A 115343-nucleotide genomic window follows, 5' to 3' on the forward strand; every position below is an offset into this window, starting at 1 on the left:
CATCTGCTCTAACACTCGTTTCATCATCTGATGATATACGCTGCGAACAAGTCTGTGAACTTTCTGCTTGTCGTTTGCATCAAAATCATTAACATGATATATACTCATCTCTACTGGCTGTGACGCAATGTTGTACATGCGCTCAACACCATTCTCATCTGGGTTTCCGCCCCCATATAATGTAATGCGTACTGGCAAACAGTAGTTAAGCAGGTTGCCTTTGCCCTCTATTTGAATATCCCTAAAGGTATCAAAGCATAAAGAGCTAATAGCGTTAAGAACTTGTTTTATGTTTGTAGTGTCAGGAGGATACACATAGACTCCTTTCTGACTGTTATTTTTTTGCCACTGATATACCACCTCTGGACCATACACCTTGGTAAAATGCTGTTCTATCCATTGTGCCGTTTGTGTTTGAGGGGCATTGCTGTCCACAACACTGTCATCTGATAGTGTGTCATGTTGGCAAGACGTTGCCAGTAATGCCCATAGGCCTATATATGCTAAGAAATATTTCTGTATATTCATTTTGTTGCGTTATAAATTATCTACCATATTTATCTAATGGGTTCTTTACGTTCACGGGGATTAGGAGCCAGTCCTCTGTTTTGTGCTTCTATGGGAATTTGCAATACTTTTCGTGGGTCGTCTTTCTCTAAGGGGAAATAATATTTAGATTTTGTGTTACGCTTCACACTCAAATGAAACCTTCTAATGTCTAACCAGCGTAGCCCCTCAGCAAAAAACTCTTTTTGCCTGAAATCGGCAAATAACTTTACCAATGCAAGCTGCTTTAATGTCATGCCATAGAAAGGGGTGTACACATCATAATTATTTTCACTTGTACGCATATAAATATCCCTTTCAACAGTAGGCATAAAGCCAAACTTACCCTGCATATATTGCAAGTAATCATTAATAGCTCTATCATACTGTTTTAGCATAACATAGGCTTCCATCCTATTAAGCAAAGCTTCATCTGCAGTAAACAATACATTGCTCACGTAAATTCCCCGAGGTCTTAATCCAATGCTTTCAGTGGTAGACAGCTCATCAAACTTGGCGATATACTTACCATTTACTATAGGTGATGGTGAATAAACAAAAGGATATGTACCGTCAAAGGTCATTTTAGAGAAATCGCCTCCCCCTTCGATACCTCTTTTGTTGAATATTTCGTCAACAGTTTGCTTGGTTGATCCGTAACGATCCGTAGGCATTTGTCTTGCCCACCGAGACTCGGTGGTACAAATCAATAAGTTGGCGGGCTCGTCGGGAGATGTGTAGCGTGTAGACAAACGCTGACGGTTAAACTCAAATTGCTGTGAATATCCCACCCAATGCCTTAATATGGTTTTGGGGTCAGCGCCTAACACATAATTAGCATATTCCACTACTTTTTCCCATTCACCTTTCATCAGATAAAAACGAGAGGCGAACGTGTAAGCCGCTTTTTTGTTGAAGTGGTATTTAGGTTGCTTATAATATCTGTCGGCGACTAAGGTGACACCACGCTTCAAGTCGCTTTCAATGCTATCATATACTTCGTTGACAGTCCCTCTGCTATAATTTGTCAGCGCATGTTTCTCGGGTTTGTTAACATAAGGTATACCAGGAGATTGCTCTGCATTGCCATAAGGCTCTGCCCAGATATTGACCAACATGAAGTGAAGGTAAGCCCTTAGCAAAAAAGCTTCGCCATATAGAGCCTTGACACGTTCAGTCTTAGGATATTTCTTGAGCAGCTCCAAGGCCTTGTTGGCCTGTGCAATACCTTTGTAACAACTATTCCAATAATTTAAGGGTGTGTCAATGTCTTCTTGGGTATCATCCTCCCAATAAAACATTTCTTCGTTCAGTTGTGTATGTGTGCCATTTGCTCTGATGTCTACATTATCAGTACGAGGCTCTAAAAAAGGAATGTAGCTTGCCTCTGGATAAGCTCCTGCAAGTAATTGGGCAATTCCTTCTTCGTTGTCTATGTTTACATCAATGTCCGAATCGGGAATTTTGTCCAAAAAATCGTTACAGCCACATAGAGCTAAAGTGGCAAAGACCAAGACATATTTATATAGATAGTATTTCATTTTAAAAACCAACATTTAAAGTAAAAGTATATTGTCGAGGCGTAGGCAGTGAAACGCCTCCTGTTTGATAATATTCTGGATCTTGTCCATGTAGTTTGGGATCGGCATAAATCAATAGTGGATTTGTAACATTTAAACGAATACTTCCACTTTTTAGGCCTACCGCTTTCATCCAACTTGGTTTTAAATAATAGGATAGAGCAATATTTTTTAGTCTGACAAAGCTACCATCGGCCACACGCAATTGTGAGTAGTTGTAGGTGTTGTATGCTTTTTCTATATTTTCCATTCCTATCACGTCTATTATCTCCTTCGAAGGCAGTGTGGGTACGTCAGTATGATATTCATCGCCGGGATTAAGCCAACGATTGAGATAATTTTTGGAAAATACATTCAAATCGGCAAACTGTGTGTCAAATGTTGGATTTAGCCTAATCTTGTTGCCTGCCTGCATTGTTATGAAGCAAGAAAATTCCCAGTTGCGCCATCTCACGGTATTTGCCAGTCCGCCCATTATATTAGGCTCAATAGGACCGTGATACAATAAATAAGTTTTAGTGTATTGTGTATCGTTGAAGTCAGCTCCCACAATATCTTTCAACTCGTTTTGTGGTAATGGATATCGTCCAAAATTAAAGTTTGGTAGCCCATTTTTGTCCAATCGTTGGAAATTAAACGAGAACAGCGAGCCTTTAGGATAACCTACTACGTTGCCACGACCTCTACCTGCCACCATGTCAAATGCGTTTGGTGAATTGAGCAGGCGGGTTATTTGTTGATGAATGGCACTGAATGTAAGATCTGTTGTCCATTTCCATGCATTGGTATTCACATTGATGGTATGCAATCCGAATTCAATACCACGAGCAACCATATCACCAAAGTTGGCATATTTATAATATTGTCCACCAACTCCAGATGTACGTACCAAGTCTATCAAATCGAATGTATTGCGTTGGTATACATCTACTGTGGCCGAAATGCGATTTTTCAGGAACCCCACCTCTGCACCAACGTTCAGCTCGTACATTTTCTCCCAAGTAAGATCTCTGTTTTCCAACGAAAGCAAATTTAATTTGTTTTCTCTGTCATTTAGATTTAACCTATGGGCTATACCACCTCTATAGATAGCCGATGCATTAGCTGCCGCTTCGTTCATTTTGGCTGTTAATCCATAACTTATACGAAATGCCAATTTTGAAATGACATCATTACCTTGCATAAAATTCTCCTTATCCACGTTCCATTTGGCTCCAACATTCCATGTTGGCAACCATAAAGCAGTAGATCCCTTTCCTGCGGCATTAGAGCCTTCAACGTTCACCACTGTATTAAAAATATACTTGCCCTGATAGCCATAGGTAATATTGCCAGAAAACGTTATACCTCTTTCGTTTCTATTACGCAATGCAAAATAAGGGGTGTTTTCTTGAAACATTTTCTCAAAAATACCAGGTGCGCTTTGCACCTCATTACCGCGTTGATAACTAATGCCATATCCCTGAAAAGAATTTGTAGTTTGCTGCAGCGTCCTTACTTCACCAAAAGCAAATCCTTTCAGGTTATGTACTCCTATTTGCTTGTCGTAATCAACAGCTATGCGTGCCAGCATACTTTGCATGTTGGCATTATTTAGGAAAAGTACGCCACCTTGTTGTATGCCTGGTTTAGGCAGGAGTTCTGGATGATAGATGTCTTTTACAAGGTATATATTTTGTTTTGCCACCCATGGTGTTTCACAAGCACGGTAAGCTCCTATCATGTTGGATTTTTCACCTATTTCATGTCGTCTACTTGTATGTGCTCTTCTGTATGAAAACATTGCTTTAAGGTTAAGATCATCGGTAAACTTATAGGTCGCTTCGGTTTGCAACTTAAAGTCGACCACCTGTATTTTCAATTGATTGTTATCATACTCATTCAATATGTTGAAAGGAGCCCAGTTGTTACGATAATATTCGCGTTGCCCATACTCATCATAGGGACGAAGCGTTCGGCTTGTTCCTAAAGCGTATGCAAACGGGTTGATGTCAAAATCTCGTTCAAATGCTCCAGATATGGTGTTTTTTTTCTGTGGCAAGGTGCCTGGTGTATGTTGCATGCGCATATTGGCCTGTAACGATAATTTGGCAGTAAGCTGATTGGTTATGTAAAATGTGTTCTTAATGTTGGTTGTCAGTCGCTGCACCTGATCGGCAATAGTCCAACCAGCATCGTGATAATAGCCTATCGAGGCATAAGATGCTACATTTTTTCCACCTGCCGACAAACTTACTGTATGGTTTGTCATCAGGTTGTTTGTAAACAAAAGCTTAAACCAATCTGTATTGGCATATTCTCTTTGTCGTAAGAAGTTTTGTCGGGCTTCATAAGTGTTTGGCAACATCCAGTTGTGTGATTTATCATCATAAGTGGTAAGCTGTTTGTACATTTGATGATAAACCCCGCCTCTACGTCCATATAACGATGTAGCTGGATCAAAATACCCTTTCTCTTGCATTTCCTGATACAGAGCCATCGTCTCTTGAGAGTTCAGCAAATCGAAGTGACTGTAATCTGGACGCGGGCGCCATGTATTTTCTGCTGTATAATTAATTTGCAATGGCGTTTCCCTTTTACCACTTTTTGTCGTAATTACAATAACGCCATTGGCAGCCCGTGCGCCGTATACTGATGTGGCTGAGGCATCTTTCAGTACTTGAATATCTTGTATGTCAGCAGGATTAAGCCCTGCTACTGCCGAACTAATGAGCGTAACGGCATCACCAGACGCCAAGGCTTCGGGAGAAACATGTACCATGTCCTCGTAAACAGCACCATCGATTACCCACAATGGCTGAACATTTCCTATGATGGAAGCACCCCCGCGAATATTGATGCGCGGTGCAGCACCAAATGTTCCGGATATGTTTTGAATCGACAGTCCAGGCACGCGACCCTCCAACATACGCGAAACATCACCAATACCCTCGAGTTTGATGTCGGTCATTTTCACTGCTGTGGCAGCACCCGTGTAAACACGGTTTCTTATGCTTTGGTATCCTGTTACGACAACTTCGTCAATCATTCTGCTATTACTCTGCAACACTATTTTTAAAGCTGTTGCCTTAATACTTCCCTTATAGTCATGCATGCCTATAAACGAAACAGTAATGGTTTGCCCCTTGGCGCCCTCTATCTTAAAATTACCATCGAGGTCCGTAACCGTCTTTTGCTTGTTTTCTACAATACCAACAACTGCCCCTATTATGGGTTCGCCTTGTTCATCTGTAACAGAGCCTGTTACCCACCCATTTTCTTGTGCCATAAGCCTTGATAAAGTGCATAGCATGAACAATAGGCATAGTGTTCTTTTTATAGTTATGGATTGTATATATACAGATCTTCTCATTTTCATATTATATTTTTAGCGATATGACATTTTTTCAAAGTTTCCATTGTACCCCCCCATAAATACCAAAAGGTAAGCCTGCTCTGACACCAGATGGGTGGCGTGAAACCATATACACTTTGTTGGTAAGGTTGACCATATTCATAGTAAGGTCTACATTTTTAATTATATGCACCTTGGCGGTAACATCTATAATAAAGTTGGCTGGAATTTTTTCGCGTTGAGCTATCTTGCCTTGTCCTGGAACTGTACGCATGTCGCCATTGTATCGCATGTTAAAGTTTATGTCAGCCCATTTGCTTTCCATACCTATCTGACCGTTAAGTGCGTGACGAAAGATATAAGGGATTTCATCGCCATATAAAACATGTCCCCACGATGCACTTGTAAATGAGTTTTTCATCTTTGTATCTGTAAAGGTATAAGATAGTTGCATGGGGAGTTGGATTTTCCAATGGGTAGGTAATGGCTGGCATTGTAAAAGCAGTTCTACACCTCGTACCAATGCCCGTCCTACGTTAAACTGGTCTAAGGTACCTAATCCGCCTTGTGCGGCAAGGTCGCTACCCAACATGTTAGAATAGTTGTTGTTGAAACCTATCAGTTCTCCTTTGAACCATTGATTAGCATAGCGCAAACCTGCCTCTACATTGATACTGCTCTCGGCTTTTTGTCCAAGGGAAGCACTGGGCGGTGCAAAACCTTTATGTATTCCTGAGAATAATGACAGCTGGGGCATTAACTTACAGTTGATCCCTATTCCTGGCATAATTGCTCTTGCACTATTTGGTACTTCTATACGCGCCATGCCCGTACGTCGCCAGTCGGCTTTAGTATAATCGCGATTCAACAGCTTTACATCTTCATAACGAACTCCTGCGGTAAAGGTAAACACACCTTTTGCCCATTTTGCTAAAGTATAACCCGATAATGCATGCGCAGTAGTAATGCGGTTGGCCTGACTGCCTGGGAGTCCTCTTGAAAAAAGCTCCATACGACCATTATTCATAGAGTATCCATCGTCTTGCTGGTAGCGATCCTCGCTGTCAGCATGGTAACGCATACCAATCTCTGCAGTGAAGTATCCACCGTATAGCATTGTTTTATATTCCCCTTTTAGCTGAATACCACGCGAATGGTACTTACGGCGGTTAGCACGCAGCATTAGTGCCTCTCCTATATAGTTAGCCTTACCTGCAACAATATCGAAGTACGATTGGTTGGTAATAGGGTCGGCAAGTACATCGCCTATCGAACGGCGTTCAGCCTTGGTGTAGCCAGTACGCACCTCGTTAAGCTTGTACCAATTCCTGAAAAAATAATTGTAATAGGCTTGCGTGGTTATATTCCATGAACGAACACCTTTTATGATGTATGTCGCAGAAAACTGGGAGTGGCGTGTCACCAAATTATCTTTTTGCGCTCCTGCATATCTAAAATATGGTTTAACGTTAAAGTCCTGTTCAGTAAGCCCAAGATATGTTTCGTCGGAAGTTTCGTTAGCAAATCCATATTTCAGTTCTAATCTGTGATTTATGCCATCTTCGTTGTTTGTGCGTACCATCCACTTAGCGATTACGTCATTGCGCTTAAATCCTGTACGCTCGTCGGGGTCATCGTGTCTGAAACCGCGAGCCTGATAGCGCAAATATTCTATGAGAAAGCCTGTATGCTTAAAGCTTTTACCTATAGCCGTTTGTAGTTTTAGACTACCAAAACTACCTGCCGACATGCTGCACTTTATTAATCGGTCCTGCGGGATGGGGGTGGACACTAAGTTAACGGCACCTCCTGTTGTAAATGGCCCGTATTGTACCTGACTGCTACCTTTTAATACTTCTATAGCATACATACGTGCCGCATTAGGAAAGTAATAGGCTGCGGGGGCTGCGTATGGTGCAGGAGCAGCCAATATGCCATCTTCCATTAGCGTGATACGTTCACTACGCTCAGCTTGTGTTCCGCGTAAACTGATATTGGGGCGCAATCCAAAACCATCTTCTTCATAAATATTTACTCCAGGTACGCTTTTCAGCATACGATTTATATCGGTATAATCAAACTTGAGCAATTCTTTGGGTGAAAGGTAATAAGCCGAACCAGTACGGTTACGTGCTTCAAACTGACTGCCTAACATCTGGTTGGCTCTTACTACTACTTCGTTAATCTGATGTAAAGAGTCGGTCATAGCATTAGACGTTTTAGGTGTGCCTACGTCTTTTTGGGCATACCCGATACATGGAGTCAGTGTGATAAGCAGAGACAGCATTCTTATTTTAATATACATATGGGGATAAATCTATTCTTTTATTGTACTAATTTTCCTCTTCAAATACCTGTGTATAAATGATATGTGAGATTTATTTCTTATAATGGATATTTTCTGATGCAAAATTACAATATCCAAAAACATCACACAATACCTATTATTAGGTATTTTAACCCAAATCGGTCGTTAGCCCAGTCAGACAAGTCAGCCCAGTCAGACAAGTCAGACCCGTCCGACCCGTCCGACCCGTCCGACCCGTCCGACAAGTCCGACAAGTCCGACTGGGCTAACGACCGATTTGGGTTTAACAAAAATATTGCCATAAGAAAGCTCCTTTTGAAACAGATTTTAATGTGCACAAGGAGCCCCTACGTTACCCACACAAGCATTTGGGATAAAGCAACCCGTTGGCGGAATTATTTTTTAGCTACTATACCAATTGTTACCTTATTTAATAGATAGCGTATTTCTCTTTTATCTTTTTCTCTTCTTCCGTTTTACTTCAGGTAAGTGTTAAATACAAGGGTCATAATTCTCGTATATGCGTTGAAAAGAAGCGTGATACACAAAAGTGGCATAAATGGGTGTGCAATTGTAAACTGTTGATTGATAATGAGTAATGAGTAAACAGGAAAAAGTGTGCAAGAATATACTGCTTAGATTGCGGAAATATAGAATAAATAAAAGAAGAATATGAACAAGAAAAGTGCTATTAAGTGGTATTTCAGAAGGTAAAAGTTGAACTTTAGCTTTGCCAAACATCAATGTTGAGGTGGTAAAACATATATGTTTGGCATTGTCAAAGTTGAACTTTGGCTTTCCATAACATCAACAAAAGAGATTTAGAACATATAATAAGACATATCAAACAATTCTATTTGGGAAATTAAAATGTTAAATCAACATAACAGCAAAACCCATTGGGAGAATTAAACCTAAATCGCTCGTTAGCCCAGTCAGACCAGTCGGACGTGTCAGACAAGTCCGACTGGTCCGACAAGTCCGACAAGTCCGACAAGTCCGACTGGTCCGACTGGTCTGACGAGCGACTTGGGTTTAATGCACACTAAATTAATTCCGCCAACGGGTATATCTCGGTACTATTCATTTTGCAAAGGTAACATTTTGACGAAAAATATTCGCTACCTACCCACACGATGTCGTTATAGAGTCGTTTTTTTTTATTTTTTCTTGCATAGTATCATTATTTAGTTTATCTTTGCCCACCGGAAAGAAAAATATTAGATTCTTTGCAAATTTAACTACAAACAATTTTAACAACAAACAATTTAACAACAAACAATTTCAAATCATGAAGAATTTTTTACATTTGAGAGTTTTGGTGGTACTGCTTACTGCCGTTCTTGGAGTGTCTAACAGTTTCGCTGACAATGATCTTGACGAACAACTTGATTTTCTTGGTCAGAAGATGACTAAAGAAAATGGCAACAAACTTGACCCTGAACGTAAGTGGGTTAAGTCTGGAACTGTGAAGTTTGATGCTGATACTCGTACTATTACATTAGAAAACGCTGAGATTGTTGTTACTAAAGAAAACTGCCCTCAGTATAAATCAGAAAGCGGAGGTTGGTATCCAATTATCGGTACTTTCCGTTTTTATTGCCCAACTGCCGATATTACCGTGAAGTTAATCGGTAAAAACTCTATTACGACAACTCAGACAGGTTTTGTGATGCTGACATTTCTAGAGGGAGCGTCTGCGAATATTGATATAACGGGCGGAGGTAGCCTTACTATTAATGCTGGATTGAATGGTATCGATGCCAGACATACAGGTACACTTAACATAAAAGACGTAGATATGAACATTAAAGGAGCCAGCCGTGGTATTTCCGGCGGATATACAAGTCGTTTGATAGTTGATAACTCAAATGTTACGTCTGAAGGTAAATACGGTGCAATTTGCGGTTTCAAGAAGTTCTCAATGAAGGGTGTAAAGTGTGTTTCGCCTGTTCCAGACCCCAGTGCAACTCCTGAAGATAAAGAAGACCCACAAAGTACTAAAACCGTTTCATTTGAAAAAGGCGGTGTAACCAATGCGGCTGGCACTCCATGGGGCTTGGTTGTTTTGCAGCGCGAAACAGAAGCTGCAGGTATTGCTACTCAGCCAGCTGTTAAGAACAATGCGACAGTAGTTGCTGTTTATGATGTATCTGGCCGATTGCTCAACGATTTGCAGAAGGGCATCAATATCGTTCGTTACAGCGACGGTAGCGTGAAGAAGATTGTTAAGTAAGCAATGCTGAGAAACGAATTTGCATCGAAAGAACAGTAGTTTATAAATGTTTGAGTACGATGCAGAATTCGTTCGGAATACTTAAGGAAACTCATATCCGCAATTAGGTTATGGGTTTCCTTTAAATAAAAAAGAAGTTAAGGTAACTTTAAAGAATTTTGCTATTGCAACTTGTAGAGTTGGGAGAATTTTAGACTATAAATATTATAGAATTAGAATTACCTTAGAACTAAATTTATAATCTTATGAAGAAAATATTGCTTTTACTTGTACTCTTTTCACTGGGAAGTATAGTACGAGGCAATCCTGTGAGTTTGGAGAAAGCACGCCAAATAGCTTTAAAGTATATTAAAGGCAACAGTGCTCGCTCCCCCCGTATGCACGCACAAACTTCAAACGCTGTAAAGAGCGTGCAACTCTCTACCGATGCTTATTATGTTTTCAACGTAGGGAGAAATGATGGATTTATTATTGTAGCTGCCGACGATAAGGCACCAGCCGTTTTGGGACATTCTTACAACGGTACATTCGATGAGAAGAATATTCCCGACGGAATGAAATGGTGGTTGGAATGTTGTCAGCGTTATGTGAAATATGTTGCTATCCATAAGCAACCGACAATGTTGGCAAAGCCAGCAAAACTTCAAGATTTGTCTGGATTGATGACTACAAAATGGAATCAGACAAGTCCTTATAACCTCAGATGTCCGAAATTCGATGAAGGATATGCTGCAACGGGCTGTGTTGCTACTGCAGCAGCGCAGATTTTGAAGTATCATGAATGGCCACAGAACGAAACCTCGTTGATTCCAGGCTATAAATCAAAGATGCAGAAGTACGAACAAACCCTTCAAGACCTCCAGCCAAAGAAATTCAATTGGGGAGCAATGAAGGATAGTTACAAATTTCAAGAAGATGCAGACGAGGTTGCGTGGCTTATGCGCTATGTCGGACAAGCCGTGAAGATGCAATACTCTCCTAAGGAATCGGGTGCCAATGTTTTGCTGACATCGTTCAAGGAATATTTTAACTATGCGGCTACGGCACAAGAAATAGAACGTTCGTCATATACGGAAGCTGAATGGCAGCAGAAAATCTATGACGAGATAAAGGAAAAACGTCCTGTGTTGTACACGGGTGGTAAGTTTGATGCTGTATCTGGAGTCATTGGTTATCACGCCTTTGTTTGTCACGGCTATAAAGATGGCAAGTTCCTTATAAATTGGGGCTGGGGCGGTTTGTCAGACGGCGAATACGATTTGTCTGTGCTCAATCCTACCTTACAGGGAACAGGTTCGTTCTCTGGTGGCAGCGGTTACACCATTAAACAAGCTGTCATTGTTGGTTTGAAGCCAAACAAGACGGGTCAGCAGCCTGAGAAGGCTACCAATACCATCTTTGTGCAAGATATAAAAGACGTACAAGACAAGTATCAGCGAGCAGATAATTCTGCAGATTTTGTCATTGACAGAATCGGCTTGAAGGTCTTGGCAAACAATTACACGAAGCAGAAGATAACATTTGGTTGGCAGCTTCGAGATGCAGAGAACAAGCCAGTAGAAGGCACAGCAATTCTTGGTCAGGTAGATATTCTTAATATGATGCCCAACAACCGCACATACGAATGTGTGAGCAATTCGTTGACTTTCGGTAAGAACCTGTCTGCGGGGATTTATTATCTTGTTCCAATGTATGCTGCCGAGTCAGATGGCGACAACACTTGGAAGCCTTGTGTAAACTCAAGCATGTATATCAAACTTGATGTTAAAGACAAGGAAATGCTTGCTACTGCTTTCAGCAACAAAAGCGATGTGGAATGCAAAACGCTGACACACGAAGGACAAGCAGAGGAAAATATCGAAACAAAGATAACTGCAACGCTTCTTAATAAAGGTATATCAAATACCGTAACTGTATATCTTTACGACGCAACGACAGGCAAGAATGCGAATGCCGTTGGCTTTATGATAGATGCAAAAGCAGAGCAGAAAGTTGAAATTTCCTATACGCCTAAAACGGCGGGCAAGCATCACGTTGAACTCTATGCTGACAATGTAAGGAATGTGAAGATAGGCGAACTGGAAATAGATGTTAAGGAAGGCTTAGATGCTGAATTAACACAAAGTGGCTATAAGATTAAGAATGCCCAAGGCAATGTTGTAATGGACAAATTTGAATGTGATGTTACAGTAGAAAACTGGGGCAATGACGCTTATAAGAACAAAATCATAGCCATTCTTTCCGACCGCAGCTCTGCCAATGTGGAAGTATTGACCCAAGATGTTGATATTGATGCAGACGAAACACAGAAACTTACATTTACCTTTAGCAAGATGGAAGATGGTGGCGAGTACTGTGTGAAGATTTATTATATGAAAAAGAATCTGCAAACAAGACTTTCTCTCGCTGCTCCGAAATATTATACATTCCGTTTGAGCAATGGTATTGAGAATGTAGAGAGCGGTAATGCTGAGAATGGTATTGTAACAATCTACCGCATTGATGGCAGCGTGGCAGCACGTGTGCAGCAAAATGTCGTGAAGCAGACGCTGAAAGAAATGCCTCATGGTGTTTATATCATAAATGGTAAGAAATATCTGAGCTATTAAAAATATAAGAATGTCTAAATTTAATATACATAAACCATAACTAATTGAAGGCAGTGTAGGCTTTCGAGAGCAATCTTAAGAGCCTATCACTGCATAAGATTAAAAAAGAAACTATAAACTATGAAACATTTATTTATGTCATTGATAGTAGCTTCTGCTTCAATGTCGGCAGTAGCACAAGACGTACAGATGATGAATACACCAGTCCTTTCAGGAGTGGTGGCAAAGGCTAAACCACAAATTAAAGCAAACCAACGTTTAATAAGCGATTATTACGAAGTAGGATATGGAAATGCTCCCTTTAACAATGGAGAAAAAATGATAGGTTCTTTCTACTCTCAAGAGATGTTGAAACCTTTCATTGGTTGCAAGGTTAAATCAATTAGAGTACTTTCTGCAGATGCAAGTCGTATTCAGAATGTTTTTATTAAGGAAGGAAGCACTATATACGATGCCACAGAGGTTAAAGCAGAAGGAACACTTGGCAATTCTATTGGCGACAAGTGGTACGAAGTTAAGCTAAGTAAGGAAATTGAGATAACAGCAGAAACTAAGGGATTTGCAATCGGATACAATTTGGTTGCTGGCAATCAAGGTAAAATAACCATCGGAAAGAATGGTGTAAACTCTTATAGAGGTAATCTATATACTTATTTTGAAAGAACAAACGAATGGATAAACCGTTCTACAACCCAGCCATTGACATTGCCATTGCAATTGGTAGTAGAACCTGCTGCTGGAACAACTATGAGCGAACTGGTGGTCAGCCATATCGAATTGCCAAATTATACTGAGGTTGGAAAAGCCATTAATGTAGATTATTGGCTAACCAATGCAAGCTCAACACCGATAAACGACTTTGAACTTGACGTTCAGATAGACAATAAGAGCGTAAAGACCATAACAGTGGAAGAAGGTGTTGGAGTAGGAGAAACTAACAAGAAGTTTAGTATTGCTGAACTTCAGCCGAATATCTCTACTGCAGGTAAGCACAATCTTGCCTTGGTATTGAAGAAGGTAAACGGAAAGGAACTTAAAGATGTGAAGGGCGTTGAGAACAATCACAAGGTTCTTTATTATAAAGAGGTGGTTGCACGCCAAAAGACATTGGTGGAAGAATATACTTCTGAACGTTGCAGTAACTGCTATAGAGGTATTCAGAATATCAAAGAACTCAAGAAGCGACAGCCTGATATGGTCATGGTTGCAGTACACCTTAACGAAAGAGAATATCCTGATGATGTAGCTGCACCAGAGAGCCAGTTTATCAAGCGAATGGCAAATGTCCGTGGATTGCCTTCTTTTGCTTGCAATAGAACTGCTTTTATTTACAATAAGCAGGAAACCATAGCAAATCCCAGCATTGCTGGTGAGTCTTCTCCTCAGCTTGTAGAGGTGATTGATAAATTCTACAATTTTTCAAAGGAGAATACTTGCGTGTTCTCAACACTTGGCATCGTGAACAAATACGATAAGGACAGCAAGAAGATAAAAATAACAGTTACAGGCACAGGCGTGAACAAGGCGAAGGAGTTGCTCGAAGACTATGCGCTCTTTGTTCTTGTTACGGAGAATAATGTAGACGGACACCAAGGCAACGAAAATGGATTTCTCGTGGAAGCGAAGCACCAAGATGTACTTCGTGGATATGTTTCAGATGTAAAGGGCGACAACGACCTTGTGTGGGAAGGTGATAACTTCACAAAGACTTACGACTTTGCCATACAGAACGATTGGAAGCCTGTTGAGTTGGAAGTAGTAGCATTTATTGCTCCTAAAATAAAGGAAATCGGTGCGAATCTTGAGAGCTTGGCTGTGCAGAACTGCGTAAGCGAGCCTCTTTCCAAAGACCATAATGCTATTGAAAATGTAGCAACAGACTTGACTGCAAAGGAAATCGGACGCTACAATATCAAAGGTCAGCGCATATCAGCACCACAAAAGGGAATCAACATTGTGAAGTTCTCTGATGGAAAGGTGTTGAAAGAAATAGTCAAGTAACGATTAAAAGAGATATGCTGTTCCGCAGAAATGATGGAACGCATATCTTTTTAGGTTCATCAGGAATTTGGAGTGATAGATATAATCAACGTTGTCGTAGAAGATAACAAACCTCCATTATAACAGCTTTATATAAAAGGATTTAACGATGTCGCACAGCAGTTCGGCAACGCCGACTTTAGAAAAGCTTGAATTATGATTTTTTGTTTTTATAAAATGGCTTTTTATAGGCTTTTAGTGGAGACTATTACTTCGTAACTATATGAATATAAGAGCTTATGGTTCATCACTCCAAATTTCGGAAGAACCTCTTTTTATTCCAACGAATGCAAGACAATTTTATTTATTAACAATTAATACATAATGTCATGAAAAAATTTTTTTTATCACTTTTAGTACTACTTACTTGCGCTATCAGCACAGTTAGTGCGCAATTACCATCGGTAACGCTTAAAGACATTAATGGCAAAACTGTACGTACAGATACTTTATCAAATAATGGAAAGCCATTCATTATTGATTTTTTTGCAACTTGGTGTAAGCCTTGCAACCGTGAGCTGAAGGCTATTAGCGAAGTATATAATGAATGGCGTGAAGAAACTGGTGTGAAAATCTATGCTGTCTCTATTGACCAAGCACAGAATGTGAACAAGGTAAAGCCACTTGTAGACGAGAACGGCTGGGAGTATGAAGTGTTGCTCGACCCGAACAGTGAGTTTAAGCGCGCTTTAGGCATACAGATGATTCCTTATGTTCTTATTTGCGATGGCAAGGGGAATATTGTGTATAAGCACAACGGCTATACAGAAGGAGCCGAAAACGAGTTGATAGAAAAAGTTCGTGAACTTGTAAAATAGCAAATCGTTATGAAAAAAGGTATCTGGTTGTTATGTCTGCTTGCTCTTGGTGCAGTAAAGGCTACTGCACAAGGGCAGGACGATACCGACAACGGGAAGGTCTCTGTTACAGGAAGACCTCAAGATTGGGTCGCCAAGTACAAAGTAAACAATATGTAAATAGCTAATAATATTTTTAAAGTTAATAAGAAAGGGAAAAACAATGAAAAGAATACTATTTTTAGCAGCTGTGTTGCTCTCAATGGGTATGGGTGCAATGGCTCAAAGTGCAAAATCTGCACTTCAGTTTGTTGATGACAAAGGAAATGTAATAGCTGATGGGGCTGTTTTTGAAGTTACTGAAGTGACAGTTGATACTGACTTTGGTACAACTTATATGAAACCCCATCTGTTTGTAAAGAATGTAGCTCCTCAGAGTAAAACGGTAGCGGTGAAGCTTGATTTTACTTCTATGCCTTATGGAAACTTTCAATGTTGTGTGGGGCAGTGTAAAACATTTGAAGAGCCTTCTGTGGAAATGTCAGATACAAAGGCTGTAAATTCTGGCGAGTCTTTAGATATTCAAGCAGAATGGTTCCCTACAGGAGAAGCCAATTCTCCAACAACTTGGATTGCAACGCTGACAACAGGTTATGCTGAACAGACAAACAGCCCATATGGAGTGCCTGAAACTAAGATGACAGACGAAGGTCCTTCAGTTAAAGTTAAATTCGTTTATGACCCAACGGGTGTTGCCTCTGTTAAGGACAGCAATGCAACTGTAACCGAAGTTGAGCGTTACAACGTTCAAGGTCAGAAGATTTCAAAGCCTTGCAAGGGCATTAATATCATCAAGCTCTCTAACGGAAAGACCGTTAAGAAGTTGATGCAGTAATGTGCAATGACGGGCAGAACTACCTGCTCTAAAGAAGCAAAGGTCTTGTAATTTACTAAGTTCGTATAAATACAAGGTTATATAAAAGCCATATCTTTTTTCTGTTAAGGGATTAAGATATGGCTTTTTTATTTTAACGTGAGTTTGAGAATTATAAGGGGTCAGTCGTAAAACCCAGCTGCATCCCCTCTCCCCTCCCCTCATACACATAATTTCATAAGTATTTGTTACGACTGACCCCAAATGATACGTAAGCATCCAATATTAGCCGACTTTCACACCAACAAATAACCCTTATATGTCTGGCAGCATATAAGGGTTATCTGTTATTTGAAGTTTGAAGGTAGCATTTTCGTGAGTTCCTCCTCCGTCATATCTGGCAGGGACCTTGAAAGAACTTCCTTCATCCATTTGTATGGCTCTATGTCTGCTTCCCTGCAACACGCCACGAAGGTATAGAAGATGGCATTGTTCTCCGCTCCCTCATTGTTACCACAGAACAGGTAGTTCTTTCTTCCAAGCGTGATGGGCCTGATGGCCTGTTCCATGAGGTTGTTGTCTATGTTGAAGCGTCCGTCCTGCACATACCTGCCAATGCGTATCCATACGGCGAAGGCATAACGCAGTGCCTTCTCCATAGCTTCGCCTGGGGTGTACTGTTTGTGTACATCCAACATATAGGTCTCCATATACTTAGTCTCCCCTTGAAAAGTATTTAACCATCTGGTTATCAATAAAATAATCGTTCTCAAACTTGCATATTTCTACAAAGTTTTGTATCTTTGTATAGTAAAATCTTGCAATTCAACGATGTATAAATCTCCATCCAAAGTCCGTCAGGCATCATTATTCTGGGATCTTGAGACAATGCTCTCTCCCAAGAATTCCCTGTACAAGTTAGCCAATCTGATTGATTGGAATCTGTTTGAGCAGTCTTTTGCCCCTCTTTACAGCAAGGACACTGGCCGTATGGCCAAGCCCATCCGTCTGATGGTCGGTCTGCTGATCTTGAAACACCTTCGTGACGTTTCAGACGAGAGCGTCGTGGAGCAGTTCTCGGAGAACGCCTACTTCCAGTATTTTTGCGGGATGGAGGCATTCCGCACCGACGCTCCCTGCGTTCCCACCGAGCTTGTCGAGTTCCGCCGTCGCATCGGTGAATCTGGCATGGAGCTGATACTCAAGGAAAGCATCCGCATCAATCTTTTAATCGGCGACCACAGAAAAGAGGAGATGCAGGGGAAAGACGGCAAGGATGGACGTGGACGCAAGCCCGATGCGGAGCATACCGCATTCATCGACACGACGGTGCAGGAGAAGAACGTGACCTTCCCCACGGACTCGAAACTCCTGAACAAGGTGATAGACTTTTGCCACGGCGTGGCGGAGAAGGAAAACCTCAAGGTCCGCCAGAGCTATGCCAAGGAGATAAAGGAACTGAAGCTCGTTCAGCGTTTCAGGGGTAGGAAGAACAGCAAGGCCAAAGTCAGGAAGGCCGACAAGCGGATGCGCACCATTGCGGGCAGGTTGCTCAGGGAGCTGCTTCGCCTGCTGCCCGATAGAAATGCCTACCAGGAGCGGATTGACATCTGCATGAGGCTTGTCAACGGCGAGCGGTTGGACGGCCATAAGATCTACTCGCTTCACGAGCCAGACGTGCTTTGTATCAGCAAGGGAAAAGAGGGCAAGAAGTACGAGTTCGGCAACAAGGTCTCCATCGTCAGACTATGGGACGGACTCATCATCGGTGCGCTGTCATTCCGCAATGAGTATGACGGCCATACGATAGACAAGGCAATGGAGCAGGTTAGGCGGCTGTATGACAGGAAAATAAAAACACTTGCCTGCGACAGGGGATACCGAGGACAAAGCATGAGTGGGCAGACACAAATCATAATTCCGGACACGCCCAAGAAAACAGACTCACGGTACGCCAAGAACAAAAAGCACAAACTCTTCCGCAAGCGGGCAGGAATAGAGCCTGTCATTGGCCACTGCAAGGCAGACCACCGGTTGGGGAGGAACTTCTACAAGGGTCTCTTCGGAGACTCCATCAATGTTATGCTTGCAGCTGCCGCATTTAACTTCAAAAGAGCCATGAGGCTTCTTTTGTGCCTAATTGAAAGAGTGATTATGTGGTGCTGTGGAAGACAAGAATTAAATTTTCAACACCAATTCTTCCCGCAGGGCTATATGAAAAATGCGATGTCGCCTTTTTGAGGGTCGACTATTTATACCCTACATCTTAATACTTAAGGCTTATACATTATAAAATAAAGAAATGTATATCATCAGCAAAGAACCATAGCTACCAAATGCGCAATAGATGATACTTACGCCCTTGCAGATGTATATAAACAGAAAAGGAACATATCAATCTAATGACATATCCCTTTTCGATATTTATAGTTTATTGAAGCGTTCCTCTTATTCTTCTAAATCGATAACTTCATCGTCACCGTTCCAAGGCTTAGCTTCCATTTCTTGGTTTGTTTCAAATGAGTGAGTTTGCAAGTTACCTGCTGTTTCTGCTATGCTACCCGAAAGGTTCAATGTAATAACTTCCGAAGTAGGTTGATTATATTTCTTTTTCATTGTTTATTGTCGTCTTTAGTTGTAAATTATGAATGGTTAAAGCTAAACGCTTATTATCGAATAACCACCTTTTTGCCATTCACGATATAGATACCCTTTGATGGGTTCTCTACTCTGCGACCTTGCATATCGTAAATCACAGGTTTAGTATTTTCTGCTTCTACATCAAGGCTCTTCACACCTGTTGGTTCGCTTCCTCCAGGCATATCAAAGTCGAAGAAGAGGGCTTCACGTGCAGCAGCTGCCATTGCGTTAGGCACAGCTAAAGCAGCCTTATGTGGAGTTATATTAACCGACTTACCACCTGTACCTTGTTGATAATAGAAACCATACTTGTCTGCATACTTTGTGCCTGTTGAACCCATTGCCAATATATAATAGGTGGTGTTTGCTTCAGCGAACTGCTTCTTTTGTGGTTCTACACCCTTAGTTTCAACGCCAACACCTACCATCAAGCTACCTACTGCACTCTTTTCTGTACCTGTTGTCATAGCCACACGGTAATCTGCACCGTATGCGCTTCCCTTCTTTGCCAACGAATTATCGGTATTTACGCTACACAAGAAGAAACCAGTCTTTGCTGGTATCAAGCTACCTGCCTCACAACGAGTAGTCTTAATATACTTATCACTGCCCACACCTGTAATAATAAAGCCCATCATACCTGCTGGCACTTCAAAGTTTTCGTTGTTAAGGAAGTAAGTAGTATAACCATTCTTACCCACTGTCAATGTTTCGTGTACACGGTCTTCAGCTTTTAAAGATGCAGTTATAACAGCATCTTTTGTTTTTAAATTCTTTTTATATAGATAACCATAATCTACAGGTGTGTAAAGCTTTGCTGTGGTAGGAATCTTAAAGAACGAATATTTTGCGAATGTTGGAATTACAGCTGTTCCGTGGAAACGCAAATATTCTAAATTTGATCTGTAGTCCATACAAAAAGCATAATCGCCAACACTTGCCAATGTACCAGGAAGTTCCATTGACTTTAATGATAAGCAATTTCTAAAAGCCTGAGAACCTATAATTTCTGTTTTGTCATTAAGTTTCACATCAGTAAGAGCAAAACATCCACTAAATGCTTCTGCAGCCACATTGGTTACCTTTGTCTTTTTAAGATCAATACTTTCTAAAACTGAAGCATATCTAAAAGCTTTTTGACCTAAAGTAGTTAAAGAAGAAGGCAATTTAATATTAGTCATAGAAATTGTGCCTTCAAAGCAACTTTCAGGAATGCTTGTAAATAAAGCTTTGCTAAAATCAAGTGTTTCCACCTTGTCAGCAGAAAGAAATGCAGTTGCACCTAAAGTTGTTATACCATCAGGAAAAGTTATCATTGAAGCTTTACAACCTCTAAAGGCATTATCAGGAATAATGCTTACATTCGACTTCTCTAACGATACGAGAACAGCATAACTATTTTTAAAACATCCTTCACCCAAAGTATTAAGGGTTGAAGGAGCTCTAAATGCAAAGTTGCCAGATTGCGTATTAGCAAATGCTTCTTTACCAACAGAGGTTATTTGTGTATTTTCTATATTTAAACTTTGAAGAGCACTACCATAAAAAGCTTTCTCACCAATAGAAGTAACAGAAGGGTCTAACTTCACCGTTTTTAGATTAGGACAATCGCAAAACAGTTCAGCAGGAATAGAACTATCTTTTGGTGAATGCCAACCCGTAAGGTCTGCTGTTTCTACGGTTACTGCTCCTTTAAAACAACCATTAGGGAAAAATACGTATTTATAACCATTCGCTTCGATTGCCTTAGGAAAAGCTATATAATTAATATGCGCATCTACCAACTTTTTTATAGCACCTTCTTTAGGCTCACAGCTGCTTAGTATGAAATGTCGCGTAGTCTTATAACTTCCACTGGTTGTAGTAATTGCTAATGTCTCAGGAAAAATTAAATCTGGCTTAGATTCTCTATCAAATTCCCAATCAACAATTTTAATTTCTCCAAAGCTGCCTCCAGCGGGATCTTTTAAAATTTCGCATACAAAGGTTTTAGCAGGGTCTTTATCGGATGCTATTTTGACAATCTCACCCACATACGCATTTACATTTAGCCAAGTACTAAGCAAGCAGCAGAGTGCCAGCCACCTTTTGGTAATTCTACTTTTCATAAAATATCTCCTTTAAAGTTATGTTGATTTATAATAATTTTTGAAAATCCTTGAATCTGAATTATGAATAAAACAGAACAAGTATTTAATATAATACTGAATAATTGTTGCAAATATAATCATTCAAGCTTGATTTACCCCCCCCTATAGGTTAAACATTGTTAAAAATAGAATATAGTTATGAGTTTTGAAAATAGGAAATGCGAAATAGTTTGTTTTACAGGTGTTTAGATGAAGCAGACCTGTCAGACTTGTCGGACTTGTCGGACTTGTCAGACTTGTCCGACCTGTCCGACCTGTCCGACAAGCCTGAATAATGAGAATGTCAAAGTGATGAGAGTAGTTAGGGCTATTTCTTTAGCTTTTTCTTCATATCGTCTACCTTTGTTTGCAGTTCCTTATCCTCTTGATAAGCCAAAGCATAGCTCCAATAAAGTGTAGCCAAGCGCAGGTCGTTGACGCTTTGTTTGGCATCACCCATTGCACGATAAATGACAAACATAATGGTTTTATTGGGTTCGTAGAGCTTTGTAGCCGTTTTGAGATGCTCCACCGCCTTATCATATTCGCCAAGCTTATTCTCTACCATTCCCAATCTGTAAAATCCCACAGCCAACTTGGGTTCACGTGCTATTGCCTTGCTAAAGTAGACTGCTGCCGAATCATTGTGGTTCAGGTATTCAAATGCACCACCTGTGTAATACAACGAGTTGTAGGTGGTGTCGCCTTGCTGATGCACGCGAGCGTAAGTTTCGATACATTTTTCATAAAACCCTGTCATAAAATAAGCCTCTCCCAATGCTCTGTTCACCTCATTGTTGGTAGAATCACGGTCAACATAAAGTTGTCCACGCTTTAAAGCGAAAATAGGTTTATCGACAGCATCTGAAGTATAAAGCCTCATCACATCAGCCAAAATTTTACTATCCATTGGGTAACGTATAGCAATAAGGTCGCCCAAAAAGAGCTGTTTCTTAATATCTTTCACAGCACCTGCACCGTAATAAAACATTCGCAATGCGTCGTGGGTAAGGCTGTCTTGGGGTATCGCCTCCAAAATCTCGTTGCTTTTGCTATAGTTAGTGCGTTGGTAATAACACTCAGCCAACTTCATTCTCAGCTTGTACGAAGCGTTCAAAGCAGACGCCTTTTCATAGTAACCGATGGCGTTATGATAGTCGTAAGCCTTCATACAGCTATCGCCAGCAATGGTCAACTGCTGCAACGTTTGTGCTTTCACACCTGTTACATATATAATAAGGTAAGCGAAGAAGATTATTCTATATTTCATACAGCGTTTTATTAGATTATTGTTTAAGGCTGGTTCTATAAATTACCACCGCATATAGTCATTAAATTTTTATGAAATACGTTTTGTTATCTTTTGGTTTCTTTTTATATAAAACGGGCTGCGCCTCAACAATTCAAACAAGTTTGATTGCATTCGGCTTGCTCCGTTTTTGGTTCAAAATGTAAGTTCGTTCAGTCGTGTAGCTCGCTACACTCCTTCACTCTCTTGCATTTTGACCTCAAAAATAAGCTCAAAATCTAACAAAGCTAATTTATAGAACCAGCCTTAATCCAAATCGGTCGTTAGCCTTCTTCGAGATTTGCGAGCTTATTTTGAGCTATTTTTGGTTGTTTTTGAAGACGTTAAAAAGCCTTTGCGGGCTAATAACCGAGTTGGGTTTAAGAGAAAATACAACGAAAGGTTGCAAGAAAGACAAATAACAGCACCTCACCTGCAACCTTACATTTATTACGACAGACACATTGGCGACAAACTTTTGAGTTTCATCGTTTTGTCGCCCAAGGTCTACTTATTTTGACTTAAACGTAACAGGGAGGGTGTACCAAACACTTATATTCTTACCGTCCACTTTTCCAGGCTTCCATTTTGGCATCGCATTTACCACACGGATAGCCTCTTGATCCAAAGCAGGCGAAACACTACGCACCAACTCTGCATCTCTCACTTGTCCGTCTGAATCTACTACAAACTTCACAATAACGCGTCCCTCTTCCTTGTTCTTCATTGCCTCGGCTGGATACTTCACGTTCTGAAAAAGCCATTCCGTTATGTTTCCGTCAAATTGTGGCATCTCTTCTGCAACTTTGTAAACTTTCTTAACAGGTTCTTCAACCGCCTTAGACACAACTGTTTCAGCTGCCTTCTCTTTCTTTACAACAGCTTCTTGCTTCACAACAGGCTTTCTTTTCTGTGTGGCTCTCACTACCTTCTTGTACCTGTGCTGCGGCTTGCCCTGTGCATCTGCTTCGGTTTTTGCCGACATTTGGGCAATATTGGTTACTGTGGTGCGCATCTCTCTTGCCACCGTTTCTATATTGCTTACAACGAGTAGGGTTGCAGCCATTGGCACTATCAAGGCATATTTGGCCTTTGCAATGCCGTTTGTACGCTTTTTGTTCATCATCTTAATACGCTTTTTAAGGGGTAAAACATTGAAATTATTTGATATTGTAGCTACATTCTTACTGTAAGTCAGTCCTAACAAGTGGTACTGATACGCCTTGCTATCTGCTCCCGTCGACAACACTTTATGGTCTGCCAAATACTCTAAATTGAGTCGCACCTCACGCTTTAAGAGCCATACAAAAGGATTGAACCAAAACAACACGCCAAATAGCTCGGTAAAGAGTATGTCTACCGAATGGCGTTCCTTACAATGGGTGAGCTCGTGGGTGAGGATAGCCTCTGTCTCTTTTGCGTTATGGTGAGCAGGATTGATAAATATCCAATTGAAAAAGGAGAATGGTCCTTCCTTGCCCGTCAGCTTATACACTTCTATTCCGTTCATTTCTACGATGTTACAACGCTTCTTTAGGCGAACGATAGACACTATCTGCCACACAAAACGCAACAGCAACAGAAGGGTAACAATGCCGTAAATGGCTTCACAGATGGGTATCCAAAGCGCAGCTGTGCCTCCTTCGGCAGTGATGGTAACTGTAGGCAATACCACATCGGCATAGTCATTCGCTATTGCCACCATCTCTGTATTGGCATTTGCCCAATAGGTGAAGTTGAGACTTGGCACAACAGCTGCCAAAAGATAAATACCTATAAGTGTAGCACGCCGCCACGTAAAGAAGGTATCGCCCGTGAATATCATCTTGTAGAACCCATAGAGTACTACGAGGGCAAGGTTTATTTTAATCATATAGATTGCCATAGTCGCATCTGTTTAGTTTGAGGTTATTATTCCTGTCCGCGCTCTATCTCGTCGATGATGTCTTGCAATTCTTCAGGAGTTATCTTTTGTTCCTTTGCAAAGAACGACACCATCTCACGAAACGAATTTTTGAAGTAATTGTCTACAAAACCTTTCATAAACTCGCGCTTGTATTCACTCTTTCCGATGCGTGGCGAATAGTAGTAGGTTATGCCCTTTTGCTCCGCCGATACATATTGCTTGCGCTTTAGATTTTGAAACACAGATGCTAAGGTAGTGTAAGGCGGTTTAGGTTCGGGCATCAGCTCCAACACTTGTTTCACCGTAGCCACCCCCGTTTGCCATATCAGCAGCATCACTTCTTCTTCTTGCTTTGTCAGTTTCTCCATATTCGAATTGGTTTTTGTCTGTGGCAAATGTACGATAAATTCGTAATAGCGCAAATTTTCAGAAGTTAATAAATGTTATAAACTAAAAATAATACCATTTTATCAGTGCATTACGAGTGTTTCGTAACAAGTGCACATTATTATAAAAACAATGTTACGTATTTTTCGGAGGTATGATACGCACAAGAAAACAAGATCCAATAGTCGAAACCGAACGAGGCTTACAACAAGATAGACAAAAAAGAGAGAAAGGAAAAATAGACCAATGCAAAACGAATAACAAAGGGATAGAAACACATTTGTAAACAGTTCATTGTCAATACATTACACGCTTAGTTCTCAAAGTTAAACTTTGACCACCCCAAACATATATATATTACCGCCTCAAAGTTGAACTTTGGGAAGCCCAAACATATATGTTTTGCGTCCGTAAGATAGATGTTTCGGTAAGAATAGATTTAGTGGTTATAAATAGAACAATACGTGCAGCAGGGTTTATCGTCCCAATGCTTCACGTATTTTTGTCATCTTTGCCTTTCTATCCATAGAATAAACGTTGTGATGTGCATCAACATAGGCAAACAGGTTGTAAGCCTTTTCGAGGAGCATAGCACGCAATGGGTTTACCTTATAGCTCGCCTCAACATACAAAAGTTCGGCTACCATCTCTAAGCGTTGCACCCTTTCGGCGGCTTTCCATTCGTCTTGGGCATAGGCGATGAGTTCCTCCACACTCATATTTCGCAATAAAGCATAGTCGCCTACATACTGACGATATAGGTCTTTCAAGTCGTCGTCCTTGTTCTCTTTCTTTTTCTCTAAGAAAAGGGCTATGGCTGCAAAGAATTCTTCTAACACTCTCAAAAAATAATCTTGTTGTATCATTGATTTAAATTAAAAATTAAGCCCCAATCGCTCGTCAGACCAGTCGGACCAGTCAGACCAGTCGGACCAGTCGGACCAGTCGGACGTGTCTGACTGGTCAGACTGGTCTGACGACCGATTTGGGTTAAAACACAGGTGCTTCATCGTTGATTTGCTGAATATAGTCAAACAACGCTTTATAGAACTTATGATGGCACATTGTTGTGGCATTTCCAAGAATGATGAGTTTCATTCTGGCACGTGTTATGGCAACATTCATACGGCGAAGGTCCTTTAAGAAACCTATTTCGCCATTGTCGTTGGCACGCACCATTGAGATAAGAATAACATCACGTTCCTGCCCTTGGAAGCCGTCTACCGTGTTTACGGTGATGAGGTGGCGATAAGGCTTAAAGAACTCACCCTTCTTGATAAGCCTACGTAGGTATTGCACCTGTGCACGATAGGGCGAAATAACGCCAACATCTATCTTTTCATCTAAGATGCGCTGTTTGCCTATTTTCGTAAAATATTGTTCTAAACTTTTTAGGGTAAGTTCTGCCTCGCCTTTGTTTATGCGTCCGAAACTCTCACCTACAAACTGCTCGTTGAAAGTAGGTTCGTCGTCGCCCACTTCCACCTCGCTCGTGTCTAACCACATTATAGGGTAGTCGTAGTCTAATATGCCCCGATACTTTATTTGTGGTGCGCTCTCCACCTCGCCTTTGTAAAACCAGTTGGACGAAAAGCGCATTATCTGTTCGTTCATGCGATATTGCACCTTGAGGAGGGTTACTACTTCGGGCTTGTTCTCCACAATGCGTTCCATCAGGGTTTTGCCCAATCCTGCGTTCAGTGCGGGCAGACTCTTTACAGTAGGTGGCAATTGGCAGTGGTCGCCTGCCAATATCACACGTGAAGCACGGCGAATGGCTATCCAGCACGCTGCTTCTAAGGCTTGGGCAGCCTCATCTATAAAGAGCGTTGTAAACTTTTGCCCTTCCATTATGCGACTATTTGCCCCTACAAGGGTGGAGGCTACTACCCTTGCTTCGCCAAAGAGTTCGCTGTTGATGCGTATTTCCAATTCGGTGGCACGACTTTTCAGTCTATCCATCTTTTGGTGATAGCTGTCCGAGCCACGCCCTTTACCACTTTTCAGTTGGCGAATGGCTTTGCGGATAGACCATAGTTGGTCGTAGTCGGGGTGAGCCTCAAAGCGTCTTTCATACGTGAAACCAAGCATTTTGTCGTTCACACGGGTGGGATTGCCTATGCGCAAAACATTGATACCGCGGTCTACAAGTTTCTCGCAAATCCAGTCTACCGCCATATTGCTTTGCGCACACACCATTACTTGGCTCTCTCGCATCAGTGTTTCGTTGATGGCTTCTACCAATGTGGTGGTCTTTCCTGTTCCTGGAGGTCCGTGTACTACGGCTACATCTTTAGCCCACAACACCTCGTTGACGGCTTTTTCTTGTGTGGGGTTGAGCCAAGGAAAGCGTGTAGCTGCAAAGGCGAAACGCTCGGCTTTATGGTGTGTGTAGAAAAGGTCGCGTAGATAAGCCAAGCGGCCGTTCTTTGCGTTGATTACACGGTCGAGTGCATCGAACATCATTTGGTAAGACGTTTCGTCAAACGACAATTGGCAACCTATGGGCGTGGACGAATTTTGCAAGTCTATCACAGGTGCAGCATCAGGAAGGCTCACTACCATACGTTCGCCATCTACATACGACACCGTTCCCGTAAAGTTGTAATAGCTTATTTTTGTCGCTTCGGAAGTTGGGGCATCGGCCTTTTGCTTGATGTTGAAGAAGGTTACGGGACGCCCAAACTCAAAGTTATGCTCCACGTCCAAATCTTCGGTGCGGAACACCTCTACTACTCGCTGATTTAACGAGTTGTAATAGCTTTTTCCCACTCGAACGGGAAACCACGCATCGCCACGTTTGGTCTTCCGCCGAATACCTATCGTCTCGGTAAGTTTGCGAAACGACTCTTTTTCAGCGTAATATTCCATTTGTAACAATACTTTTTGGCGTTGCAGGAGTTGTATGGGCGATTCTTGAAGCATAGTTTTCTTTGAAAGGAAAAATAAATAATTAGGAGACTTTAGATAGTCCAAAATCTCCTAATTATTTTACGGGTGGTTCTATAAATTAGCTTTGTTAGATTTTGAGCTTTACTTTCTTTGCCATAGTTTTGGTTACAGCATTCTTGTTTAGAAAGATGTAAACCGTGTTGTCGGCAATGTAGTTGCGCGACATATACCACGTGCCATCGTAATGGGTGTTAGTACCCCACGAGTTTTTCACCATATAGTAGGTTTTTCCGTTCTGATCCTTGGCACGACCATAGATTACCATAACGTGATCGTAGGTCATACGCCAGTTATCGAAACGCTTTTGGCGGCGTTCCTGAGATGCTGTAACCTCTGGAGTATTTGCTCCTAACGCTTCCAACTTGGCTGCTCGTTCGCTCTTAGATAGGCGCAACCACCTTGCTGCATCGGTACCTCCGAGCGATTTCATTGAGCTATTGTCTACATTGAGTGCTAATCCGTTGCGTGTGAAACCATCTTCACTAACGTCACCACCCCACGCCACGGTGTAGCCAGCGTCCAATGCTTCGTCTATGATGGTCATCATATCGTTTAAAGGTACATTGTGGCTCAAGCTCCAGCGCCATTTGTAAGGAGCTTCGATGGCAAATTTCTCATAGAAAGGATGATGCGTGAAACTTGTAATGCTGATATAGTCGTTCCAGTTCAAGCCCAATGAGGCAGCGTAAGTCTGTGGAGTGTAGCTCTTGCCTTCGTAAGTGAAACTTGTAGGACACTTGCCCATATACGCATCTATGATACCTTGAACGCCATTCGTCCACGCTGGACTTAGTTCCTTGTGTTCCTCTTCGGCAATAGATGCCACATACTTTTCCAACGAAGGGAAAAATTCGGTGAAGTCGGCTAAGGTATCGCCCACCATTGACCCAGGTTGTGCCATTACGCTTTCGGGAACAACGCCGTGTGCCTTAATCATTTCTAACGCATCATCGCAGCTTCCGCCTTCCGAAAATCGGCTCATTCCGTGCATACGGGTATGGAATATTGCCTCATCAAGGTAGTTTTTGTTTGCCACAAACATTTCGCTAAGGTCTACTGTTTTACCCGTAGCACGCAACACTTCGCTCTCGAAGAAACCCAAGGTAGCGTAACACCAGCAAGTACCACTCTTGTATTGGTTCTTAATGGGAGTAATGGGGTTTGCTTTGATGGTTGTAAACTGCAACTTTGCACCATTCTCGGCTGCTTTATCTTGTGCATTTGCACTCAAAGCGAGTGTCATCAATGCAAATGTAAGGTATTTTTTCATCTTAGTTTCTATATTTTCGTTCGTTCTATTTGTCCACCTTTGTATATATAAAGGTAAGGCAAAGTTACGCATTTTTTTCAATACAGCACCATGATAGCTTAAAAAAGGGAGGTTTTCTGCTAATAATCAGCACGTAAAAAGATGAAAGGAAACATAAACCCCAATCGGTCATTAGACCAGTTTAGGTGCTTACTTTATTATTTTTGAAACTTATGAGCTGTCTTTTGGATTATTTTGGCTTTATTTTACCTATATCTGCAGTCACATAGCCCGCTATGATCCTTTGATATATGCAAAATAAATCTCAAAATAATCGCAAAATACATTCTCATTCTAACGACCGATGTGGGATAAACAGAAAATAAACTTTACATTTGCAATCCAAAAACAAGACCACACAAGACTCTTATTGTCCTATTTTTCCTCGCCCATACTTTTAAAAATCATACATTGATGTTTCGTTTCCAAAACATATATGTTTGGCATTATCAAAGTTCAACTTTGAGGGGCTAAAACATATATGTTTTGAAATAGGATTATAACGCTTTAATAATCAATAAGTTGCAAACTAAACTTTAATACATCAAGTGAAAAATAAGGTTGTTCTATTCTTCCACAAACCAACACGCTACTATTTTTCTCAATTCCTTTACATATATCATCGTTTTACACCCTAAATAGAGAAAAAAGAGAATACTTCATTGCACACCATAGACGTAAATGAGCAATGTAGTAAGTATCTGTGTTATATATCGTAATTCGATAAATAATTACTGAAAAGCACACATAAAATCGCATTTCTGCAATTTTACAGTATATTTATTCCATAAAATCGCTATAATTGCTGATAATTAGCAAATTAGTTACTAAATTCTATTAAAATATTATTGCATTTAGAGATTTTATGTACCTTTGTAAGCAGAAACAAAACATTATTTTAATAAATCTAAAGATGAAACTAAAACATTTACTTTTTGCTGCTCTTGTTTTCGTTTCGGGAATGGCTTCTGCACAGCAGATGGGTCCTATCCCCGTAAACAAGAACGTGAGACAGGGTAAGCTCAGCAATGGTTTGACTTACTACATTCTACACAACGAATGGCCAGAGAAGGTTGCTAACTTTTACATCGCACAGCGTGTAGGTGCTATTCAGGAAGAAGAAAGCCAGCGTGGTTTGGCTCACTTCTTGGAACATATGGCATTCAACGGCTCGGAACACTTCCCTGACTCTACCCTCCTTGAGTTTACACGCTCGCTCGGTGTTGAGTTTGGTAGCGACCTCAATGCGTTTACTTCTATCGAAGAAACTGTTTACCGTGTGTGCAACGTACCTGTACAACGTCAATCGGCTTTGGACTCTTGCTTGCTCATTATGAAAGACTGGTCGAACGGTCTTACACTTGCTGACAAGGAAATAGACAAAGAACGTGGCGTAATTCACCAAGAATGGCAGTTGAACCAAAACGCTACAATGCGTATTCTTGAGCGTTCACTTCCTAAGATGTACCCTAACTGTAAGTATGGTCTCCGCTTGCCTATCGGTTTGATGAGCGTTGTTGACCACTTCAAGTATCAGGCATTGCGCGACTACTATCACAAGTGGTATCGCCCAGACAACCAGTGTATCATTGTTGTAGGTGATGTGGATGTGGACAAGATTGAAGCTCAGATTAAGAAGCTTTGGGCTAACGTACCTGCTCCTGGTGCTGACGCTGCACAGGTAGTACCTGTACCAGTTCCAGACAATGATAAGGCTATCTACATCTTTGAGAAGGATAAGGAAATGCAGCACAGTAGCGTAGGTATCTATATGAAGCATGAGGCATTCCCTAAGGAAATGAAGAGCGATCAGTATTACTATATCGATGCTTACTTAAAAGAAATTATGGCAATGATGCTTAACCAACGTTTCCAAGAAATGGCTATCAAGGCTGACTGCCCATTCATCAACGCATACGGCTACGATGGCAAGTTTATCCTCTCAAGCACTAAGGACGCATTCACATTGGGTGCTACTCCTAAGGAAGGCAAAGAGCTTGAAGCATTCAAGGCTATCTACCGTGAAGCACAGCGTGTACGCCAATTTGGTTTCACACCTGGTGAGTTCGACCGTATGAAGGCTGAATACCTTTCTAAGTTGGAAGCATTGTATCAGAACCGTAACAAGGTGAAGAACGACCAATATGGTGATGAGCTCCGCGACCACTTCCTCAAGAACGAACCTATCCCAAGCAAGGAAGACGAATATGCTATTATGAAGCAGTTCATCGAAATGCCTATGTTGAACGTTCAGTTGGTTAACGAGTATGTTAAGCAACTCATCTCTGACAACGATAGCAACTTTATTGCAAACATCTATGTTCAGGAAAAGGCTGGCGCAAACTATCCTACTGAAGACAAGATGGCTAAGGCTATCAGCGAGGTACGTGCAGAAAAGTTGGAACCATACGTGGACAACACAAAGCAAGAACCATTGGTAGACGAAACAAAATTGCCAAAGGCTGGTAAGATAGTTAAGGAAACCGAGAACAAAAAGTTAGGTTACAAGGAACTCACATTGAGCAATGGCGCACGTGTAATCTTGAAAAAGACCAACTTTAAGGAAAACGAAGTACGCTTCAGCGCTGTTGCTAAGGGTGGTTCAGGTTCATACGGCAAGGCTGACTATGACAACTTGAAGCTCTTCAACTCTATCATCGGCATCAGCGGTTTGGGCAACTTCTCTAACCAAGAATTGCAGAAGGCACTCTATGGTAAGCAGGCAAGCATCAGCTTGAGCCTCGGCAACTACTTCCAGACAGTAAGCGGTCACGCTGTACCAAAGGACGTTGAAACTATGTTGCAGTTGCTTTATCTCAACTTTACCAAGGTGGCTAAGGACCAACAGTCGTACGACGCAGTTATGGTTCAGTTAGAACAAGCATTGAAGAACAAGGACTTATCGCCTGAAAGCGTATTCTCTGATTCTATTTCATTGACCCTCAACGCTGACAAGGAACGCAATGCACCATTGTCAATGAAGACTTTGAAGGGTGTAAACTACGACCGTATTCTCCAGATATGGAAAGAACGCTTCACAAACCCAAGCCAGTATGTGTACACATTCGTTGGTAACTTTGACGAAGCTACACTCCGTCCATTGATTGAGAAGTATATCGGTTGCTTCCCTAAAGGCAAGACAGAAAACTGGAAGGAAGTTCCTAACTACAGAACAGGTAAGGTTTCAAACAAGTTCACCAACAAGTCTGAAACTCCAAAGGCTATCGGTTTCGAGTTCTGGCACAAGGAAATGCCTTACACTGTTGAAAATGCTATCCTCGCAGATGCAGCAGGTCAGATTTTGTCAATGCAGTATTTGAAGGACATTCGTGAAGACCAAGGTGCTGCTTACTCAGTAAGTGCAAGTGGTGCATTGATCTTCCGTGGCAACAAGAGCTACGCTGTAATGCAGGCTTATTGCCCAATGGACCCTAACAAGGCTGAATTGGCAGTGAAACTCCTCAACGATGGTATCAAGGCTAACAGCATTAAGGTAGACGCTGACAAACTTCAGAAGGTGAAAGACTTTATGTTGAAGCAGGCAGACATCGATGCTAAGGGCAACGGCCACTGGATGGGTGTACTTGATACATACACATGGTATGGCATCGATACTGAATCTACTTGCAAGGCAACTATTCAAGCATTGACTCCTGAAAAGGTAGCTAACTTTATCAAGACTTTGATGAGTGCAGGCAACCAAGTTGAAGTTGTAATGACTCCTGCTAAGTAAAAGACAACTATTAGGTAGGTTCTGAACAACGAACTACTTAAAACTATAAAAGCTATATTAAACTCGGAAACGGGTTTGATATAGCTTTTTTCATTCCACGAAATAATGTTTTAACCCCTACACGCCCTTGCACACATTAAGATCTATTTCAAAAGGAGCTTTCTTGTGAATCCTTAATTCCGCAGTATTTTTTCTTGTGAGAAAATTTTATATGTTGAGATGTCTTTTTGGGGCTCTATATGTTGATATGAGGTGCTTCGGTGTTTTTGGGGTCTTTTCTAAGCATAAAATCCCCCACCCAAACCAATGGGGAAGTATGAAAAACCACAAAAAATGATGTTTATTCAATAAAGACCTCAGCGTAGTAGTTTTTATTTGTATATAGGTTCAGAACGTTCTGCCTTCCAGTGCGCACCCATTTTGCTGGTACGTTGACAAAATGGAGGATAAAGGCTTTCAGCCTGCTTGTCTTTTTCAACGGCTTGACCTTATCGCTGATATGACGGACGAGATAGAGATAGAAGTTCTTCAGCATGGCGGTAACCATCATAAAAACCATATTCTCAGCCATAAAGGAAAAGGGCAGATGTGACCATCCGAAGTCATTGTTCTGTATGTCGAAGTTCTTTTCGCTTGCTCCACGCTCATTATAAAATGTAATGATGTCTTTCTCGGTAGACATCCAGTTATTGGTGAGGATACAGCGGTATGTGTATATTACTCCGAACATATCTGTCTGTTGCTTGCCATCCTTGTCTTTCAAAGGACTACGCTGTACGACAAGCCTGTATGACTTTCCTTCTATTAAGTTGTCTATGCTGACGGAGGTGACATCGCATCTCTCATAATCAACCTCAACACTCTTCCATTCTTTCAGCTGGCGGAAGTCCTCGTGTCGGCTGCCGCAGTTGGCAGCACGTATATAGAACGTGTTGCAGCGCTGCTCTACGGTTTGGATAATTTCCTTTGAGAACGATCCGCAATCAGCACGGAAACGCTCTATTACCACACCAAGTTCTGAGGTTACACGGTCCATAATGCGACGGAGCGTGTCTTCTTGATGGAATCTCACATTGGTGTTTCCGTCACGATTCTCACCTCCGACTATGATTCCCCCAATGGAAGCCCAACCAGGGAAATAGCCAAAATCCTGCTTGTAAGAATATTTTGCATCGAACTTGTGGGCTGGAATAAACTGGTGATCAAAGTCTAAGTCAACATGACTGCCCACCTTTATAAGCCCCATTCTTCGTATCATCCGTAAAAGTAAGGTATTCAACTTTTCTGCTGTGTTGAAACTATACGACTTGTCGGAGGTCTTGCTCTTATAGACAATATTTTTCTCGGTAAGCTCCTTTAGTCCGCGCCCCACAGTGTCGGCACCGGGTAACAGCGTATCAGGTCTTTGCTTGAACTGCCCAATAAGCGCATTGATGTCCTCAAGGCATTCTCCACCACAAAGGTAACTGAAGAAGAGAGATCCAAAAATACTTCCATAACAGAATGCTTTGCCGCTACTTCCACGTTTGCCCAATACAGATTCGGTAAGTTTTTCAAAGCCCAACTTTGAGAAAACGTCCATAATATGATAAATTCCACCGAAAGAAGTGATATTCTCGTTTTTAATTGCTACCTTTGCCATATCAGTTTTTTTTGCTTACTTGTTATGTTTACAGCACCAAGATAGGTGAAATTTCTGACATATCCAAGTGTTTTGAGAACTTTGTTTCTCAGGCACTTGGAGTTCTTACAAGAATTTATGCTGCGGAATTAAGGTGAATATTTTAGTTTAACAGAGATATACATAAAGAGTAGCTAAAGTTGAGATAGACGAGATGCGTTTTGCAGAGAGCCATCTACAATTTGTGCTCCTCTCGGTAACGAATGTTTCGAGGGTGATGCTCCAATATCTCTTTGCGCAGGGTTGTAGTATCGATGTGTGTATAGATTTCGGTTGTAGCTATACTTTCGTGACCCAACATCGCTTGAATGGCACGAAGGTTGGCTCCACCCTCCAACAATGCTGTGGCAAAGGAGTGGCGCAGGGTATGGGGCGAGATGGTTTTCTCTATTCCAGCCTCTTTGGCATATTGTTTTAGCATTATGAGTATCATCGTTCGGGTGAGATGCGCCCCACGACGATTAAGAAAAACATAGTCTTCTTCGCCCTCTTTTATCTTCATTTGGTTGCGGTCGATAAACCAATAGCCCAATTCGTCTAAAGCCCGTGGCGATATAGGTACTAATCGTTCTTTAGAGCCCTTTCCCATAACACGCACAAATTGTTCGTCTATATAAAGGTGTGAGAGCTTCAGTTGGGTAAGTTCTGACACACGCAGTCCGCACGAGAACAATACCTCTATGATGGCTTTGTTACGATGCCCTTCCCACTTAGATAGGTCTATGGCTTGCTGTATCTGGTCGACTTCGGCTGTGGAAAGTACTTCAGGGAGATGTTGGGATTGTTTAGGCGATTCGAGCAGTTCGGTAGGGTCGTTCTTAATGTAGCCATCAAGCACGAGATAGCGATAGAATTGACGCACACCGCTTAGAATACGAGCCAACGAACGTGCACCAATGCCAAGGTCGCGCACGGTTGCAGCGAAGTGCTCTATATCTTCCAACTCTGCTTCAAGCGGACTTTTGCCTTCCCCTTGAAAGTAGTTTAAGAGCTTATCTAAGTCGCGCAAATAAGCGTCCAACGTATTTTCAGGATGCCCTTTCTCAAGCTTCAAATAACGTTGATACCGCTTTACAAGATTAGAAGATGTTTCTTTGCTCGTTTCCATTTAAATGTGTATTTTTGCATCTTTGAGTACAAAGATAAGTAATTTCGGTGTAATAATGAAAATAATCATCATCAATGGTCCTAACCTCAACTTGTTAGGCACACGCGAACCCAATGTGTATGGCACACAAACAATGGAAACCTACTTTCAAACATTAAAGGAGCGTTATCCTGACATCGTGTTAGAATACTTCCAAAGCAACGTTGAGGGCGAACTCATTAATAAGCTGCAACAAGTGGGCTTTACTTACAACGGCATTGTGCTCAATGCAGGAGCATATACGCACACAAGTATAGCCTTATTAGACTGCATCAAGGCTATCACAACGCCTGTGGTCGAGGTGCATATCAGCAACGTAAACAGCCGTGAGGACTTCCGCCGCCACTCAATGATTGCACCTGCCTGCCGTGGAACAATACAAGGTTTCGGAATGGATAGCTACCGATTGGCAGTGGAAGCAATAAGCGAGATGGCAAAGGGATAATTCTCTTTGATGAATAAGACTGGTTGGGCAAGTCGGACAAGTCGGACAAGTCGGACAAGTCCGAATTAATAAAAAACAATGAACGAGAATACAGATCTTGATAATTACGTCCTCAATCATATTGATGCCGAGGGCGACTACTTATACCGCCTTTATCGTGCCACCAACATTCACACCGTACACGGTCGTATGGCAAGCGGACACCTTCAAGGCAGACTGTTGAAGATGTTGGTAAGAATGGTGCAACCCAAGAATGTTTTGGAGGTAGGAACTTTCAGCGGCTACTCTGCCATCTGCATCGCCGAAGGCTTAGAGGAGGGCGGAAAGCTCTACACATTCGAGATAAACGATGAGATGGAAGACTTCACACGCCCGTGGATAGAGGGTTCTGCCGTGGCTGACAAGATAGATTTTCGCATTGGCGATGCCAACATAGAAGCTCCAAAACTCGGCGTTGAGTTTGATATGGCTTTTGTAGATGGCGACAAGCGCACCTATATGGAAACTTATGAAATGGTGTTGTCCATACTCCGCAAGGGTGGTTACATCTTAGCCGACAACACGCTGTGGGACGGACACGTTACCGACGAGGCTTATCAAAAGGACAGTCAGACTCAAGGCATCTGCCGTTTCAACGACTTTGTAGCACAAGACGGACGAGTAGAAAAGGTGATATTGCCCCTAAGAGACGGTCTGACCATCATCAGAAAGAAGTAAGAGCAATACACAAAAAGAAAGGGTAGAGATACAATTTAGCCCCCTATCACAAGCCGAAACTTGAGGATAGGGGGCTAAATCGTAATAGATTTTAGAGATATAGAAATACATCTTATCCCAAATCGGTCGTTAGACTTCTTCGAGATTTGCGAGCTTATTTTGAGCTATTTTTGGGTGTTTTTGAAGACGTTTAGCGAGCTAAACAACTGAAAAAACAAACGAAAAGAGCCAAAATAAGGTGCAAAGACGAAGAAAAGCATAACAGCTAAACGCTTTAAAAAGCCTTTGCGGGCTAATGACCGATTTGGGTTTATCTGCCATTCACAATTTTCTTAATCTCGTTCAGCTTGTTTAAAGCCTCAACAGGGGTAAGGTTGTTGATGTCGAGACCAAGAATTTCGTCACGTATTTGGGTCAGTACAGGGTCGTCTAATTGGAAGATGGAGAGTTGCATTCCCTCACGTGTTTGGTCTATGCTTTCGGCATTGGGCTTGCGCATACTGCCCGTAGCCTGCGAATTGTCGTTTTCCAATTGTTTCAACACCACATTGGCACGTTTCACAATAGAGCGTGGCATACCTGCAATATCGGCTACGTGAATACCAAACGAGTGTTCGCTGCCTCCTCGTGCTAACTTGCGAAGGAAGATAATTTTGCCCTCGTTCTCACGTACCGATACGTTGTAATTCTTAATACGATGGAATATCTTTTCCATTTCGTTCAGTTCGTGGTAGTGAGTAGCAAAGAGCGTGCGAGCTTGCGCTTTGGGTTGTTCGTGCAGATATTCCACAATTGCCCACGCTATACTGATGCCGTCGTAGGTGCTTGTGCCTCGTCCAAGTTCATCAAATAGGATTAACGAACGTGGAGTAACGTTGTTGAGAATGTTAGATGCTTCGGTCATCTCTACCATAAAGGTAGATTCGCCCAACGAAATATTGTCTGATGCGCCCACACGGGTGAAGATTTTATCCACCAACCCTATTTTTGCTCCTTCGGCAGGTACGAAACAGCCCACTTGTGCAAGCAGTACAATAAGTGCCGTTTGGCGCAACAGAGCCGACTTACCTGCCATATTGGGACCCGTAATCATCATTATTTGTTGACGTTCGTTGTCCAATAGTACGTCATTCGGCACATACTGTTCGCCCAAAGGCAGTTGTGTTTCTATTACAGGGTGGCGACCTTGCTTAATGTCGATTACTTCTGTGGTGTCTACCACTGGTCGTACATAATGATGTTCTTCAGAAGTAACCGCAAAAGAGAGCAAGCAATCCAAATGAGCAATGAGGTTGGCATTGATTTGAATTTGTGGAATAAACTTCTGCATATCTTGTATCAACTCGTTGAAGAGCTTTGTTTCTAATGCCAATATCTTTTCGTCAGCTCCCAATATTTTAGCCTCGTATTCCTTTAGTTCGGGAGTAATGTAGCGTTCTGCCTGTGCAAGGGTTTGCTTGCGTATCCATTCTTCAGGCACTTTGTCCTTAAACGTATTGCGCACTTCAAGGTAATAGCCAAATACGTTGTTGAAACCTATTTTTAATGAACTAATGCCTGTCTTTTCGGCTTCCTTTTCTTGTATTTCTAAAAGGTATTGCTTGCCGTTGTCACGAATAGAGCGAAGGTCGTCAAGTTCGGCATTAAAGCCGTGGGCTATCACATCGCCTTTGTTGATAAGCTGTGGTGGGTCGGGTTTAATTTCACGTTCTATGCGTTCACGTATCGACTCGCAAAGGTTCAGCTGTTCGCCAATGGCTTTCAAAGCCTCCTTATTGGCATAGAGGCAAGCTGTCTTAATGGGCTGAATAGCCATCAATGCCGTTTTGAGTTGTACAACCTCACGGGGCGAAACTCGTCCTACTGCCACCTTAGAGATGATGCGCTCTAAATCGCCAATGCGATGCATCTGTTCGTCCAAACATTGACGGAAGTCGGGTTCACGAAAGTAATAGTCTACAATATCCAATCGTTCGTTGATAGGTTTTTCCTCTTTGAGGGGGAAAACAAGCCATCTGCGCAACAAACGACCACCCATTGGAGTAATGGTGCGGTCTATTACGTTGAGCAACGACAAACCATCTTCCTGCATTGGGGTTACCAATTCGAGCGAACGAATAGTAAAACGGTCTAAGCGTACGTACTTTTCTTCCTCTATGCGAGCAAGGGAAGTGATGTGATTGATGTTTGTATGCTGGGTAATCTCAAGGTATTGCATAATTGCTCCTGCAGCAATCACACCATTGTTAAGATGGTCTACACCAAAGCCTTTGAGGTTTTTTGTACCGAAATGTTTGAGTAGTTTTTGTCGTGCGGTTTGGTCGGTAAATACCCAATCGTCTAACTCGAACGTACAAAGTCGTGTTCCGAAATGGCGTTCAAAGTCGTTTTTCTTACCTCGCTCATACAATACCTCTTTAGGAGAGAAGTTGCCGATGAGTTTTTCCACATAGTCGAATGTGCCTTCGCCTGTAAGAAACTCGCCTGTGGAAATATCTAAGAAGCTGATACCACACGCTCCACGACCGAAGTGAACCGCTGCAAGGAAGTTGTTTTCTTTATAATTGAGCACGTTATCGCCCATTGCCACACCCGGGGTAACAAGTTCGGTGATGCCACGCTTCACCATCTTGTCTTCAGCCGATACCCCTTTCTTTCCTTTAAGTTCTTCTTTCTTTTTTTTAGGGTCTTCCAATTGGTCGCAAATGGCTACACGTTTACCTGCACGAATGAGCTTTGGCAGAAACGTATCCAAGGCGTGATGAGGGAAACCAGCCATCTCGTCGCCTGCTGCCGCTCCATTGTTACGGCGTGTAAGCGTAATACCAAGAATACGTGAGGCCTCTATGGCATCATCGCAATACGTCTCATAGAAGTCGCCACATCTAAAGAGCATCAATGCATCAGGATGTTTCGCTTTCATTGAGAAGAATTGTCGCATCATTGGGGTCAGCCCCTTATCGTTTTTTGCCATAGTCGTTGGTTTTCTTTTATTATTTTATTGGGAGCGATACATTTATTATCAGCTCTTATTACCCTATTTACTTAAGATGCAAAAATACAAAAATAAGGTTGAACCGCAAAGCCTTTATAAGACTTTAGATGCGGTTCAACCTTATTTTTACATTTTGTTTGTTGGGTTTAACACAAGTCGGTCATTAGACCAGTTTAGGTGCTTTTACCTCTATTTATGAAACTTATGAGATATTTTTTGTCTTATTTGTTGGGGTAAAGCCATATCTTATGTTTAATTTCATTCCATTTTAGTTTACCCTTAACAAGCCGTTCGGACCTGTTGTGCTGGCACGATAACGATATAGTGTTCTGCCTTTATCACCGCTAACGATGTTTCCGCCCGTGTTAAGGTTGTAAGTTCGTTTGCAATGGGTACAGGTGGCAATGCCTTGTGCATCTATCTTGAGTTCGTACGAACGAAGGGGATAGGCATCAGGAGTGAAACAATTAGGACACTGAAGGTCGTATGCATAGAAGCGGGCGGGGTTGTCAAGATTGCCATAACCTACTATCAATCCATTGTTCATACCGATGTGCAATTGGTTCTGAAGTCGCACATCAATGGCAGTAAACGGCTTTTCGGAAGCAAGTTTGTGATTGTTGGCAAACTGATAATAGTTTACCCCGCTCTTGTACTGGGTCTTAATGATGGTAAAGATGCCTGGCGACAGTGCATTCATAGCACTTGCAAGCGTTGCATCAAGATGAACGCTATTGTCTAACGTGAGATTTGAATGGTAGTCGGTATATTCGTATTCTACCTGATTGCCACACGCTGTAAACGCAACAAGGGCTATAAGGGTGTAAATCCAGTTCTTTATCATATTAATGGAATGGAGTTTTAGAATTTTCAGACTTGTCGGACGGGGGTTATTCGTCTGATAAGTCCATCAAATCTTTCTATTGACAAGCAATCGCTGCATTATTTATATTAGGGCATCATTCCTACTGATAAGGAATTATAGCCAACGCATCGGCTATCTTTTCGATACCTTCCTGAAGCGGACCTGATACCATTCCCTTTGCAAAGAAAGGTATATCGGCATCAATGGTCAGCTTCATCTTCGAGTTTTGCTCGTCTGTCGGGAGCATCTGAATCCAGAAGTTGAAGCCCATAGGCGAGTTTTCGCTTGCAAACTTGATGGTTTTAGGCTCTTCACGCTCAATGATACGCATCGAAACCTGCCCAACGGGTGGCACGCTAACAGAGATGGTGTCTTTATCGAAAGTCAAGTCCTTCAGCTTATCTCCAGGAATTTTGTCTTTTACACGTTCTATATTGGTAAGGTCGCTCAACATATTGTAAACACTCTGTTGAGGATAAGGAATTTGCTTTACGCTGCTTTCAAATTTACTCATTTACGATATTGTGAGTTTTAAATATTATCCTTTATAATTTGCAGGGTCTTTGCGCCATTCGTTAAGTGTCGCAACTTGCTCTTTGGTGATATACCCTGTCTCCACTGCCTTTTCCACCACGCTGTTGTAATCGGTCAGAGTTACGAGCTTCACACCTGCTTCTGCAAATGCCTTTTCTGCCACATCAAAGCCGTATGTGTACGATGCCACCATACCCACAACTTCGAAACCAGCCTCGCGCAATGCTGCCACTGCCTTCAAAGAAGAGCCGCCCGTAGAGATAAGGTCTTCTACTACTACCACCTTCGAACCCACTGGCAATTCGCCTTCTATCTGGTTTTTCATTCCGTGGTCTTTTGGTTTAGGACGCACGTATGCGTATGGCATAGCCAATTCGTCGGCCACGAGTGCGCCTTGAGCTATTGCTCCTGTTGCCACACCTGCAACGGCAGTAGCTTCAGGGAAATGCTTTAGAATAGCGTGGGTCAGTTCCAACTTCACAAACGAGCGAACATCGTGGAACGAAAGTGTCTTACGATTGTCGCAATAGAAAGGTGATAACCAACCGCTTGCCCAAGTGAAAGGGTCGTTGGGTTGCAACTTGATTGCTTTAATACCGAGCAGTTTGCCTGCAAATAACTTTTTTAAATCTTCCATTATATTGTTTTAACTTAATCTTATAATCTGCTGCGTGCTACTATCCCTATACAAAGAGATTACCAACGAATGCAATCCCAACTTGTCTGCAAATTGCTGCACGCAGCCATATCTTATGCAAAGATAAATAATATTCAAGTGAAGTGCAAAGCTAATTATATTTTTTTGTTGAAAAGATATTCAATTATCATCTTTTTTAAAACAATTCTTAAATGTAATAGATTGATTGAAAGTAAATTACTACATTTGTAATGTTCATCAATTTAAAATCATTAAGCTAATGAAAACAAAATTTTTCTTAAGTTGTGTATGTGCGTTTCTTATGAGTTTAAGCTCTTCAGCTCAAGACTTGAATACCTTTATCAGCAAGTATGAAGGCATAAAAGGTAGCAAACGAAAACAAGTAGCCGAACTTAACCTTGACACCTCCTTGCAGAAAGCAATGTTCGAATCATTTGCTAAAGCTTCAGGAAACAAGCAGGCGACTGACATAAAACCCACAAAAGGGTTTGAAAAAATAGACCTGCTTATTATTCCCGATAATGAACAAAAGCATTACGCTGATATTCAAAAGGATTTAGCAGTCTTTGCCAAGAATACCGAAAGCACTGCATCTGACAAAGGGCAGATGTCGTATTGGACTACTGAAAATGAAGTAATTACAGTAGTCTATAAGGAAGCCTTAAAGGTTACTTTGCTTTATAGTGCCAAGGTGAAAAGCTAAGGCTAAGTGCTATTATCATACTGCTATCAAGGTGGTGTTAAAGGCTCTTTGATAGCTTTTTTATTTTCCTTTTGTATGACAAAGCGAAAGCACACTTATTTTCACATCTTTAGCTTTCAATATCTCTTTGGCTAAGGCTGTTATCGTAGCTCCCGTAGTGATAACATCGTCTATCAAGAGCAGGTGTTTACCTTGCAAAAGATCAGGTCTGAGCAGGTGGAAAGCGTGTTCTACATTTTCATTGCGTTCACTACGCACCTTTTGGGTTTGACTTCCCTCAAACGAATTGCGCTTTACAGCTTTCTTTATAATAGGCAATCGTGTAACCAAACTCACGCCTTGAGCTATCATATCGCTTTGATTATAACCTCGTTGTAGCACTCTCTTGCGTGCAAGAGGTACTGAAACAATGGCATCAATGCCCTCGAAGAAGTCAGAATGTTGACATTCGTCAGCAAAGATTTGTCCCAATTCGATGCCCAACTCTGGTTGATTGCCATACTTCAGACTGTATATCATATTACTCGAAGGAGAGTTGGCTTGATAAAAGAAGAACGCTGCCGCCTTTTCGATAGGTATTCTGCCCCAAAACACTTTTGCCAATTCGTTTTCTAATGCGTCTTGGTGATAGTTAGTGCGAGGCAAAGTGAGGTTGCAAGCTCCACACAAAACGTGCTCGCTAATGCCCAATCGCTTCCCACACATCACACAAGCACGTGGCGCAATGAGGTCTATCAGTCTGCTCCAAATGCTAATCATCGGCTGTTATATCAAAATCAACATCATCTACCATTGTTGCATCGTCCACGCACTGTCGAATTAAGTCGATTGTGAAACCTCTTCCCATCGCAAACTTAATGAGCTTCATAGCTCGCTCATAGTCTGTTTCAGCCTTGATAGTCTTATACTTGCTTTTCATCAGTGGGCGCAACACCTCCAAATACTCCTCATCTTTCACCTCGTCCAATATAGGTTGCGAGATGCGTTTGTCTATCTTTTTAATCCATAACGCTTGTTCTATCTTCCTTCGCCCCCACTTGTTATAAGCTATCTTATCACGCACAAACGCCTGTGTAAAGCGTTCATCATCAATGTATTTTAAGTCGATAAGACGGTCAATAATACGCTCTTGCACCTCAGCTACCAATCCCCATTTGCGCATCTTTTCCGCTATCTCGCCCGAACAATGCTCGCTGCGAGCACAGAGGTCGCCCAACTTCCTCAATGCTTCTGCTTCCGTAACGGGTTTCTTTTGTATCATAACCATATAGCCTTTGTAAATCGTCTTTTACCGAATTGGTCTTCTTTCACCTCAATATGAACATATCCCAATTCGGACATCATTCCCACCACTTGTTCTATATAGCGCGGATTGGTCTCAAAGTACAATGCCCCACCTCGTTTCAGCGCCTTTTGTCCATACTTAGCAATGGCAGTATAAAACCGCAATGGGTCATCATTAGGCACAAAGAGAGCTGTGTCGGGTTCATAGTCCAACACATTTTGGTGCATCTCTGCTTGTTCGTCCATACATATATAAGGTGGATTGCTCACAATAACGTCAAACTGCCGTTTGTCTTCCGATGGATCGAGTGCGTCTTCCAACTCAAAGTTTACCCTTGCTTCCATCGCCATAGCATTTCTCCGAGCTATCAAGAGTGCGTCTCCAGATATATCCCAAGCCGTAACTTCAACGTTATCAATATCTTTTTGCAACGTAATGGCGATACAACCACTACCCGTCCCCACGTCCAACACCTGTAAGGGTTTAGGCGGTTGAAGTGCACAATAAGGTTGATTAAAGTCGGCTGCTATCCAACGGCACAACACCTCTGTCTCTATTCGTGGAATAAGTACGCCTTCTACCACATAAAACGTTCGTCCACAAAACATCGCTTCGCCCAAAACATACTGCACAGGTTCGCCTTTCTCTAATCGAGCTATTATTTTTTCGAGTTCAGCGTTGTCTTCTGCCGATAATTCACTAACTTTGCCTGTGTATATATCGGTAAGCGATAGTCCATAGCGACTTTCCAACACCGTGCGCACAATGGCTTTCGCTTCACCCAAGGGATAAAGCGGTGTAAGTCGTTCGTAAAGCGTTTGATACATCATAGATTTCTGATGGTTTATAATATGTAGGGGCTCGATTTATCGAGTTCCGCATACCCCACATTCAGTATTTGGAACTCGATAAATCGAGCCCCTACACCGCAGCAACTAAGCTGTTTTGATTTGCAAAGATAAACAATAAAACAATATGAAACAAGAAGAAATAGACGATATATATATGTACCGTTGTTTGCAGTTAGCAGCCAACGGTCGCCAACTTGCCAAGCCCAACCCTATGGTGGGGGCTGTAATCGTAAGCCAAGACGGCCGCATCATTGGCGAAGGCTACCACGTGCGTTGCGGAGAAGGACATGCCGAAGTGAACGCTTTCCGTTCTGTGCGTCCCGAAGACGAACACCTCTTGCCACAAGCCACCATCTATGTGAGCCTTGAGCCCTGTTCGCATCACGGCAAAACCCCTCCTTGTGCCGACCTCATTGTGCGCAAAGGCGTGCGCCGTGTGGTGTGTGGTTGCATAGACCCCTTTGCCGAAGTGCAAGGGCGAGGCATAGCACGCATACGCGAGGCAGGTATCGAGGTTAAAGTAGGCGTATTAGAAAAGGAATGTTTGGCACTAAACCGACAATTCATAGTGCGCAACAAACAGCACAGACCTTACATTATTCTGAAGTGGGCGCAAACCGACAATGGAAAGATAGCCTACTCTCCCACACGTAAACCCTATACACCACTGCAAATCTCTACACCTTTTACCAAAATGTTGGTACACAAACTGCGTGCCGAAAGCGATGCTATCCTTGTAGGAAATACCACACAAATGCTTGAAAATCCTCAACTCAACGTGCGTGAATGGAGCGGCAACCACCCTCAAAAGCTTGTTCTTTCGCACACACATACTGCTGATGATGGTATCACTATTCATTCTTTAGAAGAGGTTGTGCGGTTATCGAAAAAGTCGGACGGGTCAGATAAGTCAGACTGGGCTGACAATTCTGCCCAACCTAACAAAAGTCACTCACACCATACCATTCCTTCTCGTCCTATCACCTCACTTATTGTGGAGGGTGGTGCGCAAACCTTAGAAAGTTTTATTGCTCAAGGCTTATGGGACGAAATACGCATTGAGACTGCTCCTTTCAGCATTGCCGAGGGTATAGATGCCCCAGAGCTGCCTAAAAACGCTGTACTGCAAAGCATAGCCCACTACGAGAACACCATAAAGACCTATATGCGCTCAGAATAATCAAAAAAAAGGTGCACCACTTTCCATCTCTTTAAATTTAGGGTCGTATTCAGCAAGATACATTGGGTCTTGGTATACATTTTGGTTATAACGGTGAATTGCAATGCCTACCATTTGTTCAGGATAAGCATCACGCAACTCCTTCATACCTACCATTCCACGTGGACAGTTCATACAAAGTCTGCCTGTATTTTCTTCTACCAATACACCATGACGGAATACTCTTTCTAAAGTTTCCAATGTACCTGTACTTACAGTAGCATTGGTAGCATTAGGTTTGGTGAGGTCGGACCAGTCGGACCAGTCAGACAAGTCCGACCAGTCCGACCAATTTTCCACATCTTGCCCACACAACATTTGACGCTAACTCCTTAAAAAATCAACTTGCTTTCTTTTGTTTTAAAATAATCAATATTACGGCCGAGAGGATAAGAACAATACCTGAAGCAAGACGGAAAGTGAGGCTCTCGCCAAAAAGCAAACAACTGATAGCCACAGCAGTTACAGGTTCTAATGCGCCAAGAATAGACGATGCCGTGCTTCCAATAATGTTGATGGAAACATTCATACAATAGAGCGAAAGCAAAGTAGGGAACAATGCCAACTGAACGGAAAACAACCACTCTTCGGTTTCATCAAGTATTTGCAGCGGATCGCCCACAAACACCATATAACCCACTATGGTTAACCACCCGAAAAAAGTAATCCAAAAGGTGTATTTCACAGGCGACATCGTTATTTTAAACTGTTTTACATAGACAATATATAAGGCATAAAGCAGCGAAGAACCTAAGACGAGCAAAATACCTGTAAGACTTAACGTTGTGCCACCTTCACCCCGATAGAGCAAACCTATACCTATAATGGCAAGAAGAATGGAGAGTGCAGTGGCCCAAGTGATACGTTCGTGATAGAAAACCACCATCAACACAGCCGTGATAATGGGGTAAGAGAAAAGAATGGTAGAGGCTACACCTGCATTCATATAAAGAAAGCTAAGGAAAAGTAGCACCGACGAGATGCCACAAAACGAACCAAGGGTGGCAAACTTTATAGCGTGTCCTATCTTGATTTTGAAGCCTTCGCCTGTAAACAGCAGCCATACGGCAAACATCAGTGCAGCCATTCCATACCGATAAAAGAGCACATTGCCCGAAGAAAGTCCGTGTGCATACAGCGGAAGTGCACCTAAAGGGTTCGTTCCGTAAAAGATGGCAGCCAAAATTCCTGCCGTAAAGCCTTTAATGTTTTGATTCATAATTTTTTTAAGCTCAAGCTATGTGTAGATGATGATGGAAGATTTGCCAACCTAAATCAGACTTGTCCGACCAGTCCGACTCGTCCGACCAGTCCGACCCGTCCGACCCGTCCAACTCGTCCAACAAATCAGCCCCGACCAACAAAATTTCGTGCAAAGGTACACATTCTTTTGGTTTTATTGATGGGAAAGAACAAAGAGTAAAAAAAAATACGTACTTTTGCAAAAGTCTAACCATAGACTATGGTGTTAATCACAATGAAAAAATCTATGCAGCAAATTATAAAACATTTCACAGATAACGATGCTTACACCTTTAGCTGTCAGCATTATGTGTTGCAAACTTATCCTCGTGCAGAAGTAGAATATACCTTCTTTGACAGAAAAGATACAGTGTATCCTGAAGGATTTGCCGAACTCTTAAACGAGCAATTAGGATATATGCCCAACGTAATCATTACCGAGGAGGAAATAGCGTTTATGAAACGACGAATGTACTATCTGCCAGAATGGTACTTCACCTTCCTCCGTGGCTACCGTTTCGACCCTCACGAAGTGACGGTAACACAAGATGAAGCAGGCCATTTAGATGTGTCGGTACGTGGAAAGTGGTACTCTGCCATTATGTGGGAAATGCCCATACTCAGCATTGTGTCAGAATTGATGCACATATTGCGGGGCGATTTAGAGCATTACAACCTTGAACAAGAGCGCGAACGTTGCATAGAGAAAACCCAAAAGATACTCTCTAATGGGCTTATCCTTGGCGATATGGGCACAAGACGTCGTATGTCGTTCGACCATCATAGTATGATAATCCGCACAATGAAAGAGGTTTACGCACAAGGGGGCTATGATGACGAGCAAGGTCACCACACGTGGACAGGCAAATTTACAGGTACGAGCAATGTGTACTTAGCAATGAAGAACGACCTCTTGGCCATTGGTACGATGAGTCATCAGCTTATAGAGTTTGAAGAGAACGTTAGCGGCATCTTTGAATGTAATTTCAACGTGATGAAGAAGTTCAGTGACGTCTATGATGGCGACAATGGAATTTACTTGTACGATTGTTTTGGTGACAAGGTGTTCTTTGGCAACCTCTCAAAGCGTATGGCAATGATGTTTACAGGTTTGCGTGTAGACAGCGGAATAGAAGAAGAACAGATAGAAAAGATTATCGCTAAATATCAGTCGTTGGGTATCGACCCTGCTACAAAGCAAGTAGTTTTCAGCAACGGACTTAATATTGAGCGTGCCATAGAGTTACACAAATATGTCAACGGACGTGTAAAAGATAGTTATGGTATGGGTACTTTCCTCACGTGTGATGTAGAGAACGTGAAGCCAATGAATATTGTTGTGAAGCTCACACGTATGCGCATTACCGAGAAACGTGAATGGCACGACTGTGTAAAACTATCGTGCGACAAGGGAAAGACCGTGGGTAATCCTGAAAAATGTGAATATTTGCTGAAGCTAATCGGCTAATATTAGCATCGAACTAAGCATAATAAAAGGGCGTAATTTTGCACTTTTCGCTTCTATAAACCTAAAATAGGGAGATAGAAGATAGAAACATAAAGTGGAAAATTAAGCCCTTTTGCTTTTTGATAATCAAGCCCCTACACTACAGCAACAAAACTATTGGCTTTTAAGTCCTAAGCGAGGAACGAGCGATAACTCCTTTTAACTCCCCTAACTCCTAAAAGAACTCCTCTAACTCCTTGATAAGCGGAACTCGGTGAACCGAGCCCCTACCCTTTTACTCAAAAGCTTTTGCTTCTGCAGCCTCAACAATGTTTTCTCTTTCTACAATGTGTTCGGCAGCTTCGCTTATTTCTTCTTTGATGATAGATGCAGCTATTGGAGTTTCTATATCAACCGCTGGCGCATTGTTGATAGCCTCATCACCTGCCAAAGTAGTTACGGGTGCAGCTACAAGATGGGTATCTAACCCCTCTTCGTATTCAGCTTTTTCGGTATTTTCCTGCAATCGTTGCTCCTTTGCAGCATATATCTTGTCAGCGTAATACGCCTCTTTGCGAATAGCGTGATAGGTGATGCGAGCCGCTTCTTGCTGACTTTCTTTCTTTGTATAACCATAGCCTTCGCCACACGAGATGCCTTCTGCCACTACCTTATATCTGAATGTAGGGTTGCCGTCTTTATCTTTAACGTTCTCAATAAGCTCAAAATCGAGTTGTACCTTGTTCTTCTGACTCCATTCTAATAGCTTCGACTTAAAATTCATTTCCTTATAAGCCACCTTATTGATGTTGATGCGATTGCCCAAAATCTGCTTTTGCATAAACTGCATACACGCCATATAGCCGTGATCAAGGTATAACGCACCCACTAAAGCCTCGAAAGCATTGCCGCCGAGGTAACTATTATGAGAAGAAGAGTGACCGTTTGACAATACCAACTCAGTAAGTCCTAACTCTTTTGCCAACCTATTCAATGTGTCACGTTGCACTATCTTTGAGCGTGTGTTGGTGAGAAATCCCTCACGCTTTCCAGGGAAATGCGCATAAACAATGTCGCCAACGACTGCATCAAGTATTGCATCGCCAAGAAATTCTAAGCGTTCATTGTTTACAGGCTTACCTTTGTTGTTGCGACGTGCTACGCTTTTGTGTAAAAGAGCTGTTTTGTAGTAGTCAATATTGTGAGGTAGCACCCCAATAATTCGGTATAAAGCCAAATAAAGCTCCTTCTCCTTTCGGAAAGGGAGCTTTATTCGGTCGATTATCTTATTCAGCATACTTCTTGAATATCACACAAGCGTTGTGCCCACCGAAGCCGAAAGTGTTGCTAAGAGCAGCACGCACTTCACGCTTCTGCGCCTTATTGAAGGTAAAGTTCAAATTGTAATCCAATTCAGCATCTTTATCCTCGTCCTCGTGATTGATAGTTGGAGGAATGATGTCGTTCTGTACAGCCAATACACAAGCCATAGCTTCCACTGCACCAGCCGCACCAAGCAAGTGACCTGTCATACTCTTTGTAGACGAGATGTTGAGCTTGTAAGCAGCATCGCCAAACAATTGTACGATAGCCTTAGCTTCTGAAACATCGCCCACAGGAGTTGATGTGCCGTGAACATTGATATAGTCGATGTCTTCAGCCTTCATTTGAGCATCGTCAAGGGCAGCTTGCATTACCAAGTGTGCGCCCAAGCCTTCAGGGTGTGAAGCTGTAATGTGATGAGCGTCAGCCGATGCGCCTTCGCCTACGAGCTCTGCATAAATCTTAGCACCACGTGCCTTAGCGTGTTCCAACTCTTCAAGGATTAAGCAGCCTGCACCTTCACCCATAACAAAGCCGTCGCGGCTTGCCGAGAATGGACGTGAAGCACGTGTAGGGTCGTCGTTGCGAGTTGAAAGGGCGTGCATAGCGTTGAATCCGCCTACCCCACCTGGGGTAATAGCTGCCTCTGCACCACCGCTAACAATCATATCGGCTTTGCCCAAGCGGATAAGGTTGAAAGCTGTACCCAATGCGTTTGTACTTGAAGCACAAGCCGAAGTGGTGGTAAAGTTAGGGCCGTGGAAACCGAAACGGATACTGATGTGACCTGAAGCAATGTCGGAAATCATCTTAGGAATGAAGAATGGATTAAACTTAGGTCCCATTTCTTCGTGTTTAGCATAATTGCCTATTTCTTCTTCAAAGGTCTTTATACCACCGATACCCACACCGTAAACTACGCCAATACGATTTTTGTTGGCTGTTTCAAGGTCGATGCCGCAGTCTTGAATACCCTGAATGGCACTAATCATTGCCAATTGGGTGTAGCGGTCGAGCTTGCGAGCTTCCTTGCGGTCGATGTAATCATTTATATTGAGGTCTTTCACTTCGCACGCAAACTTAGTCTTAAAGTTTGCTGTATCGAAATGAGTAATAGGTCCAGCACCACTTTTTCCTTCCAACATAGCCTTCCAAGTGTCTTCAGCATTGTTGCCCAATGGTGTCACTGCGCCCAAACCTGTTACTACTACTCTTTTTAGTTCCATTAATCTATGAATTTAATGTTTATAAAGTTAGGACATTTTGCTTCGTTTTGACATTCAAAACTCAGGTTGTCCCACTATCTTTTCTTTTTAGGCGAACATTGATATTGCTCACCTTTGGTGATTGTTTGCCTTGAAATATCCCATTTCTATGCAAACAAATAAGGAGTTAAGCTAATGTTCCACATCTATGTATCCCATAAAAGAGCTGCATAATTGCAAAACGATTGGCTTAACTCCTTAATTTTCTTATGCCATTACTATTTTCGTAATTGAAAAAACTTAGAATGATATAAGTTTATTACTAATGAATAAGAATGGGCGTTGCTCTCGTAAAGAAAGCCCTATCCCATAAATTGCTTATTCTTACTTAGCGTTTTCTTCAATGTAAGAAATAGCATCGCCTACTGTAGCGATCTTTTCAGCCTTATCGTCTGGAATAGAGATACCGAATTCCTTTTCGAACTCCATAATGAGCTCTACTGTATCCAAAGAGTCAGCGCCGAGGTCGTTTGTGAAGCTTGCTTCTGGCTTAACTTCTGCCTCATCTACACCAAGTTTATCTACGATAATTGCCTTTACCTTTGATTCAAATTCTGACATAATTGTAAGTTTTAAAATGTTTTATTATACTTTCAAATCTAAAATTCAGCTGCAAAGGAAAGATAAATTTTCCAAGTACGCAAATTTTTGAGTTAAAAAAGTAACCAATTATGCACAAACCCTATATGGTTGTGCATAAATTTAGGGCTTTTTATAGCTCTATCTACACAAAAAGTAAAATTATGGGTTATCTTTTTGGCTTTCAGTCGCTGTCGGTAAATCACTAAACCTTAAATATAACACAAGCAATGATACAAAGCCCGAAAAACACTACTTTTACTATATAGTCTCCCCTTGAAAAGTATTTAACCATCTGGTTATCAATAAAATAATCGTTCTCAAACTTGCATATTTCTACAAAGTTTTGTATCTTTGTATAGTAAAATCTTGCAATTCAACGATGTATAAATCTCCATCCAAAGTCCGTCAGGCATCATTATTCTGGGATCTTGAGACAATGCTCTCTCCCAAGAATTCCCTGTACAAGTTAGCCAATCTGATTGATTGGAATCTGTTTGAGCAGTCTTTTGCCCCTCTTTACAGCAAGGACACTGGCCGTATGGCCAAGCCCATCCGTCTGATGGTCGGTCTGCTGATCTTGAAACACCTTCGTGACGTTTCAGACGAGAGCGTCGTGGAGCAGTTCTCGGAGAACGCCTACTTCCAGTATTTTTGCGGGATGGAGGCATTCCGCACCGACGCTCCCTGCGTTCCCACCGAGCTTGTCGAGTTCCGCCGTCGCATCGGTGAATCTGGCATGGAGCTGATACTCAAGGAAAGCATCCGCATCAATCTTTTAATCGGCGACCACAGAAAAGAGGAGATGCAGGGGAAAGACGGCAAGGATGGACGTGGACGCAAGCCCGATGCGGAGCATACCGCATTCATCGACACGACGGTGCAGGAGAAGAACGTGACCTTCCCCACGGACTCGAAACTCCTGAACAAGGTGATAGCCTTTTGCCACAGCGTGGCGGAGAAGGAAAACCTCAAGGTCCGCCAGAGCTATGCCAAGGAGATAAAGGAACTGAAGCTCGTTCAGCGCTTCAGGGGTAGGAAGAACAGCAAGGCCAAAGTCAGGAAGGCCGACAAGCGGATGCGCACCATTGCGGGCAGGTTGCTCAGGGAGCTGCTTCGCCTGCTGCCCGATAGAAATGCCTACCAGAAGCGGATTGACATCTGCATGAGGCTTGTCAACGGCGAGCGGTTGGACGGCCATAAGATCTACTCGCTTCACGAGCCAGACGTGCTTTGTATCAGCAAGGGAAAAGAGGGCAAGAAGTACGAGTTCGGCAACAAGGTTTCCATCGTCAGACTATGGGACGGACTCATCATCGGCGCGCTGTCATTCCGCAATGAGTATGACGGCCATACGATAGACAAGGCAATGGAGCAGGTCAGGCGGCTGTATGACAGGAAAATAAAAACACTTGCCTGCGACAGGGGATACCGAGGACAAAGTATGAGCGGGCAGACACAAATCATAATTCCGGACACGCCCAAGAAAACAGACTCACGGTACGCCAAGAACAAAAAGCACAAACTCTTCCGCAAGCGGGCAGGAATAGAGCCTGTCATTGGCCACTGCAAGGCAGACCACCGGTTGGGGAGGAACTTCTACAAGGGTCTCTTCGGAGACTCCATCAATGTCATGCTTGCAGCTGCAGCATTTAACTTCAAAAGAGCCATGAGGCTTCTTTTGTGCCTAATTGAAAGAGTGATTATGTGGTGCTGTGGAAGACAAGAATTAAATTTTCAACACCAATTCTTCCCGCAGGGCTATATGAAAAAATGCGATGTCGCCTTTTTGAGGGTCGACTATATATAATAAGGTGGAAAGCGAGCTTAAACTACAAAAAAACTGATAATGAAACATTATAAATATTCGAAACAAGGAATAATTGATGGTAGCCGAAAAACAGAACAATTACTTTTTGAACATCAACCTAAAAAATGCAATTGGTAACTTATTGATAATAAAACACTTACAAAAGCGTTCCAATACATATATGTTTTACCACCCAAAATATATATGTATTGGCGTATCAAAGTTGAACTTGGGGAAGCTCAAACATATATGTTTTGGAAACAAAAGATGGATGTATGATTTGGAAGAGATGGAAGGAAGAAATATAAAACAATAAAATATAGGGATAAAAAAAGAAAAGGTAATTGTCATCTCGACAACCACCTTTTTGACTAAACTTAATCTACAAACCTGAGTTTTATTCTAAATGATGAATTTCTATCCAATCTTATTAATTTTCAAAATTCAACATCGGGTTAGCTTATCTTGAAGTTTCCCCGATAAAGCTTTTATGTTGCAAATATACTAAAAGTATATTAATTGTACAAATTCTTTTAGTGAAAAGTTTTAATAATTCAGTAAAAATCTTACTTTTAACGCATTTTCGCACAATTTTGTTCTATTTATGGTTTACTTTCACCTTCTACATAGTCTTCTAAGAACAGGTGTTCGCCATCGAAAACAGCGTATGTAAACTGCCAAATCCAGTCGCCTAAGATTATCATTCGTGTGGTATCGTTGAGCGGAAGGTCGAGCTTGATGTGTCGATGTCCATAAATAAAGAAGTCAATGTCCTTGTGCTGCGCCATATATTCTTTGGTATAACGCACCAAATATTCTTTGTCTTCGCCAAGGAATGGCATTTCCTTGCCGTCTTCGCGCTTCATACGACTCTTCTTTGCCCAATTCAGCCCTAACTGCATACCCCACCAAGGGTGCACAAAGTTGAGCAATCGCTGGCAAGCCCTGTTGTGGAACACGCGTCTAAGGATTTTAAATAAGGGGTCGGGGTCGCCCAATCCATCGCCGTGGGCAAGATAGAACACCTTGTCGCTTATCTCTGTGGTGATGTCTTTGCGGTGGAGAATTACGCCACATTCTTGTTCAAGATACCCATAGGTCCATATATCGTGATTGCCAATGAAGTAGTGCACCTCTACGCCCATATCGGTCAATTCCGAAATCTTGCCCAAAAAGCGTGTGTAACCTTTAGGCACAACGTATGCGTATTCGTTCCAGAAGTCGAACATATCGCCCAACAGATAAACAGCACTTGCCTTGTGCTTTATACTATCAAGGAAGTTCACCAATCGGCGTTCGTGTGTACGCTTGTGCTCGATGGCTAATGAGCCAAGATGAGCATCTGAAAGGAAATATACATTCATCATACTTGGGAGGTGTTAAGATGTTGTGTTGGGCGCACAATATCGGTTTTTAATTTAACCCAATTTGTTTTTTAAACTAAATAAGGTCAACTTTATATTGTCTCAATATGCGAATTGGGATCAATCAAAACCCAATTCTACACGTGCCTCTTCGGACATCATACTTTGATCCCATACGGGTTCGAATACAAGATTGATGTTGGCACACTTCACACCCTTAACGCTTTCCACCTTTGTGCGTACGTCTTCAAAGATGAAGTCTGCAGCTGGGCACGATGGCGATGTAAAGGTCATATCCATATCGAGCGACCCATCGTCCTGCATATCTATCTTGTAAATCATTCCTAAGTCGTAGATATTCACAGGTATTTCGGGGTCATAAACGGTCTTCAACACCTCTACAATATCTTCTTGTATCTTGTTTTTCTCTTCTTGTGTCATATCGTTATCTGTTTTTAAGTTCTTTTTTGTGCCGTCTAACTTATAGAAAGAAAGTATCAACGAACGTATTTTTTAATGTAGGGGCTCGATTTATCGAGTTCCTTATGGTAAAGATTAGGTGTTTTGAACTCGATAAATCGAGCCCCTACACCTTGCCGAGTGCAGCCTATCTTATGCAAAGATAATGAAATAATTTCACATTAAAGATATATAATGTTGAAAAATAATAGAAAGAAAATGAAGTGTAAAATATCGAAAAACCACTGTAAATATTTATAAATTCAATATTCTTGGCACGTTCAAACTGTAAAAAAACTACAAAAAACAAACAAAATGCACGGTTTAATACATTTTTTTGTTCCTTTTTGTTGCTCAATTCATTTATAATGTCTAATTTTGCTTTCACTTTGTAACAATAATCTTCTTGCGTAAGGCAAATTCTAAACCTAATGAAAATGGACAAAATAGACAAATTAGACAAAAAGATACTCGGTATCTTGTCACACAACGCACGTATTCCTTTCAAAGATGTAGCTGCAGAATGTGGCGTTTCGCGTGCAGCAATCCATCAACGTGTTCAGCATCTCATCGAAAATGGTGTCATCACAGGCAGCAGTTTCTCTATCAACCCTAAAAGTTTGGGCTATACCACTTGCACCTATGTGGGTCTAAACCTTGAGCGTGGCTCTATGTACAAGGAAGTAGTGGAGCGCATCAACAAAATTCCTGAAGTGATAGAGTGTCACTTTACAACAGGTCCTTATACCAGTTTGGTGAAGCTTTATGCCAAAGACAACGAACAACTGATGGACTTGCTCAACAATAAGTTGCAAACTATCCCAGGTGTAATGTCTACCGAAACACTTATTTCGTTAGAGCAAAGCATTAAGAGAGAAATACCTGTAGCAGGTGAAGAGGAAGAATAAAGGCTGGTTCACAATAAATATATAGATACGAAAACGATAAAACAAAAACTTATAAAACCATTAGTAGCTATTCGACTAAGATATAACGCTAAAGCAAAAGCTATTATTTATTAGCAAAATAACCGTTGACCTCTTGATGCTGAAACGTAGTATTGAAAAAAAGTAAATAACAATGAATTACAATATTGATGCTTACTTGGAAAAGGTGTACGATGCCTTTCCAGAAAGCAATCATCAACCCATAATAGGACTTGTTACCAACTATAATGATGTTGACGCAACAATTCGTGAGGTCTATTATAAGCAAGTAGTAGATGCTGGAGCTACACCTTTGCTCATCCCGCCTATCAACGATGGACGTTTGTTAACAAATATCCTCGACAAGATAGACGGACTGATACTTACTGGTGGGGCTGATGTCAACCCGCTTTGGGTGGGCGAAGAACCTGTAAGAGGGCTAAGCAATATCAATGCAAAGCGCGATTTATCCGAACTTCTTATTACTCGATTGGCTTTCAATCGTCAAATTCCAATCCTCGGAATATGTCGTGGTATTCAGGTTTTGGCTATGGCTTTAGGTGGCAAAAACCAACAGCACATCTACGATCCTTATATAGAAGTGGAGGAAACTGTAGAGAAAAAGCTTGCCAAAGCAAAGAGTATCACAACCTTGCACGCAGCCAAACTGAAACATTCGCAAGATGCTCCGAAGAACGAAGCTACACACAGCGTACGTGTAGAACAAGGTTCGGTGCTACATTCTATCTATAATGAAGATACCATCTATGTAAATTCGTTCCACCATCAGGCTGTGAGCGACCCTGGGAAACGATTTAAGGTAACAGGAACAGCCACCGATGGCGTGATAGAATGTATAGAAAGCACAGAGTTGAAGCCTATCCTCGGTGTGCAATGGCACCCAGAATGGATGGAGGAAGAGGGATTGAAGCTCTTCCAATGGCTCGTAAATGAGGCTGAGAACTTCAAACTTGCCAAGCGTTTGCACAACAAAATTCTTACTTTAGATACACATTGCGACACACCTATGTTCTTCCCTCAAGGGGTGGAATTTGGAAAGCGCGACCCTCGTATATTGTACGATCTCCATAAAATGAGCGAAGGCAGACAAGACGCAGTTACAATGGCGGCTTACTTGCCACAACCTCGCATTGGCGAAACCTTCTCGTCAAAGATAGATATAGAAGGTCTGAAAAAGTTCAATCCTGAACTCTCTGAGGTGTTAGACAACCTCAGTCCCGAAAAATACACCAATCTTATATTCGATAAAATAGAAAAGATAGTGAAGCAAAACAGCAGCTATCTCTCTATTGCACGTACACCTTCCGACCTTTATGAGGACAAGCGAAAGGGCAGAAAAAGCATTATGTTTGCCATTGAGAATGGACTTGCATTGGAGCATAAGATAGAGAATGTAAAGCATTTTGCACAACGTGGTGTAACTTACATTACGCTCTGTCACAATGGCGATAACGACATTTGCGACTCGGCACGTGGAAGTAATATGCACGGAGGTGTGAGCAAATTCGGCATAGAGGTAATACAGGAAATGAACAAGAATGGCATTATGGTAGACCTAAGCCACGGCGGAGAAAAGAGTTTCTACGATGCTTTGGAAATTAGTAGCGTACCTATTGTTTGCAGCCATTCCAATTCAAAAGCCTTATGCGATGTTCCTCGCAATCTCACCGACGACCAAATGCGTGCCTTGGCTAAAAAGGGGGGTGTAGCACACACAACTTTGTTCAGCGGATTTTTACGTAAAAGCGTCCATGCAAACATTTTAGACGTGATAAACCACCTTGAACACGCCATCAAAATTATGGGTATCGACCACGTAGGTATAGGTACCGACTTCGATGGCGACGGCACTGTGCACGGAATGGCTGATGCAAGCGAAATGATAAACTTAACCAAGCACTTGTTAAAACGCAGATACAGCGAACGCGACATTGAAAAAATATGGGGCGGAAACTGGCTTCGTGTAATGGCACAAGTACAAGCTGCAAGGAAAAAATAACAAACCAAAAAGACTATGAATTCGAAACTAAAATTGATAATAGGTTGTGCTATGATGACTGCCGTAACAAGTTTTGCGTGCAGTTGTAAGGGTCAGAAGGGTGGAGAAACTACCGAAACCACCGACTCGACAAGCATCGCAAAACCTGTAGGACCTAAGTTTAATCCCGACTCGGCATACGCTTTCACAGCTGCACAATGCGATTTCGGACCTCGTGTAATGAACTCTGCTGCCCACGATAAGTGCGAAGCGTGGATTATCAGCAAGTTTAAGCAGTATGGGTGTGAAGTGCAAACACAGAAAGCCGACCTCAAAGGCTATGATGGAACTACACTGAAAGCTACCAATATTATAGCTTCGTTCAATCCAAAGGCACAGCGTCGCATTATGCTTTGCGCACACTGGGACAGCCGTCCTTGGGCTGACAACGACCCCGACTCTACTAATCACCGCAAACCTGTTATGGCTGCCAACGATGGGGCATCAGGTGTGGCAGTGATGATAGAGATAGCTCGACAGTTGCAAGCAGATAGCAGCCTGAATGTAGGTGTAGACTTTATCTGTTTCGATGCGGAAGATTGGGGCGTTCCACAGTGGGAAACAGCACAGCAAGGGAGCGAGAACAGTTGGGCATTGGGCGCACAATACTTCTCTAAAAACCTCCCTCAAGGCTACCAACCCGAATTTGGCATTCTCTTGGATATGGTAGGTGGAGAAGGCGCACAATTCTTTAAGGAAGGCATCTCAAAGCGTTACGCCCTCAATATTGTAGATAAGGTATGGGAAGCAGCCAGAACAGCAGGCTACGAAAGCTATTTTCCTACGGCAGAAGGTGGTATGATAACCGACGACCACGTGCCCATCAATCAGAATGCAAATATCCCTACAATCGACATCATTCCGTATTATGCCGATTGTCAGCAAAGCAATTTTGGTCCTACGTGGCACACCATAAACGACACGATGGAGCATATAGACAAGAACACATTGCTTGCCGTGGGGCAAACCGTAATACAAGTGCTCTACTCGCTCTAAACATAGAGAAACTTCACCTTACATAGGCTGGTTCTATAAATTACCACCGCATATAGTCATTAAATTTTTATGAAATACGTTTTGTTATCTTTTGGCTTCTTTTTGGTTCAAAATGTAAGTTCGTTCAGTCGTGTAGCTCGCTACACTCCTTCACTCTCTTGCATTTTGACCTCAAAAATAAGCTCAAAATCTAACAAAGCTAATTTATAGAACCAGCCTATAATAAGGAGGCACCTTTTAGGTTTCTATTCATAGAACCTAAAAGATGCCTTTTTTCGGCTCTATAGGTTAAGGTTCTAAAATAGAACAATCGGAGAAAACAAGTGAAAACCGAATATAACGACATTTAGACCAATGAAAACAAAATATGAGTAGTTTTATAACCATTTATCTATCAACGAGTTATAAACACGAAAATATAAGTTTCCCAAAGTTCAACTTTGAGCGTGCAAAACATATATGTATTAGGTGGCAAAAGTTGAACTTTGGGAAGCTCATACCTATATGTTTTACAGCCTCAAAGTTATGGTTTGGAATTTAGAACATTATGCTATTAAGACCTAAAAATCGTTGCTGAAGAAGAATAGAACAATCATAAACCCAAATCAATCATTAGCCCGCAAAGGCTTTTTAAAGCGTTTAGCTGTTATGCTTTTCTTCGTCTTTGCACCTTATTTTGGCTCTTTTCGTTTGTTTTTTCAGTTGTTTAGCTCGCTAAACGTCTTCAAAAACAACCAAAAATAGCTCAAAATAAGTGCACAAATCTCGAAGAAGTCTAACGACCGATTTGGGTTAAAAAGCTAATCAAAAGCCTCAACAAAACATATTGATATGTGTTTTCTACCTCGATACATACCTAAAAAGTGTGGATAAGTGTGTGGATAACCCTACTAATAACCCCTGTATAACCCTTTTATAAACATATACTTATCCACCAAGATGGGTGGATAACCCCAAGAGTGTGGATATTAACAAAGTTATTAACGGGGTTTTAGGGAAGTTTTACACAAGTTTTACGCCGAAAAAGTTATAAACTTATTATCTTTGCATTAGAATGTGGAAATGTGGATAACTATTGTATAGTGTCTGAAAATCAATAAGTAAGCTTAAAAACTGAATGTTGATAACTCAAACTCTAAAGTTTACAACTTCATACGCAAGAAAATCGATAAAAAGATATAAACACTATCCACAGCATATCATATACAATATTCCTTTTTAAAATAAAAAAGAAAAGAATATATATATGATATAATGAAATTCAAAAATAGGACGATCATGAAACAACTGAAGATTTATTTAATAGCCTTGATGGCACTTATAGGTGTAAGCACATCGGCTCAGTGTACTTACAAGAACACAGCTTTCAACAGCGGAGAATACTTAACGTACAACCTTTATTACAATTGGAAATTTGTGTGGGTGAAGGCTGGTATGGCATCGTGGTACACAGTATCGTCAGTATATCAAGGCAAACCTGCCTATCGTGCATCGCTCACCACACGAGGTAATGGTAAATTGGACGATTATTTTGTGCTTCGCGATACGCTACTCTGCTATAATACAAAGGATATGGCACCGCTCTACTTCCGCAAAGGTGCAAAGGAAGGCAAACGATATACCGTGGACGAAGTGTTTTATAGTTATCCTAATGGGAAGTCGCACATCAAGCAGCATCGCATAGACAATGACGGCAAACACCACTGGAAAGATGTTTCGCCTAACGAGTGTGTGTTTGATATGATGAGTATATTCCTACGTGCACGCAGTTTCGACCCTACAAGTTGGAAAAAAGGCTTTGTGGTCAATTTCCCAATAGTTGACGGAAACAGTATGAATGCTGCACACCTCACCTACTCAGGCAAAAGGTTTATTAAAGCAGATAATGGTATAAAATACCGTTGTTTGAAACTTTCGTATAGCGAATATGAAAATAAAAAATGGCGAACCATTGCCGATTTTTACGTTACCGATGATGCTAACCATATTCCCATTCGTTTGGATATGCACCTAAAGTTTGGTTCTGCCAAAGCCTTCCTTGTATCGATGAAAGGCATTAGATATAAGATAGATTCGCAAGTGAAGTAGAATTGGTCGAAATACAATAAGGATTTGGTCGAAACATATTTGCAAGTTTCTTATCTTATACCTTAACTTTGCATACAGAAACAATAAATAAATGAAACAATTATGATGAAGCGAATACTCTTTACACTGTGTTTAGGAACGTGTGCAATGGCAATGAGTGCGCAGTCGACTACCATTTCAGGCGAATTGGTAGACTCACTGACACACGAAACAGAACCATTTGCAACCATTCGTATATTTAAGTCGAAGATTAGCGAAAAGCCAGCTTATATGTTAGTAGCTGATGAGAATGGTAAGTTCTCACAGGTGGTTCAGGGCAGCGGACAATATGTTATTACCTTCAATTCGGTGGGCAGAAAGGAGATTGTACGTCGTCTGAAACTTTCTTCGGACAACAATTCCGTGCTCAATCTTGGTACACTTCTCGTCCAAGACGACCCAAAACAGTTGGCAGGAGTTACAGTTACGGCACAAAAACCATTGGTAAAAATGGAGACCGACAAGATGACTTACGATGTTCAGAACGATGTGGATGCCAAGGCAAACACCGTGCTTGATATGCTTCGCAAAGTACCTATGGTAACTGTTGATGGGCAAGACAACATCTCTGTGAATGGTTCAGGCTCGTTCAAAGTATATGTAGACGGAAAGCCTAATGTAATGTTTTCAGCCAATCCGTCGCAGATATTCAAGTCGATGCCTGCAAGTTCGGTAAAGTCTATTGAGGTTGTTACCAACCCAGGGGCAAAGTATGACGCTGAAGGAGTTGGAGGTGTACTCAACATTATTATGAACAAAGTGGGCGGACAGACCCAAAAAATGAATGGATACAATGGTAATGTAAGTTTTACGGGTACGAACTATGGTTGGCGTGGGAACGCTTTCTTTAGTGGACAACAAGGCAAATTGACTTACAGCATTAATGGAATGTACAACTATATGACATCTAAGAACGTTGAAACCATAATGGATCGGGTGTCAAAGGACGGTTCTTCGATGCACTACTATCAAAAAGGAAAGACCAATATACCATTCGCAATGGGCAATTTGAGTTTGAATTACGAGATAGACTCTGTAAGCAACATCGGTGCATCTGTAGGTATGACCAAGTATAATATGAAGAGCACAGGTCACCCAACAACTACTTTCAGCGGTGGAATATATGGCTCTGGCTTCTCATACGGCAACGAAATGATGATGAATATGGGTAATACGTCTATCAATACCTCAGTGGACTATCAGCGATTTTTGAACAAAGAGCGTACAAGCAACATCACCTTGAGTTATCTCTTTACCACTTCACCCGGTATAAACGAGAACGCTCGCACCTACGACCCTTTGTCGCCAGATGTGCATCTTTCGCTTAACGACCTTTATTCTAAAGCCGATACACGTGGTACAGAGCATACTTTCCAAGCCGACTATACCACTCCAGTGGGCAAGGGACACACTTTCAATGCTGGACTCAAGTTTATAGGACGTCGAAACACATCAGATTCGCGCTATTACGATATTATTAACGGGCTTCAGACTTTCAACACTGAGAACAGTGTGAACTACAAAAACAAGCAAAGCATTCTTGCTTCGTACGTAGAATATACACTCACAGCAGGCAAGTTTGGAGCTAAGGTAGGCACACGATACGAATATACTTGGGAAAACGTAGACTTCGTATTGGGACGAGGTGCAGACTTTAAGAAGAATTATGGCAACCTTGTGCCTTCAGCAAGCATTACTTACAACATTGCACCTGCAGTTAACATTGGGGTAACTTACGGAATGCGCATCTCACGCCCAGGTATTACCTTCCTCAACCCCTACATCGACCGTTCTAACCCTACCATATTGAGCTATGGTAATCCAGATTTGGCAGTAGAAAAGAGTCATAACGTGGGCTTGGTGTTCAACGCTTTCACTCCAAAGTTTATGATGAACCTTACTTTGGCTGAAAATTTTGCGGACAACCAAATAGAGCAATACTCGTTTTTAGACAACAATGGCGTGCTAAACACCACCTATGGCAACATAGTACGTAGTCGTTGGACCAACTTCAGTACCTTTATGAACTATGCGATCACACCTAAAACACGCATTATGCTCAATGCGGCAGTGGATTATGGTGACATCAGATCCGAACAGATAGGACAGCGCAACCACGGTTGGCAAGCCACTGCCTTCTTAGGATTGCAACAAACATTGCCTTGGAACATAAAGTTTAGCATCTTTACAGGTGGTATGACAAAGAAATACACCCTTCAAGGGCACGGCAACTCATTCAATATGATAACTTCAACCGTGGCTAAGAGCTTCTTTAAGGACAAGTTGGACGTGAGTGTGATGTTCTTATCACCATTAACAGGTAAGATGCGACACAACCAATACAGCAGTGGTCTCGACTTTACACAAAGCACTCAGATACTTGTTCCTGTAAAGCAGATAGGTGTAACTGTAACTTGGAACTTTGGTAATACAAAGAAACAATTCCAACAACACCAAAGTAAGATTACTAACGACTTCCAAGAACGCAAGGACAACAACCAAATGGGTGTTGGAACAGGTGTAGGAATGTAATTTCTTCGAAGAATATTTAGAAGTTAGAGGAGTTAAGATGGCTTTGTCGGATGGGTCAGACAAAGCCATCTTAACTCCTCTAATTTTTAAAATAACTCCTTTAACTGCTAAAAAGCGGAACTCGATAAATTGAGCCCCTACATTACCCTCTAAACATTTATTTGGTACTCTCTTTGAGTGCTATAAGGAATATTTAGCAAGGTGTAGGGGCTCGATTTATCGAGTTTCGCATAATGCAAATAGGATGTGTGGAACGTGATAAATCACGCCCCTACATTCTATTCTTTGTGATTAAATAATTATATAAAATTTGTCACTTTTTTGTCGCACTTGTTTCTAAATACCTTATTTTGAATGATTTAGACCCACTTAATATATCATCTAAAACGCATTCATAATATATTATCGTTGAGGTAAGAGCATTGAGAATTAGAAGATTTATACTGCTACTTCTCAATTTTTGGAAAAGGAAGAATAGAACAATATTAAAAAGAGATTAATCTGATAAAAACAGATTTGCAACCTATTGATTATAAGAATGTTACAAATGCGTTCTGAAACATATATGTTTGACTCTGCAAAACATATATGTTTTACCCTCCCAAAGTTCAACTTTGACACCCTCAAACATATATGTTTTGGAAACAAAAGATTAAACTATTGCTTTTCAAAGGTCAAGAGGTTATAAATAGAACAATAAAAGGCATAGAATAAGAGCTTTATTCTACGCCTTTTAACCCAAATCGGTCGTTAGACTTCTTCGAGATTTGCGCGCTTATTTTGAGCTTATTTTTGGTTGTTTTTGAAGACGTTTAGCGAGCTAAACAACTGAAAAAACAAACGAAAAGAGCCAAAATAAAGCCAAAATAAGGCAAAAAGATATCTCATAAGTTTCGGGTTAAATACGTACGGCAGTTCCCGAACACGCTACCATTAGCATTGACCCCGACTGCCCCACTGTTTCATAATCGATGTCGACACCCACAATGGCATTTGCGCCCATTGCTGCTGCACGCTGCATCATTTCGTTAAGCGATGTGTTCTTTCCTTCAATGAGAACTTGCTCATACGAGCCACTTCTACCGCCGATAACGTCTCTAATGCTTGCAAAAAAGTCTTTTACGATGTTTGCACCGATGATGGTTTCACCTGTTACAATACCCTTATATTCAAGTATTTGATGCCCCTCAATGGTTGGTGTGGTTGTGATAATCATACGTTTACGTTTTGTTTTAAGTTTTTAGGCTGGTTCTATAAATTAGCTTTGTTAGATTTTGAGCTTATTTTTGAGGTCAAAATGCAAGAGCGTGAAGGAGTGTAGCGAGCTACACGACTGAACGAACTTACATTTTGAACCAAAAAGAAGCCAAAAAATAACAAAACGTATTTCATAAAAATTTAATGACTATATGCGGTGGTAATTTATATAACCAGCCTATATTATTTCCATCTCAAACGAAGAGATGATTTGTCTGCAAAGTAACAGATTTTTATCCGAATACTACGTAAAATAATGTTTATTTTTACTAAATATCACCCTTCACGCTTATAAAGCCTACGATATATAAAAATATTTATAAGCTATGAAATTGCGAAAGTTTACAGAATATAACGTAAATAATAATATAATATAAATTAAAAATTAATCGTTCGACTAATTTCTCTTTCTCTTTCGCTTCTTCACGTTGCATATATGCACCTGTATTTTGATGATAATAAGCCTATAAGAAATCTGTTTATTCTCATATATTTTGAGTATCTTTGCCGAGTAAAAGATAATAATGGATATACAAGATTTTGAAATAATGGCGCCTGTTGGCTCACGCGAAAGTCTCGCAGCAGCTATTCAGGCAGGAGCAGGCTCAATCTATTTTGGCATTGGGCAGCTCAATATGAGGTCGCATTCAGCGAACCATTTCACGATAGAAGATTTGAAGGAGATAGCCGAAACTTGCAATGCGCGAGGCATAAAGACATATCTCACCGTCAATACAGTAATCTATGGCGAAGACATCGCTGCAATGCACGAAATAATAGATGCAGCAAAGGCAGCTAATATCACGGCAGCCATTGTGAGCGATGTGGCAGTAATGGTGTATTGCCGTCAAGTGGGAATGGAGGTTCACTTGTCTACACAGCTCAACATCTCTAACATTGATGCACTGAAATTCTATGCCCAGTTTGCCGATGTGGCAGTTTTGGCACGTGAATTGAATATGACTCAGGTGGCAGAAATCTACCGCCAGATAGAAGAACAAGATATTAGAGGTCCTCGAGGCGAATTGGTTCGTATCGAAATGTTCTGCCACGGTGCGTTCTGTATGGCTATTTCGGGCAAATGCTATATGAGTTTGCACGACTCAAATCGCTCTGCCAATCGTGGTCAATGCACACAGATATGTCGCCGTTCGTACACCGTAACCGATAACGAGACGGGCAATCAGCTTGAAATAGACAACAAATACATTATGAGTCCGAAGGATTTGAAGTCGATAGCCTTTATCGACAAGATGATGAAAGCGGGCGTAAGGGTATTTAAGATAGAAGGCCGTGCGCGTGGTCCTGAATATGTTTACGAGGTAGTAACCTGCTACAAGGAGGCTATACAGAGCGTTCTTGACGGCACGTTTACAGAGGAGAAGAAGGCAGACTGGGACGTCAGACTCTCCACAGTATTTAACCGTGGCTTCTGGGACGGTTACTATCAAGGACAAAAGATGGGCGAATGGACAAAGAACTACGGCAACAAAGCCACCGAAAAGAAAATGCTGGTGGGCAAGGTGTTGAAGTATTTCTCTAAATTGGGTGTGGCTGAGATAGCTGTTGAGGCTTCTGAGATAGCGCTCAATGAGTTGATGCTCATCACAGGCACTACCACAGGCGTGATGAAGTTTAAGGCTGAGGAGATACGTTACGACCTTGAACCCGTTGAAAAAGCTGAAAAGGGTTGGCGTGTGTCGTTGCCTGTGCCTGATAAGGTGCGCCCTAACGATAAGGTTTATAAACTGATAAAGACAAACATAGAAGAATAAAAGCACGAAGGCAAGGGCTGATGTGCTGAAAACCAATAAAAGACGTATGATAGAATTACGACAAATAGCCAAGCTCTTTTTACGTGTTGCTGTGGCTTCGTCAATGCTTTCAGCTGTTGCCGACCGCTTTGGCATCTGGTCAAAAGAGCTTTGTACGTGGGGAAGTATGGATAAGTTTATCGCTTACACACAGTCGCTTATCCCCTACGTTCCCACCTCGGTAGTACCCGTATTGGCGTGGACAGCTACCGTATTGGAGATATTGCTCCCCCTAATGTTGCTCTTGGGCTTGAAACTGAAGTGGAGTGCTACGCTTTCGGGACTAATGATACTCACCTTTGCTTTGGCTATGGTAACCTCATTGAGCATCAAAGCACCGTTAGACTACTCTGCCTTCACTGCATCGGCTGCAGCTTTTGGCATTCTTGCTTGCGGACGAGGGTTCTGGGAGATGGACAATCTGTTTGTGAAAAAGAGAAGTAGAAGAATTAATACGTTTAATTAGTAGATAAAATAAATTAAAAATGTCAATCAACGAAATACAAGACGAGGTGATAGCAGAGTTCAGCGAGTTTACTGACTGGATGGACAAATACCAAATGCTTATCGACCTTGGAAACGAGCTTGACGCATTGGATGCACAATACAAGACGGAACAAAACCTCATAGATGGTTGTCAGAGCCGTGTGTGGCTGCAATGCGATATGGAGGAAGGCAACCTCGTTTTCACAGCCGACTCTGATGCCTTGATAACCAAAGGTATTATTGCGCTGCTCATTCGTGTAATTAGCGGACACACACCACAGGAGATTATAGATGCCGACCTTTACTTTATAGAGCAAATAGGTCTGCATCAGCACCTTAGCCCAACACGTAGCAATGGTTTGCTCTCTATGGTGAAGAAAATAAAAGCATACGCCTTGGCATTTAATTTGAAGGGTTAAGCAATGCGCAAGCTACGAACAATAGAAATGAACCGACTTACCCTTGACGAGTTTAAGGAAGCCGAAAAATTGCCCCTCATTGTGGTATTGGACGATGTACGCTCGCTCCACAATGTGGGCAGTGTGTTTCGTTCGTGTGATGCCTTTCGAGTGGAGGCGGTGTATCTTTGCGGCATTACAGCCACACCCCCTAATGCCGAAATCCACAAAACAGCACTCGGTGGCGAGGATTCAGTGGAATGGAAATACTTTAAAAACACTGAAGATGCCATTGTCGACTTGCACCAGCGCAACTGCTTTGTCTATGCTGTGGAGCAGGTGGAAGGATCTACAAAGTTGCAACACTTTACCCCTGATGTCGCTGTAGAACGTTATGCAGTGGTGTTTGGTAATGAGGTAAAGGGTGTAAAGCAAAGTGTTGTAGACCTTAGCGATGGGTGTTTGGAAATCCCACAGTTCGGCACAAAACACTCGCTGAACGTGAGTGTAACGGCAGGAATTGTGGTTTGGGAGTTTGCACGTAAACTCTTACTTTAAGAAAGATAATTGGAAAATAACTTAAAATACAGTCTGGGATAGATTGTAAATAGATTAGCTCAAGATGTGAGCTGCCACTTTGGATTAAGTAATTTAAATAAATTGGATATATGATGAACTTATTGGGTTTGTTGTTTTAGATGTATTATCAATCTGCGTGAATGGTAAGCACACTATTAATCTAACCCGTTGGCGGAATTAATTTAGTGCATACTTAATTCTGCCAATGGGTATTCGTACTTTTATAAGTTCAACGTTATAAATCGTAACATAGATATGCAACTACTTAAAATACATAAAACAAAATATTTCAGTATTAATATACAGAATTTATATATAAACCTTGTGATTTTAAAATTTTTGTTATTATTATTTGAATTTTGTAATATTATTTCTTATATTTGTAGCAAATTAAGAAGAATTGTCGAATAAAGACTTCGTTACGATGCATATTCATTCCGTTAAAAGTACATAGACTGTTTTTAAAAACAGGCGGACAATAATCTTTATTAATAACCATAAACCATATTATTATGATGAAAAGGAATTTACTATTCGCACTTTTAGTAGCTTTTGGAGGTTCTTTCACCCTTCAAGCACAAACTTTGCAGAGAGCTACTACGAACATTGTAACTAAAAACCATATCAAGGTAAAAGCAAAAGTTGCTATTACTGATAACCAAAAGTGGTGGGGCTATGGCTCAGAGAACGATGAACGCGCTGCTGTAGGTTTAAAACGAGATGGTGAATACGACCAAGCTATTCACCTCAGTGGTAAAAATCCACTCTTTAAAAACAAAACTATCAAGGGTATACGCTTTTACTTGCGTTCTACTGAAGGCTTATCTAATGTAAAAGTATGGGCATCTAAATATCGTGTAACCAACCTTGATAACGCTGACGTAATTCAGAGTTTAGATGTATCTAAACTACAAGGTGGGGACGAAGGTGATAAGAGACAAGGTTTCGTAAACGAAGTTTTATTCGAGAAACCTTATACTATTACAAATAGCGGCGTGAATGTTGGTCTTTCATTTAAGACTTCAGGAACAGACAGCCCTCAAATTTTTCCAATTGTAGTTTACAAGACTACTGACCCTAATCTCAAACTTTATCTACGTCACAAAGGACAATTTGGAACATCTTGGAAGGAGTTTGATGCTGCTGACAATGGTATTCCAGCTATTCAAGTATTGCTCGAAGGCGATTATAAGCCTATTGAAGTTTTAGCAAAAGATTTTGGTTCAGTATCTGTAGGTGTTGGTAAAACAACCAAAGTTACTATACCTTTGATGAACCTTAGCAAAATGAATGACCCTATTACAAGCATCACTTATAAGGTGCTTACTGATGGTGTAGGAGGTGAAGAGCAAACTATAAATCTTGCAAAGCCATTTACAGGTTTTGGTATATGGACACCTGTTGAATTTGAACTTAAAGGCGATACAAAGGATAGCGAAGCTAAGAAGGAAATTAAGATTACTAAGGTAAATGGTAAGCCTAATGCTGCTGATGCTGTATCAAGTAAAGGTGTATTGCAAACCTTGGCTAAAGAGTTCCCACATGGTGTACTTGTAGAAGAACTTACAGGACTTACTTGCCCTAATTGTCCAATGGGTTGGGTAGGAATGGCTAATCTTCACAAGGCGTTCCCTGACAATTTTGTAGGCGTAGCTATCCATAGTTATTCAAATGGAATTTCAGAAGATGCAATGTTTTTCCCACTCTATGATTCTAATTTGTACAGGATATTAAATGCTGCACCTACGGCTACTATCGAACGTGCACCTAGTATTCATGCATACGGAATGGAAAAATCGTTTGCTAAAGCCTTAGCTCGTCTCCCTTATACAGGTATCACATTGAATGCTACGTATAGTGCAGATGGCAAGCAAGTTATTGCTAAAACACAAGTAGAAACATTACGTGATGGCAACTTTAAGTTGGCTTATGTTCTTGTAGCTGATGGCCTTACAGGTACAACAAGCAATTGGAAGCAATACAATGGTTTGTCAAGATTTAAAAAAGATGCCTTACCTGAAGATCTTAAAATCTTTGGTCAAGGCGGTCAATATGGTAAATCTACTGTAGCATTGGTTTATGATGATGTAGCTATAGGCAATACTTCGTTAATTCCAATGTAATCGTTTGAAAATGAGAGAGTTAATTAACTTAATATAACTAATAAAATTTGGGCAAGTGGCTGATTATCAGTAACTTTATAGTAGCAAAAACATAAAGCAAATGACATCAGAACCACTCGACCAATATACAGAAATCTGCAGAGATGCCATCAAAAGCTCATCTGCAAAATTAGGCAAAACTTTTGAGAATCTACTCTTGGAAATACTCTTATTGTACATGGCGATACAAAGAAAGATAAATTTCACTCAAATGGAGCGTTACGGCACCCATTGCGAGCAGACCTACAGAACGAATTTCAACCGCAGCCGGGCTAAGTGCATCAACTGGGTTAAGTTCAACCTCTCCCTTTCCCGGCGTTATCTGAACATGGACGGACTGTTGGCTATAGCCATAGATCCGAGCTACATCAGTAAGTCAGGCAAGAAGACTCCGCATGTTGGTACTTTCTGGTCCGGCTGTGCAGGTTCCATGAAACACGGACTTGAAATCATGGGACTTGCCCTTGTCGATGTCTACGCCAACAACTGTATGATGCTTCGTGCCCATCAAACCCCTTCTACAAGAGAGTTGAAACTGCGTAGCATGACTCTTGTGCAGCATTACATTGCCGTCATCAAACGCTACAGGAAAGAATTGTTGAAGGTCACCGATATTGTTGTCGCTGATGCTTTCTTCTCTATCCGTCCGTTTGTGGAGGGAATCAAGGAGCAAGGCTTTCATCTTGTCAGCCGTTTCAGGGATACGGCGAGCCTATACTATGTGTACACGGGACCTCGTTCCAATAAGCCCGGGCGTCCCAAAACACTTGACGGGAAAATCAATTACAAGAAACTCGACCTCATGCGTATGGCGAAGATGCATATCGAAGGACTTGAAGGCACAGCCTACACACTCATTGCCTATTCAAAGGCACTGAAGCAGAAAGTGCGTCTTGTCATTTGGGTGATGCCGAACAGCAAGCACAAGCTTTTCTTCTCCACAAAGACATCCATGTCGGGTGAGGAAGTATTGCGCACATACCGCTCAAGATTCCAAATCGAGTTTTGCTTCCGTGATGCCAAGCAGTATACCGGACTCGCGCATTGCCAGGCAAGGCACAAGAATCAGTTGGACTTCTCCTACAACGCATCATTCGCATCACAGAATGTGGCAAAGGTGATGATGAAGGAAAACGGGCTACCGTATTCCATGGCTTCTTTCAAGGAGCTCATAGCGAGCACATACATTGCAAAATTAATTTTCGACAGGTGTCGGAGCATACCGAACCGAAAGTTAATTAGTCATACTATCAAAGAACTCTTTGGCTGGCAGAGGAAAGCTGCGTAGCAATTATCTCAAATTTTAACGAACTATTGTATAGGAAGTTCTTGGAAAAATGGACGCAACACAGTAGAAACTCCAGCGTTCGGAAAGGGAAAGGTTGTTGAGAATACTTTCACTTTGAATCTTCCTACTTATAGCGCACTTCTAAATGCGCTTAAGAGAGACCAAGTATATGTTGTAGCTATTGTTTTCAATCCTAATGGAACTGTAGACAACGCAAAGAAAGTAAAGGTAAATCCTAACGATCCAGCAGGTATCACCGAGACCAAGGATAATGGAACTGAACTTCGTGAAGTAGCACGTTACAATGCTAACGGACAGCGCATTAATGCTCCTGTTCGTGGTGTCAATATTGTGAAGTTCTCTGATGGTAGTATTGTCAAAGTAATGGTGAAATAAGAATTATCTTTTATCGGAACGAAGCAGTATTATCTGCTTTGTTCCGATAATCCAAACATTATTTTTCTTGCAGTATAGGAATACTTTTATCAATTAAACCCAGATCGGTCGTTAGACCAGTCAGACCAGTCGGACCAGTCGGACGTGTCAGACAAGTCCGATTGGTCTGACTGGTCTGACTGGTCTGACGACCGATCTATTTTTCTCATTTGATGCGCTGAAGTGTTAATCGCATCGACCATACAGCCCGTATTTGCGTCTAACAAGCAAGTTGTGTGCAAATACGGGCTCTTTTTGTGTGCATTTGCAAACTATTGATAGATAACGGATTATAAGGATATATTGCTGTCCGGTAAAACTCAAAAGAGCATAAATATCCTCCCCGAAGCCCCGTAAAATAGGACTTTTAGGTTTATTTTTTCAAAAGTAAGCCCCCCTAATCGAAAAGACTTGGTTCAGGTGGCGCTTTTTGCATCTCCTTTGCAAGGAAATCATTCCAAGTTTTTTCGGGATTTTCCATGAATGCGATAAAATCAACGTAGTACATAAGCATAAGTCTTATCATGGTAACAACTTGCGAGAATGCACAGTGTCTCTTAATGCTTCTTGACAAGACTGTTATCAGCAGATTCGCAATCAAGACTACCCATGTCTGTATTTGTATGGCATTGACGCTGTCCCCATAGAAGAAATGAAGCGGGAAGTTCTGTTTAAGCTGTTTGTACAACGACTCGATAGCCCATCTTAGGCGGTAGATTTCAGCAATGTCCTCAACAGTAAAGTCAAAGTTGTTGGTCAATAGTACAACAGGTCTCTTTGTCTCGTAAAATATCTCCACCCTTCGTGCCTCGTGGGTGAGTTCTCCTCTTGTAAAAAGCACTTTCTGATCAATATGCGTTACGAGGCCCTCTGCATTGACATACGTAACGGATTTAAGTACCTCATACTTAAGGTTTTTCTTCATTTTGGTCACGTAGCAAACGCCCTCTTCTGTAAGACGTTGGAATTGCGCGACATCGACATAACCACGGTCCATTGCTAAAGTGGCGTCTTTGGGCAGATGCACCTCTTTGAGCAGGTAATGGTCGTGTTTTGCAGCTGAAGTGAGTTGCACCACCATTGGCACGCCGACATGATACTTCATTACCGTATGCACTTTCATACCGCCTTTCTTCTTGCCTGATTTTGGATGCCGCCCGACACCTTTGAGTATGTTGTCAAAGAGCGTTATAGTGGTAGAATCCATCATGTAAAGCAACTTCTCCCAGTCTTTAGGCTCGTGCGTCTGCCCCTTATAGCACTTGGAAGGGCGGCTGTCCGCTAAAAATTTGGCATACTTCTCCAAAAGATACGCATAAACACTTGCAAAGAACTCCTGAGGGCGGCGTATATTGGCCTCAGCAAGCGTGCTGCGACGAACCAAATAGCTCATTCCGAGGTGTCTGAGCTTGTGAGCCTCAGCCTTCATGCCTATCTCAAGTTCGCGCAGAGAATCAAAGTGTTTGAGTATGCCGAACAGCATTACGACGAGATGTTGGTAGCCGTCAAAGCGCTTCACGTAAGCCTCGCTTCCTTTCGTTTCGCAGCTTATCTGAAGAATTTTCTCTTTGTCGAGTAACTTTAATACTTGACTATAGACCGGCTGTCCGGTAAAATGACTATCTTTGTTCATGGTTATGTTTTATTTTAGTAAAGACAAAGATAACCAAAAGGGCTGACACCTCGTGAGATGTGTCAGCCCTAATTTATTTTGTTTGAAAAAGTTTTACCGGACAGCAATAATAAGGATATAGCTTTTTGTGTGCAAAAAATAGGGTCTATTGTATCGTAAATATAGAACTATAAGAAGAAAGAAACGAATATATTGCTGTCCGGTAAAACTCAAAAGAGCATAAATATCCTCCCCGAAGCCCCGTAAAATAGGACTTTTAGGTTTATTTTTTCAAAAGTAAGCCCCCCTAATCGAAAAGACTTGGTTCAGGTGGCGCTTTTTGCATCTCCTTTGCAAGGAAATCATTCCAAGTTTTTTCGGGATTTTCCATGAATGCGATAAAATCAACGTAGTACATAAGCATAAGTCTTATCATGGTAACAACTTGCGAGAATGTACAGTGTCTCTTAATGCTTCTTGACAAGACTGTTATCAGCAGATTCGCAATCAAGACTACCCATGTCTGTATTTGTATGGCATTGACGCTGTCCCCATAGAAGAAATGAAGCGGGAAGTTCTGTTTAAGCTGTTTGTACAACGACTCGATAGCCCATCTTAGGCGGTAGATTTCAGCAATGTCCTCAACAGTAAAGTCAAAGTTGTTGGTCAATAGTACAACAGGTCTCTTTGTCTCGTAAAATATCTCCACCCTTCGTGCCTCGTGGGTGAGTTCTCCTCTTGTAAAAAGCACTTTCTGATCAATATGCGTTACGAGGCCCTCTGCATTGACATACGTAACGGATTTAAGTACCTCATACTTAAGGTTTTTCTTCATTTTGGTCACGTAGCAAACGCCCTCTTCTGTAAGACGTTGGAATTGCGCGACATCGACATAACCACGGTCCATTGCTAAAGTGGCGTCTTTGGGCAGATGCACCTCTTTGAGCAGGTAATGGTCGTGTTTTGCAGCTGAAGTGAGTTGCACCACCATTGGCACGCCGACATGATACTTCATTACCGTATGCACTTTCATACCGCCTTTCTTCTTGCCTGATTTTGGATGCCGCCCGACACCTTTGAGTATGTTGTCAAAGAGCGTTATAGTGGTAGAATCCATCATGTAAAGCAACTTCTCCCAGTCTTTAGGCTCGTGCGTCTGCCCCTTATAGCACTTGGAAGGGCGGCTGTCCGCTAAAAATTTGGCATACTTCTCCAAAAGATACGCATAAACACTTGCAAAGAACTCCTGAGGGCGGCGTATATTGGCCTCAGCAAGCGTGCTGCGACGAACCAAATAGCTCATTCCGAGGTGTCTGAGCTTGTGAGCCTCAGCCTTCATGCCTATCTCAAGTTCGCGCAGAGAATCAAAGTGTTTGAGTATGCCGAACAGCATTACGACGAGATGTTGGTAGCCGTCAAAGCGCTTCACGTAAGCCTCGCTTCCTTTCGTTTCGCAGCTTATCTGAAGAATTTTCTCTTTGTCGAGTAACTTTAATACTTGACTATAGACCGGCTGTCCGGTAAAATGACTATCTTTGTTCATGGTTATGTTTTATTTTAGTAAAGACAAAGATAACCAAAAGGGCTGACACCTCGTGAGATGTGTCAGCGTGAATTCAACAAGCAAGTGCAAATTTACTTAATTAGTTCGTAAAAGCACTCATATGGTGTTCTAAATTCTAATTTCTTTCTTGGTCTCATGTTAATTTTCTTTGAATACTTTGTTATTTGTTGATGACTGACATGTTCAAACGTTTCTTTTTTTGGCACGTATTGTCTAATCAGTCCGTTAGCATTTTCTATAGCCCCTTTCTGCCATGAAGCGTATGGGTCAGCAAAATAGACGGTGACACCAAGGCTTTTGCTTATCATTTCATGGCAAGCGAATTCTGTGCCGTTGTCCGTTGTAATAGACTTGACATACTCTTTGAATGGAGATAGCAAATGTATTACAGTGCGTGCTAACTCCTTGGCATTCTTTCCCTTTTTAAGTTTTCTCATAAATAGCATATTTGTACTGCGTTCTATCAGTGTCACAATAGCACCATGATTTCCTCTTCCAACAATTGTATCCATCTCGAAGTCCCCAAAGCGTTTTCCGTCAACTTCAGTAGGTCTCTCGCTGATACTTGTTCTATTGGGTATGGATATACGTCTGCTACCAACAGGCTTGGCACGATGCTTTAGCTTGTGACGACAGTGTTTATATAGTGTTCCACCTTTTGCCTTGTCCTTACGTATCGTACGATATATGGTTTCATGGCTAATACGTTTACCTTCCTTAGCCAACACGCCAGATATTTGTTCAGGAGACCATTGTTCTGTAATAAGAAGACGTATCGCTTCATCCATAACATCCTTTTTGATTGAATGATTGCCTGGCTTTTTTCGCTTTGTGAGAGCTGCATTTGCTTGGGCAGTTTCCCAATTATACTGTCCTTTGGTCCCACTATTACGTTTTATTTCACGAGATACTGTACTTGGACATACTTTTATCGCTTTCGCAATATCTTTTAATTTAATTCCATTTTGGAGTAGCACAGAAATTGTGTACCTTTGCTCCGAGGTTAATTGTTTGTACATAACAATGCAAAATTAATTAATCTTTGGGAGACAGAGGTCTCCCTTTTTTATTTTTTAAGCATTGCTTGTTGATTTTCCACTCATGGGGGCTGCTCGCCCCCAAACCCCTCGGTGTTTTCTGGTATAGATTATTAAGCTAAACCTACACCTGAAATTGCAGTTCTATGTTGAACTTGTGCAGCCCTAATTTATTTTGTTTGAAAAAGTTTTACCGGACAGCAATAAAACGAATAGTATAGGCGGTTTTTATTGAGATATTGGACGCTGAAAGTTGATGTTTGAGCACGCCAAAGTTCAACTATGACGAGGTGAAACATATATGTTTGGCATTGTCAAAGTTGAACTTTGAGAAGCCTTGTATTGTTATTTGGGGTTTTAGAACAATAAATAAGATATACAGAATTATCCTATTTCGTAGATTGAAATGTTAAAACGCTATAAAAAAAAAACGAAGTATATTTTTGCTGTTATTATTCGTTATTACCAGATTATGGTAGTATCTTTGCAGCTCAAAAAATTAATAACAATTTATCAAGCAAGTAATTAAAAAAATGAAAAAATTAGGACTCACATTGATGGCTGTTCTTTTGGCAGCTGTGGCAGTTAATGCCCAAACCACTAAAAAGTTGCTCAGCTTAAAAGCTTCTAATGGCATTGGTGTTACTTTTGAATACAACGCCGAAGGAAAGGTGGTAAAGACAACAGAAGTAACAGACCCAGAAGTGAAAAGCGATAAAAGTACTTCCACCTACGAATACAGCGCAGATAAGATAACACAGACTTACAACACAGATGGCGGCACACCCGATGTACGTATAGCAAAGATAGAGAATGGTCGCATTGTGTCTGAGTCGGTAAAATTTAAAGTTCAGGGTACGCTCGAGGATGCTACGCTCACCTATACCTACAATGCTAACAATGAGTTGGTAAAGTCGGTAAAAAAGGTAGGCACTGAGGTTTACGAGTGTGTTTATACTTGGACAGATGGAGACATCACAAAGATAGAAACATATTATAATTCTAAGCCTAATGAGATTATAACCCTTACCTATGATACTTCAGTAACCAACCCATACATCCTTGCAATGAATATGATATGGCTTGTCGATTTTGATATAGAAGGCATCACACCTTACGGGCAAGTATTTGGGCATTACTATGGAAACTTAACCAAGCACGCTTTAAAGTCAAGAACTGCAGAAAATGCACCTGGTGTTAAACAAGAAGTGTCTGATAACTTTGTATTAACATATAACAAAGATGCGAATGGAGAAGTGAAAAGTATGACAACTAAGGTAGAAGAAGAGGATGTTGAATTCCAATTAGAATGGGAGTCAACCGATGGTATTGCTGCCCTTCAGACTGCTCTCCCACAACAAGAAACTTACTATAACCTCAATGGTGTGAAGCTCCAGAAGCTCCAAAAAGGCGTTAACATTGTGAAGAATGCCGAAGGAAAGACCCGCAAGGTAGTAGTGGAGTAAGAAGTATAGAAAGGTAAAAAAATAAGTCGGATAAGAACGAATGAAGCTGTTTGCTCGTTCTTATCCGACTTATTTTTTTATGATATTATAGTTTGCTTAGTGTTGATACACATCTCCAAAGCTATGTTCTATGAAGATAATGTTAAACACCTTTTATTCTCTATAGGCTGGTTCTATAAATTAGCTTTGTTAGATTTTGAGCTTATTTTTGAGGTCAAAATACAAGAGAGTGAAGGAGTGTAGCGAGCTACACGACTGAACGAACTTATATTTTGAACCAAAAAGAAGCCAAAAGATAACAAAACGTATTTCATAAAAATTTAATGACTATATGCGGTGGTAATTTATAGAACCAGCCTATAACCTAAAAAGACGTGGTTATCGCCCGTTGCTCTGAATACAAATAGCTTAACAATGTCGGGGTAACGCTCCATTCTGCTTTTTGCACTTGCAGAAAGGCTACTTACGGGTATTGTTTCAAACCCAAAACTATGTCGTTGTGCTTTAGTTATTTCTGTCCAACCTAATGTGCATAGTTTGCGGAAACGTTGGAGCATTGTGATGAAGAATGTGCCATCTCGTTGAGTATCTGTGTAACTAAAATCCTCAAGGTGGTCAAAACTAATTGTTATTCGGTCGCTTTTACCCTTTATCGACACGCTTCGATGTTGCTGTCGAAAAGCGGAGTTCCAAATGCTGCAAGATGGTAACCTTGTTCGTAATAAAGCAGCTTTTGCAATTTAAGATTGGTCATAGCATCACCTCCATTAGGTTCGTCCATTTGCGCCAAATATATGAGTTTGTTTGCTATATCTTGTGCTTTGTATGCCATAATAATAAGTGTTTTGGAATATGTTTGTTTCCTTTTGCATACGCTAATGCTAAGTTTTTTTATTTTCAGAATTTTGGGTACGATGACTTATTTTCTATTTTTGGCAAAATTAATAATAATAATCGGAATGTTAAAGCATTAAGCGTGCTTTTGCTATTAAAATTCGCTTATTATCACATTATTATATGGTTTGGTTTGCCTTAATTACGGAATATTTTCGTAATTTTGCAGATTAAACCCAATTCGGTTGTTAGAATGAGAATGTATTTTGCGATTATGTTGAGATTTATTTTGCATATATCAAAGGAGCATAGCGGGCTATGTGACTGCAGATGTAGGTAAAATAAAGCCAAAATAAGGCAAAAGACATCTCATAAGTTTCAAAAATAATAAAGTAAGCACCTAAACTGGTCTAATGACCGATTTGGGTTAAAGGTTTTTAAAAGTGTATTGTTTTTTTAGGCTGTTGTAATCGGCGGAATAACACAATACCAATGCGATGAAATAAAAAACAAAAAATATAGAAATGGAATACAACTTCATTGACATTGAAAAGAAATGGCAAAAACGTTGGGTAGAGCAACAAACCTACAAGGTGATTGAGAACAAAGAGAAAGAAAAGTTTTATGTTCTCAATATGTTCCCCTACCCTTCAGGTGCTGGTTTGCACGTAGGACATCCGCTCGGCTATATTGCCAGCGACATCTATGCTCGATACAAGCGATTGAAGGGTTTCAATGTGTTGAACCCAATGGGATACGATGCTTACGGACTGCCTGCCGAACAGTATGCTATTCAGACAGGTCAGCACCCTGCCATCACTACCGATAAGAACATTGCACGCTATCGTGAGCAGTTGGACAAGATAGGTTTCAGCTTCGATTGGAGCAGAGAAGTGCGCACGTGCGACCCTGATTATTACCATTGGACACAATGGGCTTTCCAAAAGATGTTCAACTCGTGTTACGACAATCGTCAACAGAAGGCTCGCCCAATAGAAGACCTTATTCGTCACTTTGAGGAAGAAGGCACGCTCAACCTTGATGTGGCACAGGGCGAAGAGAAAATGTTTTCGGCTCGCGACTGGATGAGTATGAACGAAAAGGAACAGCAAGAAGTGCTGATGAACTATCGCATAGCCTACTTAGGCGAAACGATGGTGAACTGGTGTCCGGGGCTTGGGACGGTGTTGGCTAATGATGAAGTTGTAGACGGAGTGAGCGAACGCGGTGGCTATCCTGTAGTTCAAAAGAAGATGAAGCAGTGGTGCTTGCGTGTTTCGGCTTACGCACAACGTATGCTTGATGGGTTGGACAAGGTGAATTGGTCGGACTCGATGAAGGAAACCCAACGCAATTGGATTGGTCGTTCGGAAGGTGCAGAAGTGAAGTTTAAGAGCATTACGCCTGTTGATGGTAAAGAAGTGGAACACAACTTCACCATCTTTACCACTCGTGCTGATACTATGTTTGGCGTAACCTTTATGGTGCTTGCTCCTGAAAGCGAATTGGTAGAACAACTCACTACTGCTGAACAGAAGCAAGAAGTGGACGAATACTTGGCATACGTGAAGAAACGCACAGAGCTTGACCGTATGAGCGACCGCAAGGTTACGGGGTTGTTCACAGGTTCGTATGGCATTAATCCGCTTACGGGCGAACGTTTGCCCATCTATGTTTCAGAGTACGTGCTTTCGGGCTATGGTACAGGTGCGATAATGGCTGTTCCTGCACACGACAGCCGTGATTATGCCTTTGCTAAACACTTTGGTTTGCCTATCATTCCATTGATTGAGGGTGCTGATGTGTCGGAAGAGAGCTTTGATGCAAAGGAGGGTGTGGTGATAAACAGTCCGATGAACCCGACTGAAGGTGGCTTCTCGCTGAACGGATTGACCGTGAAAGAAGCCATTGCAGCTACAAAGAAGTATGTTACAGAGCAAGGCTTGGGCAGAGTGAAGGTGAACTATCGCTTGCGCGATGCTATTTTCTCACGCCAGCGTTATTGGGGTGAGCCATTCCCTGTGTACTACAAAGAGGGTATGCCTTATATGGTTCCAGAGGAGTGTTTACCATTGGAATTGCCTGAAATAGATAAGTTTGAACCTACCGAAAGTGGCGAACCACCATTGGGACGTGCAAAGGTTTGGGCTTGGGACGAAGCCAATAAGAAGATTGTTGATAAGGCTTTGGTAGACAATAAGACCATCTTCCCATTAGAACTGAACACTATGCCAGGGTTTGCAGGTAGTTCGGCTTATTACCTCCGTTATATGGACGCTCACAATAAGGAAGCGTTGGTAGGCAAGGAAGCTGATGCGTATTGGCAAAATGTAGACCTCTATGTGGGTGGAACAGAGCACGCTACGGGTCACTTGATATACAGTCGCTTCTGGAACAAGTTCCTTTACGACTATGGTTGTAGCTGTAAAGAAGAGCCATACGAAAAGTTGGTGAACCAAGGAATGATACAAGGCCGTTCCAACTTTGTATATCGTGTCAACTCTGACGACCACTCTAAAGCTCCTGTATTTGTGAGCTTAGGACTGAAGGATCAGTACGACACTACGCCAATCCATGTTGATGTGAACATTGTACACGCTGATGTGCTCGATATAGATGCGTTTAAGGCGTGGCGACCTGAATATAACAACGCCGAATTTATACTCGAAGGCGACAAGTATGTTTGTGGTTGGGCAGTAGAAAAGATGTCGAAGTCGATGTTTAACGTTGTCAACCCTGATGTGATAGTTGAGCAGTATGGTGCTGATACATTGCGTTTGTACGAAATGTTCCTCGGTCCTGTGGAAGCAAGCAAGCCTTGGGACACCAATGGTATTGATGGTTGTTTCCGCTTCTTAAAGAAGTTCTGGAAGCTCTATCAGCAAGAATTGACCGATGAAGCTCCTTCTAAAGAGTCGTTGAAGAGCGTTCATAAACTCATCAAGAAGGTGTCTTACGATATAGAACAATTCTCTTACAACACTGCAATATCGGCATTTATGATTTGTGTGAACGAGTTAGGACAACAAAAGTGCAACAATCGTGAACTATTGAAGCAAATCATAATCCTCATAGCACCATTTGCACCACACATTGCAGAGGAGTTGTGGGAACAGATGGGCGAGGGTAGCACCGTTTGCGATGCACAATGGCCAGCTTACAACGAAGAGTATTTGGTGGAAAGCGAGGTTCAGCTCACCATTTCGTTCAATGGTAAGGCTCGTTTCCAAATGACTTTCCCTGCCGATGCTACGAAAGAAGAAATGGAAAAGGCTGCTTTGGAAGACGAAAGAAGTATAAAGCAGATAGACGGCAAACAAATAGTGAAAGTTATTGTTGTGCCTAAGAAGATTGTAAACATCGTTTGCAAATAAATTAAATATAACCAAAGCGAGCGTGTACCATTGGGTTGCAAAAGGCAATTGATGGTGCGCACTCGCTCTATAACTCACACCATTGTTTTTTATACATCACACCATTTTATTTTGGTTGTGCATCTATTTTACTTTGGTTATTTATCTATAAATTATGACAGTAGACCAACGATTGATTAGAAGTGAAGTGAAGGATTATGTTTTCATAACCCTTGGACTCTTTTTATATGCAGCTGCATTCACTGTATTCTTGATGCCTTATGAGATTGTAACAGGCGGATTGACAGGTTTCTCTGCAATTATTTACTACGCAACAGGCTTTAAAATAGAGAATACATATATGATTGTCAACATCGTATTGTTGGCAGTTGCGTTGAAAATATTGGGCTTAAAGTTTATGTCAAAGACCATTTACGCCATCTTTATGTTGTCGTTTATGCTCAAATTTGCCCAAGAACTGATGCCTGTTGATGCAAATGGCAACTTTATAAAGGTATTGGGTGAAGACCAAGAGTTTATGTCTTTGATTGTGGGATGTTGCATTACGGGAGCTGGTATGGCAACTATCTTCCTCAATAACGGAAGCATGGGCGGTACCGACATCATTGCAGCCAGTATAAACAAGTATCGTGATGTATCTTTAGGACAAGTCTTAATGGCGGTAGACGTCTGCATTATAGGTACTTGTATGCTGTTTCCACAATTTGGAGGATATGTAGAACGCTTCCATAAGGTGGTCTTTGGTCTCTGTACAATGTTTGTTGAGTGTTCAGTACTCGACCACGTGATGAACCTACGTAGACAGTCGGTGCAGTTTCTTATATTCTCAAAGAAGTACGAGGAGATAGCTGATGCCATTATGAAGGAACGCGACCGCGGCATTACTATACTTGACGGACACGGTTGGTACACTGGTAAAAAAGTAAAGGTGATTTGCTTGATGGCAAAACGTAACGAAAGTCAGTCTATTTTCCGCATCGTTAAGATTATCGACCCATTAGCTTTCGTGTCTCAAACATCGGTTATTGGTGTGTATGGAGAGGGTTTCGAAAAGATAAAAGTTAGCACCAAAGATGCCGAAAAACTATTGTCTGAAACCTATGGAGACGATGGTGAAGTGGAAGAATATAAAGCATAAAGAGCCAAGAAGTAAAACCCCCAAGGAGCTGAGAATATGGATAAAATGAAAATAGTATTTGCTACAAACAATGCACACAAGCTCTCTGAGATTAAAGACATCTTGGGTGCAGACTTTGAAGTGGTATCTTTGAAAGAAATAGGGTGCAACGTTGATATTCCTGAAACCGCTGATACGTTGGAAGGAAATGCAACGATTAAGGCACAATACATCTACGATAACTACCATTTAAACTGTTTTGCAGACGATACAGGTTTAGAAGTTGAGGCTTTGGGAGGCGAACCAGGGGTGTGTTCGGCTCGTTATGACGACACCACAGACCACGACAGCGACGCCAATATGCGTAAGTTGCTCGCCAAATTGGGTGATAATAGCAATCGCAAAGCTCATTTCCGTACCATTGTTTCCTTAATCATTGATGGCAAAGAACAGCAGTTTGAGGGTAGGGTAGAGGGACATATCGCTCTGCAACGTTCAGGCAATGGCGGCTTTGGGTACGACCCTATATTTGTGCCAGAGGGATATGACAAGAGCTTTGCCGAGCTTGGAGAGGGAATAAAGAACCAAATATCGCATCGTGCACGTGCTGTTAAAAAGCTTGCCGACTACTTGAAGACGCACGTAGGATAAGCTCTGTAAAGACTTTTAATTTGTCCAATAGGTTGCAAAGAACGAGCTATGAGCAAATCAATATCAATACTTCTGCCCACATACAATTGTTCGTGTGTAGCTTTAGTTACAGAGCTACAACGCCAATGTGTGGCAGAAGGCATCCCTTTCGAGATACTTGTAGCCGATGATGCTTCACCCGATAGGAGCTTTATCACGAAGAATGAGCCAATAAAAGCCCTTGAAGGCGTGCGTTATATACTGCGAGAAAAGAACGTGGGTCGGTCTGCTATACGCAATTTCCTTATCTCTCAAGCCCAAAACGATTGGCTTTTGTTTATCGATGGCGACCTTTCGCTCCTCAATCCTCAGTTTATACACAACTACGTACAAGCCGAAGGCGAGGTGGTAGTGGGCGGAATCAGCATCGGAGGTGACCCTAAGCAATGGAAAAACAACCTCCGTTACGTTTACGAACAAAGGTATGAAGCTACGCACAATGCAGCCGAACGCCAACAAACATCTACCCAACACTTCCGCACCACCAACTTCTTAGCCCACAAAACGGCTATGTCTGCTTGTCCGTTTGATGAATCTTTCAAACAGTATGGATACGAAGATGTGCTGTTAGGAAAGGCTTTTGAAGCGCAAGGTATTAAGATAAAACACATCGATAACCCTATAACGTTAGACGATTTCGAACCTAACGATGTCTTTATAGCCAAGACCGAGGAGTCGCTCCGTACCCTTTCACAATTTAAAAACCTACTCCAAGGTTACTCCCATCTGCTCTCTTTCCAAGCTAAGATGCAGCGTTTTCACCTCTTGGGTTTACTCTCTTTTGCCTATATTTTACTCAAAAAGACAATAAAGCCCCGACTTATAGATAATAAACCCAATGTTTTTTTGTTTAATATCTATAAGTTATTATATTTCACACATTTCGACACAAAGCACTATGATTAAAAGAATATTCCTTTACACATTAATTTCGGCTTGCTCGCTCTTGCCGCTTAATAAGGCAAAGGCCGATGGTATAGGCACTTGGAAGAACTATATGGCGTACAGCAACACCACGTGGGTGGAGCAAGTTGGTAAGAAGTTGTATGTTCTTGCGTCCGACAATCTGTATGTTTACAACGAAGCTGATAACAGTATTCAGACATACGACAAGACACGTGGACTGAACAGTGCGGATATAGACTTCATTGCGTGGAACAACACAGCCAAGCTATTGGTTATTGTGTATGCCGACTTCAACATTGATTTGCTTAGCGAAAAAGGCGAAATAACCAATCTTTCGAGCTATAAGAACAAGTTGATGACCGATATGAAGACCATCAACGACCTCTATATGTACAATGGATATTGTTACATTAGTACAGGCTTTGGCGTCTTAAAGATAAACTGCGTAAAGGCCGAAGTTAGCGATACTTACAAGTTGGGCTTTAATGTCAATCACACCTTTATTGAAGGCAACAGCATCTATGCTTCGAGCGAAAGCGCAGGACTGTACAAAGCAACGCTCACCGACAATCTATTAGACAAAAACAATTGGCAAAGGGTGGGAGAGTATCGCCCTAACAGCAAGTATCCCAATGCCGAACTTATGGCGAAAGCAAACACACTTCTCCCAGGCGGACCTAAGTACAACCGCTTCTTCTTTATGCGTTATCTCAACAACCGCCTCTACTCTACAGGAGGTGCATTCGAGAGTGGTAGCGTAGGTTTAAACCACATCGGAGCGGTGCAAGTGCTAAATAACAATGGCGAATGGAGCATCTATGAAGACGACTTAAAGGATAAAACGGGTTACAAATACATAGATATGAACTGCCTTGCCGTAGACCCTAAAACCCCAGAACACGTATTTGTAGGCGGACGCTCAGGACTATACGAGTTTATGAACGGACGCTTCAAAACCAATTACAACAAGCACAACACCCCTTTGCGTGGTGCTATAGATCGTGGAAAAGAGTTGGGCAAAGACTATGTGGTAATCAATGGTTTGGCTTTCGACAAGGCAGGCTCGCTATGGGTTCTGAATTGCCAAACTAAGGAAACCTCTTTGCTTGAGCTAAAACCCGATGGAAAGATGGTATCGCACCACAAACCCGACCTGATGGAACAAGGTACAAGTCTTCGGGTAATGCGTAACGCAATGTTCGACAGCCGTGGTCTCCTTTGGTTTACCAATCATACATACATCAAACCTGGAATTTTCTGCTATCAGCCCTCTACCGATGCGCTCAATTCCTACACTCGTTTTATCAATCAAGACGGAATACCGGTAGGCGTAGCAGCGGTAAGTTGTGCAGTGGAAGATATGTATAAAAACATTTGGGTAGGTACAAACGTAGGGCCATTGTTGCTCAAAGCCGACCAAATAAGCAATCCTGAACAGGCTGTATTTGAACAAGTGAAAGTGCCACGCAACGATGGTACAAATTTGGCTGACTATCTTTTGGCAGGTATAGACATCACTTCTATGGCAATAGATGATGCAGGGCGAAAGTGGTTTGGGACAGCTTCTACGGGTGTATATCTCATCAGTGAAGACAATATGACCCAAGTGCAGCACTTCACAGCCGAAAACAGCCCATTGCTTTCCAATGTTATTGAGAGCATAGCCATAAACAATGCTACGGGAGAGGTATTCTTTGGTACAGACAAGGGCTTGTGCTCGTATATTAGCGATGCAACTACTCCTATGGAAAGTCCAAGCAGCGAAACCACATACGCTTATCCTAACCCTGTGCGCCCTGAATATCGTGGTCCTATAGCCGTGGTAGGATTGTACACCAACTCTGATGTAAAGATTGTTACAACCAATGGTGTTCTTGTGGCACAAGGCACAAGCAATGGTGGCACCTTTGTATGGGACGGCAACGATATGAACGGCAATCGTGTAGCATCAGGTGTCTATATTGTACAAGCAGCCGACCAACAGGGGAGCAACGAAACAGTGTGTAAGATAGCAATTGTAAACTAACATTCACCCCTTATAGACGATAGACGATGAAGAAAGTAACCATTCTTATTCCTTGCTATAACGAAGCACAGAGCCTACCATTGCTTTACGACCAGTTGAAGCAGTTGGCAGACACCCATACCACCTATCGTTGGGAATGGCTGTTTGTAGACGATGGCAGCAAGGACAACACCTTAAACTGCCTCAAGGCTATTCGTGAGGCAGATGATAGGGCTTGTTTCATCAGTCTGTCGCGCAATTTTGGCAAAGAACGGGCTATGTTAGCAGGGTTCGACTATGCAAGTGGCGACTGTGTGGTGATAATGGATGCCGACCTTCAGCACCCTCCTTCAGTAGTGCCCGATATGTTGCGCTACTGGGAAGAAGGCTATCAAGACGTGTATGCAAAGCGAAGCAATAGGGGCAAAGAGAGCTTCTTACGTCGCCGTTTATCGTTATTGTACTATAAAATATTAGACAAGACCACACGCTACGATGTGTTGCAGAACGTGGGCGACTTCCGTTTGTTAGACAAGAAATGTATTCTTGCCTTGCGAAAACTGCGTGAAAGCCAACGTTATACCAAGGGAATGTATTGTTGGATAGGATTTAAGAAGAAAGAAATCGTGTTCAATCAGCAGGACAGGGTAGCAGGCACATCGGCTTGGAGCTTCTTCAAGCTCTTTAGTCTTGCCATAGATGGGTTGGCATCGTCTACTACTTTTCCCCTCCATCTTTCCACCTTTTTGGGCGTAACGTGCGCCCTCTTGGCTTTGGCATATATGCTTTACGTATTTGTAAAGACCATTCTTGTAGGCGAACCCGTGCAAGGTTTCCCTACGCTTATTATTGTCATTCTCTTCCTTGGTGGTGTACAACTGCTCTCCTTGGGCATTATTGGCATCTATCTTGGGCGCATTTTCAACGAAACAAAGGGGCGTCCTGTCTACTTGATAGATGAGGCCGAAGGCATCAATATCAACGAATTATAATCATTACCCCACCGAAGAAATGAAAACCATAGAAGGCAACGGAAAACTGTTTTGCATCATTGTTAGTGCAGTGTTTGTATTGCTCAACTATCTTACACCCATTACGCTTTCGGACGATATACTTTACCATTGCATTTGGCAACTTGACGAAACTGCCCCCAAACTGCCCTTAGAAAGCGTTTCAGACCTTATCACATCGCAGCTTAACCATTATCAGGTGGTGAACGGACGTGTATGGATACACACCCTTCTGCAGCTCTTTGCAGGCTTCTTAGGTAAGGGATTGTACAATGTGGTACAAGGTGTTGTGTGCTATGCTTTTGTACGAATGATGGCACGCTATGTGGCTAAAACAAAGCCAACACTATGGCACGTGGTACTTGTAGTGTTGGCTTTGTTTGTTTTCCTCCCAGGGTTTGCGGGTGCTTACTTATTCTTTTGTGCAGGTATCAACTACCTTTGGGTATCATTGGTAGTGATAACTTTCCTTTATCGGTTTGAACGTTCAGACAATAAGGGCTTTTCTTTTCTTACGGCAGCCTTGGCTTTTCTTGCAGGTTGGTCGCACGAAGGCATCGCTTTACCCCTTGCCTTAGCTTTTGTGGTTTACCTCTTTGTGCATCGCACAGCCGCATTTAAAGGCTCTCACACGGTTTATATTGCCCTCTTCCTATTGGGTACAGCCCTTTGCATTTATCCGCCTTTAACCATCGATAGGGCAGGCATAGGGCAGATAGGTGCAGAGGGTTTCCTCAAACAACGCCTATTGGCTGCACTCTCGTTGCTTCAGAAAGGTCATCTTGTCTATGTGCTTCCGCTTACGTTGGCTTATCTTTTTGTGCGCCATCGTACGTTTTTCAAGTCGTGGATACGTTCACAATGGTTCTTATTGGTGGCTTTCACAGGTGCTTTTGGTATTGCTATGCTAAGCGGATTTCCCGAGTCGCGTACGCTTTACTATTCCGAATGGATAGCCTCACTGCTACTTTTTAATCTTGTTCTTCGTCTTAAGGTGCGTCGCAAAGCTGTTGCAGTGACGGCTATGTGTGGTGTTATGCTGTTTTTCTTAGTTCCGACCCTTGTCCTGTCGGTAGAGAACCACAACAATTATGAAGATATGCTGGAGCAATGCCGCAAACCTAAGAATACCACGGTATGGGTGCGACAGATAGCCAAACCTAAGAATGTGTTTATGGGCTATATCTTTACCAATTATGTGAGAGAGTCGGTGCGTTTCGGACGTTTCGAATTGGCACAGGGTTGGGACACTAAGAACGAGTATGTGCGCAGTGCTGCAATGCTTTTCCATAAGCCTGAACTCTGTTTTCTACCTGCTTCGCTCCGCTCTGCCCTTGGTATTGTAAACCCTATTAAGCCAATAAAGCCCGTTAAGAGCGAGAATGCTGAACTGATGGCAGTGCAACTTCCTAATGCTGTGTTGCCCTCGTCCGTATGGTTGGAATTAAAGAAAGAGCGCACCAATGAGATGAGTTTTAAAGACAAACTCTTCTCTTATCCTTCGTGCGAATACCCTATTGAGAAAGGAAAGTATGGTGTAGTAAGGTTGCACAATCGCCATTACCTGCTGTTGTGTTTACCTTCTATGAATATTCAGAAACGTATAAAAAATGTGAGGTGGAAGTAGAAAGAAATATACGTAAACACTGGGTAGACTTGCTTCGTGGCTTGTGTATGATAGCAATATTGCTCGACCATACCGAAATCTACTACACGGGCAGCAACATCATTGATTATAGTTTTTATGTGGTCAATGCCTTGGTGATATTCTTTTTTCTTTCAGGTTATCTTTTTTATAAGTCGAATACCGATTTTTCGATAATACATAAGTTGCGTTCTATTGCTCGGAGCATATTGCTTCCCTATTTTGTTTTCACTATGGTGATAGCTCTGCCCAAATCATTTGCGCATAGTTACGATATATCTTCTACATTGCTTTCTATTCTTACAGGCGATGCTTCGTGGTTTGTAGCCGCTTTGGCTGTTGCTGAAGCTATTTTTGCGTTGATGTTGTGGGCAAGTAAGGGACGAAATATTCTGCTTGCCATGAGCGCAGCGTTGTGTTTTGTGGGTTGCTATGTGCTGTCTACTCGTGAAATCCTATGTTACTGGCATATCGAAAATGCATTTTTGGCTGTTCCGCTGCTCTATTTGGGCTACCTTTACCATCGATACGAACACCATTTTTATCGTTTTTCACGTCCATTATACACTGTGTTTTTGCTTTTCCTTTTAGTTCTGCTCAAGGTGTATGAGCATAGTGCAGGTATAACCTTCTTGATAGAACCCATCCGAGTGGGCAATTGGTATGTCTTTTGGGCTGATGTGCTTGTTTCGATACTCTGTTTGGTGCAAATTAGCAAGGCAATGGGCGAAGTATATTGGTTGGAATGGACGGGTAGGCGTAGCCTTGTTTATTATTTCTTTTCAGGCGGTGTGCCTTTGTGTGTATCGTGGGGATTGGGTAAAATGGGTATGAATTATTCTTCAACCTATTGCAACGTAGTATTTGCCTTCTTATGTGTTTATTTGTTTGCTTCGCTCATTGCAGGCTGCGTATATCGCTATTTTTCGTTTGTTTTAGGAAAAGGGAAGAGGGAATAAAGTTTAAATCCTTTTTCATTTATAGCTTAAAGTTTGTGAAAGGAAAAATAGACCAATCTGTCTTATCGTTAAATATCTGAATAATACTCTTTTAATAAATTGATTATCAGATACTTATATCTGCGTTATAAAACATATATGTTTTGCCTCCTCAAACATATATGTTTTACCCTCTCAAAGTTCAACTTTGACCTTGTCAAACATATATGTTTTGCTTTCCAAAGATTGATGTCTTGCCTTGAATAGATGGTGAGCGGAAGAATAGAACAATAAATTCTATAATATAAGCGCTTCTTTATAGTGGCATTTTTCTTCTTTTTACACCCTTAATAAGGCACTGTTTGTATCTTTTTTGTGGTATAACATACTTACATTTCTTCAATAGTTCTTTTGTAATTAGTAATATATTGAAAATCAATATGTTAACGGATTGTTTACACTTTTATGAGGGAATATTTGTTTACAATTTACATTTTTATGAGGGGAAGTTGAGGTATAACTTACACTTTTATGAGGGAAAACACAAAAAGAGTGGATAGCAACGGGGGCTATTCACTCTTTTCTAAGTTTCTTTTGTATTAATTTAATGCGCTTCCAACCAGTTTTTACCCCACCCAGCATCAGCCACGAGAGGCACACGGAGGGTGTAGGCGTTTTGCATTTCTTCTATTACGATGCGTTCCACTTGCTCTTTTTCATCAGGATACACGGAGAAGTTGAGTTCGTCGTGTACTTGGAGAATCATCTTAGACAGAATATTCTCTTCTTCAAAACGCTTGTGAATATGTATCATTGCAACCTTTATGATGTCGGCTTCTGAACCTTGGATAGGTGCATTTATAGCGTTGCGCTCTGCAAAGCCACGTACAGTGCCGTTTTTGCTGTTAATATCGGTAAGATAACGGCGACGATGGAAGATGGTCTCTGCATATCCTTTCTCTCGTGCCGTCTGTTTTGCCCACTCCATATAGGCTTGTACCTTTGGGAAGGTGCGGAAATAGCCTTCTATCAGCTCTTTAGCTTCGCTGTTAGGTATGTCCATTCGTTGGGCAAGACCGTAGGTAGTGATGCCGTAAATGATGCCGAAATTGGCTTGTTTTGCCTTTTTACGCTGCGCATCATTGACATTTTCTATCTCTTCGTGCCATATTTTGGCAGCCGTAGCACGGTGAATATCCTGTCCACTGCGAAAGGCTTCCATCATATTTTCGTCCTCAGAAAGGTGTGCCATAATGCGAAGCTCTATCTGACTATAATCGGCTGAGAAGAAAAGGCAACCCTCTTCAGGGATAAAGCACTTGCGAATTTCCTTGCCATCATCAGTGCGCACGGGGATATTCTGAAGGTTTGGGTCGCTTGAAGACAAGCGTCCTGTTGCTGTAAGTGCTTGATTGAAAGACGTGTGTATGTGTCCTGTATGCTTTTTTATCAACTTTGGAAGTGCGTCAATATAAGTACTGAGCAGCTTCTTTATGCCTCGATAATCGAGAATTTTCTGTACAATAGGGCTTTTGGCTTGCAGACTGAGCAACACTTCTTCGCTTGTAACATACTGACCTGTCTTTGTTTTCTTGGGTTTCTCCATTATTTGGAGCTTTCCGAAGAGTATTTCGCCCACCTGTTTCGGACTTGATATGTTGAATTGTTCGCCTGCAAGTTCGTATATCTCACGTTCGTATTGGTTCATACGTTCGGTAAAGATGCGTGAAGTTTCCTCTAATGCCTCTGTATCAAGGCGTATGCCGTGGAGTTCCATATCGGCAAGCACACACACAAGTGGCATTTCGATGTTCCAAAATAGGTCTTCAGCCTCTACGGCTTTAAGTTTGGGTTCTAAAACATTTTTGAGCTGGAGTGTAATGTCGGCATCTTCGCACGCATACTCGTATATTTCGGCAGGAGCGAGGTCACGCATACTTTTTTGGTGTTTACCTTTTGCGCCTATGAGTTCGTCAATATGAATGGTAGTGTACTGTAATAGCGATTCAGCCATAAAGTCCATATTGTGATGAAGTTCGGGTTGAATGAGGTAATGGGCAAGCATTGTGTCGAAAAGTTTTCCTTTCAGCTTTATACCATAGCGATGCAACACCTCATAGTCGTACTTTATGTTTTGTCCTATTTTAAGGATTTCCTCATTTTCGTAGACAGGTCGGAATATTTCTATCCATTTTTGAGCTTCCTCACGATTATCGGGAATAGGCACATAAAAAGCCTTGTGTTCCTCTACGGAAAAGCTCAAACCTACCAATTCTGCATCAATAGCATCTGTGGAAGTGGTTTCTGTGTCTAAACTGATAAATGGTTTTGTTAAGAAAAAGTCACAAATTAGCTTTGCTTCTTCCTCATTTTCAATGAGTTTATACTCGTGTTCTACTGTTTTAAGGCAAGAATTAAGGCTTGTTTTTTGAACTTCTGTGTCTTCGGCTTGATTTATGGCGAATAAATCGAGCTGTGAATTATCGCTTTTTGTGGTTTGTTTGTTTTTGTTAACAAACTTATTGAGCAGTGTGCGAAACTCTAATTCGGTGAAGAGATGGGTGAGTTGTTCCTCATCGGGCTGTTCCACTTTCATCTCGTCCCAACTGATAGAGATTGGAACATCGGTTCGGATAGTGGCTAAGAACTTCGACATCTTTATATCGTCTACGGCTTCTTCCACTCTCTGACGCTGTTTGCCCTTCAGTTGGTCGGTGTTGGCAAGTAGGTTTTCGACCGAGCCAAACTGATTGATAAGTTTTGCTGCTGTTTTTTCGCCAACTCCCGGGCAACCGGGGAAGTTGTCTGCCGAGTCGCCCATTAAGGCAAGGAGGTCTATCACCTGTTCGGGAGAGGGGATACCATATTTTTCTTGTATCTCGCCTTCACCAATTATTTCGTATCCACCTCCGTGACGAGGGCGATACATAAACACGTTGTGGCGCACAAGCTGTCCGTAATCTTTGTCGGGTGTAAGCATAAAAGTCTCGATTCCATCGCTCCCAGCTCGTAGGGCAATGGTACCGATGATGTCGTCTGCCTCAAAGCCGTCTACTTGTAAAATAGGGATGCGCATAGCCCGAAGTATCTCTTTGATATAAGGTACAGCTGACGAAATATCCTCTGGTGTTTCGTCACGTTGTGCCTTATATTGTGGGAACGCATCGTGACGGAAGGTGAGCCCGTGGTCGAACGCAACGGCAATATGGGTGGGCTTTTCCTTGGTTAAAACTTCGTTGAGCGTGTTGCAAAAACCCAATATGGCGGATGTATTTTGCCCCTTAGAGTTAACTCGAGGGTTCTTTATGAATGCGTAATAGGAGCGAAAGATGAGTGCAAATGCATCGATCAGTATCAGTTTATCCATGCTTTATATATTTTTTTAGGGTAAAATTACTAAAAAAATGCCACATATACGGATTATATTCAGTATTTTTGTAACAAAATTATTTTGGTATGGATTATCTATCGATTATAAAACTACCCATAAGAGAAGAACTTGATGAATTTGTGCGCTTGTTCAATCAGTCGCTTACCCATAAGGAAGGACTGCTTGCACAGGTGTTGGAACACATTCGGAATAGGGGAGGAAAGCGTATGCGACCTATGCTTATGTTGCTGATAGCCAAGAATTTTGGCGAGGTAACGTTTGTGGCGCAGAATGCGGCAATAGGCTTAGAACTCCTCCATACTGCCAGTCTTGTACACGATGATGTGGTGGACGAGAGTGGTGAACGCCGTGGGCAAGCATCGGTGAACGCAACTTATAATAACAAGGTGGCTGTGTTGGTGGGCGACTATATACTGTCAACGGCATTGCTCAATGTGGCTTTGACAAAGTCGGAAGCAATTGTGCGCGACCTTGCAGAGCTTGGACGCACGCTATCGAATGGTGAAATACTTCAGCTCACTAATATTTCGAACCAAGAAATATCAGAAGAGGTTTATTATCAGGTGATTAAGCAGAAGACAGCAGCCTTGTTCGAGGCTTGTGCAGTGATAGGTGCAAAGGCTGGAAATGCAAGCGAAGAGGCGGTGGAAGCTGCACGAATGTTTGGACAGAACATAGGTATTATATTCCAGATACGTGACGATATATTCGATTATTACGACTCTAAAGAAATAGGAAAACCAACGGGCAACGATATGGCTGAAGGTAAGCTCACTTTGCCTGTTATTTATGCGCTGAACACTACTCAAGATAAGGAAATGTTGGCATTGGCAATGAAGGTGAAAGAGGGCGAAGTGTCGGCTGAAGAAATTGCTAAGTTGGTGGCATTTACCAAGGAGAATGGCGGTATAGAGTATGCCGAACACAAGATGGAAGAGTTTCATACGGAGGCGGTTGGCTTCATTTCGGAGCACGTAACCGACCCACAGATAGCTGCTGCATTGCAAGCTTATCTTGATTTTGTGATACAGCGAAAGAACTAATAAAATAAGATTTTGCCGTTATCAACAATAATTTAATGGCGGATAGATTTTAACACTTTAAAATGCGAAATAGGATTGTTTCTTATTTCGCATTTTTAGTTTTAAATCACCTAATATCCATTTTGTGGTTGCCAAAGTTGAACTTTGGAAAGGTGAAACATATATGTTTTGCACCCTCAAAGTTGAACTTACAGCCCTTCATAGATGAACTTATACCTTCCGAAAACATAACAATTGCTATGTTTTTTGTTCTTTTCTGTCTTTCAGTCGTTCTATATTTACCCAACTGTGATGCGTTGTTTTTGCACACATTCTTTTGTTTATGTGTAACGTGAAGTGTATTAATGAGATACAACTGCACACGAATAAACCGCATATTTCTGTCCGAAGTTCTTTTTGGTTGTAAATGCGCAAAATATGGAGAATGGTTTTAACACTTCAGGCCGTAAAAGTGGTAAAACAGAATAATGGAAGGAAAGAAAGGGAAAGGTGCAATTAGGGCTACTCTTTATACATATCTCGATTAACTTAAAAATTCGTTCCTTTTATCAAGAAGTTAGAGGAGTTAAAGGGAGTTAAGTACAAATGCTTGTGGGGTAACGTAGGGGCTCCTTGTGCACATTAAAGTCTGTTTCAAAAAGAGCTTTCTTTTAGCAATATTTTAAACAGCGATATGTATAGAGATAGGCAAGTAGGGTAGGGAGAGGGCTTCTTGCTTTTAGAGAAAGCTAACGGATAGGCAAGCGGAATACTAACAAGAAACAAAAAAAGGACAACCAAGGGTGAGCTCAGTTGTCCTTTAGATATAGTTTTAAAAGTGATTAGAAGAACTTGATTTCTTTGCCTTCAATTTCGCTCAAGAGGAGATTTGTGAGACGACTTGTACCCAAACGGAACCAGTAGTTATCGAGCCACTTTTCGCCCAAAACTTCTTTGTAGATGGTGTAGAAGATAACGGCGTCCATCACGGTGTTGATGCCTCCAGCTGGCTTCAAACCAACCTGAATACCTGTTTTATCGTAGAACTCCTTGATAGCTTGGCACATTACGTAAACCGACTCTGGAGTTGCGCTAACCTTCTCTTTACCTGTGCTGGTCTTGATGTATTCAGCACCAGCAAACATAGATAGAAGAGCTGCAATCTTAATGTTGCGTGGGTTCTTGAGATTACCTGTTTCGAGGATTACCTTCATTGGGATTTCACCACAAGTTTGCTTCAATTCGCTTACTTGGTCGTACACATCTTCATAGTCGCCAGAGAGAACTTTGCCTACTGGGATAACGATGTCGATCTGTGTTGCACCATCTTTGATAGCCAAAGAAGTTTCGATGGTTTTTACTTCAAGGAAAGTTTGTGAAGATGGGAAATTGCCTGTAACATTGGTAATGTCTACCCCGTCTACTTCAAGGCTTTCAGCGATGAGCTTTGTGAAGCAAGGATAAGCGCATACGGCTGCAACGTGAGGGAGGGTAGGGTACTCTTTAGCAAACTGGTTTACCTTTTCTACCATTGCAAGGATGCCTTCTTCGGTGTCTTCGGTGCGAAGTGAGGTAAGTTCGACACTACCTAAGAGGAACTTTTTCACCTCTAATGTGTCGTTTTCAGCCACCTTTTCTTCGATAATTTTCTTAACTGCTGCCTTTACTTCCTCGTCTGTGATGTCGAGATTGTACTGCTTTAGCATTTCGTCATACTTGCTGACGCTGTTGATTTTGTTTTCGTTTTGTTCCATAGTTGTTTGTATTTATAAAGCGTTATTCTAATGTTTTTTGCGTGTTTACGAGCCCTTTATCGTACAATTTCTTGATGGTATAAGCGGTAATGCACATACCTAAAAAGGCTGCAATGAGTGAGGCTTCTGCGCCAAATTCGCCTCCTGTAATGTAAGAATTGTCTCCTAATATTGGGGTGATGATGCTTTCGCCTACTCGATTGCCCGATACGGCAAATCCGAAGATGTTGCCTTGGGTGTAATTCCATATCCAATGCACACCGATAGGTGCCCAAAGGCTGCCTGTAAGTTTATAATATGCACCGAAAAAGAAGCCTATTTCGAGAACGATGGCGGTAGTTGACCACCACGTTGCGTTGTCGTTTGTGATGTGAACATAGCCAAAGAGTAGGGCAGAGATGAGAGTTGCTGCCCAAAAGCCAAATCGCTCGTCTATCATTCGGAAAAGAAAGCCGCGGAAAGTTATTTCCTCGCACGCTGCTACCGTGAGATAGAAGGCTATCATACTCAATTGAGAAAGCGGATTGAACTGAACCGACTGCACCTTGTATTGTCCCAAAATAACCATAATGACAACCACCGAAACGAAGTAAGTCAGTCCTAAGCTGATGCCTCTTAATGTTTTAGAAGGCATATTAACCCATTTAAGCTCGTCTGTCGTGCGTTTTTCCACTTTCCGTACCCATACTTGGTAGAGCCAAAATAAGAGCATAGAGAGCGGAATACAGGTGAAAAATATGATGCAAGAAGCTACTGTTTGGTTGCTTGTGGCTTCTTGAACAATACATAAAGGACTTTCGGCAATACTTCCTAAGATAAGGAATAGCACAAAGCCGATAGCCAATTTAGCTGCCCAAATTAGATTTTTCTTTATTGTTTCTTTGTTCATATTTGGTGTATATCTTTATTTTTTTATTGTTGTTTGCTGCTTTTAAAATGTAGGGGCGTGATTTATCACGTTCCAAGCATCCGTCTTTGCATCAACGAAACCCGATACATATTGATGAACTTGCGAATAAATCGAGTCCTACACCGCAGCAAATGGAAGTGTTGGCTTTAACTCCAAGTGAGTCTAACGAGTGGTAACTCTCCTTAACTCCTCTAACTCCTGAGAAGTAGAACTCAATAAATCGAGCCCCTACGCTACCGCAAATGGAGGTATTAGCTTTAACTTCTTCTAACTCCCCATAACTCCTTTAACTTCTCAAAGAAACTCCTTCTACGTTGTCAGCTTAGGGTTGTTGCGATGCCTTTCTTTATCGCGTTGGGTCTTTTTCGCAAAGCTCTTTTCCAACTCTTCTTCAAGGTTTACCCCCGTTTGGTTGGCTATGCAGGTGAGTACCCATAACACATCGGCTATCTCTTCGCCTATATTGGGTATCTCACCTTGCTTGAAGCTTTGGTCTCCGTAGGCTCTCGACATTACACGTGCTAATTCGCCAACCTCTTCGGTTAGACAAGCCATATTTGTGAGTTCGCTAAAATAGCGCACACCGTATGTTTTTATCCAACTGTCTACTCGCTGTTGTAATTCGTCTATTGACATCTTTACGCTCCTTGTTTTGCTGTTTTAGGGTTGATTTTATTCCTTGTTCTTGGTATCCATACAGATGGTTACAGGACCATCGTTGAGCAATTCTACCTTCATATCAGCCCCAAACTCGCCTTCGCCTACAGGTTTGCCCAATGCTGTGCTTAGCTCACGGCAGAAGAAGTTGTAGAGCGGAATAGAGATTTCGGGCTTTGCAGCGTGTATATAACTGGGTCGGTTGCCTTTCTTGTAGCTTGCCATAAGGGTGAACTGTGATACAACGAGGATTTCGCCATTGATATCTGTCACGTTTCGGTTCATTACACCCTCCTCATCATCAAATACGCGGAGGCCTACAACCTTCTTTATAAGCCATTGGGCATCTTCTTCGGTGTCGTCATTGCCGATGCCTAAGAGGATTAATAAGCCTTGATTGATGGTCGACTTTACTTTGTTGTCAATGGCTACTGATGCGTTTCGCACGCGTTGGACTACTATTCTCATACCGCAAATATACTATTTTTTATTCAAATTTTGGTCTGTTGGGTGGAAATAATTGTATAATAAGGTGGCTTTGGCTGTTCCAAGCACCGCTGTAAGCGACTGTATATCAGCTGCTTTTATCTTTCTTACACTCTTAAAGTGCTTCATAAGCTGTTCTTTACTTATTGTTCCGATACCTTTAATATCGTCTAACTCGCTATGTAACTGATGTTTAGATCGTTTCTCCCTATGGAATGTTATGGCAAAACGATGCACCTCGTCTTGTATTTGGGTCAATATTTTGAACAGCTCAGAGTTGGTTGGAACGCCAATAGTTTGAGGCGGAAAACCGTAAAGTAGCTCGTTGGTGCGGTGGCGATTGTCCTTAGCAAGTCCTGCGATGGGGATTTGCAACCTCAATTCGTCCTCTACAACGGCACGTACCACCTCCATTTGCCCTTTACCACCATCGGTAATGATGAGGTCGGGTAGGGGTTCTTCGGCTTCTATCATACGGCTGTAACGTCGTCGAACTACTTCTTGCATTGACGCATAATCGTCTGGACCGACAACAGTCTTGATGTTGTATTTTCTATAATCTTTTTTCGAAGGCCTCATAGCTTTATAAACCACACATCCTGCTACGGCATCTGTACCCGAAATGTTCGAGTTGTCGAAACATTCAATGTGATAAGGCAGCTTTGGGAGTTTAAGTTTGTCTTGCAATTCCTTCATCAATCGTGTCTGTTTCTGCTCAGGATTGAGTTTCTCTGCTTGTTTTAGACGGTCGAATTTATGCTGTTTAGCATTCATTTCAGAGAGTTCTAAGAGGTGTTTCTTGTCCCCTCGCTGTGGAATAAAGAACTCTGCATTCTTTATTTTGAAGTCTAATTCAAACGGAACGATAATCTCTTTCGCCTCACTTTGAAATCTTTCACGTATCTCTGGTATAGCTTCATTGAGCAATTCTGCATCTGTTTCCGCCAATTTGCGTTTGTATTCAAAGGTGAAACTTTGATTGATTGCGCCATTTGTAACGTGGATATAACTGATAAAAGCATTCTTTTTGCTGTCATCGTTTACAATGCTGAACACGTCAACATCTGAGATGGAGTGGCTTACAATTTCACTTTTGGCAGCAAAACCCTCTAATGCAATGTAGCGTTGTTTGTGCATTTCTGCCTCTTCAAATCGTAATTCTGCTGCCGCTGCCTCCATCTTTTCCTTTAAAATACGCTGCACTTCACGTGTATTACCTTTAAGTATTTGGCGTGCTTGCGCCATATTTTGCTGATAATCGTCGAACGTTTGCTTTCCGATACACGGTGCTCCGCAATTTCCAAGATGATATTCCAAGCACGCTTTGTACTTCTTTTGTTCTATTCCCTCTTGTGTTATGGGAAATCTACAAGTACGTGGCTTGTACACTTTCTTGATGATGTCGAGAATAGCGTGCATACTCTTAACGTTGGAATATGGACCGTAGAATGTTCCGTAACGCTTGTTAATGTTGCGAGTGTTGAACACACGAGGGAAATACTCCTTGGTTACGCAGATGCTGGGATAGGTTTTGCCATCTTTCAGTAGAACGTTGTAGCGTGGTTGATACTGTTTGATGAGTTGATTTTCTATCAATAAAGCATCTTCCTCCGAATTTACAACCGTGTAAGTTATGTTGTGAATTTTCGAAACGAGCACTTTGGTCTTAAATCTATCGGTCTCTTTATGGAAATAGGACGACACTCTATTCTTTAAGTTTTTAGCTTTCCCTACGTATATAATAATCCCTTCCTTATCATAGTATTGATAAGTGCCAGGCTTACTTGGTAGATTGCTAACAATCCCTTTAAGATACGCCAATCGTTTCTCGTTTTCTTCTTTATTCATTTTCGGTAACTCCTTTGTTTAAAGGTGTTTTAAGGCTTTTTGTTTCACGTGGAACTATAATCTTAAACTTTGTTTCACACGTTTTGGAGGTGCTTCCTGTATCGTTTCGAAGTCTATTTTTTACTGTTTAGAAGTTTATCTTTTACCTTTTCTAAGTCTACCTCTTGTCTTTTGAAGTTTATCTTGCATCTTTTTTAGCTTTATCTAAAATCTTTAAAAGTTGCATCTTGAACTTTCAAAGCTTTTATCAATGCCGATAGAGAGTTCGCTCTTTTTCACCAAAAACCGAAAGACTTATGGTTTGTGTCTTTCGGTTTTGATGCTTTTATGTAGAAGTTTGGTTCTCTACTTTTGTAGTTCTAATAAACTTACATTCGATGTTTTTGAACTTACATTTCGATGTGTTGCTTTTTATTGTTATTGATTTTCTGCGCTTCAGTTTGATGTTTTGCAGTTTTGGGTTCTATTTAAAGCAATTGAGCGAATAAGTTTAGAACTGGAGTAGGGAAGATATTTCAATATCTTTATCAAACTCATCGCGGCTATTAGGGAACTCTTCGTGCAATTCGATGATAAAGTTGCAGTACACCTTCTTTGGGTTGAACTTCTTTACGAGGTGACAAGCAGCCTTCATTGTTCCACCTGTAGCGAGCAAATCGTCGTGTAAGAGAACCACATCATCCTCGCTTATGGCATCTTTGTGGATTTCTATGGTATCTACACCATATTCTTTCTCATAGCTCTCTTGAACTGTCTCGCATGGAAGTTTACCAGGCTTGCGACAAAGTACGATGCCTGCGCCTAAGCGAAGTGCCAAAGCAGACGACATAACGAAGCCTCTACTTTCTATTCCCACAATCTTTGTGATGCCTTTATCCTTGTATAGCTCATACATTTGGTTGGTTATCTCTTCCAAAGCTACAGGAGATTTAAACAAGGTGGTAACATCTCGGAAATTAACTCCCTTTACTGGCCAATCTGGAATGCATCTAAGATGGTCGAGAAGTATTTTACTGTTCATTTTCAGTTAGTTATATATTAAATGTTTTATTAATTGTTTCACGTGGAACGAAGTGTGTTTTATCGTCCCATAAGTACCAATAGGACGTTAATATCACTTGGGCTCACCCCTGGAATGCGGCTCGCTTGGGCGAGCGTCTCGGGCTGTATGCGCTCCAACTTTTGACGACACTCTGTTGATAGGTCGTGAATGGACGCATAATCGAAGTGTCCTTTTATCTTTATATCCTCCAATCGGTGCATTTTTTCAGCAAAGGTGCGTTCGCGTTCGATGTATCCTTTGTATTTCATCTTTATTTCTGCAGCCTCTGTAATTTCATCTTTACGATTTGGAAGTTGCTCTATTATCTCTTTTAGTGCGGGCAATTGCTTGGATAAGTTCATTAATCCGATGCCAGGGCGTGCTATTAGGTCTACTATCTTTGCAGTTCCGTGGAGTGGGGAACTGCCTATTGACTCCAAATAACCATTAATATGGTTCGGTTTCACCGCTGTTGTTTCGCATAAAGCAATGATTTTATCGATAGCCTCTTTCTTTTCTACCCACCAATCATAACGGTTGCGCTTTGCCACACCAAGATGGTAAGCCCGTTCGGTCAATCGAGCATCAGCATCATCTTGACGTAAGAGAATGCGATATTCAGCTCTTGAGGTAAACATACGGTACGGTTCGTCTACGCCCTTTGTTGTTAAATCGTCGATTAATACGCCAATATAACTCTCATCACGCTTCATTACGAAGGGTTCAGACCCACTACAAAGCAGCGCAGCGTTAATACCTGCCACCATTCCTTGACCTCCAGCCTCCTCGTAACCAGTCGTTCCGTTTACCTGTCCTGCAAAGAACAGACCCGAAATAATCTTCGATTCCAACGAAGGTTTCAGTTGAGTAGGGGCGAAATAATCGTATTCGATGGCATAACCGGGACGATAGATTTTGGCATCACGCAACGCAGGAATTTTATGAATAGCTTCGAGCTGAATTTCCCACGGCATACTTGACGAAAAACCATTAAGATACATTTCGTTCGTGTCCACCCCTTCAGGTTCGAGAAACAAAGGGTGCGTATTCTTGTCAGGAAATGTAACGAGCTTGGTTTCGATAGATGGGCAGTAACGAGGGCCTGTACTTTGGATTTGTCCGTTGAAAAGGGGAGAATCTGCTACCCCTTTGCGCAATATCTCGTGCGACTCTTCGTTGGTGGAACACGTCCAACAAGGCAATTGAGGTAATGCTCTGTGTGCTCCGAAGTAAGAAAACTGGTGATAATCTGTTTCCCCTGGTTGTTCCTCCATTTCATCGAAGTGAACCGAGCGTTTGTCTATGCGAACAGGCGTTCCCGTTTTCATTCTGTCAGAACGTATGCCGTGACGTGTGATACTTTCAGCAAAGTGATGCACGGCAGGTTCGGCACATCGTCCACCCTCCACTTGTCGGCGACCGATGTGCATTAATCCGTTGAGGAAAGTTCCAGCTGTTATGATTACGGTACGGGCAAAGAGTTCAATGCCCCATATTGTTCTAACGCCTACGGCTTGATTGTTTTCAACGAAAAGTTCGTCCGCTTGGTCTTGAAAAATGTCAAGATTGTCGGTATGGTCTAAGTTTTTTTTCCATTCCCAAATAAACTTTTCGCGGTCGCACTGTGCACGTGGACTCCACACGGCAGGCCCTTTAGAGCGATTGAGCATACGGAATTGTATGGCTGTTGCATCGGTGATAAGTCCCATCTGACCACCGAGTGCATCGATTTCACGAACAATCTGGCCTTTAGCAATTCCACCCACGGCAGGGTTACAGCTCATTTGTCCTATTTTGTTCATATCCATTGTTACGAGGCATACCTTTGCTCCAATATTTGCAGCAGCAGTTGCCGCCTCGCAACCAGCGTGTCCTCCGCCAATCACAAGTACATCATACTTGAACTTTATGCTCATTCTTCTCTATTTTTTGGCAAAAGTAAGAAATTTAATTGAATAACCGATGCACTTTTAATATATATTGTGTGTTTTGTTGTTCAATTATGTTTTTGGCTATTTGTTTTGTCGTAATTGCTCTTTAGGGTACTCATTTTTAAGTTTTGCATATTATGTTTTGTTTCGGTATAATTATGCTAATAGATGAATATAACTTCTGTTTTGGGAAACAGCATTTTAACTTTTAAATTAGCAAGATAGAGTGTATAAAAAGAGTATATATATCTAAAAAGTTTAAATATTGCATTTTTGATTTCCCAAAGTTGAACTTTGAATGTGCCAAAGTTCAACTTTGACCCTACCAAACATATATGTTTCACCCTTCCAAAGTTCAACTTTAAGCGCTTGTTTTTGGTTGAATGGTTTGATTAAATGTTCTTTATTTTACTTTAAACTGTAGTTGTTTATTGCACAATATTTGTTTTTTCGTTGTAAATATTTAGAAATCAAGTAGATATAATTGCACGCTCAAAACGCTCGTATTTGCAAGCAAAGTGCACTTTGGTTCTAAATATGAGAAATATGAGGTGGGTATTTAACACGATTTGTATTCATTAACTATTTATTCTAAATAATGGTATTGTCTTTTTGAATATTTATTATCGTTCGTCAATTAGTGCTTGCTGCCCCCTCTTATTTGTTGTATTAGGTTCTAAAAATTAGTCTGTTCTACTATCTTTTTGATAGTATTCCTTTCCTATTGCTTATCTGTTTCAGCTCAAATTGTGTTTTTATAGCAATAAGTAGGTATTTTCTCTTATCAAAACGATTAAATACCAATTGTATAATAGATGTGCCTTGATTTTATAATTTGTTTACTTTTTAGCTTGTTTTTTCTATTTATTGTGTGTCTAAGTTGCCTTGCAGCTATCAAATTACCGATATGTCTTGTTTAGACACTGTCAATATTACTTATTTATGATGACTTTTGTGTTTGTTTTTCATTAAAAATCTTTGCTTAATAATTAAAATATAGTAAATTTGCATCGCACTGTGGGCTATCAAAATACCAACAAATGAGTATTTGAAAGTGAAAAATCACTAAAAGCGATATGCCTATTGCGGCTCTGTGAAATGCGCTCGGAAAATTAATTCTAACAGTTTAAATATTTAAAAAATCAAACATTTATGTGGTTAATCAATTCTTCTATTGGTAGAAAAGTTGTGATGTCTGTTACAGGTATTGCGCTTATTCTATTCCTGACATTCCACATGTCGATGAATATTGTTGCTTTGTTCTCTGGCGAGGCATACAATATGATTTGTGAATTCTTAGGTGCCAACTGGTATGCAGTTGTAGCAACAGTGGGTCTCGGTGCGCTTACCGTAGCTCATATTGTTTATGCTTTCATTCTTACGGCACAGAATCGCAGAGCGCGTGGTAGTGAGCGTTACGCTGTAAACGGCTCAAGTCCTAAGGTGGAATGGGCATCTAAGAACATGCTTGTCTTGGGTATCATTATCCTTTTGGGTATGTTGCTCCACTTGTTCAATTTCTGGTACAATATGATGTTTGCCGAACTTATGCACATCGAGATGCAGTTTGCACCATCTGATGGTTTCTCTTACATCAAGGAAACATTTGCTAATCCTGTCTTTGTAGTGCTCTACATTGTATGGCTTTGTGCTATCTGGTTCCACCTTTCACATGGTTTTTGGTCAGCAATGCAGACAGTTGGTGTGAATGGTAAGGTATGGTTTAACCGTTGGAAGATGATAGGTTTGGTTTACACCTCTCTTCTTATGTTAGGTTTCCTCGTTGTTGTACTCGCATTTGCATTTGGTTGCGCACCAAGCCTTTGTTGTGCAGCTTAATTCATAATATTAGAAAGATACAAGATTATGGCTAAAATATTAGATTCTAAAATTCCTGCAGGACCAGTAGCTGAGAAGTGGACTAACTATAAGGCACATCAGCGTTTGGTTAACCCAAAGAATAAATTGAAGCTCGATGTTATCGTTGTTGGTACAGGTTTGGCTGGTGCAAGTGCGGCAGCATCACTCGGCGAAATGGGCTTCACTGTTTACAATTTCTGTATTCAGGACTCACCACGTCGTGCACACTCTATCGCTGCACAAGGTGGTATCAATGCTGCAAAGAACTATCAAAACGATGGCGACTCTATCTATCGTTTGTTCTACGACACTGTAAAGGGTGGTGACTACCGTGCTCGCGAAGCAAATGTTTACCGCTTGGCTGAGGTGGCTAATGACATCATCGACCAATGCGTGGCTCAAGGCGTTCCTTTCGCACGCGAATATGGTGGTATGTTGGCTAACCGTTCGTTCGGTGGTGCACAGGTATCACGTACCTTTTATGCTAAGGGACAGACCGGTCAGCAGCTTTTGCTCGGTGCATACTCTGCCCTCAGTAAGCAGATAAATGATGGTCGTGTTAAGCTATATACACGCTACGAAATGGAAGACGTTGTTATCGTTGACGACCACGCTCGTGGTATCATTGCTAAGAACCTTATAACAGGTAAGCTCGAACGCTTCTCTGCTAACGCAGTAGTTATCGCTACTGGTGGTTATGGCAATGCTTACTTCCTTTCTACAAATGCTATGGGTTGTAACTGTACAGCAGCTGTTCAGTGCTATCGTAAGGGAGCTTACTTTGCTAACCCTGCTTACGTTCAAATTCACCCTACATGTATTCCTGTACACGGTGACAAGCAGTCAAAGCTCACATTGATGTCGGAATCATTGCGTAACGATGGTCGTATTTGGGTACCAAAGAACATCGAAGATGCTAAGGCTTTGCAGGCAGGAACTAAGAAAGGCTCTGACATTCCTGAGGAAGAACGCGACTACTATTTGGAACGTCGTTACCCTGCATTTGGTAACCTCGTACCTCGTGACGTGGCTTCACGTGCTGCTAAGGAGCGTTGCGACCACGGATTCGGTGTAAATAATACTGGTTTGGCTGTATTCCTCGACTTCTCTGAAAGTATCAACCGCCTCGGTATCGATGTTATTCGTCAGCGTTATGGCAACCTCTTTGATATGTACGAAGAGATTACAGACGTTAATCCAGGCGAATTGGCAAAGGAAATCAATGGTGTTAAATATTACAATCCAATGATGATTTACCCAGCTATCCACTACACAATGGGTGGAATTTGGGTAGACTACGAATTGCAGACCACTATCAAGGGTCTCTTCGCAATCGGTGAATGCAACTTCTCTGACCACGGTGCTAACCGCTTGGGTGCATCTGCATTGATGCAAGGTTTGGCTGATGGTTACTTCGTATTGCCTTACACCATTCAGAACTACTTGGCTGACCAAAGTCTTTGGGCAAAGGTTTCAACCGACCACCCAGAGTTTGTTAAGGCAGAAAAGGGCGTTCAGGACGAAATCGACCGCTTGATGAACATTAAGGGTAAGCGCAGTGTTGACTCAATTCACAAGGAGTTTGGTCGCATTATGTGGGATTACGTTGGTATGGGACGTACTGCTGAGGGCTTGAAGACAGGTTTGGAAAAGATGAAGGAAATCCGTAAGGAGTTCGAAACCAACCTCTTTATTCCTGGAAGCAAGGAAGGTTTGAATGTTGAACTTGATAAGGCTATCCACCTCCGCGACTTTATTACGATGGGTCAGCTCGTAGCTTACGATGCACTATCTCGTAATGAGAGCTGTGGTGGTCACTTCCGTGAAGAGTACCAAACTGAAGAAGGCGAAGCTAAACGCGACGACGAAAACTTCTTCTACGTGGGTTGTTGGGAGTATCAGGGTAGCGATACTGTTGCACCTGAGCTTATCAAAGAGCTACTCGAATACGAGGCTATTAAGGTACAAACACGTAACTACAAGAACTAATCAACAGGGTTACAAACATTAAAAAGTAAATTCGAAAATGGAGAAAAATATAAGTTTCACACTTAAAGTTTGGCGTCAGAACGGTCCTACAGCTAAGGGTTATTTTGACACATTTGAGATGAAAGACATCCCTGGCGATACTTCTTTCCTTGAGATGTTGGATATTCTCAACGAGCAATTGATAGAAGACGGTAAAGAACCATTCGTGTTTGATCACGACTGTCGTGAAGGTATCTGCGGTATGTGTTCACTCTATATCAACGGTCACCCACACGGACCAGCAACAGGAGCTACTACTTGCCAGTTGTATATGCGCCGTTTCAACGATGGCGATGTAATTACAGTTGAGCCTTGGCGTTCTGCTGCCTTCCCTGTAATCAAGGATTGTATGGTAGACCGTGGATCGTTCGACAAGATTATTCAGGCTGGTGGTTACACAAGCATTCGTACAGGACAGCCACAAGATGCAAATGCTATCCTTATTCCTAAGGAAGATGCTGACGAAGCTATGGACTGTGCTACTTGTATCGGTTGTGGTGCGTGTGTTGCAGCTTGTAAGAACGGTTCGGCTATGTTGTTCCTTTCGTCTAAGGTAAGCCAGTTGGCACTCCTCCCACAAGGTAAGCCAGAGGCTGCTAAGCGTGCTAAGGCAATGATTATGAAGATGGAAGAGCTCGGCTTCGGTAACTGTACCAACACTCGTGCGTGCGAAGCAGAATGTCCAAAGAACGAGTCTATTGCTAACATCGCTCGTTTGAACCGTGAGTTCATTAAAGCTAAGTTGGCTGACTAATCGCCCGTAAAGATTGACAAAATGAGCCTCCCATAGGCTTATCTATACTTGTTTGAAGCCTCACAATGCGTAAATTGCGTATTGTGAGGCTTTTTTTTGTAACGTTACCCCCTATTGTTTATCCCGTTTAGATATACACCTAAATTCAGTGCTTATTTTAGGGCTAACCCTTTGTTTTTTTATTGTTCTATTCTTTACCACTCTATCTTTCGAAACTAAGACATCTATCTTTGGCGTGCAAAACATATATGTTTGGCATTGTCAAAGTTCAACTTTGGGAGGGTAAAACATATATGTTTGACCACCCCAAACATATATGTTTTGTAACGACTTTCTAATCGTTTGATTTTCAAAAGGTTATACGTTCTGTTTTTTGCTCTTTGCCTTTTGCGTGTATTGTTCTATTTTTCCTTTTCTCAAAAATACTGATGTTGCCCTTTTTAGTTGGTTTCTTGTTGCTTTTTCGTTTTTGTTTTGGGGTTTATAGCAATGCTTTTGAACCCAAATCGGCAGTTATACTTCTTCGAGATTTGCGCGCTTATTTTGAGCTATTTTTGGTTGTTTTTGAAGACGTTTAGCGAGCTAAACAACTGAAAAAACAAACGAAAAGAGCCAAAATAAGGTGCAAAGACGAAGAAAAGCATAACATCTAAACGCTTTAAGGCTGGTTCTATAAATTACCACCGCATATCGTCATTAAATTTTTATGAAATACGTTTTGTTATCTTTTGGCTTCTTTTTGAGGTCAAAATGTAAGTTCGTTCAGTCGTGTAGCTCGCTACACTCCTTCGCTCTCTTGCATTTTGATCTCAAAAATAAGCTCAAAATCTAACAAAGCTAATTTATAGAACCAGCCTTAAAAAACCTTTGCGGGCTACTGACCGATTTGGGTTGAATAGCCGAAACTATTAATAATCAACAAAAAAGATACTAATATTTGGCACTTTTTCTTTAAATTATTAATTTTGTACGTTTAAAGTAGAGTATTAAAATAGAAAATATACATATAATGTCAGCAGTACATATACAAAAGGTAGAGGGAAAGAACGATTTAAAATCGTTTATCGAATTTCATTACGACCTCTATGAAAACAATCCATACGATGTGCCAAAGTTTTACAGCGATGAGTGGAATGTACTCTCGAAAGATAAGAATGCGGCCTTTGAATTTTGCGAAGCCGAGTATTTTTTAGCCATCAAAGATGACAAGGTGGTGGGACGTGTGGCAGCCATTATTAATCATAAGGCTAATCAGAAATGGGAGCGCAAGGAAGTACGCTTTGGTTGGATCGACTTTGTTGATGATATTGAGGTGTCTACTGCATTGCTCGATGCTGTGGCCAACTATGGCCGTTCAAAAGGTATGGAGCATATAGTTGGCCCTTTGGGCTTTACGGATATGGATCCTGAGGGAATGCTAATAATGGGTTTCGACCGATTGAGCACCATTGCTACCAATTACAACTACGATTATTACCCTCAACATTTTGAGCAGATGGGTGGTTGGGAAAAGGATATAGACTATGTAGAATATATCATCAATGTGCCCGATGCTATTCCTCCAAAGCTTGCTAAGCTATCAGAAATGATACAAAAGCGATATAATCTGCACATCAAAAAGCTTACAAAGAAAGACATTTTTGAGGGAGGATATGGCAGAAAGATTTTCAAGCTTATCAACGATACGTACAAAGACTTGTATGGCTTTTCTGAGCTTACTGATAAGCAGATAGACCAATACATTGCTCAATATTTCCCATTGGCTAATTTAGAGTTTATCACCGTTATAGAAGATGGCAATAAAGACAACCAAATAGCGGGTATGGGTATCACTATACCATCATTAAGCCGTGCTTTGCAGAAGTGTCGCAAGGGACGCTTGTTGCCTTTTGGGTGGTGGCACGTATTGCGCGCTATCAAGTTTACTAAGACCGAAGGTGTCGACTTGTTGCTTTTAGGCTTCTTGCCCGAATATCGTAGCAAGGGGGCAAATGCGCTATTGTTTTACGATTTAATCCCAAGATATATTAAGCACGGCATTAAATGGGGTGAAAGCCAAGTAGAGATGGAGACCAATGAGGGGGTACAAAGTCAATGGGAAATGTTTGATACGACCAATCATAAGCGTCGCAGATGCTATAAAAAAGCATTGTAACCATCATCTTGTTTGCTTGGAAGACGAGCAAGAAACATCGTAGAACTAAAACGTAAATATGGCGGAAGAGAACAAAGAATTAGTAGAATATACAGACGATAACATTCGACACTTGTCGGATATGGAGCACGTGCGTACACGCCCAGGTATGTATATCGGGCGTTTGGGCGATGGCAATTTACCCGAAGACGGTATCTATGTGTTGCTCAAAGAGGTTTTAGACAACTCTATTGACGAGTTTAAGATGCAGGCAGGCACACGCATAGAGATTGATATTGACGACAATCTGCGTGTATCGGTGCGCGACTACGGACGTGGTATTCCCCAAGGCAAGCTCGTTGAGGCTGTATCGATGCTCAATACAGGTGGTAAATACGACTCTAAGGCTTTTAAAAAGAGTGTCGGACTGAATGGTGTGGGTGTGAAAGCGGTCAATGCGCTTAGTGCTCATTTCTCTGTAAAGAGCTATCGTGATGGTAAGGTACGTGCGCTTTCGTTCGAGAAAGGCGACCTCAAGAGCGATGAAACCCACAATACCGAAGACGAGAACGGTACGTTTGTATATTTTGAACCTGATAACACGTTGTTCAAAAATTATAGTTTCCATAGCGATATTGTGGAAACAATGCTCCGCAATTACACTTACTTGAATACAGGACTTACCATTATGTACAATGGTAGACGCATTTTGAGTCGCCACGGATTGAAAGACTTACTTACCGACAATATGACCGTGGACTCGCTTTATCCTATTGTGCATCTTAAAGGCGAGGACATTGAAATCGCATTCACCCATACCAACCAGTATGGAGAGGAATACTACTCTTTTGTGAATGGACAGCACACCACGCAAGGCGGTACACATCAAAGCGCATTCAAAGAACATATAGCCAAGACTATCAAAGAGTTTTTTGGCAAATATGAGTATGGCGACATTCGTAATGGTATAGTTGCAGCCATTGCACTGAATGTGGAAGAACCTGTATTCGAGTCGCAAACCAAGATTAAGTTGGGGTCTACACAGATGGCACCTGAAGGCGATACCATCAATAAGTTTGTGGGCGACTTCATCAAGACCAATGTGGACAACTTCTTACATATCCACAAAGAAGACTTTACTGACATCTTAGAGACCAAAATAAAGGAAACCGAACGCGAGCGAAAAGCAATGGCAGGCGTTACAAAGTTGGCGCGTGAACGTGCAAAGAAAGCCAATCTGCACAATAGAAAGCTACGCGACTGCCGTATTCACTTCTGTGATGAGAAGAACGAGCGCAAGTCGGAGAGCTCAATCTTCATTACAGAGGGCGATTCTGCAAGCGGTAGCATTACCAAAAGTCGTGATGTGAACACACAGGCTGTATTCTCTTTGCGCGGAAAGCCTTTGAATTGCTACGGACTGACTAAAAAGGTGGTGTACGAAAACGAGGAGTTTAATCTCCTTCAAGCTGCTCTCGATATTGAAGAAGGTTTAGATACATTGCGCTATAACAAGGTAATTGTGGCTACCGATGCCGATGTTGATGGTATGCACATTCGATTGTTGATTATCACCTTCTTCCTTCAGTTCTTCCCAGAGTTGATTAAAAAAGGACACGTGTACGTGTTGCAGACTCCATTGTTCCGTGTTCGCAATCGCCGTTCTAAAATTAAGAACAAGAAAGTGATAGCCGAACAAGATGCAAAAGTGACTAAAGGCGGCAAGAAAAGCGACTTTATAACCCTTTATTGTTACACCGAGGAAGAACGACAGAACGCCATTCGTGACCTTGGACCTGACCCTGAAATCACACGATTTAAAGGTTTGGGAGAGATTTCACCCGACGAATTTATCCATTTCATCGGTCCTGATATGCGCTTAGAGCAGGTTACACTCCATAAAAACGACCAAGTTCAGAAGCTCTTAGAGTATTATATGGGAAAGAATACAATGCAGCGACAAAACTTCATCATCGATAATCTCGTTATAGAAGAGGACGTTCCGAAGGAAGAAGATGCAATGTTGGACGAATGAGAATATACTTTTAATTGATTGAAATACGCTGTTGGAACAACGGAAAGATGGCTGTTTAATAGACTAACTATGCTATTGGACAACGGAAAGATAGGGTATTTATTGATTAAATACGCTGTTGGAACAACGGAAAGATGGCTGTTTATCGATTAAAAGATAAGTTATAAGACAATTAAAGAAATACTAAATGACGATGAAGAATTTACTTTTCACACTTATACTCACCCTTTTATGCGGGGTAAAGACCGAAGCTCAAATCAATCTGAACTTTGGTGAAGACTCTCCATTGCGCAAGTTGCAGATGGCTAACATTGCCATATCAAACTTCTATGTGGATAAGATAGACGAAGAAAAGCTCGCAGAAGATGCTATCAAAGGTATGCTGAAAGCGCTTGATCCACACTCTACTTACACCAATGCAAAGGAGACTAAGGCGATGAACGAGCCATTGCAAGGCGACTTTGAAGGCATTGGTGTACAGTTTAATATGATTAACGATACGCTTGTAGTTATTCAGCCAGTAGTGAATGGTCCGTCTGAGAAGGTTGGAATTATGGCTGGCGACCGCATTGTGATGGTAGATGACAGTCTTATTGCTGGTGTTAAGATGGCTCGAACCGACATTATGAAGCGGTTAAGAGGCAAGAAAGGCACTAAAGTGAAGCTAACTATTGTGCGCCGAGGTGTGAAGAATAAGCTCTCATTTATCGTTACCCGTGCCAAAATACCTGTACATACGGTTTATGCGGCTTATATGATTCGTCCTTCAGTGGGCTATATTCGCCTTGAGAGCTTTGGAGCAAAGACACACGATGAATTTATGTCTGCCATCGATTCACTCAAGCGTAAGGGAATGAAAAGCCTTATTCTCGACCTTCAAGATAATGGCGGCGGTTATTTAGAGTCGGCTGTTAAAATCTCTAACGAGTTCCTTCGTAGTGGCGATATGATAGTTTACACGGAAGGAAGACGAGTTCAACGCCAGTCATTTAAGGCTCGGGGGAATGGCAAACTTCAAGACTTGCCAACATACGTATTGGTAAATGAGCTTTCTGCGTCGGCTGCAGAGATTGTTTCAGGTGCGTTGATGGACAACGACAGAGCAATGGTTATCGGTCGTAGAACCTTCGGAAAAGGGCTTGTACAGCGTCCTTTTGTGTTGAACGATGGAAGTATGATACGTTTAACCGTGGCTCATTATTACATTCCAAGTGGTCGTTGTATTCAGAAACCTTACAAGAAAGGCGACAAGGAAGACTACGAAATGGATTTGGAGAAGCGTCTCAAGCACGGCGAACTTACTAATCCCGATAGCATACACTTTGCCGACTCGTTGAAATTCTTCACCGTTCGCAAGCATCGAACCGTGTATGGAGGCGGAGGAATTATGCCCGACTACTTTGTACCATTAGACACAATGAAGTTTACAAAGCTCCATCGCCAGCTATTAGCCAAGAATATAATGATGGACATCTATCTAAAGTATGCTGACAACAACCGCAAGCAACTTAGAAGTAAGTATAAGAATTTTGAGAAGTTTATTGCCGACTATCAAGTTCCTCAGTCATTGACCGATGAAATGATAGCCGAAGCAAAGCGTCAAAAGATAGAAGCTAAGGACAAGGACGAGCTTTCACGCACAATAAGTTATCTTAGCAAGCAAATAAAATCGCTTGTTGCACGTGATATATGGGATATGAACGAGTATTTCCGTGTGTGGAACGAAGAGAACGATATCGTAAAGAAAGCTTTGGAAGTAGTTTCTGAAGGGAAGTAAATGGAGGTTTATTAGGAGTAAAGAATTTATTTTTAAGGATTTAAGGGGAGTTAGAGGGAGTTAAGGAGTTAAAGCCAATAGTGCCGTTTGCAGCGTGTAGGGGCGTGATTTATCACGTTCCGTAGTTTTGAAAGGGATTCAATACGTGTTGGATATGGAACTTGATATATCAAGCCCCTACACCTTTAGGCTGTTGGCTTTAACTCCTTAACTCCCTCTAACTCCGTTTAACTCCTAAAAGATAACTCTAACTCCTAAGAAACACTTATTGTTAAATCTACTGAACCTTTATTTAAGTTGGATAAAATTAAAACTTATTACGAAGAAAAGTAGAACAATTATAATGCAGAAGTCTTACATTTGCAGTCGAAAGAACTACTGCCGATGATAAGACTTTACGTTTTCATAGTCTTTACCTTGCTATCTGTCAGTTTCGGATATGCACAAGAAGTATTAGTATGCGATGCTGTTACACGATTGCCAATCCGTGATGTAGCAACCATAGCCGATGGGAAACCCGTTGGAAAGACCAATTATAAGGGATTGATAACCCTACCCGAAGAATTTCAAGAAGCCTCGTTCAAGTGTAAAAGTTATATCTCTGAAAAGTTGAAGCGTGAAGAAGTGCTGCGTGATACGGTATTGCTTTACCCTGCCGAACACTATCTTGACGAAGTGATAGTGCAAGGTCATCACATCATAAATGGTAAAGAAACCTTGGCAAAGATGCCCAAACGAGACATCTTAGAGCAAGCTTCGCCCCGTGAACTTGGTGGTTTTGATTTTGGACTGATGTTCGACAAGCGGCTCAGGCGTGATAAAGCGCACGTAGAAAAGCAAAGAAAGATATTTGCAGAGATGGACGGAACAAATGCCGAAGACCCCATCTTAAAAGCCTACAACGGGACAAAACTGAAACAACAGGAGGAAGAAAACAAAAAGAAAGCGCAAGGTGAATAATGCTCACTTTGCGCTTTTTCTGTTTAACCCAAATCGGTCATCAGACGAGTCGGACGGGTCGGACTGGTCTGACTGGTCTGACTGGTCTGACGAGTCGGACGACCGATTTGGGCTTAATTATCTATTGATGGCTACGAGTCTTTTATGCCTCTGCCCCCACTTCTTTATGGTTCTTATGCTTCACCTTAAACTTCTCAAATCCTTGACCAAACACTCCCATTACTTGACTTTGTGTTACAA

89 protein-coding genes and 1 pseudogene (2 of these 90 cut by a window edge) are annotated in these 115343 nt (G+C 41.7%); 44 read left to right on the forward strand and 46 right to left on the reverse strand.

What is annotated here, in order from left to right; translation table 11 throughout:
- From CZ367_RS11050 to CZ367_RS15560, 5 genes are all read right to left on the reverse strand, one after another.
- A protein-coding gene (locus CZ367_RS11050) for a putative zinc-binding metallopeptidase (protein WP_077196908.1) crosses the window boundary here: on the reverse strand, nucleotides 1-528 show its 5' portion. Its footprint begins 426 nt before the window's first position; the window shows 528 of its 954 coding nt (coding positions 1-528); its start codon is at nucleotides 526-528; its stop codon lies beyond the left edge, outside the window.
- A gap of 29 nt (nucleotides 529-557) precedes the next feature.
- Nucleotides 558-2087 carry a RagB/SusD family nutrient uptake outer membrane protein gene (locus CZ367_RS11055; protein WP_394334146.1) on the reverse strand — a complete coding sequence of 510 codons (1530 nt, stop codon included), beginning with the start codon at nucleotides 2085-2087 and terminating at the stop codon, nucleotides 558-560.
- Between the two features lies 1 nt (nucleotide 2088).
- Nucleotides 2089-5478, reverse strand: coding sequence for a SusC/RagA family TonB-linked outer membrane protein (locus CZ367_RS11060; protein WP_077197439.1), 3390 nt, complete (start codon nucleotides 5476-5478; stop codon nucleotides 2089-2091).
- 34 nt (nucleotides 5479-5512) lie between these two features.
- Entirely contained in the window at nucleotides 5513-7747 is a 2235-nt protein-coding gene (locus tag CZ367_RS11065) for a TonB-dependent receptor family protein (RefSeq protein ID WP_077196910.1), read from the reverse strand.
- A 143-nt stretch (nucleotides 7748-7890) separates the two neighbouring features.
- Nucleotides 7891-8070 (reverse strand): hypothetical protein, encoded by a 180-nt coding sequence (locus tag CZ367_RS15560; RefSeq protein ID WP_154669330.1) that lies wholly within the window; start codon nucleotides 8068-8070, stop codon nucleotides 7891-7893.
- Between the two features lie 597 nt (nucleotides 8071-8667).
- On the opposite strand from CZ367_RS15560, the gene CZ367_RS15950 reads away from it, so the two are divergent.
- From CZ367_RS15950 to CZ367_RS11090, 7 genes are all read left to right on the forward strand, one after another.
- Nucleotides 8668-8817, forward strand: a complete 150-nt coding sequence (locus CZ367_RS15950; protein WP_202613128.1) for a hypothetical protein — start codon at nucleotides 8668-8670, stop codon at nucleotides 8815-8817.
- Nucleotides 8818-9059: 242 nt separating this feature from the next.
- A complete protein-coding gene (locus tag CZ367_RS11070; RefSeq protein ID WP_077197440.1) occupies nucleotides 9060-10004 on the forward strand; it encodes a hypothetical protein in 945 nt (314 codons plus the stop codon).
- 245 nt (nucleotides 10005-10249) lie between these two features.
- Nucleotides 10250-12613 carry a C10 family peptidase gene (locus tag CZ367_RS11075; protein WP_077196911.1) on the forward strand — a complete coding sequence of 788 codons (2364 nt, stop codon included), beginning with the start codon at nucleotides 10250-10252 and terminating at the stop codon, nucleotides 12611-12613.
- A 120-nt stretch (nucleotides 12614-12733) separates the two neighbouring features.
- Nucleotides 12734-14614 carry an Omp28-related outer membrane protein gene (locus CZ367_RS11080; protein WP_077196912.1) on the forward strand — a complete coding sequence of 627 codons (1881 nt, stop codon included), beginning with the start codon at nucleotides 12734-12736 and terminating at the stop codon, nucleotides 14612-14614.
- A 368-nt stretch (nucleotides 14615-14982) separates the two neighbouring features.
- Nucleotides 14983-15471: a TlpA family protein disulfide reductase gene (locus CZ367_RS11085; protein ID WP_077196913.1), complete on the forward strand. Its 489-nt coding sequence runs from the start codon at nucleotides 14983-14985 to the stop codon at nucleotides 15469-15471.
- A 9-nt stretch (nucleotides 15472-15480) separates the two neighbouring features.
- Nucleotides 15481-15630, forward strand: coding sequence for an invasion associated locus B family protein (locus CZ367_RS15955; protein ID WP_154669331.1), 150 nt, complete (start codon nucleotides 15481-15483; stop codon nucleotides 15628-15630).
- Nucleotides 15631-15673: 43 nt separating this feature from the next.
- Nucleotides 15674-16345, forward strand: a complete 672-nt coding sequence (locus tag CZ367_RS11090) for a hypothetical protein (protein WP_077196914.1) — start codon at nucleotides 15674-15676, stop codon at nucleotides 16343-16345.
- A gap of 326 nt (nucleotides 16346-16671) precedes the next feature.
- Here the strand turns inward: CZ367_RS11090 and CZ367_RS11095 are convergent.
- Nucleotides 16672-17040: pseudogene (locus tag CZ367_RS11095) on the reverse strand (IS66 family transposase); the annotation flags it as partial.
- Between the two features lie 115 nt (nucleotides 17041-17155).
- On the opposite strand from CZ367_RS11095, the gene CZ367_RS11100 reads away from it, so the two are divergent.
- Nucleotides 17156-18565: an IS5 family transposase gene (locus CZ367_RS11100; RefSeq protein WP_077196916.1), complete on the forward strand. Its 1410-nt coding sequence runs from the start codon at nucleotides 17156-17158 to the stop codon at nucleotides 18563-18565.
- Nucleotides 18566-18772: 207 nt separating this feature from the next.
- Here CZ367_RS11100 and CZ367_RS15570 read toward each other — a convergent pair whose 3' ends face one another.
- The 9 genes from CZ367_RS15570 to CZ367_RS11140 form a co-directional block, all read right to left on the reverse strand.
- The gene (locus tag CZ367_RS15570; RefSeq protein WP_154669332.1) at nucleotides 18773-18940 is read right to left on the reverse strand and encodes a hypothetical protein; all 168 of its coding nucleotides are present in this window, start codon (nucleotides 18938-18940) and stop codon (nucleotides 18773-18775) included.
- 53 nt (nucleotides 18941-18993) lie between these two features.
- Nucleotides 18994-21072, reverse strand: a complete 2079-nt coding sequence (locus CZ367_RS11105) for a leucine-rich repeat domain-containing protein (RefSeq protein WP_077196917.1) — start codon at nucleotides 21070-21072, stop codon at nucleotides 18994-18996.
- A gap of 349 nt (nucleotides 21073-21421) precedes the next feature.
- A complete protein-coding gene (locus CZ367_RS11110; protein ID WP_077196918.1) occupies nucleotides 21422-22363 on the reverse strand; it encodes a tetratricopeptide repeat protein in 942 nt (313 codons plus the stop codon).
- 529 nt (nucleotides 22364-22892) lie between these two features.
- The gene (locus CZ367_RS11120; protein ID WP_077196920.1) at nucleotides 22893-24266 is read right to left on the reverse strand and encodes a M56 family metallopeptidase; all 1374 of its coding nucleotides are present in this window, start codon (nucleotides 24264-24266) and stop codon (nucleotides 22893-22895) included.
- 26 nt (nucleotides 24267-24292) lie between these two features.
- Complete coding sequence (locus CZ367_RS11125; protein ID WP_077196921.1) at nucleotides 24293-24655, reverse strand: BlaI/MecI/CopY family transcriptional regulator; 363 nt, start codon at nucleotides 24653-24655, stop codon at nucleotides 24293-24295.
- 495 nt (nucleotides 24656-25150) lie between these two features.
- On the reverse strand, nucleotides 25151-25540 hold the full coding sequence (locus CZ367_RS11130) for a hypothetical protein (protein WP_077196922.1): 390 nt from the start codon (nucleotides 25538-25540) through the stop codon (nucleotides 25151-25153).
- Nucleotides 25541-25549: 9 nt separating this feature from the next.
- Entirely contained in the window at nucleotides 25550-25684 is a 135-nt protein-coding gene (locus CZ367_RS16500) for a hypothetical protein (protein ID WP_262500738.1), read from the reverse strand.
- The gene (locus CZ367_RS11135; RefSeq protein ID WP_077196923.1) at nucleotides 25665-27599 is read right to left on the reverse strand and encodes an AAA domain-containing protein; all 1935 of its coding nucleotides are present in this window, start codon (nucleotides 27597-27599) and stop codon (nucleotides 25665-25667) included. The genes CZ367_RS16500 and CZ367_RS11135 overlap by 20 nt, the downstream gene beginning before the upstream one ends.
- Nucleotides 27600-27693: 94 nt before the next feature.
- Entirely contained in the window at nucleotides 27694-28968 is a 1275-nt protein-coding gene (locus CZ367_RS11140; protein WP_144005983.1) for a C1 family peptidase, read from the reverse strand.
- Nucleotides 28969-29848: 880 nt separating this feature from the next.
- On the opposite strand from CZ367_RS11140, the gene CZ367_RS11145 reads away from it, so the two are divergent.
- Entirely contained in the window at nucleotides 29849-32668 is a 2820-nt protein-coding gene (locus CZ367_RS11145; RefSeq protein ID WP_077197442.1) for a M16 family metallopeptidase, read from the forward strand.
- A 340-nt stretch (nucleotides 32669-33008) separates the two neighbouring features.
- On the opposite strand, the gene CZ367_RS11155 is transcribed toward CZ367_RS11145, so the two are convergent.
- On the reverse strand, nucleotides 33009-34310 hold the full coding sequence (locus tag CZ367_RS11155; protein WP_077195397.1) for an IS1380 family transposase: 1302 nt from the start codon (nucleotides 34308-34310) through the stop codon (nucleotides 33009-33011).
- A gap of 214 nt (nucleotides 34311-34524) precedes the next feature.
- The gene (xerD, locus tag CZ367_RS11160) at nucleotides 34525-35457 is read right to left on the reverse strand and encodes a site-specific tyrosine recombinase XerD (RefSeq protein ID WP_077196924.1); all 933 of its coding nucleotides are present in this window, start codon (nucleotides 35455-35457) and stop codon (nucleotides 34525-34527) included.
- Between the two features lie 55 nt (nucleotides 35458-35512).
- On the opposite strand from xerD, the gene aroQ reads away from it, so the two are divergent.
- Nucleotides 35513-35941: a type II 3-dehydroquinate dehydratase gene (gene aroQ, locus CZ367_RS11165; protein ID WP_077197443.1), complete on the forward strand. Its 429-nt coding sequence runs from the start codon at nucleotides 35513-35515 to the stop codon at nucleotides 35939-35941.
- Between the two features lie 78 nt (nucleotides 35942-36019).
- The gene (locus tag CZ367_RS11170) at nucleotides 36020-36658 is read left to right on the forward strand and encodes an O-methyltransferase (protein WP_077196925.1); all 639 of its coding nucleotides are present in this window, start codon (nucleotides 36020-36022) and stop codon (nucleotides 36656-36658) included.
- 310 nt (nucleotides 36659-36968) lie between these two features.
- Here the strand turns inward: CZ367_RS11170 and mutS are convergent, their stop codons facing one another.
- The 4 genes from mutS to pyrE form a co-directional block, all read right to left on the reverse strand.
- Nucleotides 36969-39632 carry a DNA mismatch repair protein MutS gene (gene mutS, locus CZ367_RS11175; RefSeq protein WP_077196926.1) on the reverse strand — a complete coding sequence of 888 codons (2664 nt, stop codon included), beginning with the start codon at nucleotides 39630-39632 and terminating at the stop codon, nucleotides 36969-36971.
- A gap of 289 nt (nucleotides 39633-39921) precedes the next feature.
- Nucleotides 39922-40497 (reverse strand): hypothetical protein, encoded by a 576-nt coding sequence (locus CZ367_RS11180; protein ID WP_077196927.1) that lies wholly within the window; start codon nucleotides 40495-40497, stop codon nucleotides 39922-39924.
- Between the two features lie 121 nt (nucleotides 40498-40618).
- Entirely contained in the window at nucleotides 40619-41032 is a 414-nt protein-coding gene (locus CZ367_RS11185) for a polyketide cyclase (protein WP_077196928.1), read from the reverse strand.
- A gap of 24 nt (nucleotides 41033-41056) precedes the next feature.
- On the reverse strand, nucleotides 41057-41689 hold the full coding sequence (pyrE, locus tag CZ367_RS11190; protein ID WP_077196929.1) for an orotate phosphoribosyltransferase: 633 nt from the start codon (nucleotides 41687-41689) through the stop codon (nucleotides 41057-41059).
- A 280-nt stretch (nucleotides 41690-41969) separates the two neighbouring features.
- Between pyrE and CZ367_RS11195 the strand changes: the two genes are divergently transcribed.
- A complete protein-coding gene (locus CZ367_RS11195; RefSeq protein WP_144005984.1) occupies nucleotides 41970-42413 on the forward strand; it encodes a hypothetical protein in 444 nt (147 codons plus the stop codon).
- A 60-nt stretch (nucleotides 42414-42473) separates the two neighbouring features.
- Here CZ367_RS11195 and CZ367_RS11200 read toward each other — a convergent pair whose 3' ends face one another.
- The 3 genes from CZ367_RS11200 to prmC are packed head-to-tail and all read right to left on the reverse strand — an operon-like array spanning nucleotide 42474 to nucleotide 44528.
- Nucleotides 42474-43172 carry a ComF family protein gene (locus CZ367_RS11200; RefSeq protein ID WP_077196931.1) on the reverse strand — a complete coding sequence of 233 codons (699 nt, stop codon included), beginning with the start codon at nucleotides 43170-43172 and terminating at the stop codon, nucleotides 42474-42476.
- The gene (locus CZ367_RS11205) at nucleotides 43165-43674 is read right to left on the reverse strand and encodes a regulatory protein RecX (protein WP_077196932.1); all 510 of its coding nucleotides are present in this window, start codon (nucleotides 43672-43674) and stop codon (nucleotides 43165-43167) included. Before CZ367_RS11205 ends, CZ367_RS11200 begins: the two co-directional genes overlap by 8 nt.
- Nucleotides 43671-44528: a peptide chain release factor N(5)-glutamine methyltransferase gene (prmC, locus tag CZ367_RS11210; protein ID WP_077196933.1), complete on the reverse strand. Its 858-nt coding sequence runs from the start codon at nucleotides 44526-44528 to the stop codon at nucleotides 43671-43673. Before prmC ends, CZ367_RS11205 begins: the two co-directional genes overlap by 4 nt.
- A 145-nt stretch (nucleotides 44529-44673) precedes the next feature.
- Between prmC and ribD the strand changes: the two genes are divergently transcribed.
- The gene (ribD, locus tag CZ367_RS11215; protein WP_077196934.1) at nucleotides 44674-45729 is read left to right on the forward strand and encodes a bifunctional diaminohydroxyphosphoribosylaminopyrimidine deaminase/5-amino-6-(5-phosphoribosylamino)uracil reductase RibD; all 1056 of its coding nucleotides are present in this window, start codon (nucleotides 44674-44676) and stop codon (nucleotides 45727-45729) included.
- Here the strand turns inward: ribD and CZ367_RS11220 are convergent, their stop codons facing one another.
- Genes CZ367_RS11220 through CZ367_RS15575 form a run of 3 tightly spaced genes read right to left on the reverse strand, consistent with a single transcriptional unit; the run spans nucleotide 45730 to nucleotide 47144 of the window.
- Nucleotides 45730-46068, reverse strand: a complete 339-nt coding sequence (locus CZ367_RS11220; RefSeq protein ID WP_144005985.1) for a hypothetical protein — start codon at nucleotides 46066-46068, stop codon at nucleotides 45730-45732.
- Nucleotides 46069-46108: 40 nt separating this feature from the next.
- Entirely contained in the window at nucleotides 46109-46987 is an 879-nt protein-coding gene (locus CZ367_RS11225; RefSeq protein WP_077196936.1) for a DMT family transporter, read from the reverse strand.
- Nucleotides 46988-47000: 13 nt separating this feature from the next.
- Entirely contained in the window at nucleotides 47001-47144 is a 144-nt protein-coding gene (locus CZ367_RS15575; RefSeq protein ID WP_154669333.1) for a hypothetical protein, read from the reverse strand.
- A gap of 113 nt (nucleotides 47145-47257) precedes the next feature.
- Here CZ367_RS15575 and pncB point away from each other — a divergent pair, with 113 nt between their 5' ends.
- Complete coding sequence (gene pncB, locus CZ367_RS11235) at nucleotides 47258-48478, forward strand: nicotinate phosphoribosyltransferase (RefSeq protein WP_077197444.1); 1221 nt, start codon at nucleotides 47258-47260, stop codon at nucleotides 48476-48478.
- 274 nt (nucleotides 48479-48752) lie between these two features.
- Here pncB and rnc read toward each other — a convergent pair whose 3' ends face one another.
- From rnc to CZ367_RS11250, 3 genes are all read right to left on the reverse strand, one after another.
- On the reverse strand, nucleotides 48753-49754 hold the full coding sequence (gene rnc / locus CZ367_RS11240) for a ribonuclease III (RefSeq protein WP_077196938.1): 1002 nt from the start codon (nucleotides 49752-49754) through the stop codon (nucleotides 48753-48755).
- Nucleotides 49744-51006, reverse strand: a complete 1263-nt coding sequence (fabF, locus tag CZ367_RS11245) for a beta-ketoacyl-ACP synthase II (protein ID WP_077196939.1) — start codon at nucleotides 51004-51006, stop codon at nucleotides 49744-49746. The genes rnc and fabF overlap by 11 nt, the downstream gene beginning before the upstream one ends.
- Nucleotides 51007-51369: 363 nt before the next feature.
- Nucleotides 51370-51606 carry an acyl carrier protein gene (locus tag CZ367_RS11250; RefSeq protein WP_077196940.1) on the reverse strand — a complete coding sequence of 79 codons (237 nt, stop codon included), beginning with the start codon at nucleotides 51604-51606 and terminating at the stop codon, nucleotides 51370-51372.
- A gap of 400 nt (nucleotides 51607-52006) precedes the next feature.
- Here CZ367_RS11250 and CZ367_RS11255 point away from each other — a divergent pair, with 400 nt between their 5' ends.
- Entirely contained in the window at nucleotides 52007-53434 is a 1428-nt protein-coding gene (locus CZ367_RS11255) for an IS5 family transposase (RefSeq protein ID WP_237581702.1), read from the forward strand.
- Between the two features lie 602 nt (nucleotides 53435-54036).
- Here CZ367_RS11255 and CZ367_RS11265 read toward each other — a convergent pair.
- Nucleotides 54037-54801, reverse strand: coding sequence for a UDP-2,3-diacylglucosamine diphosphatase (locus CZ367_RS11265; RefSeq protein ID WP_077196942.1), 765 nt, complete (start codon nucleotides 54799-54801; stop codon nucleotides 54037-54039).
- Nucleotides 54802-54918: 117 nt separating this feature from the next.
- Entirely contained in the window at nucleotides 54919-55239 is a 321-nt protein-coding gene (locus CZ367_RS11270; RefSeq protein ID WP_077197445.1) for a metal-sulfur cluster assembly factor, read from the reverse strand.
- A 455-nt stretch (nucleotides 55240-55694) separates the two neighbouring features.
- Between CZ367_RS11270 and CZ367_RS11280 the strand changes: the two genes are divergently transcribed.
- From CZ367_RS11280 to CZ367_RS11300, 5 genes are all read left to right on the forward strand, one after another.
- Nucleotides 55695-56165: an Lrp/AsnC family transcriptional regulator gene (locus CZ367_RS11280; RefSeq protein WP_077197446.1), complete on the forward strand. Its 471-nt coding sequence runs from the start codon at nucleotides 55695-55697 to the stop codon at nucleotides 56163-56165.
- Nucleotides 56166-56337: 172 nt separating this feature from the next.
- Nucleotides 56338-58203: a membrane dipeptidase gene (locus CZ367_RS11285; RefSeq protein ID WP_077196944.1), complete on the forward strand. Its 1866-nt coding sequence runs from the start codon at nucleotides 56338-56340 to the stop codon at nucleotides 58201-58203.
- 15 nt (nucleotides 58204-58218) lie between these two features.
- Entirely contained in the window at nucleotides 58219-59238 is a 1020-nt protein-coding gene (locus CZ367_RS11290; RefSeq protein ID WP_077196945.1) for a M28 family peptidase, read from the forward strand.
- 1278 nt (nucleotides 59239-60516) lie between these two features.
- Nucleotides 60517-61326, forward strand: coding sequence for a DUF3108 domain-containing protein (locus CZ367_RS11295; protein ID WP_077197447.1), 810 nt, complete (start codon nucleotides 60517-60519; stop codon nucleotides 61324-61326).
- 99 nt (nucleotides 61327-61425) lie between these two features.
- Complete coding sequence (locus CZ367_RS11300) at nucleotides 61426-63897, forward strand: TonB-dependent receptor domain-containing protein (RefSeq protein ID WP_077196946.1); 2472 nt, start codon at nucleotides 61426-61428, stop codon at nucleotides 63895-63897.
- A gap of 898 nt (nucleotides 63898-64795) precedes the next feature.
- On the opposite strand, the gene CZ367_RS11305 is transcribed toward CZ367_RS11300, so the two are convergent.
- Nucleotides 64796-65113 (reverse strand): heavy metal-binding domain-containing protein, encoded by a 318-nt coding sequence (locus tag CZ367_RS11305; protein ID WP_077196947.1) that lies wholly within the window; start codon nucleotides 65111-65113, stop codon nucleotides 64796-64798.
- A gap of 565 nt (nucleotides 65114-65678) precedes the next feature.
- On the opposite strand from CZ367_RS11305, the gene CZ367_RS11310 reads away from it, so the two are divergent.
- The 7 genes from CZ367_RS11310 (at nucleotide 65679) to CZ367_RS11340 (ending at nucleotide 72277) form a co-directional block, all read left to right on the forward strand.
- Nucleotides 65679-66929: a peptidase U32 family protein gene (locus CZ367_RS11310; RefSeq protein WP_077196948.1), complete on the forward strand. Its 1251-nt coding sequence runs from the start codon at nucleotides 65679-65681 to the stop codon at nucleotides 66927-66929.
- 46 nt (nucleotides 66930-66975) lie between these two features.
- Entirely contained in the window at nucleotides 66976-67434 is a 459-nt protein-coding gene (locus tag CZ367_RS11315) for a DoxX family membrane protein (RefSeq protein WP_077196949.1), read from the forward strand.
- A 19-nt stretch (nucleotides 67435-67453) separates the two neighbouring features.
- Nucleotides 67454-67873, forward strand: a complete 420-nt coding sequence (locus CZ367_RS11320) for a SufE family protein (protein WP_077196950.1) — start codon at nucleotides 67454-67456, stop codon at nucleotides 67871-67873.
- A 3-nt stretch (nucleotides 67874-67876) separates the two neighbouring features.
- Nucleotides 67877-68410: a TrmH family RNA methyltransferase gene (locus CZ367_RS11325; RefSeq protein ID WP_077196951.1), complete on the forward strand. Its 534-nt coding sequence runs from the start codon at nucleotides 67877-67879 to the stop codon at nucleotides 68408-68410.
- 533 nt (nucleotides 68411-68943) lie between these two features.
- Entirely contained in the window at nucleotides 68944-70554 is a 1611-nt protein-coding gene (locus tag CZ367_RS11330) for a hypothetical protein (protein ID WP_077196952.1), read from the forward strand.
- 100 nt (nucleotides 70555-70654) lie between these two features.
- Nucleotides 70655-71881 carry a transposase gene (locus CZ367_RS11335; protein WP_077195440.1) on the forward strand — a complete coding sequence of 409 codons (1227 nt, stop codon included), beginning with the start codon at nucleotides 70655-70657 and terminating at the stop codon, nucleotides 71879-71881.
- A 114-nt stretch (nucleotides 71882-71995) separates the two neighbouring features.
- Nucleotides 71996-72277 carry a hypothetical protein gene (locus CZ367_RS11340; protein WP_077196953.1) on the forward strand — a complete coding sequence of 94 codons (282 nt, stop codon included), beginning with the start codon at nucleotides 71996-71998 and terminating at the stop codon, nucleotides 72275-72277.
- A gap of 436 nt (nucleotides 72278-72713) precedes the next feature.
- Here the strand turns inward: CZ367_RS11340 and CZ367_RS11345 are convergent, their stop codons facing one another.
- The 3 genes from CZ367_RS11345 to CZ367_RS11355 form a co-directional block, all read right to left on the reverse strand.
- Nucleotides 72714-73949, reverse strand: a complete 1236-nt coding sequence (locus CZ367_RS11345; protein WP_077195320.1) for an IS4 family transposase — start codon at nucleotides 73947-73949, stop codon at nucleotides 72714-72716.
- A 286-nt stretch (nucleotides 73950-74235) separates the two neighbouring features.
- Complete coding sequence (locus CZ367_RS11350) at nucleotides 74236-75471, reverse strand: IS4 family transposase (protein ID WP_077196954.1); 1236 nt, start codon at nucleotides 75469-75471, stop codon at nucleotides 74236-74238.
- Between the two features lie 92 nt (nucleotides 75472-75563).
- The gene (locus tag CZ367_RS11355; protein ID WP_077195399.1) at nucleotides 75564-76511 is read right to left on the reverse strand and encodes an IS30 family transposase; all 948 of its coding nucleotides are present in this window, start codon (nucleotides 76509-76511) and stop codon (nucleotides 75564-75566) included.
- A gap of 551 nt (nucleotides 76512-77062) precedes the next feature.
- Here CZ367_RS11355 and CZ367_RS11360 point away from each other — a divergent pair.
- Entirely contained in the window at nucleotides 77063-77995 is a 933-nt protein-coding gene (locus tag CZ367_RS11360; protein ID WP_077196955.1) for a DUF4595 domain-containing protein, read from the forward strand.
- Between the two features lie 649 nt (nucleotides 77996-78644).
- Here CZ367_RS11360 and CZ367_RS11370 read toward each other — a convergent pair.
- On the reverse strand, nucleotides 78645-78827 hold the full coding sequence (locus CZ367_RS11370; protein ID WP_077196957.1) for a Panacea domain-containing protein: 183 nt from the start codon (nucleotides 78825-78827) through the stop codon (nucleotides 78645-78647).
- Between the two features lie 526 nt (nucleotides 78828-79353).
- Here CZ367_RS11370 and leuS point away from each other — a divergent pair.
- The 8 genes from leuS (at nucleotide 79354) to CZ367_RS11415 (ending at nucleotide 90535) form a co-directional block, all read left to right on the forward strand.
- A complete protein-coding gene (gene leuS, locus CZ367_RS11380) occupies nucleotides 79354-82203 on the forward strand; it encodes a leucine--tRNA ligase (protein WP_077196959.1) in 2850 nt (949 codons plus the stop codon).
- Between the two features lie 154 nt (nucleotides 82204-82357).
- Entirely contained in the window at nucleotides 82358-83341 is a 984-nt protein-coding gene (locus tag CZ367_RS11385) for a YitT family protein (protein ID WP_077196960.1), read from the forward strand.
- 45 nt (nucleotides 83342-83386) lie between these two features.
- Nucleotides 83387-83971, forward strand: a complete 585-nt coding sequence (locus CZ367_RS11390) for a non-canonical purine NTP diphosphatase (protein WP_077196961.1) — start codon at nucleotides 83387-83389, stop codon at nucleotides 83969-83971.
- Between the two features lie 48 nt (nucleotides 83972-84019).
- Entirely contained in the window at nucleotides 84020-84916 is an 897-nt protein-coding gene (locus CZ367_RS11395; RefSeq protein ID WP_077196962.1) for a glycosyltransferase family 2 protein, read from the forward strand.
- Entirely contained in the window at nucleotides 84909-86942 is a 2034-nt protein-coding gene (porZ, locus tag CZ367_RS11400) for a type IX secretion system anionic LPS delivery protein PorZ (protein WP_077196963.1), read from the forward strand. The genes CZ367_RS11395 and porZ overlap by 8 nt, the downstream gene beginning before the upstream one ends.
- Nucleotides 86943-86968: 26 nt before the next feature.
- A complete protein-coding gene (locus tag CZ367_RS11405) occupies nucleotides 86969-87913 on the forward strand; it encodes a glycosyltransferase family 2 protein (RefSeq protein WP_077196964.1) in 945 nt (314 codons plus the stop codon).
- Nucleotides 87914-87932: 19 nt separating this feature from the next.
- Nucleotides 87933-89558: a DUF6056 family protein gene (locus CZ367_RS11410; RefSeq protein ID WP_077196965.1), complete on the forward strand. Its 1626-nt coding sequence runs from the start codon at nucleotides 87933-87935 to the stop codon at nucleotides 89556-89558.
- Nucleotides 89549-90535, forward strand: coding sequence for an acyltransferase family protein (locus tag CZ367_RS11415; protein WP_077197448.1), 987 nt, complete (start codon nucleotides 89549-89551; stop codon nucleotides 90533-90535). The genes CZ367_RS11410 and CZ367_RS11415 overlap by 10 nt, the downstream gene beginning before the upstream one ends.
- 583 nt (nucleotides 90536-91118) lie before the next feature.
- On the opposite strand, the gene polA is transcribed toward CZ367_RS11415, so the two are convergent.
- Nucleotides 91119-93881 (reverse strand): DNA polymerase I, encoded by a 2763-nt coding sequence (gene polA, locus CZ367_RS11420; RefSeq protein WP_077196966.1) that lies wholly within the window; start codon nucleotides 93879-93881, stop codon nucleotides 91119-91121.
- 89 nt (nucleotides 93882-93970) lie between these two features.
- Between polA and CZ367_RS11425 the strand changes: the two genes are divergently transcribed.
- Nucleotides 93971-94948 (forward strand): polyprenyl synthetase family protein, encoded by a 978-nt coding sequence (locus CZ367_RS11425; protein WP_077196967.1) that lies wholly within the window; start codon nucleotides 93971-93973, stop codon nucleotides 94946-94948.
- A gap of 821 nt (nucleotides 94949-95769) precedes the next feature.
- On the opposite strand, the gene deoC is transcribed toward CZ367_RS11425, so the two are convergent.
- From deoC to mnmG, 7 genes are all read right to left on the reverse strand, one after another.
- Nucleotides 95770-96681, reverse strand: coding sequence for a deoxyribose-phosphate aldolase (deoC, locus tag CZ367_RS11435; protein ID WP_077196969.1), 912 nt, complete (start codon nucleotides 96679-96681; stop codon nucleotides 95770-95772).
- Between the two features lie 22 nt (nucleotides 96682-96703).
- Nucleotides 96704-97570 (reverse strand): type II CAAX endopeptidase family protein, encoded by an 867-nt coding sequence (locus CZ367_RS11440; RefSeq protein WP_077196970.1) that lies wholly within the window; start codon nucleotides 97568-97570, stop codon nucleotides 96704-96706.
- A gap of 330 nt (nucleotides 97571-97900) precedes the next feature.
- Nucleotides 97901-98227 (reverse strand): nucleotide pyrophosphohydrolase, encoded by a 327-nt coding sequence (locus CZ367_RS11445; protein ID WP_077196971.1) that lies wholly within the window; start codon nucleotides 98225-98227, stop codon nucleotides 97901-97903.
- A gap of 36 nt (nucleotides 98228-98263) precedes the next feature.
- Nucleotides 98264-98716 (reverse strand): D-aminoacyl-tRNA deacylase, encoded by a 453-nt coding sequence (gene dtd / locus CZ367_RS11450; protein ID WP_077196972.1) that lies wholly within the window; start codon nucleotides 98714-98716, stop codon nucleotides 98264-98266.
- Nucleotides 98717-98728: 12 nt separating this feature from the next.
- Complete coding sequence (uvrC, locus tag CZ367_RS11455) at nucleotides 98729-100582, reverse strand: excinuclease ABC subunit UvrC (RefSeq protein WP_077196973.1); 1854 nt, start codon at nucleotides 100580-100582, stop codon at nucleotides 98729-98731.
- Between the two features lie 490 nt (nucleotides 100583-101072).
- Nucleotides 101073-101603: an adenine phosphoribosyltransferase gene (locus tag CZ367_RS11460; RefSeq protein ID WP_077196974.1), complete on the reverse strand. Its 531-nt coding sequence runs from the start codon at nucleotides 101601-101603 to the stop codon at nucleotides 101073-101075.
- Between the two features lie 59 nt (nucleotides 101604-101662).
- Nucleotides 101663-103534 carry a tRNA uridine-5-carboxymethylaminomethyl(34) synthesis enzyme MnmG gene (gene mnmG / locus CZ367_RS11465; RefSeq protein WP_077197449.1) on the reverse strand — a complete coding sequence of 624 codons (1872 nt, stop codon included), beginning with the start codon at nucleotides 103532-103534 and terminating at the stop codon, nucleotides 101663-101665.
- A gap of 1173 nt (nucleotides 103535-104707) precedes the next feature.
- Here mnmG and CZ367_RS11470 point away from each other — a divergent pair.
- The 7 genes from CZ367_RS11470 to CZ367_RS11500 all read left to right on the forward strand — a co-directional run bounded on the left by CZ367_RS11470 (nucleotide 104708) and on the right by CZ367_RS11500 (nucleotide 115103).
- A complete protein-coding gene (locus CZ367_RS11470; RefSeq protein WP_077196975.1) occupies nucleotides 104708-105394 on the forward strand; it encodes a succinate dehydrogenase/fumarate reductase cytochrome b subunit in 687 nt (228 codons plus the stop codon).
- Nucleotides 105395-105421: 27 nt separating this feature from the next.
- Nucleotides 105422-107404, forward strand: a complete 1983-nt coding sequence (locus CZ367_RS11475; RefSeq protein ID WP_077196976.1) for a fumarate reductase/succinate dehydrogenase flavoprotein subunit — start codon at nucleotides 105422-105424, stop codon at nucleotides 107402-107404.
- A 37-nt stretch (nucleotides 107405-107441) separates the two neighbouring features.
- Entirely contained in the window at nucleotides 107442-108197 is a 756-nt protein-coding gene (locus tag CZ367_RS11480; protein WP_077196977.1) for a succinate dehydrogenase/fumarate reductase iron-sulfur subunit, read from the forward strand.
- A gap of 1009 nt (nucleotides 108198-109206) precedes the next feature.
- Nucleotides 109207-110352 carry an N-acetyltransferase gene (locus tag CZ367_RS11485; RefSeq protein ID WP_077196978.1) on the forward strand — a complete coding sequence of 382 codons (1146 nt, stop codon included), beginning with the start codon at nucleotides 109207-109209 and terminating at the stop codon, nucleotides 110350-110352.
- Between the two features lie 58 nt (nucleotides 110353-110410).
- Nucleotides 110411-112366, forward strand: a complete 1956-nt coding sequence (locus CZ367_RS11490; protein ID WP_077196979.1) for a DNA topoisomerase IV subunit B — start codon at nucleotides 110411-110413, stop codon at nucleotides 112364-112366.
- Between the two features lie 193 nt (nucleotides 112367-112559).
- A complete protein-coding gene (locus CZ367_RS11495; RefSeq protein WP_202613129.1) occupies nucleotides 112560-114143 on the forward strand; it encodes a S41 family peptidase in 1584 nt (527 codons plus the stop codon).
- A 384-nt stretch (nucleotides 114144-114527) separates the two neighbouring features.
- Complete coding sequence (locus CZ367_RS11500) at nucleotides 114528-115103, forward strand: hypothetical protein (protein WP_077196981.1); 576 nt, start codon at nucleotides 114528-114530, stop codon at nucleotides 115101-115103.
- A 142-nt stretch (nucleotides 115104-115245) separates the two neighbouring features.
- Here the strand turns inward: CZ367_RS11500 and CZ367_RS11505 are convergent, their stop codons facing one another.
- On the reverse strand, nucleotides 115246-115343 hold the final stretch of the coding sequence (locus CZ367_RS11505; protein WP_077196982.1) for a YitT family protein. The gene runs 820 nt beyond the window's last position; only the last 98 of its 918 coding nucleotides appear in the window; the start codon falls outside the window, past its right edge — the gene reads right to left on this strand; it ends in the stop codon at nucleotides 115246-115248.

Source organism: Prevotella ihumii, assembly GCF_900155655.1.
Classification (GTDB): Bacteria; Bacteroidota; Bacteroidia; order Bacteroidales; family Bacteroidaceae; genus Prevotella; species Prevotella ihumii.

What these genes read in the sequence shown, in the direction of transcription:
- CZ367_RS11110 (WP_077196918.1), bottom strand. Translation starts at nt 22,363, where the DNA reads ATGAAATATAGAATAATCTTCTTCGCTTACCTTATTATATATGTAACA.
- porZ (WP_077196963.1), top strand. Translation starts at nt 84,909, where the DNA reads ATGATTAAAAGAATATTCCTTTACACATTAATTTCGGCTTGCTCGCTC.
- CZ367_RS11135 (WP_077196923.1), bottom strand. Translation starts at nt 27,599, where the DNA reads ATGCTTCAAGAATCGCCCATACAACTCCTGCAACGCCAAAAAGTATTG.
- xerD (WP_077196924.1), bottom strand. Translation starts at nt 35,457, where the DNA reads ATGGAAACGAGCAAAGAAACATCTTCTAATCTTGTAAAGCGGTATCAA.
- CZ367_RS11085 (WP_077196913.1), top strand. Translation starts at nt 14,983, where the DNA reads ATGAAAAAATTTTTTTTATCACTTTTAGTACTACTTACTTGCGCTATC.
- CZ367_RS11390 (WP_077196961.1), top strand. Translation starts at nt 83,387, where the DNA reads ATGAAAATAGTATTTGCTACAAACAATGCACACAAGCTCTCTGAGATT.
- CZ367_RS11305 (WP_077196947.1), bottom strand. Translation starts at nt 65,113, where the DNA reads ATGATTATCACAACCACACCAACCATTGAGGGGCATCAAATACTTGAA.
- CZ367_RS11280 (WP_077197446.1), top strand. Translation starts at nt 55,695, where the DNA reads ATGGACAAAATAGACAAATTAGACAAAAAGATACTCGGTATCTTGTCA.
- CZ367_RS11440 (WP_077196970.1), bottom strand. Translation starts at nt 97,570, where the DNA reads ATGAACAAAGAAACAATAAAGAAAAATCTAATTTGGGCAGCTAAATTG.
- CZ367_RS11345 (WP_077195320.1), bottom strand. Translation starts at nt 73,949, where the DNA reads ATGAACAAAGATAGTCATTTTACCGGACAGCCGGTCTATAGTCAAGTA.
- CZ367_RS11355 (WP_077195399.1), bottom strand. Translation starts at nt 76,511, where the DNA reads ATGTACAAACAATTAACCTCGGAGCAAAGGTACACAATTTCTGTGCTA.
- CZ367_RS11350 (WP_077196954.1), bottom strand. Translation starts at nt 75,471, where the DNA reads ATGAACAAAGATAGTCATTTTACCGGACAGCCGGTCTATAGTCAAGTA.
- CZ367_RS11385 (WP_077196960.1), top strand. Translation starts at nt 82,358, where the DNA reads ATGACAGTAGACCAACGATTGATTAGAAGTGAAGTGAAGGATTATGTT.
- CZ367_RS16500 (WP_262500738.1), bottom strand. Translation starts at nt 25,684, where the DNA reads ATGAAGCACCTGTGTTTTAACCCAAATCGGTCGTCAGACCAGTCTGAC.
- CZ367_RS11060 (WP_077197439.1), bottom strand. Translation starts at nt 5,478, where the DNA reads ATGAGAAGATCTGTATATATACAATCCATAACTATAAAAAGAACACTA.
- CZ367_RS11370 (WP_077196957.1), bottom strand. Translation starts at nt 78,827, where the DNA reads ATGGCATACAAAGCACAAGATATAGCAAACAAACTCATATATTTGGCG.
- prmC (WP_077196933.1), bottom strand. Translation starts at nt 44,528, where the DNA reads ATGATGTATCAAACGCTTTACGAACGACTTACACCGCTTTATCCCTTG.
- CZ367_RS11485 (WP_077196978.1), top strand. Translation starts at nt 109,207, where the DNA reads ATGTCAGCAGTACATATACAAAAGGTAGAGGGAAAGAACGATTTAAAA.
- CZ367_RS11495 (WP_202613129.1), top strand. Translation starts at nt 112,560, where the DNA reads ATGAAGAATTTACTTTTCACACTTATACTCACCCTTTTATGCGGGGTA.
- CZ367_RS11460 (WP_077196974.1), bottom strand. Translation starts at nt 101,603, where the DNA reads ATGAACAGTAAAATACTTCTCGACCATCTTAGATGCATTCCAGATTGG.
- CZ367_RS11255 (WP_237581702.1), top strand. Translation starts at nt 52,007, where the DNA reads ATGTATAAATCTCCATCCAAAGTCCGTCAGGCATCATTATTCTGGGAT.
- CZ367_RS15955 (WP_154669331.1), top strand. Translation starts at nt 15,481, where the DNA reads ATGAAAAAAGGTATCTGGTTGTTATGTCTGCTTGCTCTTGGTGCAGTA.
- CZ367_RS11325 (WP_077196951.1), top strand. Translation starts at nt 67,877, where the DNA reads ATGCGCAAGCTACGAACAATAGAAATGAACCGACTTACCCTTGACGAG.
- CZ367_RS11125 (WP_077196921.1), bottom strand. Translation starts at nt 24,655, where the DNA reads ATGGAGAAACTGACAAAGCAAGAAGAAGAAGTGATGCTGCTGATATGG.
- uvrC (WP_077196973.1), bottom strand. Translation starts at nt 100,582, where the DNA reads ATGAATAAAGAAGAAAACGAGAAACGATTGGCGTATCTTAAAGGGATT.
- CZ367_RS11080 (WP_077196912.1), top strand. Translation starts at nt 12,734, where the DNA reads ATGAAACATTTATTTATGTCATTGATAGTAGCTTCTGCTTCAATGTCG.
- fabF (WP_077196939.1), bottom strand. Translation starts at nt 51,006, where the DNA reads ATGGAACTAAAAAGAGTAGTAGTAACAGGTTTGGGCGCAGTGACACCA.
- CZ367_RS11470 (WP_077196975.1), top strand. Translation starts at nt 104,708, where the DNA reads ATGTGGTTAATCAATTCTTCTATTGGTAGAAAAGTTGTGATGTCTGTT.
- CZ367_RS11180 (WP_077196927.1), bottom strand. Translation starts at nt 40,497, where the DNA reads ATGATAAAGAACTGGATTTACACCCTTATAGCCCTTGTTGCGTTTACA.
- CZ367_RS11285 (WP_077196944.1), top strand. Translation starts at nt 56,338, where the DNA reads ATGAATTACAATATTGATGCTTACTTGGAAAAGGTGTACGATGCCTTT.
- CZ367_RS11310 (WP_077196948.1), top strand. Translation starts at nt 65,679, where the DNA reads ATGGATATACAAGATTTTGAAATAATGGCGCCTGTTGGCTCACGCGAA.
- CZ367_RS11070 (WP_077197440.1), top strand. Translation starts at nt 9,060, where the DNA reads ATGAAGAATTTTTTACATTTGAGAGTTTTGGTGGTACTGCTTACTGCC.
- CZ367_RS11090 (WP_077196914.1), top strand. Translation starts at nt 15,674, where the DNA reads ATGAAAAGAATACTATTTTTAGCAGCTGTGTTGCTCTCAATGGGTATG.
- CZ367_RS11315 (WP_077196949.1), top strand. Translation starts at nt 66,976, where the DNA reads ATGATAGAATTACGACAAATAGCCAAGCTCTTTTTACGTGTTGCTGTG.
- CZ367_RS11490 (WP_077196979.1), top strand. Translation starts at nt 110,411, where the DNA reads ATGGCGGAAGAGAACAAAGAATTAGTAGAATATACAGACGATAACATT.
- CZ367_RS11140 (WP_144005983.1), bottom strand. Translation starts at nt 28,968, where the DNA reads ATGCGTAACTTTGCCTTACCTTTATATATACAAAGGTGGACAAATAGA.
- CZ367_RS11130 (WP_077196922.1), bottom strand. Translation starts at nt 25,540, where the DNA reads ATGATACAACAAGATTATTTTTTGAGAGTGTTAGAAGAATTCTTTGCA.
- CZ367_RS11330 (WP_077196952.1), top strand. Translation starts at nt 68,944, where the DNA reads ATGATGAAAAGGAATTTACTATTCGCACTTTTAGTAGCTTTTGGAGGT.
- CZ367_RS11360 (WP_077196955.1), top strand. Translation starts at nt 77,063, where the DNA reads ATGAAAAAATTAGGACTCACATTGATGGCTGTTCTTTTGGCAGCTGTG.
- pyrE (WP_077196929.1), bottom strand. Translation starts at nt 41,689, where the DNA reads ATGGAAGATTTAAAAAAGTTATTTGCAGGCAAACTGCTCGGTATTAAA.
- CZ367_RS11170 (WP_077196925.1), top strand. Translation starts at nt 36,020, where the DNA reads ATGAACGAGAATACAGATCTTGATAATTACGTCCTCAATCATATTGAT.
- CZ367_RS11145 (WP_077197442.1), top strand. Translation starts at nt 29,849, where the DNA reads ATGAAACTAAAACATTTACTTTTTGCTGCTCTTGTTTTCGTTTCGGGA.
- CZ367_RS11185 (WP_077196928.1), bottom strand. Translation starts at nt 41,032, where the DNA reads ATGAGTAAATTTGAAAGCAGCGTAAAGCAAATTCCTTATCCTCAACAG.
- CZ367_RS11120 (WP_077196920.1), bottom strand. Translation starts at nt 24,266, where the DNA reads ATGGCAATCTATATGATTAAAATAAACCTTGCCCTCGTAGTACTCTAT.
- CZ367_RS11320 (WP_077196950.1), top strand. Translation starts at nt 67,454, where the DNA reads ATGTCAATCAACGAAATACAAGACGAGGTGATAGCAGAGTTCAGCGAG.
- deoC (WP_077196969.1), bottom strand. Translation starts at nt 96,681, where the DNA reads ATGGAACAAAACGAAAACAAAATCAACAGCGTCAGCAAGTATGACGAA.
- CZ367_RS15560 (WP_154669330.1), bottom strand. Translation starts at nt 8,070, where the DNA reads ATGGCAATATTTTTGTTAAACCCAAATCGGTCGTTAGCCCAGTCGGAC.
- rnc (WP_077196938.1), bottom strand. Translation starts at nt 49,754, where the DNA reads ATGCTGAATAAGATAATCGACCGAATAAAGCTCCCTTTCCGAAAGGAG.
- CZ367_RS11105 (WP_077196917.1), bottom strand. Translation starts at nt 21,072, where the DNA reads ATGAAAAGTAGAATTACCAAAAGGTGGCTGGCACTCTGCTGCTTGCTT.
- CZ367_RS11265 (WP_077196942.1), bottom strand. Translation starts at nt 54,801, where the DNA reads ATGATGAATGTATATTTCCTTTCAGATGCTCATCTTGGCTCATTAGCC.
- CZ367_RS11225 (WP_077196936.1), bottom strand. Translation starts at nt 46,987, where the DNA reads ATGAATCAAAACATTAAAGGCTTTACGGCAGGAATTTTGGCTGCCATC.
- pncB (WP_077197444.1), top strand. Translation starts at nt 47,258, where the DNA reads ATGCAGCAAATTATAAAACATTTCACAGATAACGATGCTTACACCTTT.
- leuS (WP_077196959.1), top strand. Translation starts at nt 79,354, where the DNA reads ATGGAATACAACTTCATTGACATTGAAAAGAAATGGCAAAAACGTTGG.
- CZ367_RS11410 (WP_077196965.1), top strand. Translation starts at nt 87,933, where the DNA reads ATGAAAACCATAGAAGGCAACGGAAAACTGTTTTGCATCATTGTTAGT.
- CZ367_RS11445 (WP_077196971.1), bottom strand. Translation starts at nt 98,227, where the DNA reads ATGTCAATAGACGAATTACAACAGCGAGTAGACAGTTGGATAAAAACA.
- CZ367_RS11480 (WP_077196977.1), top strand. Translation starts at nt 107,442, where the DNA reads ATGGAGAAAAATATAAGTTTCACACTTAAAGTTTGGCGTCAGAACGGT.
- CZ367_RS11155 (WP_077195397.1), bottom strand. Translation starts at nt 34,310, where the DNA reads ATGGCAAAGGTAGCAATTAAAAACGAGAATATCACTTCTTTCGGTGGA.
- CZ367_RS11075 (WP_077196911.1), top strand. Translation starts at nt 10,250, where the DNA reads ATGAAGAAAATATTGCTTTTACTTGTACTCTTTTCACTGGGAAGTATA.
- ribD (WP_077196934.1), top strand. Translation starts at nt 44,674, where the DNA reads ATGAAACAAGAAGAAATAGACGATATATATATGTACCGTTGTTTGCAG.
- CZ367_RS11065 (WP_077196910.1), bottom strand. Translation starts at nt 7,747, where the DNA reads ATGCTGTCTCTGCTTATCACACTGACTCCATGTATCGGGTATGCCCAA.
- CZ367_RS11425 (WP_077196967.1), top strand. Translation starts at nt 93,971, where the DNA reads ATGGATTATCTATCGATTATAAAACTACCCATAAGAGAAGAACTTGAT.
- CZ367_RS11295 (WP_077197447.1), top strand. Translation starts at nt 60,517, where the DNA reads ATGAAACAACTGAAGATTTATTTAATAGCCTTGATGGCACTTATAGGT.
- CZ367_RS11335 (WP_077195440.1), top strand. Translation starts at nt 70,655, where the DNA reads ATGACATCAGAACCACTCGACCAATATACAGAAATCTGCAGAGATGCC.
- CZ367_RS11200 (WP_077196931.1), bottom strand. Translation starts at nt 43,172, where the DNA reads ATGATTAGCATTTGGAGCAGACTGATAGACCTCATTGCGCCACGTGCT.
- CZ367_RS11195 (WP_144005984.1), top strand. Translation starts at nt 41,970, where the DNA reads ATGAAAACAAAATTTTTCTTAAGTTGTGTATGTGCGTTTCTTATGAGT.
- mutS (WP_077196926.1), bottom strand. Translation starts at nt 39,632, where the DNA reads ATGGCAAAAAACGATAAGGGGCTGACCCCAATGATGCGACAATTCTTC.
- CZ367_RS11395 (WP_077196962.1), top strand. Translation starts at nt 84,020, where the DNA reads ATGAGCAAATCAATATCAATACTTCTGCCCACATACAATTGTTCGTGT.
- dtd (WP_077196972.1), bottom strand. Translation starts at nt 98,716, where the DNA reads ATGAGAATAGTAGTCCAACGCGTGCGAAACGCATCAGTAGCCATTGAC.
- CZ367_RS11250 (WP_077196940.1), bottom strand. Translation starts at nt 51,606, where the DNA reads ATGTCAGAATTTGAATCAAAGGTAAAGGCAATTATCGTAGATAAACTT.
- CZ367_RS11290 (WP_077196945.1), top strand. Translation starts at nt 58,219, where the DNA reads ATGAATTCGAAACTAAAATTGATAATAGGTTGTGCTATGATGACTGCC.
- CZ367_RS11405 (WP_077196964.1), top strand. Translation starts at nt 86,969, where the DNA reads ATGAAGAAAGTAACCATTCTTATTCCTTGCTATAACGAAGCACAGAGC.
- CZ367_RS11100 (WP_077196916.1), top strand. Translation starts at nt 17,156, where the DNA reads ATGTATAAATCTCCATCCAAAGTCCGTCAGGCATCATTATTCTGGGAT.
- polA (WP_077196966.1), bottom strand. Translation starts at nt 93,881, where the DNA reads ATGGATAAACTGATACTGATCGATGCATTTGCACTCATCTTTCGCTCC.
- CZ367_RS11475 (WP_077196976.1), top strand. Translation starts at nt 105,422, where the DNA reads ATGGCTAAAATATTAGATTCTAAAATTCCTGCAGGACCAGTAGCTGAG.
- CZ367_RS11270 (WP_077197445.1), bottom strand. Translation starts at nt 55,239, where the DNA reads ATGACACAAGAAGAGAAAAACAAGATACAAGAAGATATTGTAGAGGTG.
- CZ367_RS11500 (WP_077196981.1), top strand. Translation starts at nt 114,528, where the DNA reads ATGATAAGACTTTACGTTTTCATAGTCTTTACCTTGCTATCTGTCAGT.
- aroQ (WP_077197443.1), top strand. Translation starts at nt 35,513, where the DNA reads ATGAAAATAATCATCATCAATGGTCCTAACCTCAACTTGTTAGGCACA.
- CZ367_RS15570 (WP_154669332.1), bottom strand. Translation starts at nt 18,940, where the DNA reads ATGAAAAAGAAATATAATCAACCTACTTCGGAAGTTATTACATTGAAC.
- CZ367_RS11205 (WP_077196932.1), bottom strand. Translation starts at nt 43,674, where the DNA reads ATGATACAAAAGAAACCCGTTACGGAAGCAGAAGCATTGAGGAAGTTG.
- CZ367_RS11055 (WP_394334146.1), bottom strand. Translation starts at nt 2,087, where the DNA reads ATGAAATACTATCTATATAAATATGTCTTGGTCTTTGCCACTTTAGCT.